The sequence below is a fragment of the Mycolicibacterium komossense genome (assembly GCF_025822605.1).
GTDB classification, from domain to species: Bacteria; Actinomycetota; Actinomycetes; order Mycobacteriales; family Mycobacteriaceae; genus Mycobacterium; species Mycobacterium komossense.
Genome location: NZ_JACKTY010000031.1, coordinates 230,398 through 345,740, shown reverse-complemented (window position 1 = coordinate 345,740; position 115,343 = coordinate 230,398). Strand labels below are relative to the sequence as shown.

Genomic DNA, 115,343 nt, shown 5'->3' with positions numbered 1-115,343 from the left:
TGACGGCGTAGAGCAAGCCCGCGATGATGAACAGGTTGAAGTAGTGAAAGGTGTTGTTGGCGATGGATTTCGCCTGAGATGTCAGCTCGGGTACAGCGATGACGAAAGCGAGCGAGGTGGCTTGGAACATCAGGATGCAGAAACCGAGCAACGGGGGCAGCGCGATCCGGATCCCCTGTGGAATCACCACGTCCCGCAAGACGTCGACGCTGCTCATGCCGAGCGCGCGGCCGGCTTCGATCTCCCCGCGAGGGACGGCCTGCAGACCGGCGCGCAGGATCTCACTGGTGTAGGCGGCGGTGGTCAGGGCCAGAGCGATGAAGGCACAGATGAAGGCGGTGAGCGTCACCGGTATGCCGTTGTAGATGATCTGCAGCAGCACCAGTGCTGGCGTGCCGCGGCCGATCTCGACGAGAACGATCACTGTTGAGCGCAGCGCGCGCCGCGGTGAGGAGGTACCGACCGCCAACAGCAGACCGGCCGGCAGGCCCAGTAACAATGACATGAACGTCAAACGCAAGCTGGTCCAAAGGCCATCGAGTAGCTGGTCGTGGTGGGTCAGCCAGTCGTTCCAGATGCCGCTCATCACGCCACCCTTTCCATCATCCGGGACTCGAGCCGCCGGGCCGCCCAGGCCGACGGGAAGGTCAGGGCGACGTAGTAGACGCCGGCGACGAAAAACGGCATCACGAAGCTGGTGTTACTGGAGGCAGTGGTGGCGTAATAGGTGATCTCGAAGACCCCGATGGTGGACGCGAGCGAGGAATCCTTGAGTAGACCGATGGCATACGACGCGGACGCCGGGATGGCCACTCGGATCATCTGCGGTCCCACGATCCTTGTGGCGGTGTCGATTTGGGACATGCCGAGCGCACGACTCGCCTCGAACTGGCCCGCGCTGACGGCTCGCAGCGCGCCGCGGTAGATCTCGGCCATGTAGGCCGCTGACACCAGGCCGATTGCCAGCACCGCGGAGCGCCACGAGGTGAACACCGAGCCGAGTGCGGGGTTGAACTGGGTGGGTCCGTTGTAGATCAGGAACAGCCAGATGATGAGGGGGACACCGCGGGTGATCTCGATGAAGGCGCGTGCGATGAAACGCAGGATCCAGATCTGGGCCCCTCGCATCACCATCAGGGGGAGCCCCAGAACGGCGCCGATCGCGAAACCCACCACCGTCAGTTGCAGCGTCGCGATGATGCCGTGCCCGACGATCAACCAGGTGTCGATGCTCATCTTCGGTCCAGGACCGCTCGGAGGAACTCGCGGGTGCGGGGACGGGTCGGAGCCGCGAAGATCTCGTGCGGGTCGCCCTCTTCGAGAACGGCGCCCTCGGCCATCACCACCAAGTGATCGCTGACATCGCGGGCGAACTGCATCTCGTGGGTCACCACGACCATCGTCATGCCGTCGTCGGCGAGTTCCCGCATGACGCAGAGCACTTCGAGGCCGACCTCGGGGTCCAGCGCGGAGGTCGGTTCGTCGAACAGCATCACCTTGGGGTCCAGGGCCAGCGCGCGGGCGATCGCGATCCGTTGCTGCTGGCCACCCGAGCACCGTCCCGGATACTGGCGCGCCTTGTCGCCTAGACCGACCCGCTTGAGTAGCACGTTGGCCCGTTCTTCGGCTTCGGCCCGGCTTCGGCCCAGTACCCGCTGCTGGGGGAGTGCGACGTTGCGGAGCACCGTCATGTGCGGGAACAAGTTGAAGGACTGGAACACCATTCCGACGCGGGACCGCAACGCGGCCAGCTCTTTTGCCTTGATCACATGCTCGACGTGAATTGTCACGCCGTCGACCATGATGGTGCCCGCGCTCGGCCGCTCCAGCAGGTTGATACAGCGCAACAGTGTGCTCTTGCCGGCGCCGCTGGGCCCGATGAGCGCGACCACCTGGCCCCCACCGACGGTGAGGGATACATTGTCGAGAACGGTGTGATCCCCGAAGCGCTTCTCAACCGCATCGAGCAGGATAGCCGGCCGAGACTCTGGGCTGGGACTGGACATCTGGCTCACATTCGATCGTTGGGGCCCAGTGACGAGTGGGGGAATGGGCATGGCTACGCCAGCTCCTGCACCGTGGCCGGAAGGGAGGCCAGATCGGCGATGGTGGCGGTGACGCTGTTCTGTTCGCCGCTGCTCAGGTGGATCCACTCGTTGCTCTCGGCGTTGTCCGATCGGTGCACGAAAACGGTGCGGAATCCTCGTCGGTGGGCGGGCTCGCAGTCATGCCACACGCTGTTGCCGATGTGAATCCAGTTGGCGGGCGCGGGATCGTGCCGGGTGAGGAACTCGTCGAACATGCCGTCACCCGGCTTGTAGCTCTGCACTTCCTCGGCGGTGATCACCTCGTCGAAGGTAAAGGGCAGTGGCCCAGCCACAGTGCCGGCGAACAGGTCCGCGTCGGTGTTGGTCAGGATGCCGAGCTTGTACCCAGCGTCGCGCAACTGCTGAAGCGCCGGCAGACTATCTGCGAAGGCCGGCCAACTCGGCAGGGTATCGGCCAGGATGCTGAACCTGTTGTCCCTCAGTCTGATTCCGGACTTCTCCGCGGTACGGCGCAATCCTTCGGTCAGGATGGCGCGGTAGTTGCGAAACGGTGGTTCGGCTTCGACTTCAGGTTCACAACGGTAGTAGGCGTCGATCAGCTCCACCGATCTGCCGGGCGCGACGCTGTCCAGCGCCTCGGTCATTCCGGTTCGCCAGTCGATGATGGTGCCGTAGCAGTCGAAGGTCAGCCAGCGGTCTGCCATGGTTATGCTCCTGTCGGGTGGTGGGGATTCTGAGGTCAGGTGCGGGTGCTGCGGTGCCGGAAGGATTCCATGAGGGCGACGGATTCGGGATGGAAGTGTGCGGCACGGATTTCCGTTAGCTCGGCGTCCAGTGACTCGGTGAACGTTTGATTGAGCCCGCGGAACAGTGCCTTCTTCACGGTGGCGATCGCGTGCGGCGGGCGGGAGGCAAGTTTGGAGGCGAGTTCTTGGGCGGCGGCCTCGAGGTGGTCGGGTTCGACGACGCGGCTGACGAGACCGATCGCGTCGGCTTCGGCGGCGGTGATCTGTTCGCCGAGGAGTACGAAGTCCGAGGCCTTGACCCGTCCCACGGTGCGCGCCAACAGGAACGAGGTGCCACCGCCCATTCCGGTGCCGATGAGGACCTCAGGCAGGCTGAATTCGGCGTCGCTGCCGGCCAGCAGGAAGTCGCAGGCCAGGGCGATCTCGCAGCCGGCTCCGACAGCAAGTCCGTTGATGGCGGCGATCACGGGTATCGGCAGGGAGGTCAGGGCCTCGGCGAGGCGTTGCTGGGCGTCGATCTGGCGCCGGCCGCCGTCGTCGCGGACTTCTTTGAGGTCGAATCCCGCGCAGAAGGCACGCCCGGTGCCGGTGAGGATCACCGCCCGCCGGCCCTCTCGAACTGCCTCGGCCAGGGCGGTTTCCAGCGCGGTGACGAGGCTTTCGTTGAGTGCGTTGAGCCGGTGCGGACGGTTGAGCCGCAGGACGACCACGGTGTCGTCAAGTGCGGTGGTGACGACGAGTTCCGGTTCGATGGGTAGTTGAGTCATGAATCTCCTACTGGCTTAGTATCGCGGCCCACTGCTTCAGGACGCGTTTGTCGACCTTGCCGATGGCAAGGCGGGGGAACTCTTCACGGACTTCGAGGCGCTTCGGGATCTTGTAGTTGGCCAGACGGGTCCGCAGGAAGCTACGCAGCTCATCGGTATCGAGCTCCGCGCCCGGCTGCGGTATGACGAAACCGACGCCGACTTCGGAATACAGCGCGTCGGCGATGCTGACCACCGCCGCCGATCGGACCTGCGGGTGTTCCTCCAGCGCGAGTTCAATCTCCCGGGGGTAGACGTTGTAGCCGCCCGACTTGAACATGTCGCTGAGCCGGCCCGCCAACCGGATACGCCCATCGCGGTCGATCCGGCCGACATCACCGGTGTGGAACCAGCCGTCGGCGTCGATGGCCGCCGCTGTCGCCTCGGGTCGGTTCAGGTAGCCCAGCATGAGGAACGGACCCCGGGCCTGGATCTCGCCTTCCTCGTCTGTGTCGCACGGTATGCCGTCGGTGCGCGCGATCCGTATTTCAAATCGCGGGTCCGGCCGTCCCACGGTGTTCGCCAACGCGTCGAGATCATCGTCGTCGTCGGTGTAGATGATCGAGCCGACCGTCTCGGTCATGCCGAAACTCGTGCAGACCAGCGGAATCCGGGACTGCAGTTCGAGAATGAGTTCACGAGAGGCAGCCGCCCCGCCCCAGATCGCGCGTTTCATGCTGGACAGATCAGCCGTCGCCCACTCGGGTGTGCCGGTCACCAGAAGGAACATCGTCGGAATGGCCAACCAGTATTCGAGGCGTTCTCGCGCGATGACGTCGAGGACGCCCGAGCGGTCGAACTTCTCCATGTAGTGCACGGTGCCACCGGCGACGACGACGGAGCTGCTGATGTCACCCAGGCAGCCGACGTGGTTGATGGGCAGGTCGCACAGCATCCGCGGCTGTGCCTCGTACCAACGGTCGGCCTGGACCACCGAGCACTGGACCAGACCGCGGTGGGGCAACAAGGCGCCCTTGGGTCGGCCGGAGGTGCCGGAGGTGTAGACCAGAACGGCGGGATCTGTGCTGTCGACTGCACTTTCGGCATCGCGAAGCACTTCTGCCGATACCGCCTCGCCTGCGCTAAGGAACGCCTCCCAGGACTCGCCGGCGGTGATGACCGGGCTGTCCGAACCCACCCGCTCGAGGACGCCTTCCAGGGTGTCCCGGTGATTCGCCGATAGCCCCATCAGCACTTTCGGTTGGGAATCGCCGACCACGTGGTCGAGCTCGCCGGCCGTGTACTTCGGGTTGAGGCCCTGCCAGATCGCACCGATCCGGGCAGCGGCCAGGAAGGTGACGTAGAACTCGGGCCGGGGGTTGCCGAGCACTGCCACACGGTCTCCGCGCTGCACTCCGGCGGCTAGGAAGGCGCGTGCCAGCGTGGCGGACTGTTCTTCGACTTCGCTTCGGGTGAGCCGAGTTTCGGCGTGGGTGAGCATCTCACGGTCGGCGTCGAGGCGCGCCCAATAGGCGGTGTAGTCCGTGATCCGGGGGAGGTCCGGCAGGGGCGGTGCTTCGAGAGCGGATCGTCCCGCAGCGCTGGATGTTGACACAATATCAATGTGACAGGGATTACTCGGGCAGTCAAGAGGTGGGATGGAGCAATCTGCGGAGATGCTGGTGTGCCACTGCTGGCGGCCACGTCGGTCGGAATCGAGATAATCCGCGAGAAGTGCTGACAATAAGGGAATTTGGTCGGCAGATTGCGATGGCGTGGTGAGGTCGTCGGGGTTTGGCGCAGTGAGTGAGCACGCGGCAGGCGACCTCATGCCGACCGGATGTTGATACAATCACCGCGGTCTACTTCTGTAGATCGGCGATCGACAGGAGCCGTAAGTGTCAACTCCGTTGGGGCGGGTATCGACTGTCGACGCCTTGGTGGCGTCGATCCGGCAGCGGGTGCTCTCTGGTGACTTCGGACCCGGCAGCAAACTGCAAGAAGTGCCGCTCGCGGAAAGCTACGGAGTGGGGCGCTACTCGTTGCGGGGTGCGCTGCGCGTGCTCACCGATGAGGGGCTGCTGCGCTACGAACAAAACAGGGGAGTGTTCGTTCCAACATTGGCGCGTGATGACGTGGCCGATCTGTACAAGTTCCGGGCGGCACTCGAGATCGAGGCGGCACGCCTGGCGGTCCGCTCCAAGGGCTCACTGGCAGACGTCGAGAAGATGGTGGAGAAGCTCGAAGCCATGACCGGTGAGGAGTCCTGGGCCGAAACCATCGCCGTGGACCTGGGCTTTCACCGGGAAGTTGTTCGCGCAGGAGGTAGTTCACGCTTGCTCAGGGCGTACGTGGCGATGTCCTCGGAGCTGCAGCTCATTCTGGCCCGTAGCCAACAGCACTACAGAGACCCGAAGCGCATCGGCCGAGAGCATCGGGAGATTCTCAACGCGTTGGCCAGCGGCGACCTCGTCTTGGCCGAGGAAGCGCTGCGCTATCACCTGGAGGTGGCCGTTGCCGAGCTGCTCACATTGTTCGACTGAGTTGATGGTGCCCATACAGGTGCCTGCAGAGCGTCGTCGGTACGGCACTGCCGCAGCGCTGATAGACAGTGGGCAGTACGGTTGGCCGAATCGCTATTTCAGACCGATCAGTGGGAAAGTGATTGAATGGCACAGCAATTGGACAAGCTAGACCTGGACGTGTTGCGGCTCATGGTGGAGGACGCCCGCGCCGGGGTGCGTGAGTACGCTCGCCGGCTGAGCGTCGCGCGCGGGACGGTGCAGTCGCGTATCGACCGATTCGTGCGCAGCGGCATCATCACCAGCTACCAGCCCCAGATGCAGCCGACCGCCCTGGGGTACTCGATCCTGGCCTTCGTTCACGTGCATATCGCTCAGGCCATGATGGACGCGACCTGCATCGAGCTCGCCGAGATACCGGAGGTTTTGGAGGTGAACTCGGTTGCGGGGGAGGGCGATCTGCTATGCCGGGTGGTGGCCCGTGACCATGACGACTTCGAACACGTCCTCCAAACGGTCATTTCATGCAAAGGCGTGCTGCGCACCCGTTCGGAACTCGTTCTGAGCAGGCGCATTCCGCCACGCATCACGCCGCTGCTCGAGAAGATCCGCACCCAGGTCGGCTGACTCGCGAGGCAAGCCCTCGCCATCGTGCCCGCCCCCTGCGGACACTGGGGACTGCGGGTCAGTCCAGCGGGGCCGGCGCCGGAAGGCCGAGTTCGCGCAGTCGCATGACGTACTTGTCCACGTTGCGCAGTTTCACGTCCTCGTAGCCACGCACCAGATCAGCTGCCTCGGCACCGGCCGTGGCCCGCCGATAGGTTTCGGCACTGAGCTCCCCGCACAACTGCCGGATCATCTGCTCGTAATGCGCCGCCAACCGCCGCTCCAGCCGACGCATCCGGCTGTAACCGAACGGGTCGAATCGAGTGCCGCGCAACCATTTTCCGTGGGCCAGGGTACGCAGCACGGCGTGGCTGTGCGGCCCGAACCCGATCTTCTTCTCTCGGCCCAGGGCCTTGAGCGTGGGCGGGTGCAGTTTGTACGTCAAGTTCTCCGAGCCGGGCACTTCTGATTGGACGGCGGCAAGGAATGCCGGATCGGTCAGCAGGCGGGCCACCTCGTACTCGTCCTTGTACGCCATCAGCCGGTGCAGTCCGTGCGCCACGGCGGCACTGAAGTCGGTGGCGTCGCCCACCCGACGTTCGGCATCCCAGACCTGTTGCATCATCAGCAGATAACGTTTCGCGGTCGACTCGTTCTGGTACGCCACGAGCTGCGCCGCCCGACGGTGCACGAGGGTGCTGGTGGGCTCGGCGATGGTCAGCCCATCGAGAAGGCCGGGTGGTAGCTGATCGTCGCTGCGGGCGGTCGTGGTTGCTCGCGTGGTGGCATCGGCGAAGGTCTCCGGTGCGGCCACCGCGGCGCGTCCCCAAGCGAAGGCCGCCTGGTTGGCCTTGACAGCCACGCCGTTGAGCGCGATGGCCTCGTTGATGGCAGAGGCCGGAATGGGCAGTCCGCCTGCTTGATACGCCGCTCCCACCAAGAGGAAGTTGGCCGCCGCGGTGCTGCCGAAGAGTGTCTGCGCCGCGGCCAGCGCATCCATGACCACCAGCTGTCCGCTGACCACACCGAGTCGGTGCAGTAGTGCCGCCTCGTCCGGATAGGACACCGAGGGGTCGTAGACCATCTCTCCGGTCGGTGTCGCGCTGCGGGAGGCGATGGTGACAGTGGTTTCGGGGTCTCCGTAGCGAGCGTTGCCAGGATCGGCGGCGGTCATCAGATCGAAGGCCAGAATGCAGTGCGCGCCGCTGTCGCCCACCCGGTTGGCGCCCTCGACGGGCGAAGCCGCCAACCGGAGGTGCGACGTGACGGGTCCGGCCTTTTGGCTCAGACCGGTCTGGTCGAGGCCCTCGACATGCAGTCCGGCCCGCAGGGCGGCCATCCCCAGCACCTGATTCACCGTAACGATGCCGGTCCCCCCGATACCGGCCAAGAAGATGTTGTGCTTACCGGTGATCCGCACGATCGTCGGATGTTCGAGTTCGGGTGGTGTGGGTGCGGAAATCTCTGCGCGCTGCGGGTTTTCAGGAAGCTCAACAGTGATGAACGACGGGCATTCGCCGTCGAGGCAGGAGTAGTCGGTGTTGCAGCTGGTCTGGTCGATGCGGGTCTTGCGGCCAAACTCGGTATCGACCGGTTGCACCGACAGGCAGTTGCTCTTTACTCCGCAGTCACCGCAGCCCTCGCACACGGCCTCGTTGATCACCACGCGGGTCCGCGGGGTGGGTTGCGTGCCGCGCTTGCGCAGCCGACGCGCTTCGGCAGCGCACTGCTGGTCATAGATCAGCACGGTCACCCCGGGAACCTCTCGCAGGTGCCGCTGCGCCTCGTCGAGCCGGTCGCGGTGCCACACGGCGACCCCGGGTGCGAATGCCCGAGCTGGGTGGCGATGGGGGTCCTCGCTGCACACGATGATCGCGGCCACCCCGTCGGCGGTGAGCTTGTGGGTAAGCTGCGGAACGGTCAGGCCCGCTTCGGCATCTTGCCCGCCGGTCATGGCGACCGCGGAGTTGTAGAGGATCTTGTAGGTGATGTTCACCCCGGCGGCCACGCAGGCCTGTACGGCGAGTTGACCGGAGTGGAAATACGTTCCATCGCCGATGTTTTGGAAGATGTGGTCGACGTCGGTGAACGCCGACTGACCGATCCATTGCGCGCCCTCGCCGCCCATCTGGGTCAGCCCGGTGACCTGCGAGTCGGTGCGCGAGGACATCGTCACCAGGGTGTGACAGCCGATTCCGCCGCCGGCCAGCGAGCCGTCTGGCACCGCTGTGGACCGGTTGTGCGGGCAACCGGAACAGAAATAGGGGGTTCGCTTGGCGGGCAGCGCCGTCAATTCCAGGCGGGGCGGCGGGGGTGCTGCCAGGTCGGCGAAGCCGCGTAAGGCCCGGCGCAGCGGTGCCTGCAGCCGAGCCGAGGTCAGCTGTCCGTCTGGCGGGATGAGCCGTCGGCCGCCCAGGTCCTGCTTGCCCAGCACAGGTGGCGCGCCGGCGCCGTAGAGGATGTCCTTGACCTGGCGCTCGACGAAGGAGGTCTTGTCCTCGACCACCACCACCTGCTTCACGCCTGCGGCGAGCCGGCGGACGGCGTTGGCGCTCAGGGGGAACGGCATGCCGACCCGCAGGATGCGGATACCTGAGCGCAATAGGCCGGATTCGTCGAGTCCGAGCTCCGTCAAGGTCTCGCGCACCGCGTCGTAGGCCGAGCCCACCGCGATGATTCCCATACACGCATGCGCAGGGTCGACCTCGATTCGGTCGAATTCGTTTGTGGCACCGAAGGCTTGCACCATCGCCCAGCGCGGACCGTACAGATCGGCCTCGGCCAGTACGCTATCCGGCGGTGAGGCGAGCACCCGCTGCCGATAGGTCCACGGCCGGCCCTCCCAGTCAATCGAGGGTGTGGTGATGTCGACGTCGCCGTAGTCACCGTCGATGGTCCACAGTCCGTCGGCCACGTCGGCGACGATCTTCATCGACACCCAGCAGCCGGACAACCGCGACATGGCCACGCCGTAGAGACCGAACCTGATCAATTCGTCGGCGTTGCGCGGGTACAGGACCGGCATACCCATTGCCGCCAAGGACATCTCGCTGGCGCAGGGAACGCTGGAGGATTTGGCGGCGGGGTCGTCCCCCACCAGTACGAGCGCGCCGCCGCGAGGATGCGCTCCGTACATGTTGGCGTGACGCAAGGAGTCGCTGGCGCGGTCCAGGCCTGGGCCCTTGCCATACCAGACCCCCAGCACACCGTCATGGGTGCGCGCACCTTTCGGCAGTTCCAGCTGGCTGCCCCACACCGCCGTGGCGGCCAGTTCCTCGTTCATTCCCGGGACCAGGCGCACATCATGATCGCCGGCCAGATTGGGCAACCTGGCGAGGAGGCGGTCCAGACCCGCCAGCGGGCTGCCCTGGTAGCCCGAGACGAAGGTGGCCACCCGGCGCCCGGCGCGCCGGTCGTGCTCATTCTGCTCGGCGAGCAGTCGCGCTATCGCCTGTACGCCGGTGAGCAACACCGGTCCGGATGCCGGCACATACCGGTCCGCCAGGTCGATCTTTCGCGCCGAAGGTTCGTGCACGTCGGTCATCACGCGTCCTTCCTCGCCCCGGGCTGGGAGCAGTTTGAGCTGCGTTTGGTATCCCCAGACTGGGCTTTGCCCGCGGAGTCGGTCAATCGACGCGCTGATTTCGGTACCAAGTGACCATCTCGGCGAAGCCGGGTGTGCGAAAAACCGGGCATGTGGTCCAGCTCACGGCCAGGTGCCCGCCATCAGGGTCTCGGACGGCTGGCGCGGCTTTTAATTGCGCCCTTGGATATTTCGGGTGGTGACGACAACCATCCGCGTCCAGTTAGTAGCGGTTAACCCAATGCGGGAGTGCCCGTGAACCCGAAGGTGATGTGGGCGAAAGACTTCCAACTAACGGCGCTAGCCGTGGTCCATCGACGGCGGCCGGGTATCGACTCGGCACGGCCATCAAGATCGCGTCGATGATCGACGAATACGCTCCGAGGTCAGACGGTGTTCGTGGCGGGTTGCAATATCCGGTTCGACAGATCCAGGAGCGCGCGGTGTAGGTCGTCATCGTCGATGTCGGCGAACTGCGGGTCGGCCGCTACGCTGCCCACGCCGGCGAAGAACAAGGTGATCGCGATTCGACTGGTGGGGTCGGGGTCTGGACCCTCCAGCAGTTCGCGTAGTCGATCAGTCGCGGCCCGCAGTTCGGGTGAGCCAACCTGGGCGATGGCAGGATCGGCGTGAAATACCGCAGTCAGTTGTCGGTGGCCCACGGCCATTTCCACCAAACCGCTGATGACGACGGCCCGCTGTGCTTCCCAAGTTGGAAGCGCCTCAGCGATTTTGATGACACGTGAGGTGTTCTCGACCACGGGGCGCAACACCTCTTGGACGATATCTTCCTTAGAAGAGAACTGGTAGTAAACCGCAGCTTTGCTGACCCCGAGGCGCTCGGCGATCATTCCGACTGACGTGCCGTGCACTCCGTGTTCGACGAACAGGGCGAGCGCGGCACTAAGGACTCGTTCCCGGGCGAGGCCCCGTGGGGACACTGGCTTCGCCACGTCGCTTCCTCCGCATGTTCACTCACCGACCCAGCGTCCAGGCTAGCGCTTCGGGCGGATCTGGTCAGTCAGGCGGTGTCCTGAAAACGTGCCCTAGTTGACTGATTGACTTGCCGTAGTTATACATATGACCTAACTTAAGTTTGGCAAAGCATCAACTATGGTGGCGCACGTGCCAACGGGCCGATGGTTCTGGTGGCCGCAGAACGTACGTGCCCGCCCCCGCGGCGACACGGGGAACGCCCGTCGGCCGGGTCGTCCCGATTGCCTATCACGGTTCCCGCCGGATCAGCCGACGTAGGGTGAGACAAGGTGCAGTATGAAGATTCTGATGTTTGGACGGGGTGTGGTCGCCTCGATATACGGCTGGGCTCTGGAGCAGGCCGGGAATGATGTCGAGTTCTATGTCCGGCCGGGACGCGCTGCGCAGTACGGGGAAGCGATAAACCTCGATCTGCTCGATGCGCGGCGGCGAGCGTGGGGGCAACGCGTCGTCGAGAAGTGGCCGGCGCGCTATCGGGAGACGTTGGGGCCAGACCACGACTTCGATCTGATTGTGCTGAGCGTGCCGCACTACCGCCTCGCGGAGGCAACTGCCTTCCTCGCACCGCGCGTCGGCAGGGCCACGGTGCTGATCTTGGGCAATGTCTGGTCCGAGCCTTCGGCCGCACTGGGCGCCCTCCCCGTCGACCAGGTGGCCTGGGGCTTTCCGCAGGCCGGCGGCGGCTTCGGTGCGGATGCCGTGCTCTATGGCGCGGTGTTTCGGTCGGTTCTCTTCGGCACCTTCGGCGAGCCTCCGACCGGTCGTGAACTGGCTGTGCGAAAGGTGTTCCGCCAGGCTGGATTCCGGATTCGGGAGCGGGCGGACTTTCGCGGCTGGCTGTGGATGCATTTTGTGGCGGACGCAGGCATCCACGCGCAGGGGCTGCGCCTGGGCTCGTTGTCCAAGCTGGTCGGGGAAACGCGGGCCTTGGGGGAAGCGTTGCTGACGACCCGCGAACTCTTGCCACTCCTCGAGGCGCGGGGCGTTGACCTACGACGGCACCGGGGCGCGGTTCTGCCCTACCGAGCGCCCACCTGGCTGACGGTACCCACCGTGGGCTGGCTGATCAGACATGTCGCGTTGGCGCGTAGGAGCCTGGAAGCGCACTCCGATCCCGCTGCTGAGGAGCCTCGTGCGATCTGCCGAGACACCCTGACGGAGGCGCGGCGGTTGGGCGTCTCGGTACCGCGACTGGCGGCCGCGGAACCGACCTTCGCCTACAAGGAAACAAGCTAAGTGCCGTCCGCGCCGTCACTGCTAGCGAGGCACACCTATACGCCTACGCCGGCAGTCAATCTGGGTGGAGTCTCCACGGACGGCCGGCACGGGGAGGCGCCGCAAGGCGACCCGCCCCTCCTTGTCTCAGCGTGTCGCGGACATTGGTCTGTTGTCGGGAAGAGAAGTTCTCCGTTGCTGCCATACCTTCGATGAATCGCCGAGGCGTCCTCCGATGATTCCCGCAGCACGAAGTACACCTGGGTCTCGTCCGGGTTGTGACTGCGGCGCATGATCATTCGCCCGCCGGGGGTGTTGTAGGTGTCGCGGATATTGCTATCGGATGCGGTGCGCGGGACGAACCAGCGTGACATATGGATCCCGACCGGGCGGTACGGCTCCGGAGTCCCGCCCGGCAAGATGGCGCGCCGGATGCGCGACCCCTGGCCGGCGTAGTCCTACATGGCTCGCGCCACTACGGACCCTAGCTCGATGGCGTTCGCCGAGGCGACGGTTCCTCGACGTTCAGAAGATCTCACGGTAAAGATCGACGATCTCGTCGTGACTGGGAACCCGCGGATTGTTGGCGGGGGATCCCGAGGCGAGCGCTTGAACTGCCATCGTGTCGAGTCGCGCTTCCCAGTCGGCAGTGTTGATGCCATAAGTCTGGGGCGTTGGGACTTCCACATCCGCGCAAAGCTGCTGCAGCTCCAGCACCAACGCTTGGGCAGCGGTGTGATCCTCGACCGACTCGGCGACGATTCCCATTGCCTTGGCGCAGTCGGCGTATCGGTCGGTCGCCGAGGCAATCGAGAACTTCGTCACCGCCGGCAAGAGCATCGCGTTGGACAGGCCGTGCGCAATGTGGAAGTGCCCACCGATTGGTCTGCTCATACCGTGCACCAACGCGACACTGGAGTTGGAGAATGCCATTCCCGCTTGCGCAGATGCCAACATCATCGCTTCTCGCGCTTGACGATCCGTTCCATCGCGGTACGCGCGACGAAGGTGAAGGGCGATCGACCGCATGGCCGCCAGCGCCAGTGCATCGGTGAACGGGCTGGCGCGCCGGCTCACATACGCTTCGATGGCGTGGGTCAGCGCATCGACCCCGGTATCCGCAGTCAGGCGGGCCGGCATGGACATCGTCAGTTCGAAGTCGGCGATCACGGCGACCGGTAGAAACGACAATCCTGGACAGAGCATCTTCTCGTCGGTGGCACCATCGGTGATCACCGTGAATTGAGTTGCCTCCGAGCCACTTCCCGATGTCGTCGGTACTGCCACGATCGGAAGTGCCGGACCCTCGTAGCTGCTGGGAGCCTTGTAGGACGCGATGTCTCCGCCATTCGCCGACAAGACCGCAAGTGCTTTGGCTGTGTCCATCGGGCTGCCCCCGCCGAACCCGATGACGCCGTCCGCGCCATGCGTTGTCACGAGTGCCAAACCGTCCTCCAGGGAGGCGATGGTTGGGTCGGGTACCGTCTCGGAAAAGACCGCCGGCTCCGATCCTGCGGCCTCGAGCAACTTCACCAGCCGTTCAGTCTGGCCTGTCTCGGTGAGATACCGATCGGTGACCAGCAGTGGTCTCCGGATACCTAACTGACTGACCACGGATCCAAGCTGATCGATCGAACCTGCGCCGAATTTGGCGAAGCGGGGTAGTGCGATGTCGGTGACCATTGATTTCATCCGTCCTCAAACGTTCTGCGGGAAGCCGAGTTCGATGCCGCGGTGGCTGGGGTCGAGCCAGCGGCTGGTGATGGCCTTGCCGCGGGTGAAGAAGTGCACGCCTTCGGTGCCGTGGGCGTGGCTGTCGCCGAACAGTGAGGCTTTCCAGCCGCCGAAGCTGTAGTAGGCCATGGGTACCGGAATGGGGACGTTGATGCCGATCATGCCCACTTCGACTTCGTTCTGGAAGCGCCGGGCGGCGCCGCCGTCGTTGGTGAAGATGGCGGTGCCGTTGCCGTAGGGGTTGGAATTGATGAGTTCCAGTGCATCGTCGTAGGTCTCGACGCGGATGACCGACAGCACGGGGCCGAAGATCTCGTCTTTATAGACGCTCATCTCGGGGGTGACGTGGTCGATGAGGGTGGGGCCCAGCCAGAATCCCTCGGCTTCACCGTCGGGCTGAACATTGCGGCCATCGACGACGATTGTGGCGCCGTCGGCCTCGCCGGCGTCGATGTAGGAGGCGACCTTGTCGCGGTGGGCCTTGGTGACCAGCGGACCCATATCGGAATCCTTGGTACCGTCACCGATTTTCAGCGGGGTGGTGCGCTCGGCGATCTTGGCGACCAGGTCGTCGGCGATGGGGCCGACGGCCACGCAGGCCGAGATGGCCATGCAGCGCTCACCAGCCGAGCCGAAGCCGGCGTTGACCATCGAATCGGCGGCCAGGTCGAGGTCGGCGTCGGGCAGGATGACGGCGTGGTTCTTGGCTCCGCCGAGGGCTTGGACGCGCTTGCCCGCGGCGGTGGCGGTGGCATAGACGTACTGCGCGATCGGGGTCGAGCCGACGAAGCTGACGGACTTGATCTTCGGGTTGGTCAGCAGTTCGTCGACGACGGTCTTGTCGCCTTGCAGGACGTTGAACACGCCGTCGGGCAGGCCGGCTTCCTTCCAGAGTTGGGCCAGCCACAGCGAGGCGGTGGGGTCCTTCTCGGAGGGCTTGAGCACGACGGTGTTGCCCGCGGCGATGGCGATGGGGAAGAACCACATCGGCACCATGGCGGGGAAGTTGAAGGGGGAGATGATCGCGACGGGGCCCAGCGGCTGGCGGATGGAGTAGACGTCGACCTTGGTCGAGGCGTTTTCGGTGAAGCCGCCTTTGATCAGATGTGGGATGCCGCAGGCGAATTCGACGACCTCTTGGCCGCGGCTGACCTCGCCCAGTGCGTCGGAGACGACCTTGCCGTGCTCGCTGGTGATGATCTCGGCGAGTTCACCCTTACGGGCGTTGAGCAGCTCGCGGAAGGCGAACAGGATCTGGGTGCGCTTGGCTAGTGAGGTGTCGCGCCAGGCCGGGAACGCGGCAGCGGCCGCATCGATCACGGCGCGGGCGTCCTCGACGCTGCCGAGGGCGACTCGACCGGTGACCGCACCGGTCGCAGGGTTGGTTACGGCCGCGGTGCTGCCGCTGACACCCGGGTAGGCCTGGTTGTCGAGCCAGTGTGAGAGGAGAACGTGTTCGGTCCGTTCCGTGGCTTTCGTCATACCTTCATGATTGGTTGCGTTTGTGCACAGGTCAATGACGAAAGCCGCACTCACACGTGCAATTCTGCACGTGTATGTTCGTCTCATGCTCAGTGCAGACAACCTGCGGTTCTTTCTCGAAGTTGCACGTACCGGGCGGCTCAATGAGGCGGCCCGCAATTTGGCGGTGGACCACACGACGGTGGGGCGAAGGATCACTACCCTCGAGAAGACGCTGGGGGAGCGGTTGTTCGACCGGTCACCGGGAGGGTGGCTGCTGACCGAGGCAGGCGCGACTCTTCTTCCGCGTGCCGAGTCGGTCGAGTCCGCCGTCCTTGCGGCATACGATTCCCGTACGTCGGGGGTGGGGCTGCTGACAGGGACCGTCCGGCTAGCGACTCCTGATGGATTCGGCGCCTTCGTCGTCGCGCCGCATCTCGTCGAACTCCGACGACGCCACCCACACCTCGACATCGAACTCGTCACCGCTACCGAGCATGGTTCACTGTCCGCGCGCCATTTCGATGTCGCCGTCACGCTTGAACAGCCGCCGCCACGCTCCGTGCACGTCCAGCCGCTGGCGACCTACGACCTCCGTCTGTATGCCTCTCCTGAGTATCTGTCGACCGCAACGCCGGTGGCGGAGCTGTCGGATCTCAAGGACCACACCCTGATCTGGTACATAGACGCCCTGCTCGACGTGGCGCCGCTGCGAATCCTCGACGTCCTGCCCCATAAGCAGAGGGTCGCCATTCAAACCAACAACATCGCGGGTCACTTGACTGCCGCCCGTAGCGGGCTGGGTATAGCTCCACTGCCGCAGTACATGGGTGAACCTGATGACTCGTTGAGAGCCGTTCTGCCGGAGTTGTTCTCGGTGCGTCGCAGTTACTGGATGGTGATTCCTCGCGAACTACGTCAGGTCGGCCGAGTACGCGCTGTGGTGCAGTTCCTTCGCTCGTTGGTGGCGTCCAGCGCATACCTTGCCCAAGCCGACGAATCGGATTCAGAGCGCCGGATGCCTTTTGTTCCAGGGCGTTGCGGCCTGGAAAGCGCCCACGATGTCGACGAGCCGGCGTTCGTCGAACGCGCTACCGACCATCTGCAAGCCGACGGGAAACGGTAGCCCGGCGTCCGTGGCCGTGAAGCCGCCGGGAAAGGTGACCGTCGGCAGTTGGGAGAGGGTGAATGGAACGGTGAAACGGTGCACCCCTGCAGTCGTTTCGTCGTCCATGCGAATCATCTTCTCGACTGGCGGAGCGATGAACGACATCGCCGGGATCAGCGTCGCATCGACCTGGGCAAGTGCCGCTTCCATCTGCGCCTTGAATTTAAGCCGCCGCTGCAGCAATACGTCGTACTCGATACCGGACATGCTCATTCCGAGCTCGATGAGCTCGGCGAGCGCCGGTCCATAGGTATTCTTGTGAACCGGGTACACGCCCTGATGCGCACGTGCGGTCTGCACGGCACACACTCCGAACCAGTCCGTGATCGCCTCGGTGGGATCGGGCAGTGTCATGGGCATGATCTCGGCGCCCAGGTCGCGCAACGTTTGTTCGGCGTCCAGATGCGCCTTCTCAACGTCAGCGCTGACGTCTCGATAGCTCCATTCCGGATCGACGCCAATCCGGGTGCCCTTGAGGGATTGTACTGGGCGCGTGTCGAATTCGGGCACTGGTCGTTGTGATGCCGTGGGGTCGCGGGGATCTGCCCCAGCAATCGCCTCGAGCACCAGTCCGGCGTCCAGCGCGGATCGACAGATCGGACCGACGTGGTCCAGCGTGGCGGCAAGTTCGACCACGCCCGCCCGGCTGACACGACCCCAGGTCGGCTTCAGGCCGGTCGCGCCGTTCGACGCCGACGGCATGCGGATCGATCCGCCCGTATCGGAGCCGAGGGCGCCGAAGCACAGTCCGGCGACCGGGGCTACGCCACTGCCACTCGACGACACCCCAACCCACCGCTGCGAATCCCAGGGATTCAGGGGTGCTCGGAACGGAGGCGTGTGTTCGGTATAGACCCCCTCGGTGGTGTGCACCTTGCCCACGATGACGGCACCGGCGTTCTCCAGTCTCTCCACCACCGTCGCGGACTTCACCGCCACCTGTCCGACCCGGGAGGCCATGCCTGCTTCGGTACGCCAACCGGCCTTGTCGAAGATGTCCTTGATGGCCAGAGGCACTCCGTCGAGGGGGCCCAGTGTCGCGCCGTCCCGTCGTCGCGCGTCGGATTGCTCCGCCTGGGCCATGGCTTCCTCGGGCGCTACGAAGGCGAAGGCCCCCAAGCGGCCATCGACTGCGGCGATCCTCTCCAACATCAGTTGGGTGAGCGCCTGTGCAGTGACCTCTCCGCTGGAGAGCAGGCCGACTACGTCGCAGATCTCTCGATACTGGAGGTCGTCTGCGGAGCTCTTGTCAGTCATATCGTCAATCTCCCTAGCTGGAAAGGTGTTTCACGCACGCCGGTCAGTAGCCTCTGCTACTCCGACTTGCTCGTCAGGCAGGTCGCCGGATGCAACCGCCACAGTTGAACCGTACTGTGAGCCTCTGGTCAGAATGGTGAGTGGGATGTACACGAGGGGTCCCGCGACCATGGCAGCAAATGAGGCGAAGTGCATGGGGTAGATACCAAGAACTCCGAGTGCTCCGATGGCCACGCCGACGCCGAGAGCTGCCATCCCGCACAGGTTCCAGTCTTTGACCAGGCCCTCGCGATACTCGATGTTGGTGATCGGGGCCAGCTTCAGCAACTTACGGCAGACGAAGTAGTCACTGAGCAGGATGAAGATCCACGTGTTGGTCATGACTCCTGTGACGGCAAGGAACTTGTCCGTGTATTGCAGGACATTGATCGGGTACAACAAGATGCCGATCCCAACCAAGAGGACCATCCACCATTGTCGTCCAACACGTCTCACGGACAACACGTCCCAGGCGTTCGACAATGCCAGCGAACCTGAGTACAGATTCATCACGTTGATGCGCACCTGGGTCAGGATCGCGAACACGACGCCGAGCACCCCCATCACGATCGCGAATATGAGGCCTGGATCGGTGGCGGCGAGTTCTTGTTCGGCCCGGGTTCCGTCGAAGTGGTTGATCATGGTGAATCCAAGGAAGACGCCGAGAATCATCACGCCCGCGATCATGAGCAGCTCGACGAGCATCACCCCGCCGGTACCGACGTACGAAACCGACCTCTTCACGAATCGTCCGTAGTCGGTGGCGATCAAGGCCTGGAACACGACTTGACCGTTGGCCAGGCTCAGTGCCTGCCACATGGCGGTCGCTGTCACCCCATCCTGGACGACCCAGTCTCCCGGACCGACCAGAACGTAGCCATTGGCCAGCATCACCATGCCGACGACGAACAAGACCAGGAATATCGGCATTCCGAAACGTTGGAGGATGTTCATCGAGTGCATTCCGCGCCAAGAACAATAGAGCGCGACGAGGGCTACCAGTCCGAACACCACACTGGCGCCCGCCGAATTTATCGAAATGCCGGCGATCTCACTGAGACCGTGCGAGACGATACTGCCCTCGAAGATGAAATAGAAGATGTAGTTGACCGCGTAGACGAACGAGGCAATCGCAGAACCCCGTCCGCCGAACCCGAGCCCGCGCGAGAGAAGCGGCAATGACAGGCCCTCCTGGCTCGCAATCCTCATCACGAGGGCTCCGACCACTGTGGCCCCGACGATCATGTAGGCGATCGGCAAGAGCACCATGGGCCAACCGACGAGGAAGCCCATCTGGCCGCCGAGGGCAAACCAGAACATCGCTGTCACGTTCCCAGTGAGAACGAGGAGAATCGCCGGCCGGCGCCACCGCTGGCTGTCGGGCACTCGCGTGGTCGCGTAACTCTCTATCTGGTCATCGAGGCTGGTGGCGGGCCCGCGAAAATAGTTGCTGAAGCTCATTGTTCGACTTCCTTTCTCACCACCGCCATGCGGTGGGTGACGAATGCATGCTGGACGAGATCGGTCAGCCAGGCCGGAGTCGTCGCGTTGCCCTACGCAAAGCCGACTGCGGCAGAACCTCTCGTCAAGTGAGGTTGGTTACATCTCAGCCGACTGACAGCGTTGCGTCAACGGACAGTACTGCAGATGGACGTGCAGAAATGCACGGCTCTAAAACCACCGGCTACCTGCGATAATGGCGCAGTGTCGCACGACGCGATGTCCCACAACTGTTCTCAGTATCATCGTCACGACGGATGGGATACTGACGAAAGTTGCTGTTAAGAAACAGATTCTTATCGCTGCTCGGTGCCCCTGCGGGCTTGGAAGTCACTCCCCGCGGGCGAAGCGTTCACCGGTGACGCGCCCGCGAAGCGGGAAGCAGTGGGTCAGAGATCAAGGGTGAGGCGCGGTGTCAAGGACCGCGAGACGCAGGCATACATTCGTCCTTGAGGCGCGCCGATGTCGTCTCGGTGATCGGGCTGCCCGTCGACCACGCCCACTTCGCAACTACCGCACACGCCTTCCCGACAACCAGCGCCCACCGGATATCCCGCATCCAACAGGGCCTCCAGCAGCGAAGTATCCGCATCGACGTCGACGGTCCGCTGCGATTGCGCGCAGAACACCTGAAAACTCATGTTGGGTCCAAAAGTCTTGGCAACCGGCTGGAACCGCTCGATACGTGTTCTTCTGGCAAGGAACGCCCGCTCAACGTCGACCAGCATGGATTCGGGTCCGCAGCAGTAGACCAAGGTTTGCGGGCTCAGGGTGGCGGCGATCGCAGCGAAATCAGGTCGCTGGTGATGGTTGGTCTCGAAGAGGATGACCTGCTCACCCGTGCTGTAGCGATCCCTGAGTTCGGTCGCAAAGGGCATGGCCTCGTGGGCTTTCCCCACATACAGCAGCGTAGCTGGGACGCCGGCGGAGGTAGCAGCCTGCATCATCGGCAGTATGGGTGTGATGCCTATTCCGCCGGCCACGAATAGATATGACGGGGCCTTCTCGAGCCTGAAATGGTTGCGCGGCAACGACACCGTCAAACGTTGCCCCTTGTGCAAGAAAAGATTGATGTACTCTGATCCGCCGCGGCTGAGTGGGTCCTGACGCACCGCGATGCGGTAATGCTCACGGTCATCGAGATCGCCGCACAGCGAATACTGTCTGGTCAGCCAGTTGGGCAATTGAACGTCGATGTGCGCCCCGGCTTCCCACGGTGCCAGAGGGCCGTCGTCAGCCCTGAGTGTAAGACTGGCCACGCCGTCAACGGTGTGATCGATGCGCTCGATAATGGTGTCTTGCATAAGCATTGACTCCTCGATTAATACAACGACCGGTAGGAGTTCTGCTCCAGATCGCGTTCGATCGCTTCTCCAGGGATGTCAAGACCCATCTGTGCAGCGACGATCTCGCCAAATGAGGGCATCTGCTCGGCGAGGGCTTGACTTGCCGAGTCCCACACACGGGACCGGATCAGGGCACGTCCGCAGTGGAAAAAAGCTTCGGCGACCTCGACGATAATCGCCAGCGAGGGTTGTTTGGCTTCGGTGCGCATCCGCGCCAACACGTCGGGTTCATCGGTGACGTAACCGTTTCCATTGACACGCAACGTCTCTCGCATCCCTGGAATGAGAAACAAGAGACCAACCCCGTCATTCTCGGCGAGATTGGTGAACGAATCGGCCAGCTTGTTACCCGGCCGGTCCGGAATCGCCAGCGTCTGCGCGTCGAGCACCTTGACGAACCCCGGATAGTCGCCGCGAGGAGAACAGTCTGCACGGCCGACCGCATTCGCGGTGGCCATGACCGCCAACGGCGAGTGCGCGATGAACCGATGATGGTGCTCATCGATGCGGTCGAAGATCTTCGCCCGCGCCATGCCGTCAGGCTCACCGAGTACACGCCGAATCTCGGACAGCTCAACCCGTCGAAATCGGTTGTTCGTCCGAACCGCGAAACATCCCACAGACGCCTCCCTCGACATCCAAATATGAGCTATGACACCCACGAAATGAGGCCTCGAAAGGCGTCATATTCTCAGTTAGACAAGCAATTATCCGCACATCAAGGTAGTCTTCGCTACTCGCATTCTGCCGAGTTTCCACCGACGACCGCACACCAGTTCTCTGCATGTTGGGCCACAGAACCGACGGCTGGTGAACGCCCAAGTTCCCGTTGGCGACTGGCCTTGCTCGCGTTTACGCGGTCGACCATCACATCTCGAGCTGCCGAACAGGCTCTGGCTCGGGTAGTTATGAGAACCCCGCCGGGATCCGCGCGAGGCTAGGCTGATCGCTCAAGCAGTGAGGACGGTGAGGTGTCCGCGAACAAGCACGCTCTACAGCCGCGCAAGCGGCCGCGTCAGGAGAGGTCCGAACGCACCCGCGACCAGATCCTCAAGGCGGCAGTCCAGGTGTTCGCCCAACACGGCTATGCGCATGGCACAACGAACCGAATCGCCCAGCGTGCCGATATTTCGATCGGGTCCCTTTACCAGTACTACCCGAACAAGGACGCGATCTTGTTAGAACTCGCCTGCCGCCACGTTGACGCCGGTGTCGCCGCAACCGTCGACCGCCTTGAGGCAGGAGTGATCGACTCGGTGGAAGACGCCGTACGCGACACCATCGTCGCCGCAATTGACAATCATCGCCAGGACCCGGAGTTTCTGCGAGTCCTCATCGAACAGGCTCCCCGGTCACGGGAACTCATGGCCAAAGTTGCCGAACGACAACAGGAGTCAGTTCAGGCGATGAAGAAACTTCTTGCGGGACGGCCTGAGGTCGTCGTCAAGGATAGAGACGCGGCGGCCCGACTGGTTGTTCTCACGATCGAGTCGGTCGTCCACCAGGCGATGTCCGCCCCGCAGAACTTCGACCCCGACACCTTGCAAGCAGAACTGGTCGCCATGCTCACGCGGTATCTCACCAACTGACTCTGATGCCGAGCCGCTGCTCACCCATGAAACGCTGGGGCAGCACGCCGCCAAGAGTGGCGCGGCCAAGCTGTTGTTGTTCGCGGATCTGTGCCTACTGATCCGCGAACTGTGACTTCTTGTGCGGGATGGCGGGCCTGGTTGGGAGTTCTCGGATCTGAGACGATATCCACGATCGAGTCGTTGGGTTGGTGTCTGAAAGACGATGTGATGAAGGCATGCCGCGGTCAACGTTCCCCAAAGTCACCCGCTTCGCGGACTGCCCAGTTCAGCCGTGGGTCAACGGGGGTGGCACTACCCGCGTCATCGCGGTGCACCCGGACGACGTGAAGGACGTTGCGTTCGATTGGCGTCTGAGCGTTGCCACGGTGACCAGTGGTGACTTCTCGAGGCTCCCCGGAGTGGATCGGGTGATCGTTCTGGTGGATGGTCCGCCAATGGTCTTGACGATCGACGGTGCGGCGCACGCGCTAGACCCCTTCCAGCCGAAGCGGTTCACTGGTGAATCGGTGGTGTCATGCGAGGTCTCACGGGAGTGCCTCGACTTGAATGTGATGACACGTCGCGAGGTGTGCAGTGCCGAAGTCAGCATCCGGGTTGGTTCGGGACATGTCGGTGCTCCGCTGGATTGTTGGACGTTCATCGTGTCGGCGACTGTGCGACCGGCTGGTCGAGGCGTTGAAAGGCTGCAGCTTTTCGACACCGTGCAGTTGTCGTCCGCGGCAGAAGTGTCCGTGGGGCCGGGAGGGCGTGTGGCAGTGGTGCGAGTGAAGTACACCACTGGTCGGCGGCCGCGATGAGCGCGCGTCGGGCGGCGAGACGGTCAGGCAGTCTCGTCTCGGCCGCCAACGACGGTCGTCTCGATGAGGTCGACGCCGGGCCGGTAGGCCAGGTGGATATAGGTTGGTGCCTTCAAGACCACGAAGTCCGCGCGCCGTCCCGCTGTGAGTGATCCGATGTCGTTGCGACGCAAGGCCGCTGCGCCACCGGACGTGGCCGCCCAGAGCGCTTCGGCGGGGGTGAGGTGCATATCGCGCACGGCCAGGGCGATGCACAGCGGCATGCTGGTCGTGTACGAGCTTCCGGGGTTGCAGTCGGTGGCGAGCGCGACCGTGACTCCGGCGTCGAGGAAGCGGCGTCCGTCGGGCCAATGGGCACGGGTGCTGAATTCTGCGCCGGGCAGCAGGGTGGCGACCGTGGAGGATCCGGCGAGAGCTTCGATGTCCTCGTCGGTGGCGTAGGTGCAGTGATCCACCGAGGCGGCGTCGACGTCGACGGCCAGCAGGATGCCGTCGCCGCGACCGAGTTGGCTGGCGTGCAGTCGGGGGTGGAGCCCGTGGGCGATGCCGGCGGTGAGGATGGCGCGGGCTTCGTCGACATCGAAGGCGCCGCGGTCGCAGAACACGTCGATCCAGCGGGCATGCGGGGCGCAGGCATCCAGCATGGTGGTGCGCACCAGGTCGACGTAGGCGTCTCGGCGTAAGGCGAACTCTGCGGGCACGACATGGGCCCCCAAGAAAGTTGTCTCGGAGGTGAAATCGCTCGCTACGCGCAGGCTGCGTTCCTCGTCGTCGACGGTGAGTCCGTAGCCGCTCTTGGTCTCGAAAGTGGTGACGCCGGAGTTGCGCAGCTCATGGCTGAGTCTGGCGACGGTGGCAGCCAGGGTGGCGTCGGTGGCTCGCCGGGTCGCCGCGACGGTGGTGGCGATGCCACCACCGTCGTAGGGCTGACCGGCCATGCGGGCGGCGAACTCTGCGGCGCGGTCGCCGTCGAAGACGAGGTGGGCATGGCTGTCGACGAAGCCGGGAACGAGCGAACGGTTCTCGCAGTCAACCCGGTGCTCGGCGTCCGGGGCGGCGCTGCGCGGCCCGACCCACGCGATATGCGTGCCATCGACGAGAAGTGCGGCATCGGCGATGATTCCGAGTGGGCTGTGATCACCCGCGGTGGGGTCGTTGGTGACCAGTTCCGCGATGTTGTCGTACAAGGTGGTCATCGGATGCTCCTGGTCGGCTCGCCGTCGAGCAGGGCGGTGATGCTGTGAGCCAGTTCGCGGGCGGGTTGTTCGATGCGGGTGTGGCGGCGGTCGGCGACGACCGTCCGACCGTCGATGACGACATCGGTGACGTCTGCCGCGGTGGCGGCGAAGACTGCGGTTTCGGCGCTGGCCGGGCTGCCGGCGGTGCGGATGGAATTCAGATCGACTGCGACCAGATCGGCGCGTTGACCGACACCCAGCTGGCCGGCGTCGGTGAAACCGAGGGTCCGGTGACCGTTGGCGGTGGCCGCGGTCAGCAGGTCGGCGGCGCTGAAGAGACCCCGTTCGCGGCGCGCAAGGCGTTCGTCGAGTTCGACGCCGCGCGCTTCCTCGAACAAGTCGACGACGGCGTGGCTGTCGGAGCCGAGGCTGAATAAGCCTGCGGCCTGCATGAGGGCGGTGGTGGGACCGATGCCGTCACCGAGGTCGCGTTCAGTGGTAGGGCAGAAACAGACTCCGGTGGCGGTGGTGTCGAGGTCGTTGATGTCGGCGTCGGTGAGGTGGGTGGCGTGCACGGCAGTGGTGCGCGGTCCGAGCACGCCGTGGTCGCGCAGCAATGCCGTTGGGGTGCAGCCGTGTACGGCCAGGCATTGGTCGATCTCTGCGGTTTGTTCCGAGGAGTGCACGTGCAGTGGCGCGTCGTTGGCCGCGGCCCATTCCACGACCGCTCCCATGTGCTCGACGGGGACACCGCGGACCGAGTGCAGCGCCGACCCGATTACGACGGCGTTGTCGCTGCTGTAGTGCTGGTGCAGGATTTCGGCCCGTTGCGCCCACCTCGGCCCGGTGCGATCGCCGAAGCGTTGCTGGGGTCCGTCGGCCAGGGGTGCACCGTCGACGCCGGAGCTGAGGTAGCAGGTGTCCAGCAGCGTGATGCGCAGTCCGGCGTCGCGGGCGGCGGCGATCAGCGCGTGGCCCATGGCGTTCGGGTCCGCGTAGGGGGCGCCGTCGACGTCGTGATGCAGATAGTGAAACTCGCCGACGCAGGTGATGCCGGCCAGCGCCATTTCGGCATACACGCCACGTGCGAGCTCGTAATAGCTTTCGGGCGTCAGCCGGCTGGCGGCCCGGTACATGAGGTTGCGCCAGGTCCAGAATGTGCCGCGGTCCCGTTGGGTGCGTGAGCGCAGCGCGCGGTGGAAGGCGTGCGAGTGGGCGTTCGCCAGGCCGGGTAGGACCAGTCCGCTCAGCGCGGTGTCGCCGTCACGGCGGTCTGTATCACTGGTGACGGCGCTGATGACCCCGTCGGTGATGTCGATGGTGACGCCGTTGGCGATGGTGTCTCCACCGAGCCAGGCGTGCTCGCACCAGAACCTGGTGGCCTTCATCCGCCGATCCAATCCGCCATGACGGCCGCCAGTGCATCGGCACCGAGGCGGCAGTCACTGATCTCGGCGTACTCGTCAGGGGAGTGTGAGACACCAGTTGGATTGCGCACGAACAGCATTGCGGTGGGTAGCACTGCAGCAAGGACTCCGGCGTCGTGGCCTGCCGCGGTGGGCAGGACGGGCAGTTCGCCGAACCGGGGCGTAAGGATGCGCTGAATGCGGTCACGCGGCTCACCCGGGAAATGGACCGCGGGCGAGATGGACTCGGCCTCGATCTGCACCGAGGTGCGATCGGATCCCGCGTTGCGGGTGGCATCGGCGGTGATGTCCTCGACCAGGGCGCGCAGGGTCTCTTCGTCGGCGGCGCGGGCATCCAGCCAGGCCAGCACCTGCGAGGGGATCGCGTTGGCGCCGTTGGGCGTTACGCGGACCTTGCCGAACGTGGCGACCGCCTGATGGGCGGTCGCGCGGGTGCGGGCGTCGTGCACGGAGGTGGCAAACGTCAGCATGGGGTCTCGACGGTCGACCAGTCGGGTGGCCCCGGCGTGGTTGGCCTCACCGCAGAACGAGAACTGCCAACGGCCGTGCGGCCAGATCGCCGAGGCGACCGCGAGCGGCTTGTCCACGAGGTCGAGGGCGCGGCCCTGCTCGACGTGCAACTCGACGTAGACCCCTACCCGCTGCGTCAGCGTGGGGTCGGCGCCGACGTGCCCGGGGTCGCGCCCGGCGGCGGTCATCGCCTCCGCCAGAGAGGTGCCGTCGGCATCGCGTAACCCCAGAGCACGCTCGGCAGTGAGGGCACCCGAAGACAGCTGCGAGCCCACACACGCAACGCCGAAACGCGCACCCTCCTCGTCGGAGAACGCGGCGACGGCGACGGGGCGCTGCGGGGTGACGCCGGTGCGCTGCAGGATGTCGATGGCGGCGAACGCGGTGATGATTCCCAACGGGCCGTCGAAGGGGCCGCCGTCGGGCACCGAATCCAGGTGCGACCCGGTGACGAACGCGTCGCGCGGATCGCCGGTGTGGCCGGGCGGTAGCCACCACGCCCACAGATTGCCGTTGCGATCCTCCTCGACGCTCATGCCGCGCTGCTGGGCGTCGCCGGTGAACCACTCGCGCAGTGTCAAATCAGCTGTACTCCAGGCGAATCGGCGATATCCGCCGCTGGTGGGTTCCCGACCGACGTCGAGGATGGACCCCCACAGCGAATCGAAGGTGCTCACTTGGATTCCTGCATGGGGATGCGCACGCCGCGCTCGGCGGCGATGTCGGCCGCGTGGCTGTAGCCGGCGTCGACGTGGCGGATGACCCCCATGGCGGGGTCGTTGGTGAGGACGCGCTCGAGCTTTGCGGCGGCCAGTTCGGTGCCGTCGGCGACGCACACCTGGCCGGCGTGGATGGAGCGGCCGATGCCGACGCCGCCGCCGTGGTGGATCGACACCCAGGAGGCGCCAGAGGCGGTATTGGCCAGGGCGTTGAGCAGCGGCCAGTCGGCGATTGCATCGGAGCCGTCGAGCATCGCCTCGGTTTCGCGGTAAGGAGAGGCCACCGATCCCGAATCCAAGTGATCACGGCCGATCACGATGGGTGCGGAGAGCTCTCCGCTGGCCACCATCTCGTTGAACTTCAGTCCGGCGAGGTGGCGTTCGCCATAGCCCAGCCAGCAGATGCGGGCGGGTAGACCCTCGAACTCGACCTTCTCGCCGGCCATGGTGATCCAGCGGCGCAGATGCTCGTTGTCGGGGAACAGTTCCAGGATGGCGCGGTCGGTGGCTTCGATGTCGTTCGGATCGCCGGACAAAGCCACCCACCGGAACGGGCCGAGTCCCTCCTCGAACTGCGGCCGGATGTAGGCGGGCACAAAGCCAGGAAAGTCGAAGGCCCGCTCGTAGCCGGCCTTTCGGGCCTCGTCACGAATCGAATTGCCGTAGTCGAACACCTCGGCGCCCTTGTCGAGGAAACCGACCATGGCGGCGACGTGCTTGGCCATCGACTCCTGTGCCTGCTCGGTGAAGTAGCCGGGATCTTTGTCGGCCATCTTGGCCATGTCTTCGAAGTCAACGCCGAGCGGCAGGTATGACAGCGGATCGTGCGCCGAGGTCTGGTCGGTCACGATGTCGATCGGGGCGTCGCGCTCCAGCAGTGCGGGGAAGATCTCGGCAGCATTGCCGACCACACCGATCGACAACGGCCGCTTGGCATCTCGCGCCGCGACCGCCTTGGCCAGGGCATCGTCGAGATCGGTGGCCTTGACGTCGAGGTAGCGCTTGGCGATGCGGCGGTCGATGCGGCTCTCGTCGACATCCACGCAGATGGCCACGCCTTCGTTCATGGTGACCGCCAGCGGTTGGGCGCCCCCCATGCCGCCGACTCCGGCAGTCAGCGTGATGGTGCCCGCCAGGGTGCCGTTGAAGCGCTTCTTGGCGACCGCGCCGAAGGTCTCGTAGGTGCCTTGCAGGATGCCTTGGGTGCCGATGTAGATCCACGATCCGGCGGTCATCTGGCCATACATGATGAGTCCGGCGGCCTCGAGCTCACGGAAGTATTCCCAGTTGGCCCAGTCGCCGACGAGGTTGGAGTTGGCGATCAGCACACGCGGCGCCCATTCGTTGGTGCGCAGGATGCCGACCGGCTTGCCCGACTGCACCAGCAGGGTCTCGTCGTTCTCGAGGTCGCGCAGGCTGGCCACAATGGCGTCGAAGGCCTCCCAGCTGCGTGCCGCGCGGCCAGTGCCGCCGTAGACGACCAGTTTGTCAGGGTGCTCGGCGACTTCCGGGTCGAGATTGTTGCTGAGCATGCGCAGGACGGCTTCTTGTTGCCAGCCTTTGCAGGACAGGGTGGTGCCGCGGGCGGCGCGCACGGGTCGGGGGCCGGCGGTCTGCTCGGTCATGGTGGTGATCCTTCGGATGCGTGGCGGGTGATCGGCGTTGTTGATGTCCAGCACACCGCATCCGGGGACGTTGCCGTAGACCGGTTTCCGCGATAGCGTCTCGAATCCGAGACTGATGGGAGAGCGGTGGTGTCGAGTGCCTCACCGGCGGTGGGCCGATCCCTGCAAGTGCTGCTTGCGCTGGCGGCGCGTACGGGTCCCGTCGGCGCAGCGACCTTGGCGCGCCAGCTGAGCATCCCCCGGTCGACGGTGTACCACCTGCTTGACGTGCTCATCGAGCATCACTTCGTGGTGCATCTGCCTGACCAGCGGGGTTACGGGCTGGGTGTGGCGGCCTTCGAGATCGGCTCGGCCTACATGCGTCATGAACCACTGGAACTGCTGGCGCGGCCGATCTTGCGCCGATTGGTCGATGCGATCGGCGAGACCGCGCATCTCGGGGTACTCCACGGGGCGGAGACGTTGTATCTGATCAAGGAACAGCCCGCGGTCGCCCGGGTCCCCGTGACGATGGTGACCGACGTCGGTGTGCGGTTGCCGGCGCAGCTGACGGCCAGCGGCCGGTCGATCTTGGCGCACCTGCCGGCCGCCCAGGTGCGTGCACTGTTTCCGGCCAGCACGGCCTTCGTGGTCCGCACCGGTCGAGGTCCGACGTCGTTGCCCCAGTTGCGGCGGCTTCTCGGCACCGAACATAACCAGGGCTGGGCCGAGGAGGACGGTCTGATCACCGAGGGGCTGCACTCGGTGGCGGCCTGCGCCTTCGACCATTCCAGTCGCCCGATTGCGGCGATCAGCGTGACCCGGCGCACCGATCGATCCGCGCTGGCGGTCGGCGAGTTGGTTCGGGCTGTGCGGCATTCCGCACAGCAGCTGACCTGGGCCATGTCAGGTGTCGCGCCTGCGGGTTGGTTCGATGCGCGCTGACGTGTGCTGCGGGCGCGGGGATGGTCGGAGGGCACTGCTGGCGTTGCGGTCTAGGTGGTAGGTCAAAGCGGCGGCGATGAAAGCGGCAGCAGCGCTGATGAGCGCTGGCACGGCATAACTGTGGGTGCTGTCGCGCAGATAGCCGGCCAGGGTAGGTCCGGCCAGTGCCGCGAGTCCGACGCCGGTATACAGGGCACCGAGTGTGGCGCCGATTCGGTTGTCTCCGAATAGATCCGCGGTTACGGCCGGATAGAGGCTGACACAGCCGCCGTAGGCGAGGCCGAACAGTATGGAGAATCCGATGAGCACCGGCAGGGCGCTGCTGGCGGCCCATCCCAGAAACGAGCAACCGAGAACAGCGGTGAGCCACGCCAGCACGCGCAGGCGTCCGATCCGGTCGGCGATGCCGCCGAGGGCGAATCGGCCCGCGATGTTGCCGACGCCTATCAGTGCGATCAGCATCGTTCCCACCTGCAGGGAGTAGCCCTGGTCGCGGGCAGCAGAGACGAGATGGACATAGGGGATGAAGGTGCAGATCGAGGCCAGCAGCACCGAGAGGTAGAACTGGGCGAATGTCGTCGTCCGCAGAATCGGCCACAACGGCCGTGACGACCCCGACGTCGCCGTGTGCAGTGCGCTCGGATGGCGTCGAATCACAAGCGCCGCAGGAACTCCCATGACGAGGATGGCCACCCCGAGGATGACGAAGCAGGTTCGCCACCCGAGGGCCGGCAAAGCCGCTCCGACGGCCATCGGCGCCACGACGGTGCCGATTCCGAGTCCGGCGGTCGCGATGCCGGCCGCAGCGGAACGCTTGACGGCGAACCAGGTCTGCACGGCGGCCATCGACGGCACGTAGAGCAAGCCGACGCCCAAGCCGACGCCGAGCCCGTAGCAGGCGTAGAGCATCCCAAGGGTGTGCGCGTGCGAGGCCGCGAGGTATCCGACGGCCATCACCAACACCCCGGCGAGGCACATGAGGCGGGTGGATACGCGGTCGGCGAGTCGGCCGGCGACGGCACCGAATAGGTGGAAGCCGCCCGCGGCCAGTGAGAACACCAGGGCCACCGCCGAGCGAGAGGCGTGGAACTCGCGGGTGAGGTCGGGAAAGGTCGCGGAGAAGGAGTACGCCGACCCGTAGGTGACGGCGGTCAGGGCGTGCACGGCCCACACCACCTGCCACCCGGCGCGGCTGTCGAGATCGGGCGCATCGGCACCCACCGAGGTCGTGGTCGGTGTGGCCCCAGTCGCCGTCTCGCCGTCGTGGCACGGCTTGGTTGCCGACAGTCTGGTCAGGGAGCGCAGGACACTCATGGTGGCCTTTCGTCGACGTTCGTCTTCAGGGCGCGAGCAACCTTGGTGGCCGAGGTTCTAGTCCGCTAGGGAACGGGTGTCGGAAGTGGCGGCCCACTGCAGGCTGTCGATCGCCGCCAGCACCGCGTCCTCGGCATCCCGATCGCCAACGGTGACCCGCACTCCTTCGCCGTCGAATGCGCGTACCGAAACGCGATGTGCCACACATGCTTTCTGAAGCTCGGTAGCCCGCGATCCAACGGGGAGCCACACGAAGTTGGCACCGCTGACCGGGGTGTCGAGTCCCCGTTTGGCGGCTTCACGGCGTAGGTATTCGCGACCGTCGCACACCACGTCGACGATGTGTTTGGTATGCGTGGTGTCGGCCCACGCGGCTCGGGCGCCGGCCTCGGCGAGCAGGCTCAGCCCGAACGGGGGTGCCGCAGCGCGCACGTTGTCGGCGACCTCCGGGTGGGCGATCATGTACCCGGCTCTGAGTCCGGCAAGGCCGTAGGCCTTGGAGAACGTCCGAAAGACCACGACGTTGGGGTACTGGCGAACCAGGCTGAGCCCGTCGATGTCGGTGGTGGCGAACTCCTGGTAGGCCTCGTCGAGCAACACCAGGACGTTGGCCGGCACGGAGGTGATGAGTCGTTCGATCTCGCTGCGTGGTAGCTCGGTGCCGGTGGGGTTGTTCGGGTTGCACACGATGATCGCCTGAGTGGACCAAGTGATCGCGGCGAGCATGGCATCCACGTCGTGGGTGTGGGTGGCGTCGAGGGCTACCGGGACGGGCGTGGCGCCGACGACCCCGATCAGGATCGGATAGGCCTCATAGCTACGCCAGGCGTGCACCACCTCGGTCTCGGCCCCGGTGTAGGCGGCCAGAGTGTGCTGCAGCAACGCCAGCGATCCGCCACCGACGACGATCTGCTCAGGGGCGACCTGCAAGCGGGCGCTCAGATCCGCGACGAGCAGATCCCCTTGCAGCGAGGGATAGAGGTGAGCCTGCGCAGCGGTCTCGACGATGGCCTGCTGCACCCGTGGCGACGGGGGCACCGTCGACTCGTTGGACGACGCACGCCAGCGCACCTCATTGAGGCCGGCCGCGCGGGAATAGCGCGGCAAGTCGCTGACCACGCGGCGTGGCCGCGCGGTGGGGCCGGCCGCTGGGACGTGGATCACGACAGTGCGCCGATCGCGCTCTCGGCGGCCGCCACCAGCGCGCCACTGTGCGCCAGGTCGACCACGGCGGCGATCTCCGGAGCGAGGTAACGGTCGGGGCCGGGGCCGGGTACGTGTTCGCGCACGGCGGCGACGACCGCCGCCGTTGCGGGTCCGGGAGTCAGGGGTGCGCGCAGGTCGAGGGCGCGTGCGGAAGTGAGCACCTCCACGGCCAGTACCCGGGTGAGACCGTCGATCGCGCGTCGCAGCTTGCGGGCCGACGACCAGCCCATCGACACGTGATCCTCCTGCATGGCCGAGGACGGAATGGAGTCGACGCTGGCGGGCGCGGCCAGGCGTTTGAGTTCGGAGACGATGCCGGCTTGGGTGTACTGGGCGATCATGTGCCCACTGTCGACGCCGGGGTCGTCGGCCAGAAAGGCGTTGAGGCCGTGGTTGCGGGCCGGATCGAGGAACCGATCGGTGCGCCGTTCGCTGATGGAGGCCAGGTCGGCCACCACGATGGCCAGGAAATCGAGCACGTAGGCCACAGGTGCGCCGTGGAAATTGCCATTGGATTCCACGCGGCCGTCGAGGGTGACGACGGGATTGTCCACCGCACTGGCCAATTCGCGTTGGGCGACGGTGCGAGCATGCTCGGCGGTGTCGCGTGCACCTCCGGCGACCTGGGGGGCGCAGCGCAGCGAATAGGCGTCCTGGACCACGGTGCAGTCATCGGTCTTGTGGCTGGCCACGATCGCCGAGTCGGCCAACAGTCGCGTCATGTTCGCCGCCGCCGCGGCTTGGCCGGGATGGGGTCGGAGGGCCTGCAGGTCGGCGGCGAACACCCGCTCGGTGCCCAGAAGGCCCTCGACGCTCATCGCCGCGGCGACATCGGCCAGTTTCAGCAGTGCGTCGAGGTCGGTCAGCGCCAGGATCAGCTGGCCCAGCATGCCGTCGGTGCCGTTGATCAGGGCGAGGCCCTCCTTTTCGGCCAGCACCACGGGGTGCAGGCCGTGTGCGGCGAGTGCCTCGGCGGCGGGCGTGAGTTCGCCGTCGCGGGTACGGACCTGTCCTTCCCCGATCAGGGTGAGCGCGACGTGGGCCAGTGGGGCCAGGTCGCCCGAGCACCCCAGGCTGCCGTATTCGTAGACCACCGGGGTGATGCCCTCGGTGAGCAGGCCGGCATAGGCCCGGACCACCTCGGGTCGAACGCCGGTGCGTCCGGTGGCGAGCGTGGAGAGCCGCAACAGCATCAAAGCGCGGACCACTTCTCGTTCGACCTCGGCGCCGGAACCGGCCGCGTGCGATCGGATCAGGCTGCGCTGCAGCTGTGTTCGCAGCTCCGGCGGAATGTGGCGGGTGGCCAGCGCACCGAACCCGGTGGACACCCCGTAGACGGGTGTCGGGTCAGCGGCTAGGGCCTCAATGCGTACTCGGCTCTCGGCTACGGCGGTCATCGCCTCGTCGGCGACGTGCACAGCGGCATCGTGGCGGGCTACTGCGACCACATCGGCGAAGCTGACCGGGCCGACGCCCACTGTGACCACGCTGGTGGTCGGCAGGGCGCTGTTCGGGGAGGAAGTCATTTTAACCTTCTGTCTTGCATTGCAGACGTAAGTCTCGGATTGGATGCTAACTGGAGGTGACCGATGTTCGCGGGACCGAATTCGGTCAGTGCTGCTTTAGTAGCGTCCGGCCGCGCTTGCGCAATTCGTCGATATTGGTGACCCCGAGTAGAGCCATGGTTCGAGTGAATTGATCCGACAGCAGCCCGATCACTTTGTCGACGCCGGCCTCGCCACCGGCCACGAGCCCCCACAGGTAGGGCCGGCCGATGAACGCCGCGTCGGCGCCCAAGGCCAATGCGGTGGCGATGTCGGCACCATGGCGAACACCCGAGTCGACGAAGACGGCGAAGTCTTGGCCCGCCGCATCGCGCGCGGGTGCCACCAGATCGATGGGCGCCACGGCGCGGTCCAATTGGCGTCCGCCGTGGTTGGACAGGTGCACGCCGTCGATTCCGAGATCGCGGGCGCGCACCGTGTCCTCAGGGCCAAGTGGACCCTTGAGAACCACTGCGCCGGGCCACGAGTCCCGGATGCGGGCCAGGTCATCCCACGACACCGAAGGGTCGAACTGCTTGGTGATGTTGTCGATGGTGTAGCCCTCACCGCCGGCTCCACCGCTGACGTTGGCGAACTCCAGCGCCGGGCTGGCCAGCATCTTGGTCCAGTACCCCGGGCGCATACCGATGTCGACGAGTCCTTTGAGGGTCATGTGCGGTGGGATCGTCAAGCCGTTGCGCGCGTCGCGCACCCGGTATCCGGACACCGCGGTGTCGACGGCGATCTCCAGAACTCGGTACCCGGCGGTGGCTGCGCGCCTTACCAGTTGGGCGGTGAGATCGCGGTCCTTCCAGATGTAGAGCTGGAACCACCGGTCGGCGTCCTTGAGGCCACGGTGACTGGCCAAGTCCTCCAGGGAGGTCGAGGCCATGGTGGACAGGACGTAGGGAACTTCGGCGCGCGCTGCTGCGCCGGCGACGGCCGGTTCGCCAGGTGAGGAGATCATCCGGGTGTACCCGGTGGGGGCCAGACCGAGCGGCAGTGCGCTGCGTCGGCCCAGCAGCGTGGTGGACGTGTCGATGGTGGCGACGTCGGTGAGCACGCTGGGGGTGAACTGCCAGCGGCGAAACGCGGCCACGTTGTCAGCCAAGGTCAGTTCCTCGTCGGCGCCGCCGTCGACGTAGTCGGCGACCGGGCGAGGCAGGCGTCGGCGTGCGAGACGGTGCAGGTCTTCGATGGTGATGCACGCGTCCAGGCGGGCAGCGCGGCGGTCGATGCGTGGTGGCTTGACTTTGATCAGGGCGCGGACTTCGCGGGCCTTCATGCCGGCGCTGCCTGCTGCTCGTCGGCGGCGGCCGCAGCGTGCGCGCCTGCGGGGGAAGGAATGGCGTAGGTGGGCTCGGGATAACCCGCCCGGTTGGGGTAGCGCTTCATCAAGAACACGTAGAGACCTCCGGCGACGAAGATGCCCAGGATCCAGGAAATGTCGGCGCCGTCGAGCCAGGTTGCGACCGGGCCGGTGTAGAAGGGGCTGGCGATGAAGGGCACTTCGACCAAGATCCCGACGAGGTAGGCGGTCATGGCCCGCCAGTCCACCCCGCCGTAGTGGCCGTGCGGCTTGAACATGTCGTCGATGCTGTAGCGCTCCTTGCGGACCAGATAGAAGTCAGCCAGGTTGATCGAGGTCCAGGGAATCAAGAAATACGCCAGCAGCAGGATGAAGTTACTGAAGTTGGTCAAGAAGTTGTCCTTGCCGACCAGTCCGATCGTGGTTGCGACTGCCGCGACGATGACGATCAGCACTCCCCGCAGCAGTGGGGACACCTTCATCTTGAAGACCGAATTGAGCACCGTGGTGGTCGACATGAACATGCCGTAGAGGTTCAGCGAGTTCACCCCGATGACCCCGGCGATGATGACCAGGAAGAACAGGGCGTGCCAGCCGGCGGCCTGAGCGACGATGAAGTCCACCGACCCTCCGTCGAACGCATCGGCGGCGACGGCAGCCGCGGTCGCGCCGAACGCGAACATGAACATCGTCGAGAGCACCGCACCGGCGTAGGTGAACCAGAACGAGGCGCGCACCGAGGTGTCGGCGGGCAGGTAACGCGAGTAGTCGGCCACGTACGGTGCGTAGGTCAGCTGCCAGGTCGCCGCGATCGCCGTCGCAGCCAGGAACAGCGCCCAGGAGAAGTCACCGGCGTGCCACACGGCGCCAATGTCATTCGTGGTCACCAACCGGTAGCTGAGGTAGAGGAAGGCCAAGCCGGCGATCACCGACAGCCACTTCTCTGAAGCGTGGATGAGGCGATACCCAAAGATGGCGAGCACGGCGGTCACCGCGGCGACGACGATGATCGAAGCGTCGATGTTGACCCCTGTGAGGCTGGAGAACGCGGCCCCTCCTTGTACCGCCGTGGTGGCGAAGTAGCCCACATACATGAGGATGACCAAGATCAGCGGCAAGACGGCGCCGTAGAACCCGAATTGCGCGCGCGACTGGATCATCTGCGGGATGCCCAGGATCGGACCTTGGGCGGAGTGCAAGGCCATGAAGATCGCACCGATGAGGTTGCCGACCAAGGATGCCAGCAGCGCCCACGGCAGCGAGAGCCCGATACTTACCGAGATCGCGCCTGCGGCGATGGCAGTGACCTGCAAATTGGCGCCGAACCACAAGGTGAACAGGCTGCGGGCGCGGCCGTGGCGTTCGTGGTGGGGGACGTACTCGATCGAGCGCTGCTCGGGATTGAGAACGGACATGGTGCGTTCCTTCGTTGAACCGTGCGGCGCGCCGCGGGTAGGTAGTGCTCAGGGGTTGGGTCTGCTGCGCGCGAGGCGCTGGTCGGGAAAGGGGTGACATCCGCGGGCCGCGTGCGGTCCCACGGATGTCGTCCAATCAGCGTTGTTCGAGTCGACGGGTGACGGCGAATTCGTGCGCGGGAAAGCCCTCGTGCCGGGTGAAGGCGATCACGGTATCGGACATCCGCCTGAGGGCTTCGTGGCTGGACTTGGCGACGGCGGTGCGCTTGCGGAAGGCATCGGCGGTGACGCCGCTGCTGACCTTGGCGTAGCCGCTGGTCGGCAGCGCGGCCGGGCAGCCGATGATGAAGTTGGCCATCGACACGGTGGTCTGCTGGCCGATGAGGACCTCGCCGGCGTCGACGATCAGGTCCAGCACGTGCTCTTCGTCGCGAACCGCGATCTGCATGTGCTCGGGGGCGAAGGCATTGGCGACCTCGGCGGATTGCTCTACTGAGGTGGTCAGCACTGCGCCGCCGTTCTTGCCCAACGCCACCCGTGCGTATTCGGCACGGTTGTCGGGCAGGTCGAGCAGCTGCTTGGCTACCTCGATCTGAACGGCGTCGATGAGCGCCTGGCTGTCGGTGACGAACAGGCTGGTCGAATCGGGGCCGTGCTCGGCCTCGTTGAGCAGGTCTGCAGCCAGTAGATACGGATCGGCGGAGTCGTCGGCCAAGATGAGCGACTCGCTGGGGCCCAGGAGCATGACGCTGACGGTGCCATAGCGCTGCACCTCAACCTGGGCGCAGGTCACTGGCGGGCTGCCGGGTCCGCAGACCTTGCGGACCTGGGGCACGGTTTCGGTGCCGAAGGCCAGCGCGGCGATGCCAGCCGGGCCGTTGGCGCGGAAGACGTCGTGGATGCCCAGTTCGTCGGCGACGACCAGCACGGCGGGGTCGACATCACCGTCCCCTCCGGGGATCGGCGGCACCACGACGGCGATCTTCTGCACGCCGGCCACCACGGCCGGTGATCCCAGCTGCGCCATCACCGACGGGTAGGACCCCTTGCCGCTGGGGACGAACAGTCCAGCGCTGGCAATCGGGGTGACCTTCTCGCCGACAGTCAGGCCGGGCTCGCTCTCGAAGCTCCAGTCCCCATGCTTGGTCAGCTGTTCGTTGAACGACTTGAGGTGCGCAAGCAGGTCGCGGATCGCGGTCAGCAGTTCGGGGCTGATCTTCTCCCGCGCGGCGGCGAACTCTTGCGCCGAGACGCGGATCCGGTCGGGCGTGATTGAGATCTTGTCCCACTTCTCCAGTGCGCGGATCAGGCCGGCGTCACCGTTCTGTCGGACATCTTCGATGATCTCCAGGACGCCCTCGCGCAATGCGGGGTCGAAGATCTTCGCGCTGCCGCGGTCGTTGAGATCGGCGCGGTCGGCGGCCGACATCTCCTGCCAGAGGCCGCGCTCGCGGATGGGTCGGTCGGTTGACATCTGCATGGCTCCAAGTGGGTCGGTGACTGAGGTGAGGCGGGCGTCACAGCTGCCCAACGTCTTGTATACGAGACATTGATCTCTAATGCAAGACAGAGCGGAAGATTGGCGCGGATTTTCTCGAAGGGGGACGACGAAGCTAGACGGGGCAGCGTAGATGGCGCGTCGGTATCGCTCACGGGGTGCAGGGGACCTGCTCAGCGGGTAAATAGCAGCACAAGTTCGCCGACACACCCAGAGGCTGTCGGCGTCGCGGACGCGGTGTCCGCACGACGGCGCGCGGACTAGAGGTTGCCGGCCCCCGCGATCGGGATGACGGCACCGCTGAGAAACGGTGCCTGATTGGACAAGAGGAACTCGACGGTGGCCCCGACGTCGGTGGCCTGCCCGAAACGCCCCGCGGGGATGCGTGCCAGCAGCTCGGCGCTGATCTGAGGGTCATCGAGGTACTGGGCCGTCATGTTGGTTCGGAAGTAGCCCGGACACACGCACGTGACGCACAGGCCCTGAGCGCTCCACTCCATGGCCAGTGTCGCGGCCAGTGCCGCCGCGGCTGCTTTTGAGGCGTTGTAGTCGGCGAAGTGCGCTTCCGGGCGCATCGCATTGACCGAGGCGTTCACCACGATCGCGCCAGGTCTGGCGAGCGTGCGGTGCGCGGCCTGCGCTCCGTGCAGAATGCCGACCACGTTGACGTCGAGCACCCGACGAAACGTCGCGGCGTCGAGATGCTCGGCGGGCTTGCCTTCGCCGTCGACGCCGGCGTTGAGGAATGCGCCGTCGAGCCCGCCGAATTCCCGCGCAGCGTCATCGAAGGCCGCGGTCACCGCGTCCGCGTCGGCAGCATCGGCAACACTGCCACCGACCGCGGAGCCGCGGGCCGTGGCGGCGGACACCGATTCCTCTCGTGTCCCGGTTACCCAGACCCGGTGTCCGGCGGCGGTGAGGTGCTGGGCGCACATCTCACCGATTCCGCTGGTGCCTCCGGTGATCAAGTAGCGGCGTGGCTCGGTCACGAGGCGCACCGGATCAATACCTTGATGGACTCGCCCATGCCGCCCTCGGCCATGAAGGCCGGAATCCGGTCGAGGTCGACGGTGTGGGTGACGATCGCGTTGTACCGACGGGGCTCCGCGGCCAGTGCAGCCAGGGCCTCGTCGATGTGCCGGTCGTCGAATCCGACACTGCCGATGACATGCAGGCTGTGTTCGACGATGGTGGCCGGCAACACCGTAACCGGCGCGTGGCCGAGGGCGATCAGCAGAACCGATCCGCCATACGCGGTGGCGGCGATCGCGGCCTCCAAGGAGCCGGGGTACCCGGCCGCATCGATCACGACCTGGTAGCGCGCGGCACCGTCGAGTTCGCCAAGGTCGGCGCCCTGAGAGCGGGCCAGGTCCGCGCGCCGGGGATTTGGTTCCACGACGGTGACACTGGCCTGCGGCCAGCGTCGCGACAGCTCGGCGTGCGCCAGCGCCCCAATCGGGCCATAGCCGAGAACGGCCACCGCCTCGGGCGCTCGGACCGGAAGCTGGTCGATCGCGCACATGACCACCGCCAGGGGTTCGGCGAGTACCGCATCGACGGTGTCCAGGCCGGCCGGCACCCGATAGAGACTGTCGCCGGGAGCGACCATGGCGCCCGCATACCCGCCGGGTCGGGCCTCTCCGAGCCACTGCAAATCCTCGGCGAGACGGTCGGATCGCAGACGGCCGTCCTCGACACGGCACGGGATCCGGGAATCGGCCACCACCCGGTCGCCGGCGGCGAACCCTGGGTGGCGAGACTCGCGCACCCGCCCGGCGACTTCGTGGCCCAAGGTGGCCGGCCAGTACGCCACCCAATCGCCGGTGCGTAGAACGTGCAGATCGGAACCGCAGATGCCGGCATAGTCGACGTCGATGAGCACCTCGCCGTCGGTGAGGTCGGACAACTCGCGGGTGCCGACGGTCAGCGACAGATCTTCGTTAAGAAGCAGTGCTGTGGTGCGGACCACTGCATTATCCGATTCTGTGATACAAGACATAAGTCTTGAATATCAGACTTATAGCAAAAGGGAAATAGGTGAGACGGCCTTAGGCGATCCCCAGCGCGTCTTCATCACCGTGGGCATCGTCAACGCGCGCGCCGAAGCTCGCTGAGAATTCTCCGGCTGTGGTCACGACGGTCCGCGCCATCTCCTTGGCCTGCTCGGCGGTCTTGGTCGCCGACATGTACGCCACGCCGAGTGCAGCCACCGCGCGGCGATCACGGGTCAGCACGGGACTGGCGATGCAGTCGATGCCCGAGGTGGTGGTCCCCTGCTCGTAGGCGTAACCCTCCTGGCGCACGCCTTTGAGGACGTCACGCAGATCCGACAGCGAGGTGGGCCCCTCGCCGGTTCGGGACTGCCAGGAGTAGCCGTCGTACATCGTCGACAGCTGTTCGACGTCGAGTCGGCTCAAGATCGCCCGACCCACCGCCGTCAGGTGCGCGGGGAGGCGAGATCCAACTTCTGTCACCAGGCGCACTCCGGGTGTCAAGGGTTCGCGCTTATCCAGGTAGATGACATCGGTACCCTGCAGCACGGCGAGATGCGATGTCTCGTGAGTAGCTGTCGTCAGCGCCAGCATGTAGCGCTGACCCGCCCGATGCAGTGGCCCGGAGCGCATGTAGGACGCACCGACTTCGAACGCCGACACGCCCAGAGTCCAGGCGCGCTGATCGGGCCAGTAGGAGACGAAGCGACGCTCGCGCATCACGTTGAGCAGGTGGTGGGTCGTGCTCTTCGGCAGGGACAGCGTTTCGGCAATCTCCATCGTCGCCATCGGCATCCCACGCCGGGCCAGCAGGTCGAGCACGTCCATCACGCGCTCTGCCGACTTCACACGACTTGTCGTCGCCACAGCCGTCCCCCTTCCTGCTCAGACGTCTCGTATGCAAGACCTTGATCTGCGATATCAGGGTAGACGACGTGAGCGACACAACCCCTTCGTCTTCTTCCGCGTCTCGAAGAGCTGGAGCCGGTGAGCGACAGCAAGGACCTGCGGGTAGCCGTGTCCGGAGTCGTCTACAGCAGCGTCGGCGCGGATGACGGCCTGCCGGAAAACGCACCCCGATAGCGAGCGCCCGGGTGGCTGCTCGGCAGCAGGGGACTGGTCCGCTCGAACAGCGACGCGCGTAGCGTCTGTCCTGGCACATGTTCGCGGAGTCGGCCGCGCTCACGCAGCACCGGGATCACGTAATCGGCCAAGTCCTGGTAGCTCTCATACTGCACGGCCGCGGAGAGGTTGAAGCCGTCGACGCCGGATTCGGCGGCGATTAGTTCCAGTTGGTCGGCAACGGTCGTGCCGCTGCCGACAATTGAATCCGAATAGGACACTCCACGCTCCGGTGCCAGCAGCCGTCGTAGCGTCCACTGTTCGGTTTCCGGGGCATCCTTGGTCAGGCTCGCGAGTATTGACCTGTTGCTATCGGTTTCGATGTATGACAGCGGTGCGTCAATGTCGTACTCAGACCAGTCGATCCCGGTGATGGCGGAGAAGTGGGTCAGCGCACCCTCCACACTGTAAGCCAGTTTGTATTTCCTGAGTTTGGCCTCGGCGAGCGCATCGGTCTCATCGGTGATGACCAATGCGCTGGCGACAAACTTGATGTCTTCTTCTGCCCTGCCGAAGGATTTGGCGAGTTCTTTGATCTTCCGGACGTTTTCGCGCAGCGCGGACGTGCTGTGGCCGGCGACGAAGACAACCTCGGCGTTCGCAGCGGCGAAGGCCCTTCCGCGCGGTGATGATCCGGCCTGGTAGATGACCGGCGTCCTCTGCACTGAGGGTTCGGATAGGGCCGCACTAGGCACTCTGTAGTACTTTCCGCTGTGGCCTATGGCGTGCACCTTGGTGGGATCGGCATATACGCCGCTGACCGGATCGCGGACCACAGCGTCGTCGTCCCATGAACCTTCCCACAGCTTGTACACCGCGTCGACGAAATCAGCAGCGATCTCGTAGCGCTCATCATGGGGCACCTGCCGCTCATGCCCCAGATTGCGTGCAGCACTGTCCAGTTGCGAGGTGACGATATTCCAGCCGATACGGCCGCCGGTCAGATGGTCGAGGGTGGTGAACTTGCGGGCCAGCAGATAGGGCTGCTCGTACGTGGTCGATACGGTCACACCGAACCCCAGAGCCGTGGTGACCGCGGCGATCGCGGAGATCACCAATAGAGGATCATCGAGCGGCGTTTGTGACCCGGTCCGGATCGCCGGATCAGCGCTCTTGGTGTAAGAGTCGAGCTGCCCCAGTGCGTCGGCAATGAAGAGTGCATCGAAACCGCCTCGTTCGAGCTGCTGGCCGAGCTCGGTCCAGTATCGCAATTCGGTGTAGTGCGGCTGACGGGGATCGGCGAGCCGCCAGAGCCCGAACGCGATATGCCCGGCAGTGGACATCTCGGTGGCGTTGAGGATGAGCTTCTTCGGCGTGGACATAGTGGGGCGCTCTCAATTCTGGGTGGATGGGCCGTGCGAGTCAGAAGGTTGTGCCGGAGAAGGGAAGTCGTTCTGTGCCGAACAGCTGGTCGGCGGCGTTGGCGGCGCCCACGGCATGCTCGGAGGCCAGGCCGGCCAGCGCCAGATGCGTCCAGGGAGTGCCGCCGAGGTAGCTGGCGGCGAGACCTCTGACATCAACTGTCAGTTCGGGTTCGTGCTCGACACGCCGGACGCTCTCGGCGCTTATTTCGAATGTTGCATTGTTAGCTCCGAGCAGCGGGTCGGTGACGGCGATGATCACCGGGCGGCCCGGCCCGTAAGCTCGGGCCGATAGTGCAGCCTGCACGTCGATGAGCCTCAGCCACGTCTCGTCGTGCTGTGCGCCGACAGTCGCGGCTCGCCGGTCGATCAGCAACGTCGGCAGCGGATCATCGATCGGCCGAGACTCGAAGGTGACGATATCGACCAAATCGAGGGTCAGCAGGTGCCGCACCAGGGCCAGGTACGCCGCATCCGAGTGTGCGACGAAATCGTCGACGATGACCTCGCGGTGTGCGCTGCTGAACCAGTGGCTCGGGTCGGCAGGCCGGTAGCTCGCATAGCCGATGTCCACCTCCTCCTGAGCAAATGTCACCAGATAGTGAGGTGCGCTGTCTCTTTCGCGCTGGGTGGCCCGCAGCGACCACCAGCCGTCGGTCCTGTGCACCGCGCCCGCCCAGCGGGCATCCTGGTAGATCGTGCGAACCAGGCCTGGGCCATCGTGATGATCGTCGATCAGTGTCACCGGTCCCGGGTCGGCGACGCCGGTGAGCAAGGCGCCCCGCGCGGTGCGCACGCTGATGCTGACTGCCGAGCTGGCTACTGCGTAGCCAAATCGCCCGTAAATCGTTGCCTCAGAGGCCCGTAACGTGGCCACGACCTCACCACGGCGGGCGAAGTCCTCGAACTGTGCTGTGATCAGCCCGCGTGCGATGCCGCGGCGCGCATGAGTCGGTAGCACACCGACGTGCGTTACCGCGGCGTGCGGGACGCGGTTGCCACCGGGAACGGCGAGCCAGCTGCTGTAGGAATCAGCTCCGCCGATGACGGTTTGATCGTCGGCGACAGCGCCGAGGAAGCGATCGGGTTCCAGGACCTGCACCGGGTCGAGCTGGTTTATCCCGGAAAGCCCGATCATGGCCCGGCCGAAGATGCGCAGCGCCTGCCCGGACTCCTCGGGGTGGCGCAGCGGCCGGATTGTGGTACTCAACGCGAAACTCCTTGTTGTTCACAGTGGTGGTGCGGTTACTCGACGTGCTGTAAATCCCGGCCCGGGTTGCGCAGCTGGGTGACGAGGTCGACCGTGAAGTTGCTGACGATGAATACCACTGCCGCAAACAAGGTGATGCCGATGACCACGGGATAGTCACTGCTGAGCGCTGATTCGATCGCCAACCGACCGACGCCGTCGATACCGAAGATCTGCTCGGTGACGATGGCGCCGCCGATGATGGTCGCCAACTCAAGCCCGCCCAGCGTGATGATCGGATTGAGTGCGGAGCGCAGCGCATGGTCGAGATGCAACCGGATCTCACCGACTCCCTTGGCGCGCGCCGACCGAATGTAGTCCTGTGAAAGCACTTCGAGCATGTTCGAACGGACTACTCGATGGAAGACGCCGATTTCGACGATAGCGATGGTGAGCCACGGCAGAATCAGATGTCTGACCCACTCCCATGGATTGTCGGTGAAAGGGACGTAACCGCTGCCTGGAAACCAGCGGATGCCGTATGTCGCGAGCTTGTAGTACAGGAAATACGACAGCAAGACGCCGACAACGAATGTGGGCAACGACAGCGCTAGGTAGGAGATCGCGGTCAGACCGCGGTCAAGGGCGCTGTCGGGTCGGCTTGCCGAAAGTACACCGGTGATCAGAGAGAATGCGATCCACAATGCCAGCGCGCCGAGGGCTAGCGATAGGGTCGCCGGGATCTTCTCCACAACCAGGTCGAAAACCGGCTGTTGGCGTCGGAACGAATATCCCAGTGATGGTGGCCAATTCAACAGGCCGATCGGTGTCCCGCGCACCTCGGGCCCCCTGACCAGGAAGTGCCAGAGCTGTTCGTACCACGGGTCACTGAGTCGCAGGGACCGCGAGATACCGTCGATCACTTGTTGATTCGCATTGCGGGGGGCCAGCGAGGCTGCTGGGTTGCGGTATGCGATGCGAGTCAGGCCAAAGGTGATCAGCAGGACGAGGAATAAGGTCAGTAGCGCATGCCCGCTGCGGCGGAGCACAAATGAAGTCATGACGCCCTTCTCAACGGCGGTGCGGGTCGAGCGCATTGCGCAGGCCGGAGCTGACGGTGTTGAAACCCACGACGATGACTATCAGTAGAACAATCGGTGTGATCAAGTACAGCGGCTGCACTTGATAGAGGCCCGAGGACTGCGCGTCGAAGACAATGTTTCCCAGACTGGGTTCAGGTGCCTGAATACCAACACCGATGAACGACAGAGTCGACTCGGCGATGATGTTCTGCGGCAACTGCACTGCCCAATACACGATTACCGTCGGCGCGATACAGGGCAGAATATCGGCGAAGATGATGTGAGCCCGGCTCGAGCCGAGGGTGATGGATGCCTCGATGAAGGCGTGTGACCTGATGTCCAGGACGAGACCTGGGTCAGCCGCGCGAAATAGGTCCACGCGAAAACGGTGATCACCACGATCACCAGGATGGTCGGGCTGACGATGGTCTCGCCGGTGGCGGTCCGGTTCAGTGTGACCAGGCTCAGTGCGGTCACGATGAACGGGAAGGACAGCACCACGTCGGTGGTCTGGGACAGAATTCGGTCGACTCGTCCGCCGTAAAAACCTGCCGCGACTCCTACCGCCGTACCGATCAGCATGGCGGCGGTCGTGGTGGGGATGCCGACGAGTAGTGAAGTACGTGCGCCGTACAGGCTGCGTACCAGGATATCTCGGCCGATCCCATCAGCTCCGAGCCAGAACTGTGCGGTGGGGCCGATGGGCACCCCGTCGGCGTTGAGAGCAATCGAGTGGAACTGTTCGTTGACGCCGTGGCCCACCAGCAGCGATACCAGTGGCGCAGCGAATGCTGCGACCATCACGACTCCCACAGTGATGAGACCCACGCGCACTGACGCCTCGCGCAAGGCGTTGCGTGCCAGCTCGTGTCCACGGCCTGTGGGTACCTCTGCCAGATGTGACGGGATCGCGATGGCGTTAGACATGGTGGGAATCCGCAGCTGTTCGATCAAGCCCACCACCAGGAATGGAATCGATCAGGCGGCGAGTGTATTCCTGTGCTGGCCGCTCGAATACTGCTCTGGTGGGGCCGGATTCGACAATCGTGCCTTCGGACAACACGACAACCGTGTCGCAGAGTGCAGCTACCACGCCGAGGTCATGTGAAACGAAGAGGATCGACACGTCGAGCTCGTCGCGCAGTTTGCGCAACAGGGTCAGGATCTGCCGGGCCGTGGTGATGTCCAGGGCTGACACCGGCTCGTCGGCGATCAGGACGGCGGGACTAAGGGCGATCGCTCTCGCGATGGCCACTCGCTGACGTTGCCCGCCCGACAACTGGGCGGGATATCGTGACAGCAATATCTCTGGCAGTTCGACCCGGGCGAGCAGTGCGCGCAACTGATGCTGCAGCTCGGCCGAAGTCGGCTTGGTGAAAGACCTCAGTGGTTCGGCGAGTGTGGAGGCGATGGTACGGCGGGGATTGAGGCTGGCGTAGGGGTCCTGGAAGACCATCTGGATATCGGTACGGATCGACGACGGCAACCGCAGCTGTCCATCACCGGGCGCGTTGAAGACCACATCGCTGAGTGAGGCGGTACCCGACGTGGGCCGGATCAGCCCGGCCATGATTCTCCCGATAGTCGATTTGCCTGACCCGGATTCTCCGACGAGCCCGAGGATCTCGCCGCGGTGCAGATTCAGCGAAATATCTTTCAGCGCCGACGTTTCCGTCTTGGTGCTGTGCTTTCCGTAGTGCTTGCTGACCGATGTCAATGACAGTGATACCGACCTGTCCTGTCGGGTCGGTGAGTCGGCGCTTGGCAGTTGATGGCGGGTAGCCGTGAGCAGTTGGCGGGTGTAATCATGCAGAGGATCCCGGTAGATCTGGGTCGCCGGGGCTGTCTCGACGATCTCACCGTTCCGCATGACCGCTACCGTGTCAGCGATATCGGAGACCACGGCCAGGTCGTGGCTGACATAGACAATGGCCGTGCCGTGCTCGTTCTGAAGCTTCTTCAGCAGCTTCAGGATCTCGGCCTGGACCGTGACATCGAGAGCGGTGGTGGGTTCGTCGGCTATCAACACCCGAGGACCAAGCGCGAGTGCCGCCGCGATGTTGACACGTTGGCGCATACCGCCTGAGAAGTGCACCGGGTAGTCATCGACGCGCTGGCGGGGATTGCGTATCCCCACCTCTCCGAGTAACTCGAGCACTCTTGCGCACACCTGCTTGCGGGGTACCCGGCCATGCGCGGTGATCGCCTCGCCGATGGCGACACCGATGGTCTTGAGGGGATGCAGATTGCTCTGTGGATCCTGGAACACGAAACCGATCTCTTTACCGCGAATCGACCGCAGCTCGCGCGGGCTACGGGTCAGCAGATTGGTCGAGCCCAACGTGGCACTCCCGCTCACCGATACGTGCCGCCCCGGTAGCAAACCCGTGGCCGCAAGCAGCGAAACGCTCTTACCCGACCCGGATTCACCGATGATCGCCAGGGTCGAGCCCGCCGCGACGGCGAAGTTGACTCCCTTGACCACTGGCGCCTCTTGATTTCGACCAAAGGTCACACGGAGATCCGACACCGCGAATGCCGTTGTGTTGTCCGTCGTCCCGCCGACCCCTGGTGTCTCTTGACGGGTCACCATGGTGCTCATATCAGCCTTGCACACCCACGTTGGTGATGTCGGCGTTGACCGGAACGTTGGCCCAGGTGAAATTCTTCAGCCGGTCGGAGGTGATGACCACCTTTCGCAGCTGGACAAGCGGGATCCACGGCAAATCCTTGGATACCAGCTGGTCTGCCTCGGTCCAGATCGGGCCGGGATCATCTGATCTGAATGCGTTGCGGCCCAGTTCATTCAGCTGTGGACTGGAATAGCAGATTGCCTGTGTGTTGCCCGGCCCGCACGCCGAGGCCTCGGAATTCAGCCAGCCGCCGAGCAGCATGCGGGTACTGTCCCCCTGCCAATCGGGGGCGAACCCCGCTGAGAGGTTGAGATCCCAAGGATTGGTCGGGTTCTGGGTGTAACCCCAGTACTCCCCGGATGGCACCTTGATCAGGTTCAGCGTCACTCCCGCCGCAGCCAGGCTCTCCTTGAGGGTGGTGGCGATGGTCTCCCCGATGGCGTCGCCCTGATAGACCGCGGTGAACGCCAGACCGTTCGGGTACCCGGCCTTGGTCAGCAGTTCCTTGGCCTTGGTGATATCTCCCTTCGACTCTGGCGTGGGGTACGGGTCGAACTCCTTGTATCCCAGGATCGTCGGGATCAGGATCTGGCCCGTCGGCTTGGCCACAGTGGGACCACCGAGGCTCTGCACCAAGTTGGCCCGGTTGACGGCGTAGACCAGGGCCTGCCGGACATCGGGGTTGCGGACGGCGATGGCGCCGGGAGTCGTCGCGGACGGTTGGGTGTTCAGTGTGATGAACTTGGCGCCGGCGCCGTCGGAGGTGTGGATATAAGGGCTGTTGCTGGCGGTGTAGCTCGCGATCGTCGCGATCGGTGGTGAAGCGAGGTAGAGCGAGAGGTCAGCCTCGCCGGTCTTGATCTTCTGGACCACCGCTTCCTCGGTGTTGGTGGTGAAGTCCACCGCGATCTCGTCTACGTAGGCTTTACGAACCGGGTCGGCATCCTTGTTGTAGTTCTTGACCTTGCTCAGCAGCAACGACTTTCCTGGCGTGTACTCCGAGATCTGGTACGGACCGCTGGACGGGTAGTGCTGCCGGAATTCGAGCGAGTCGCCGATGTATTTCGACGAGACCTCTTCAGGTAGTGGGCTGACGAAGTTCATCGCCAGGATTGACAGGAAATCGTAGTTCTTGGTGTCGGAACGCAGCACCAGTGTGTGGTCATCGGGAGCGCTCACACCTGGGATCTCGTGGGTATCGATGAACTCCTTGGAGCGGGCCGGGTCGCCCGGCTCGACCTTGGCGAATTCAATGCAGTACTCCGGGAATCCGGAGAAGATCAGGTTGAAGTAGTTGATCGCGGCGACTTGCTTGTTGGGGTCGCAGAACCGCTTGATGGCATAGACGAAGTCGGCAGCCACGATGGGCCGGGTCGCCGCCCCCGAGAAGTTGACGCCGTCGCGCAGGTGGAAGGTGTATGTGGTCCCGTCGGGGCTGACATCCCACGACTTGGCGAGGTCGGGGACCAGTTTGCTGTCGCTGCCGAGATCTTTGGTGCTGCCAGGGAAGGTGACGAGTTGCCTGGTGACTGCGCGCAGGATCTGCCACGAATCAGTGGTGTATCCGGTCAGCGGATCCAGGGCGTCGAGATCGGATTGCAAAGACGCGATACGCAGTGTGCCGCCGTAGCCGACCTCTTGCCCGCCGGGCCCGGCCGCTGAAGTCGATCCGTTGACGCTCTGTGACCCTGAGCAGGCGGCCAGTGTCACCATTGTGACGAAGGCCAGTGCAGCGACCAACGGTCGCTTCAGTCGATGAAGCGTGAACGCGCTTGTGCGGGTGTTCATTTCGTATCTTTCGCCAAGAAGTGGAGGCTCATCGGAGCCGGGTCGATATCGCATGCCGCTTAACGATCACACGGGATTTCCCGTCGAGCTGGCCTCGGCGGAATCGTTGAACGCCAGCGGTGAAGGCAAGATCTGGTTGAGGACGAAATTGCCGACTTCGCGCTGCCGATATGGCAGGGGGTCATGGGTGGTGTGGGTGCGCGCATTGCGCCAATAGATGTCCAGTCCGACAGAATTTGCCGTCGATCGGGCACCGGTCGCTTGGTAGATGTTTTGCGTGGCGTCTAGGGCGGCCTCAGTGGCAACCACTTTGGCCTGGTCCACCCGCAGTGCCAGCCGTCCCCACTGTTCGGCCGTCAGGCTGTCCGAGCGCAAGGCAGTGCTGAAGGTGACCGCGGCATCGTCGGCCAGAGCGACTCCCGCGGCGATCTGGGCGGACAGCTTGCCGAGGAGTTGCAGGACGTAAGGATCCTCGGTGGCCACCTTACTGGTGGCCTCCGGCCACGGCCTGCCCTTCTCCCGGATGTAGCGGGCGGCGGATTCCAATGCGCCCTCGGCGATTCCGAGGTACAGATGCGCGAAGATCAGGAAGCTGAACTGCGCGCGCAGGCCCTCGCGTAGCAGCTGGTCGCCGGGGTATTCCGAGACGCCGCGTAACACCTCGTCGTGCCTGATCACCACATCCTCGAAAGTGACGCTGCCGCTGGCGGTAAGGCGCTGACCCAGGTTATCCCAGTCGTCGCCGAACACCAGGCCTGCCCGATCCGGCGGGATCTGCGCATTGAGCAGGGTTCCGTTGTCGAGGAATCCCACAGTGATGTAGTCGGCGATGGCGACGCCAGTGGCGAAAGTTCTTGTCCCGTTGAGGATATAGCCGCCGTCATCGGTACCGGCCACGTCGAAACCACTGTCACGCGGATTGCTGACGCTGCCCTGGAACCAGCCGCTCTCGCCGACACCTCGGGCGATGAACTCCCACTGCTCGGGAGTGCCGAGGATGAAGGACCACACGCCGTTGGAGTAGTGGTAGAGGAGCAGCTGACCGATGGAACCGTCGGCCGCGGCGACGATCCGCCCCAAGATCAGCGCCTGTGGAAGGCTACCGCCGGCACCGCCGAATTCGGTTGGTATGGCGAACCCGAGGAGCCCGCTCTGGCGAAGCAGTCCGATCTCCGGAAAAGGGTTCTGATTGGCACGATCGCGTTGCACGGCGGTGCCGGCGAGTTCATCGGCAACGGCGGCCGCCCTGGCTCGCCAGCGTTCGAACTCGTCATCTTCGACGCCGCGGTACGGCTCGACCGCGGTCCACGACGTTGCGGTCATGGTGATCTCCTGTCTGAAACATGTTTGAGCTACCCCGGCGAGTGGGCCTTGAGGGCCGCACCGCTGATCGGTGCTCGGATGTCGATGGCTCGTTGCCTATCCGGAGGCGGTACACAGCGCTGCCTCGGTGACAAGCAGGCACCCAAGCGCAAGCGTCGAGAGGCGTGACATGCGTCGAAGTATTGAGCCAGCCTTGATTGAATGAAAGCTTTAGAATCAGCTCAATTTCATCCCCCGGCTAAAGCAGGGCTTTAGTTGGGGGTGTGCGCGTCAGTTGTGTTCGTGTATGAACACGATCGCTTCATCCGTGCCGAGGTTGCGGCAACTGATGATGCCGCCCGATCTGACGAGGAGACCGTCACCCTGTCGAAGAATAGGTCGATCCGATGACAGGATCACCTGGACCAGTCCCTGCCCGACCAGCAATACCTGGGTCGCTAAGGGATCAATGCTTGGAGAGGCCGCGCCACGTGGCGCGATCCGGGCGAGGATGGTGCTCAGCCGCAGCGTTGGGTCGTTGATCAGAAATCGGGTCGGCCCGCCTGCAGCGCGATGCCCGGGTTCGGTGGCTCTGGCCAGTTCGTAGCTAGGGGTTCGGCCGCGCAGCAGCTGGTCGATGGAGACGCCGAGCTTGTCGGTGAGTTCGACGATGGTCTCCAGGGACAATGCGTGTTGTCCGCGTTCAGTCTGCGAGATGGCGCTGCCGGATATGCCGATCAGTTCGCCCAGTTGACTCTGGCTCCAGCCGCGTTCACGACGGATAGCGCGCAGACCGTTGCCCAATAGTGAAGTGACACTGGGCGGCTCGACCACGATCTGGCCGGTATCGATCGTAAAGGGTAACTGCGCACCCCGCGTGTGGGTGCCCCTGCCGTCAGCTCGAGCGACCCGCAGGTTTCCCGTACGGACATCGACTACGCACTGTGCCAATGACTCGATGCCGGCCAACTCCTCGGCTGCGGTGCCGAACCAGTGTGCGATGAAGCCATTGGTCAGCGCGGCGTGGGCGATCTCCGCTACGAAGGACTCGAAATCGTTGCCGGCCCTGAGCTTTCGTACCTCTTCTAGGTCGACAACCACCAACGCGCGTTGCCCGGATTCAGTGGCCCGGCGCAGCGTGGCAACGACAGCGGACGACTCGGCCGCGGGACTGACGTGGCAAACCGACGCCAACGACATCGGTCCGGACACGGTCGCAATCGCGTACACCTGGTCGAATGACGCCGACCGCCCCAACGCCGACACCATGGCAGCGGTAAAGGCCGGGCCGGCTCCCGCACGTTCATCGAGGCGCCAGCAGATGTTCTCCCCCCAGTACATGCCGCAGAGCAATTCATCGAGCACAGGTATCGCGAACTGGGCGTTAGCCCCGCCGGCTCCGGGCCCCTCGTACTCCTCGGATCGTCTGGTCACGTTCGTCCTCTGCTGCTGTCCGCGCGGCTGTCGCCCGTAAAGTCTGGCGCATGGTGTCCGAACACGACAATCATCACCCCCCTCTGGGGAACAGAGCACCGACCGAAGATAGCGCCGTCAACGGGATATCAGCCGACGACCGAACCATCCTGATCGGTCAGTTGTCCGACGCCCGGACGGTCCGCGATTTCAGCGGACCCTGGGAGATCAAAGCGGCATGGACGGCCGGGTTCAAGAGCGAGGCCGAGGTCAGGGGTCACCGAATCCATTTCGACCAGCCCGGTGATATTCGGGCAGATGACACCGCCCCTACACCGCATGAATACTTCATCGCCTCGGTGGCCGGCTGCCTGATCGCCGGCGTCGTCATGCATGCGACAGTGCGCGGAGTGCAACTCCACAGTGTCAAGGTGACAGTGTCAGGAACATTCGAGAATGTGCTGCGCTGGGCAGGTATCGAATCGGAGGGAAACCCCGGATACCGTGGGGTCGAGGTGACCGCGGCGATATCCGGCGCCGTTGACGATGACACCATCCGAGACATCTGGGATCGGGCGGTTGCCGGATCCCCAGTCGCGCAGTCCGTGAATCGGCGCACCCCCGTAGTCTCGGTGCTGACCATCGTCTGACCGTCACAGCGTGACGGGACTCGATCAGAGGCGCGGATAGGCCCGTCGAAATCTCTTGCGAGGCTCTGTGTCCCGGCGGTCCGGTGCACATTCGGGCGGACCGACAGTGGCTCATGCTGCGGGCCAGGGCATCTGAGTGGCTTCCATGAGGTCGATGTGATCTCCGCATGGTCGGGGGAATGCTTGAAGTCTCGTTGATTGTTAGTAGCGACCAGGACTAGAGCCTGGCGATAGATTCCCCCGAGCCGAGATCAACAAGTTTGGTCTTCTCATAACCCGAAGGACGGCATGACCGACGGCTTCATCGGCGCTGCGTTGACGAAGCGCTACGGCACAGACTACGAACTTCCGCCGGAGATCGGGAACTCCACGATCGAGCTGTTGATTCGGCACCGCACGGTTCGGCATTTCGTCCCTTGCGAGCTTCCTGACGACGAGCTACAGCTCATCGTCGCAGCGGCACAGTCGGCTTCCACATCGGCCAACTTCCAGTTCGCCAGCATCGTGCAGGTCGAAGACCCGGCTCGGCGAGACCGGCTGGCCGACTTGGCCGGCAATCAGCAGCTGGTGCGCGATGCGGCGGTTTTCTTTGTCTGGGTAGCAGACTGGGCGCGATCGGTGTCGGTGGCCCGCGAGCATGGCTTACCGACCGACGGCGCCGAGTATCTCGACAGCACGATATCGAGCATTGTCGATGTCGCTCTGTCGGCACAGAACGCTGCGGTGGCGGCTGAATCGCTCGGGTACGGCGTCACCTTCGTGGGTGCGCTGAGGAACAATGTTGATGCCGTCTGTGATGAGCTGGGCCTGCCCGCGTGGACATTTCCGGTTTTCGGGCTCGCAATCGGCCTCCCAGATCCCAATGATCCGGCAGACATCAAGCCGCGGTTCTCTCAGGATGTCGTGCTGCACAAGGAAACCTATCGCAGTCTAGATGAGTCAGGGCTGCAGGACTACAGCGAACGAATCGGCAAGTACTACAGCGAGCAGGAACGGCCGGCTGACTGGGTGCTCGACCGCCTCGCCTGGCGGATCGGGTCCAGCGAAGGACTGCACGGCCGGCATCGGATGCGAGAGTCGTTCCAACGTCAGGGTTTCCCAATCCGCTGAGAACCAGTCGGCAATGGTCACGGTGTGTTTGCGTAACAGAGTCGCCAAGCATCTCCCGGCTGCCGCGCAGGGTTCTTCCCCGACGGGCCGTGACTCTTGGCGACGACGGTGCGAGCTCTGAACCTGACTGACCATATCCGCGTCGGCAGCATCACGAAGTCGTTCACTGCCAAAGTGATTTGTGTCAGACGAGTTCGAGCAGCGGGAGGATCAATGCGCTACGTACTCGGCCTCGTCTATCGGCGGCCACCCGCCGAGGGTGACCTTGCCGGCCCCCAAGGTCCGCAGTTCGTTGATCCGCTCCGCAACCTGCGTGGCACTGCCTACCAGATCGGTGCCGCTGGCCGTGGGATGGGTGTGGCCCTACGACGGAATGCGGGCGAACGCGCTCGCGGAAACCTCTGCTGCTGAGTCTTTTCCGGGAGCAGAAGTCCTTGAAGCCATTTGGTAATGTTCGGCACGCCTCAGCCGTAGAGCACATCCGCAAGACGGGTCGGGTCGGTGAAGATCGACATGTGCCAACGCTACGAACGATCCCCCAGGACGATGCCCGCGGGTACGTGGCATGGGGACCGCAGATCCTCTAGCCGGGCGTTACCGACGACGGACACGTCGTGGGCGAGCGTCCAGTCCCCGCGCACGGTGAACGATGTGGCGTTCGCCAGGGACGGTGGGTCGGGGCAGCGCGCCTCGAAGTCGGCGATCCTGGCGAAAAAACGAGGATCCAGGTCGACGAGGGGGATCCGGTCAAGGGTGGTCTGCAAACGGCGATCGGCAGCCACGCTGTAGACATCGGAGCGGATCAGCATGAGATCGTTGGTCGTCTTCACCGGCAGGAACCGGTCTCGATCGACTTCGATCGCAGTCGACCCCTCGAATAGCGAGATCGCCGCGCCGACAGCCGATTCGATCTGGATGACGCGCGGGCTGCCAGGATCGACGGGGTCGACGTTCTTCTCATTGCGGATGAGCGGCAGGTGGAGTACTCCCGCGGAACGGTCGAGAGCTTCCCGCAGCGCCCGCAGGTCGATCCACACATTGTTGGTGTTGAAGTACGGGTGGATCGTCGGATCGGCTGCGCGCTCGGCGTCCTCGGCCGGCACCTGCGCGCCCTCGCGAAGCAGTAGTCGCCCGTCGCTGCGGCGCACCACCAGGTGACCGCCCTTGACATCGGCGGGTGTCCGCCGGCACACCTCCGCGGCGTACGGGGCACCCGATGTGGCGAACCACGCCATCATGGCGGGATCGGGCACGGCGCCCAGGTTGTCGGCGTTCGAGATCGAGGCGTAGCGATAGCCGGAGGCGATGAGCCGATCGAGAACCCCCGAGGCGTCCAAGGCCGTGTACAGGTCGGCGTGCCCGGGAGGACACCATTCCAGCTCGGGATCGGCCGGCCAGGAGATCGGTTCGAGTTCGGCCACCGTGAGCTTGGGCTCACGGTTCTGCACGAACTCCAGCGGAAGCCCGTCCAGCGCCAGGTCGGGGTAGGGGGCCAGCGCCTCCAGGGTGTCGCGGCTGGTGCGGAAGCTGTTCATGAACAGCACGGGCAGGTCGACGTCGTACTGCCTGCGGACGTGGAGGATCTGCTCGACGATCAGATCCAGAAAACACTGCCCATCCTTCACCGGCAGCAGCGATTTCGCCTTCTCCATCCCCATCGTGGTGGCCAGACCGCCGTTGAGTTTGATCACCACCGTCGAGGAGGCGGCCGCCCGCAGCGTCGGGGTGTCGAAGTCCAGATGGTCGATGTGAGGGATATCGGTGAGCGGTTCGATATCCGATTCCGGAATCAGTCCCGACGCGCCGTGCTCGAGCTGATGGTAGAAGTCCGTGAACACCTTGATCGCCTGCTCCGGTACCCCGGCTTTGCGCATTTTATGTTGCGCGGCCAGCAATCCGGCGGCACTGCCGGCCGATGAATAGGTGCGGGTCGGGCGCTGTAGCAGCATTTCGTCGAACATGTCGCGTGGTCTCCTGGGGCGCGCTGTTACGTCGCGGCCGCGGCTTGCCAGTCCCGGGCTGCCACCAACTCAGGTATGAGCGTCTCGGTGAGCAGCCGGACATCGTCGATATCGTCTCCTGAGTAGCGCACTGTGCCGGTGGCGCCAGGAACCGTTCCGCCGACGCCGATCACGCGGGTGCCGCGGGGACCCGTCCATTCGGCCATCTGGGCCTCCCATTTCGATCCCGCGAACACCAGCACGCGCAGATCGGTGTTCTTGGTGCGGTAGACGTCGACGTGGCTCCAATCACCGCTCTCGCACCCGATCGCCGACCGACGGGGACCTTCCCTGAACATCAACGCACCTTGCTGCGCGGAGGACAAGCGGTGCGCTGGCGCGCACAAGTGGGTCTCGTCCTGACCCAGCAGGTGCTCGGATACCTCAGGGCGCCAGTCATTCTCGGTGGACAGCAGCTCATCGCTGGCCCGCGCGGCCGTGCCGATCGCGGTGACCAGGTCGTCAGTGGGTGTACCGGTCAACTGGCATTCGAGCGCCATCAAGATCGCCAGGGTGTGCTGGTAGCTGCGGCAGGCGACCCCGCCGACCTCAGGCTCGGCCAGCAACTCGACCGTCGCATCGCAGCGTTGGGTGATCACCGATCCGGCGGTGTTGGTCAGCGCCACGGTGGTCGCGGCGGGATCGATTCGGTCCAGTGCGTCCAGGGTTTCCACCGAGCCGCCCGTCGCCGATGTCGCCACCACCAGGGTGCCCGGACCCCAGACCGGCAGCAGTTCCGAGGACGCGATCTCGGAGACTGCGCCGATACCGCGGGCGCGCAGCCGAGCGGCGGCCACACCGCCGGCGTAAGCCGATGAGCCCATGCCGACGAACACGACCCGAGATACCTCGGCGGGCAGCACCCGGGACCATGGATTGTGTTGTGCCAGTGAGTCGGCGAGCTTCGAGAGCACATCTGGCTTACGGGCGAGGTCGGTGGCGAATCCGTCGGGGTTCATCGGCTCATTTCTTCGAGGAGGGCGGGTAACGCCGCGTCGGGGACGTACATCCAACGTGGCAGGTGGCGACCGGCGTAGACGATCTCGCGGAGCACCTGCTGCAGCCGGAAAGCTGTCAGCGCGTGCTCGATGTGCAGATCGGCGTGCCCGGTCTGGGACAGCCTGTGCAGGTACGCGTCGAGCAGGGAACCGCGAGCATCGGCGTCGACCGGGGCGAGGCGCTCCGGCGAGAGCTCGCTGCGTTCGGCCGCGACGATCGCGACGTGGGTTAAGGACTGCAGGATGCCGGCCAGATCGACCGCCGCCGGTACCGGCAGCACCCGCTCGGCCGGGGGGAGCACCGGATTGCCGTCGAAATCGGCGACCACCAGCTGGTCATCGGTGCGCAGCACCTGACCGACGTGGAGGTCGCCGTGCGCGTCCAAGATCGGGATATCCACGAGCGTGGACAGCCGCTCGAGGACGGCCGTGATCTGCTCGGCGAGATCGAGCAGTAGCTGGGTGTTAGCCGGGGTGGCCAGTTCGCGGGCGGCAGCCAGGGTGGCGAACGCGCCGTCGCGCCAGCGTTGCGCGTCGGCGCGGGTCGAGGTGGTGACGGTGGCGGCCAACGACGCGTGCAAGTCGGCGACCACCGTTCCCAGCGAGGAGCAGATACTGATGACAGTGGTGTGATCACCCGACCGGGCGGCATCCTTGAACAGTTCCACCGCCCAGGTCCAGCCGTCGACAGCGCCGGGCAGGTAGCCGGTGACAGTCGCGACCAGGGTCTCGGCGCCGTCGTGCGGTGTCCAGGTCACCAGCCCCCACGGCGTCGGCATGGCGGTGAACTCCGCCGCGGTCAAGGCGGCAAGCCTGCTGGGTGCCGGATGCGGACCGGGTTCGAGATGGGTGGCCCACTTCACCACTGCGCGGTCGCCGACGATGATCGATTCGTTGGTTTGATCAACGGTGATCGGGCGTTCGGTCGTAGGCGCGGGCCCGCTGGTCCAGGACACCACCTCGAACCGTCCCTGCGCTGAATGACCTGGCGTGCCGGCGAGTAGCTGCAGCAGTGCCTCGGCCGTCCCATCACCGGGGTCGGCTCGTCGCCACCGGTCGCCGTCGGCGACGGCGACGGCGGGTACCGCCGAGAGCCTGCCGCCGCGGTCGACGATGGCCAGTCCGTGCCGGTCGCCGAGACGCAGCAGGTCGACCGGGACCGGCAGGAGGCCGGTCGAGTCGGATTGCACGGGTCAGGCGGGCGTGGGGCGATGGGCGCGCCCGACACGTTCGATGACATCGGCCGCCAGGCGCAACCCGTCACGCTTGCGGACCTGTTCACCGATCTGGGAAACCCGTTCGCGCAGTGCGCCATCGGCCAGTACGCGCTCCAGTGCGCCGGTCAACTGGTCGTCGGTGAAGTGGTAGGTGTCCAGCCGCACACCCAGGTTCAGTTCGTCGATGCGCTGGGCATTCTCGTACTGATCCCAGAACAGCGGGAGCACGATCAGCGGCTTGCCGAAGTGCAGCGCTTCGGTGGTCGTGTTGTTGCCACCGTGTGAGATCACTGCGTCGACGAGCGGAATGATCTTGGTCTGGGGCAGCATCTGCGCTCCGACCATGTTGTCGGCGAGGGTGATCTTGTCGGCCTGCGGTCCCATGCTCACGATGAAGCGATGCCGGGAGGTCGTCAGCACGTCGATCAGCCGCTGCATCAACGAGACATCTGCTCCGCCAAGGGAACCCAGCGACAGATACACCAGGGCGCTGTCCTCGGGGCGGTCGGCCACGGCGGCGGGCACAGCGTAATCCTCATCGGTCTCCCGGATGCTGGAGTCCACCCGGGTCCACGACTCGTCGAGCGGACGTCTGTCGGTGTAGTCGGCCTCGGCAGGATAGATGTAGAGCGTGGCGGCGTTGTCGCGAGGCATGAATTCCAGTTCGGGCAGCGGCGCCCCGCCCTGCTCGCGGACCCAGGCGTCGAAATCCGTCCACATGGGCCGCAGTGCCCGATCGAACTCTGCGACGTAGGCGTCCCACTGGGACCTGTCATCGCTGGGCAACCCCGAGAACGGCGGCGGCACATCGGGTCCGGGTAGTTCCAGCGGACTGCAGGACATGAAGCGCACGAATGGTTTGCCCGCGGTGGCCAGCGCCGGGAACAGGACGACGTTGTCCTCGACGATCACATCGGGTTGGTGCTTGGCAATGATCTCGCGTAACCGCGGCTCGCAGTACTTGGCGCCGTCGATGAGGGCCTGAAAGGTCGGCTTGATGAAGGTTTCGAGCTGCTCGATGGTTGGTTTGGCGAACTCGGGCGCGGTCTCAGCGATGAAATCCGTCCAGAACTGGCCCGCGTCGCCTTCACCGGCGCCCTCGGCCGGTGCCGCCAGGTCGACGAGTTCCTCGATGAAACCGAACTTGCTGATCTTGCCGGCCCAGGAGGATTCGGCGGCGAACACGATTTGGTGGCCACGTTCGCGCAGCTTCGTCGCGACGCCGATGCACTGGTTGGTGGGTCCGTAGGCGGACTCCGGCCAGAACATGATGGTAAGGGGCTCGGTCATCGTTGGGTCCTTTCGCCTGACTCGCGGCGGGGGAGGGGGTGGCCGGTTGCCACCCGTGCGTAGTCGAGAATCTGCTCGATCGATGCATGGGCATCGAGGCTGGGATGACGCGCCACCATGCGGTATCCGTAGGCGTCCTCGAGTGCCACGATATTGCGGGCGATGGCCAACGAGGGTGAGGTGAGCGAGAAAACCCCCTGTGCGGCACCGGATTCCAGGATCACCTGGTACATCGCCACCTGCCGATCGAAGAGCGCGGTCAGCAGGACACCATATGTGGGGTAACGCCCGGCTGCACCGCCGAGCTCGCACAGCAGCTTCACCGCCGGATCGTCGGAGTCGACGGGGAGACCCGATTCGATGGTGACCACCAAACGGCGGTCTGGTTCGGCGATGCCCTCGATCGTGCGCATCCGCTCGTCGTAGAACCGCTCCATACCGGCGCGGTTGGCCTCAACGAGCAGTGACTGCACGTCGGGGAAGTGGTAGAGGACCGCGCCGGAGGTCAGGCCGGCTTCGGCCGCGACCTGATTGAGCTGAACGTCGGCGCCATGCTTCATCACGGCACGCTGCGCGGCGTGCAACAGCCTCGCGCGTCGTTCTGTGCGGCTCACTGCCACAGGGCACCTCCTCGAATTTCATCGTCGGTCTTGTTGTGGGTCACTGTGCCAAAAAACCCGCCGCTTTGGTAGACATTCTTGAACATTTCTTCAGGGTCTACCCGTGGGAACGGCTCAACGTGCGCTTTTCCCTCTTGCATTCCTTGAATCTCAGTGCAACTATCGTCGCGCTACCACCGCCGACCCGTGATGGACAGTCCCAACAGATCCCGGAGCCCCACATGAGATCCGCCGACCAGACGCCGCTGCTCACCGTCCCGGACGTCGCGCGATGATCGACGAGTTGCGCGACGCCGAACCGCGCCCAGTGTGGTGGGACGGAATTCGAACCGGTCCCCAGACCGAGGCCCTCCGTGGCACGGTGCGCGCCGATCTGGCCATCGTCGGCGCCGGCTACACCGGTCTGTGGGCCGCCATCGAAGCGTTGACCGAGGATCCGTCACGCCGGGTGGTCATACTCGAGCAGGACTGGGTGGGTTCAGGTGCGTCGGGCCGCAACGGCGGCTTTGTCGCCGAATCGCTGACCCACGGTCTGGCCCACGGCGAGGCGATGTGGCCGGACGAACTCGACCAACTGCAGCGCCTCGGCCGGCAGAATGTCGAGCAGATCGCCGCATTCCTGGACGAACACGGCATCGACGCCGATCTGCGCCTCATCGGTAAGACCACGCTGGCCAGGACTGCGCACGAGTACGAAGCGCTGCGCAAAGCGGTGGCAAACTATGCGCGCCACGGCGAAGAGGTGCGCTTCCTCGACCGCGACGAGGTCCGCGCCGATATCCACTCGCAGGCATTCCTCGGCGGACTACGGTCGCTGCGCGGCGGTCTGGTCGACCCGATGGCGCTGACGCTCGGCCTGCGTCGGGTGGCAGAAGGCTTGGGCGCCAAGATCTTCGAGCAGTCCGCAGCGACCGGAATCACCCGCGATGGCGGCACCTTGACCGTCCGCAGTGCCCACGGCACCGTCGACGCCGCACAGGTGCTGCTGGCATCCAACGCCTACCGGCCGCTCCTGCGACGGCTGCGCGCATGGATTCTGCCGGTCTATGACTACGTATTGGCGACGGCTCCGTTGACTGCCGAGCAGCTGGACTCGATCGGCTGGTCGCAGAACCAGGGACTCACCGATGCGGGCAATCAGTTCCACTACTTCCGTAGGACCCGAGACGATCGGATCCTCTGGGGCGGCTACGACGCCATCTACCACTATGGCAATGCCGTCAGCCCGGATCTGGAGCTGCGCGATCGGTCGCACCGTCTGTTGGCGCGCCACTTCCGGGAGACGTTCCCGCAGCTGGCGGAGGTACCGTTCACCCATCGCTGGGGCGGCGTGATCGACACGACCACCCGGTTCACCCCGATCTTCGGAACCGCCATGCGGGGCCAGTTGGCCTATGCGGTCGGATTCACCGGTCTGGGTGTGGCGTCGACGAGATTCGGTGCCGGCGTGGCACTCGACCTGCTGGCCGGCCGCGAGACCGAACGGACCCAGCTCAAGGCCATTACCGGCACCGCAGTGCCCTTCCCGCCTGAACCGCTACGGTGGCCCGCCGTCGAGTTGACCCGTGTCGCCCTCGCTCGTGAGGACGAAACAGGCCGCAGGGGTTCGCTTTTGCGCACACTCGACCGATTCGGTGTGGGCTTCAACAGTTGAGGAGTGAGAGCATGACCGCAGGGCGATTCCACCGGGGACAACGGATTCCGGGGTCGGGCGGTGAGCGGGTGCTAGTGGACCCGTCGAACGGCAAACCGACCACGACTGTTTCGGAGGCGACGATCGCCGAGGCCGCGCAGGCCGTCTCGGCTGCCGCCGAGGCGTTTCCGGAATGGTCGGGGCGCACCGCCGGTGAACGCGCGCGGGCGCTGCTGCGGTGGGCCGACCTCATCGACACCCACGCTGCCGAACTCACCGCGCTCGAAGTTGCCGAGACCGGCAAGCCGGTAGCGGTTTTCCGGGATGGGGAGCTTCCGTTCGGCACCGACAACCTGCGATTCTTCGCCGGCGCCGGACGCTCGCTGGAGGAGACCGGCGCCGGCCTGCTCAGCACGGGTTACACCTCGATGATCGTTCGGCGTCCGGTGGGCCCGGTCGTCGGTATCGCGCCGTGGAACTTCCCGCTCATCATGGGCCTGTGGAAGATCGGTCCCGCACTGGCCGCCGGCAACACCATCGTCATCAAACCGGCCCCGACGACACCGTCGAGCACACTGCGCATCGCCGAACTCGCCGTGGAAGCCGGCATCCCGCCCGGGGTTCTCGAGGTGGTGACCGGTGATCAATCGGTCGGGGCGGCGTTGGTGGCCGACGAACGGGTGCAGCTGATCTCGATCACCGGGTCCACCCGTGCCGGCCGGCAGGTGATGACGACCGCCGCGGTTCGCGGCGCGCGGGTGCACCTCGAACTCGGCGGCAAGGCACCGTGTCTGGTGTTCGACGACGCGCATCTGGACGACGCCGCGCACGGTATCGCGATGGGCGCGACCTACAACTCCGGGCAGGACTGCACCGCCGCCACCCGGGTTTACGCCCACGAGTCCGTGTTCGACGATCTCGTCGACCGGCTCGTTGCGGCTTTCGCCAGAATCACGGTAGGCGACCCGCTCGAAGCAGGAACCGATATCGGGCCGCTGATCAGCACCGAGCATCGAGACCGGGTGCATGGTTTCGTCGAGCGTGCCGTCGCGGCAGGGGCCACGGTGCGTGCCGGAGGTGTCGTTCCCGACGGCGACGGGGCTTACTACCCGCCGACGCTGATCACCGGCGCCGACCAGTCCGCCGAGATCGTCCAGAGCGAGGTGTTCGGTCCGGTACTGGTGGCCTTGCCGTTCCGCGATGAGGAGGAGGCCATCAGGCTCGCCAACGACTGCCGGTACGGCCTGGCGTCGTCGGTGTGGACGGTGGACGTGGCACGGGCACTGCGCACCGCGCACGCGATCGAGGCAGGGGTCACCTGGGTGAACGACCACCTGCCGATCGCGTCGGAGGCACCGCACGGTGGCGTGAAGGCCAGCGGTTTCGGCAAGGACATGAGCCAGGCCGCCGTGGCCGAGTACACCGTCGCCCGTCACATCATGGTCAAGCACGCTGCCCGCGCGGCACACGATTCCTTTCGTCCGGCGTGAAAGGCCCAGTGCAGCAGGTTGATTGAATCAAGCGGGTCGTGATTTCGGCGCGCTGATCGACGCCGCGGCCAACCTCCGAGTGGTGACCAATAGGTTCACTCGGAGGTTTCTGCATGCCAAAAATCAATGAAAAATACTGAAGCGCAATATTTTTCGTTTCATGCTGCGAATCTGCGCGCGAAGGTCTACCCTGTGAGCGGCACCACAAGGCGAATGAGAATTCCGCTGGCGCTGCACAATCCACGACAGTGAGCCGCGAGCACGCGCGGCGCCGCCAACACACAGGCGACCCGACATACGTGTCAAGTCTTTAGCATCGAGAACTGGAGGTTTTTCATGGCGACCAATGAGGATGCCATCGCGCTGCATTCGGTAGACGAGGTGTTGCCCCGCAAGATGCGATGGTTCGACGGTTTCGCGATGGCCATGACGATGCCGGCCGCGCTGATCGCCACGCTGGGCGCCTCGATCGCCGGGCTCGGCGGATGGGGCGCGGCGGTTCTCTGGGCCATCTCGATGGCCATCTCGATGGCGGTGAACTGGATCTACATCGAGCTGGCCGCGATGTTCCCCAACGCGTCCGGCGGCATTTCCGGGTACGCGGCCGAGGCATGGAAGAAGCGGGTGCCGTGGTTCGCGCCCCTGGCCGGGGTGGGGTATTGGTTGCCATGGGGATCCAACCTGGCCACCTACGGTTCCTTGACCGGCCTGCTGGTGCAGTCGCAGTGGTTTCCCGACGAACAGTGGTCGGTGGACTTCGGTCCGCTGCACCTGAGCTTCCCTATTCTCATCGGCTTGGGGGTCATCTTCCTGCTGTACGGCATCAACATCGTCGGCGTGCGGGTCACCATGGCCTTCGTCTACGTGACCGCAGGAATCCTGATGGTCCCGCTGGCGGTCTTCATCTTCTTCCCGCCGTTCAACGCCGACTGGGCGCCGATGGACCTGACGTGGAACCTGCACGGGCTGGAAGGGCTGCACACCGCGATCGTCTGGCTGTACGTGATGGCCTGGACCACACTGGGAATCGAGGTGTGTGCCACCTTCTCCTCGGAGTACCGCGACCCGGTCCGGGACACCTCACGAGCCATTCGCGCCTCGGCGTTGTTCTGCCTGGGTGTGTTCTTCCTGGTTCCGCTCACCCTCGGTGGATTCGCCGGCGAGCAGGCGATCAGCGCGGACCCCTCGACGTTCTTCGTGGCCAGTTTCTCGCAACTGACCGGTGCCGGCGCCGACGTCATGGTGCTGTGCCTCATCGCGTCCCTGCTGCTGGTGATGCTGACCTCGGTCGCCGATGCCTCCCGCGTGCTGTTCAACATGGGCAAGGAGGGCATCACCGTTCGTTCGATGGGCAAGCTCAACAGCCGCGGTGTTCCCGTACGCGCGCTGAACGTGATGCTGGTGCTCAATGTCGTTCTGCTGGTTGTGCTTCAGCAGCCGCTGGCCATCATCGTGACCGGCAATCTGGGTTACATCCTCGCCCACGTGTTGGCCGTTGCCGGCTTCGCCCTGCTGCGTAAGGATCGGCCACAGGCTGCGCGTCCGATTCGTCTCCCGCAGGTGTTCGTGCCGTTGTCGATCGGTCTGGCCGCGCTACTGGTCGTGTTGCTGGTCGTCGGGGCCACCGGATTCTCCATCACCGGCTATGGCGGCGTACTGGAACTATGCATAGCCCTTTCGATCCTGACAGCCGGCGTGGTGCTGTGGTGGTTCGTCCAACGTCGCGACCGGGCGGACGCCACCATCGAGCGATGACGCGGGGGCCGATGTCGGCGAGGACGGCGGAGATGTCTGCGTCGACATCGGTGCGAAGCGAACGATCCCGACGATGGCTGGAGTGACTGGCCCGGATGACAGACCGAGGCTCTGAGGTGGTGTTGGATCGCGATCCACGGCCTATCGCAGGACCGGATCACCGCCCGCGCAGAACCGGTCGACGTCGCCGAGCGTGGGGCTCGATTCCCAGTCGCCCGGTGTCATGCACAGCAGGGCTCCGCAGGCGTTGGCCCGGCGCAGCCGTTGCGGCACGGTCAGCCCCTGCAGCACTCCGCTGAGGTAACCCGCGACGAAAGCATCACCGGCGCCGACGGTGTCGACTACTTCGAGGGGAAACCCGGCACTGGGCATCTGTTCGCCCGGCAAGTAGGCGGCGGCGCCGTCGGCGCCCAGTTTCAGCACCACCTCGGCGCGGCCGGAGTGCACAAGTCGTTGCGCCGCTTCCTCCGCGGTGGAATCGGGATGCAGCAACTGCAACTCCTCGGGACCGCCGAAGACGATATCGGCCTGCTCGGCGAATGTGCGCAGCAGCGGCCCGGCGAGATCGGCGGGTGCCAGGCTGGCGCGGTAGTTCACGTCGAAGCTGACCCGTACACCCGAGGCACGTGCCCGGTCGACTGCCGCCTGCATGCATTCGCGCGCACTATCCGACAGCAGGGCCGTAATGCCGGACACGTGCAGCACCGCGGCCTGCTCCACCCAGCCGGATGGCAGATCTTCGGGGCGCAGCCGCGACCCGGCTGAGTCGCTGCGGTAGTAGAGCACCGCGGTCGAGCTGATCGTGGGTCGTTCCTTGAGCATGAGGCCGGTCGGGGCGTCGGAGTCGACGACACCGTGAACGTCGACGCCTTCGGCGCGGATCTCCCGGGTGACCCTCTCGCCCAGCGGATCGTCGCCTACTCGGCCGAGCCACTGTGCATCGATTCCCAAGCGCTGCAAGCCGATTGCCACGTTACTTTCGGCGCCACCGATGCCCAGGATCAACTCGGACACGTGCCGCAGGGAACCGATATCGCGGGTACGCATGAGCGCCATCGTCTCGCCGAGGGTGGCGACTCGGGGCGTCACGTGGTGTCCGGTGCGCAAGCGGCTACAAAGGCGTGTGCCCGCTCGCGCAGCGCCCCGAGATCACCACCGCGGACGGCGTCGCCCAGGAGCGGACCACCAACACTGACCGCGGCGGCGCCGGCCGCCAGCCACGTCACGGCGCCTTGTATGTCAACACCGCCCGATGGCACGACAGCGATGTCGGGGAATGGGCCGCGCAGATCCTTCACATAGCCGGCACCAACCTGGTTGGCCGGGAAGATCTTCACTGCCGCCGCCCCTGCCTGCCAGGCGGCGAACAACTCGGTCGGGGTCAGGCCGCCGGGCACCATCGGCACGCCGGCGCGGTGAGCGGCGTCGACCAGGTGAGTGTCGGTGATCGGCGTGACCAGGTAGTGCGCGCCGGCATCGATGGCGGCCGCCAACTGCTTAACGTCGGTCACGGTGCCAACGCCGATGTCCGCGGAGTCGCCGAAGCGGTTCAGCAGGTGCGGTAACCGCTCGAGCGTGCCCGGTGTGGTCAGGGTCAGCTCGACGCTGCCGATTCCCGCGTCGATGAGCACGTCGAGAATGCGGTCGTAGTCGGTGGCGGCCGGCGCGCGCACCACCACGATCAGCTTGGTTGCGGCCGTGCGAACCGGAATCGTCAAGCGAGTCAACGTGTCACCAGTCATGAACGGTCCCGTCCTGCAACCGGTTCACCGGGAGATAGGCCGCGGTGTAGTCGAACGCGGCCGCAGCGACTTCGTCTAACTCCACGCCGAGCCCGGGGGCATCGCCGGGATGCAGGAATCCTCGGTCGAAGGTGAACGACGTCTGGAACACCGTGAGTGTGGTGTCGTTGTGCGGCATGTATTCCTGGATGCCGAAGTTGTGGATCGCCAGGTCGAGGTGCAATGCCGCGGCCATCCCCACCGGCGAGATATCGGTGGGGCCGTGCATACCCGATCTGATCCCGTAGATGCCGGCGAAATCCAGCAGTTTCTTCATGGCGGTGACACCGCCGGTATGGGTGACCGCCGAGCGAACGTAGTCGATGAGCCGCTCTGTGATCAGGGTCTGGTAGTCGTACACCGAGTTGAACACCTCGCCGATGGCCAGCGGGGTGGTCGAATGTTGGCGCACCAGCCGCAGCGCGGCCTGATCCTCGCCAGGAGTGCAGTCTTCCAGCCAGAAGAGATCATAGGGCTCAACGTCTTTGGCGAATCTGGCCGCCTCGATGGGGGTCATCCGGTGATGCCCGTCATGGAGGATCCGCACCTGGCTACCGAAATCCTCGCGGATCTTAGCGAAGATGCCCGGCATGTGACTGAGGTAGGCCCGGGTGTCCCAGGTCTCTTCGATGGGTGCGGTCGCCGCACCCCCGTCTGGTCCACGGTGGGCCGGCTCGTAGTCGTAGCGCGTACCCGGCTTGTTGGTGGCCACCCCGTAGATCTGGCCGAGGCCAGGAATTCCGGTCTGCACGCGAACGGCGGTGTAGCCCGCCTCGAGGTAACCGGTGATGGCGTCCTTGAGGGCGGGGTAGTCGGGTCCGGACGCGTGCCCGTAGACGCGGATGCTGTCCCGGCTTGCGCCGCCGAGCAACTGGTACAGCGGCACTCCGGCCTTCTTGGCCTTGATATCCCACAGGGCCATGTCGACGGCGGCGATCGCAGCCATGGTGACCGGCCCGCGACGCCAGTACGCGCCGCGGTAGAGGTACTGCCAGGTGTCTTCGATGCGGTCTTCGTCGCGGCCGATCAGCGTGGGCGCGAGGTGTTCGGACAGGTAGGCCGCGACGGCCAGTTCACGTCCGTTCAGTGTCGCGTCGCCCCAACCGATGACTCCGTCACTGGTGACGATCTTGAGGGTCACGAAGTTGCGTCCAGGACTGCAGACATTGACGTCGATCTTGTCGATACTCATGGTTTTCTTTCGTTGCGCTGGTTCATGTTCAGAGCGGTCACATCGCCGGGCGCGGGTCGGTCAAGTCGCGTCCGGTCCAGTCCTTGGCCCATACCGCCACGATCAATGCCGACAGCGAGTAGAAGCCCAGCATCACCATGATCGGCACCGCACTGCCGGTAGCAGCCGCGACCCACGCCGCGACCACCACCGGGCCGATACCGGTGGCGATCACCGCGGCGATTTCACGGACAATCGCGGTCATCGTGTACCGGTTGCGGGCGCCGAAGATCTCTGGGATGGAGACGTTCTCCAGCGAGGCTGGGCTCAGTACCGCGACATTGTGCAGTACGACATATCCGACGAACACCCAGACCAGGTCCCGCGAATCGATGGCCAGCATCGCCGGAACGATCACCACCAGCGCCGCAGACATGACGATGATGTACATCCGGCGCCGCCCCAACCGATCACCGAGCCAGCCGATCATCGGGATGGTGATGAAGCCGATGAGTGACGACACGATCACGACGTTGGCGCTGACGCCCTTTTGCATCGAGAGGGTCAGCGTCATGAACGAGATCAGGTAGGTCTGGATGAGCCCGGAGTTGCCAGCCTGGCCGAACCGGAGGAAGAACGACACCACAACAGCCTTGACCGGCTTACGCTGCATCGCCTCCAGGGTGCGGGTGTCCGCGCGGTTGGTGGCCTGTTCGAGGATCTGCTCACGGGACAGCGCCCGTCCGTCGACGACATCCTCACGCTCTTCGAAGACCGGGCTTTCCTTGAGGTTCAACCGAATCCACACCGCGAAGACCATCACCACGGCGCTGGCGATGAACGGGATGCGCCAGCCCCAGGCGATCACGTCGCCTTCGACCAGTGTGCCCAGCAGGATGGCCCAGATCGCCGATGCGAACAGCGTGCCGCAGTTGGTGCCCAGCCCCACCAGCGAGGCCACGAACCCGCGTCGGTGCGGGGGTGCGTACTCGGCGAGCATGACTCCGGCACCGCTGATTTCGGCACCAGCGCCGAAGCCCTGCATCAACCGCAACGTCACCAGCAGGATGGGCGCCAGCATGCCCACCTGGTCATACGTGGGCAGCACACCGATCAGCGTCGTCGCCGCACCCATCAACGCGATGGTGTAGAACAGCACCTTGCGGCGACCGATCCGGTCACCGAGCCTGCCGAAGAACACCGCACCCAACGGTCGGGCGATGTAGCCGACCCCATAGGTGGCCATCGACAGCACCACCGCCATCCCCGCGCTTTCGCCCGAGAAGAACAGCTGGCTGAACACCAACGCGGCGGCCAGTGAATACAACTGGAAGTCCATGAATTCCAGTGCGGTGCCGAGCCATCCGGATACGGCGGCACGTACCAGGTCCGCCATGCTGCGCTGGGCGGCGGGTGGCCGGGCCGTAGCCTGCGGGTTGTGAGCAGTGGTCATCGCTATCCCTCGTCGTGAGTGTCGGATTGGAGCGCAAGCAGGACCTTGGCCGATGCCGAGGCATCCCGCGCCAAGGTGAAGGCATCGACGGCGTCGGTTGCCGGGACAACGTGGGAGATGACCGCATCGAAGCGGTCGGAGGCGGCGAGCAGGCTGATCGCGTCGTCGATTTCGCCTGCGAACCGTAAGGCGCCCAGTAGACGGAGTTCCTTGCTCAGCATCGGCGCCAAATTGACCGAGATCTCGCTGTTGGGAAGTGTGCCAACCTGCACAACCGTCCCGGCGCGGCGCGCGGCGCGCACCGCCTGGGTCAGGGAGACGCCCACGCCGGAGCATTCGAAGATGACGTCGTAGGACTCGTCGGCGATGTCGTCGCGCCCCACCAGGACGGGTTCGGTCGCTCCCAACGCCAGAGCTCGGGCCAACGGCTCCGGGCGCAGATCGCTCACCCCGATCTCGGTGGCGCCACGATGCGCGGCGGCGGCGACGACGAGCAGGCCGATCGGGCCGGCGCCGATCACCAGCACACGCCGGCCGGCCAGGTCACCGGCCAGTCCGACCGCGTGCAGTGCCACCGCCAGCGGCTCGGCCAGCGCTGCTCGGCGTAGCGGCAACCCGGCGGGTAGTGCACGAAGCATCTGGTCTTCGACGATCAGCAGTTCGGCTGCACCGCCCTGCCGATGCGGGAAGGTGGCCGCACTACCGAGGTAGTCCCCGCCGGGACGCAGGTGGGGGCGATCGGTCAGCCCTGGCACCGGCTGCCCGTACCGGGCGGGGTGCACCGTCACCGCGGTGCCCGCCGGGTAACGCCCGGACGGGTCGAGATCGACGACGCCCGACAGTTCGTGGCCGGGAGTGAAAGGCTCACGTACCACGTTCTCGCCGTTGGCCCCGTGAAAGTAGTAGTGCAGGTCCGAGCCGCAGATACCCACGTAGCTGACCCGTAGCCGGACCTCGCCGTCGGCCGGGACCGGCTCGCTGCGTTCCTCCCAGCGGATGTCCTCTTTGCCGTGGATCGCGAGTGCTTTCATGGCACCTTCCTGTCTTGGTTGGCTGCCTCGGTGGCTTCACGTGCGGCCGCACGCACTCCGCTTCGTGTGATCGCCAGCACGAGATCGGCCACCCGGTCGGTGAATGCGGTGTGCTCGGTGAGGGTGTCGGGGAGAAATCCGTTGCGCAACACCGCTATTGCGTGATCTCGCGGACTGGTTGCGGCTCTGGTCACTTCCGCGAGCCGCGGGCGGGCGGGTTCGCGAACTTCGGCGGCATAAGGACCGGGATCGAAACCTGGTGGTGGAGCGGCAGTGCAGATCCACCCGGCCACCGTCAGGGCCAGCAGGTGCGGCACCCGACCGGCGCGCAACGCGATGAGGGCCGGCTCGGGGATGCGCTGCAAGAGCTTCACCGAACCGTCGGTGCCCACCTGGGACGTGCGGTGGCCCAACGCCGCGTTGGCCCAGCGGTGTGCGAGCGACCTGAGGTAGGCATCCGGGTCGAACCCCTTGGGCAGCGCGATGGTGGGCAGGTAGTCCACGGCGATGCCGGCGCGCACCGCGTCCTGGACGAAGTCCTGCGCCCAGGCATCGGCGATCCCGGCCTGGCCGTCCAGGATGCCCAGATACGCGATCAGTGAATGCGATCCGTTGAGCAGCCTCAACTTGACCAGTTCGTAAGCCTGCACCTCGTCGCTCATGATCGCCCCCGCCTGCTCCCAGGCCGGCCGGCCGGCGGCGAAGTCGTCCTCCAAAACCCACATGGTGAAGCTCTCGGCGGGCACGGGACAGCGGTCGTCCACTCCGATCAGCTCGGCGACCTCGGCGCTGGTCTGGCTGGTCGTTGCCGGCACGATCCGGTCCACCATCGAATTCGGGAAGCTGACCTGATTGGCGACGAAGCTCAGGACGTCCTCGGAAGCCCCACTGGCATGAAGAAACTCGGTGACCACGGATCGTGTGGCGTGCCCGTTGGACTGCAGGTTGTCGCACGACAGGACGGCGATCGGAGCCCCCTGTGCGGCGCGGACTGCCAGACCGCGTGCGATGAGCCCGACCGTGCTGCGGGGATGACTGGGATTGGCGAGGTCGGCGCGGACATCAGCGAGGTCGAGGTCGAGTGTGCCAGTGCGGGGTGAGCGGCAGTAGCCGACCTCGCTGACAGTCAACGTGAGAATCCGGTGCGCCGGATCGGCCAGCGCGGCCACGAACGCGTCACGATCCTCGGCGACCACGCCCAGGTTGCGATGGACGTCGAGGACGCCAACCCGGCGCCCGTCATCGGAATACTCCACAATCGCATATCGCCCCTCCTGGGCGCGCATCGCCGAAACCACGGCGGGAGAGCGATTGGCGAAGCCATAGATGCCCCAGTCTCCGGGCCGAGCGGCAAGCGCATCGGCCGTGTAGACCGCGGCGTGGGCCCGGTGAAAGTTACCCAATCCCAGGTGCACGATCCCCGTCAGATCCCCTGCCGCAGCGCCGATCAGGGTGCCCGCCGGGGTGGTATGGCGGGACAGTCGTCGCATCGTTGCGCTCCCAAAAATGGTCGAAGTGGCGATTCGTTCCGTATTATGAACCGCATGTATCGTAATGTGAACTACACTCGCAGCTGGGTGGTGACGTGTCAAGGCTCACTGCCGCGGGTGTGTCAGGCTCTCGGATAGACAGAGGTGGCGACGGGAGAGATGGTGATCATGGACGGCAACCACGCATCCCCTGTCGGCAGTGTCGATAAGGCGCTCGCGCTCATCGAATTACTTGCTGCGGCTGGCCCAGACGGATTGGCTTTGCGGGATGTCGTCGAGGCGAGCGGACTGAACAAGGCGTCAGCCCACCGCACCTTGCAGGCCCTGCAGCACCGGGGGTTCGCCGAGCAAGATGCCAAGCAGCGCTATCGGTTGGGCTCGCGGCCGGCTCTGCTGGTTGACCAGTTCATGCGAGAGGAGAACTTGCCGACGCTGTTCCGCCCGGCACTGCTCGCGATCTGTGAGGAGGCGCAGGAATTGGTGCACCTCGGCATACTGGACGGCCGCAATGTGCTCTACCTGGACAAGGTCGAGCCCGACCGCACCATCCGAGTATGGTCCCGCGTCGGTCGCCAGGTCAGCGTGCTCACCACGGCGCTCGGGCGGGCAATGATCGCCGCCGACGGCGGCACCGACACCCTGCTATCCGCCCATACCGCCAATGCTGACCCAGTTGTCGCCGAACGATTTTCGCGGGCCGTGACCGAGGCGCGAGTGCACGGTTACGCCATCGAGCGTGAAGAGAACGAAGTGGGAATCTGCTGCGTGGGCGTGGCGTTGAGGCGTCCGACCGGCCGTCCCATAGCGGTAAGCGTCACGGGCCCGAGCAGTCGTATGGGCGGAGACCGCCTGAACGAACTGGGGGACAGGCTGCGTGAGATATTGAGCGTCGCAGCGCCACCGGGCTTTTCGATAGCACCCGTCTCCAAGGGGGCCGAGTCGTCCAAGAAGCCATGACGTTTCGGAGATATTTTGGCGGACAAAATGTTTCGAACATTATCTGATCGACCATGGTGATTGGCTGGCTGAGATCTCAATGCCGTGATATTGGGGATGTATCGACTGATGCTAAGGTCTGGTCATGCCATCCTCGACGCTGGATTCGAATTCGATTGTGCGAAAGGATGTTCCGAGCGAAGGCTCGTGGAGCCCGCTCGGATTGATCGGATTCAGGCTGCTTTTCGCGATCGGCGGATCCGTGCTGGTTGTGTTCGTATACGGCAATTTCGTGGCGTTGAATGCGCTGATTATGCCGATCGGGGCGGGTTTCGCGCAGGTTGGCAGCGCGCTGATGCGCGGGCGCGGTGTTGCCATGGATGCTACGAACAGCGGGGATAGGCTGGGGGATTGGTGTGCCCTGGTTGGATGCCTCGTCATCGCGATAGTGGCAGCCGGCGTGTGGAGTGTTCTCGACCGCAAACGAGATAACTACCGGAGTTTAGGTCGGGCGTTGTTCGAGGTTGCCAGAATAGGTCTCGCTGTTGAGCTGCTCGCATACGGTATTGCGAAGTTAATACCTATCCAAATGGGGTACATGACGCAGCCGGCGCATCAACTCACTCTCGTGGGTGACCTCGGACTCAAAGACACATTGTGGACCTTCATGGGCGCGTCGGACGTCTATTCGATCGCCAGCGGCCTGGCGGAATTCACCGCGGGAATTCTGCTGCTGTGGAGACGCACCTGGCTGGCCGGTGGGATTCTGGCCATGCTGGCTATGGCGCAAGTATTTCTGCTCAATCTCTGCTACGACGTTCCGGTCAAACTCCTGTCGGGGACCCTGCTCGCCACAGCTATCGCCATCACCTTCCCTTACTGGTCGAATATGTTGCGAGTTCTCACGAACAGCACGCCGCTCCCGCCGCGGAGGCTGTGGCCGGCGCCCGGAAGGAGATCCTTCCGCAGAGCGGCGTCCTACCTCGGGTTGTTTGTGGTGGTGGCACATTCGGCGCTGTTTGGAGTCGTAGCCGTGATCGGCATCAACAACATGCATACGCCGCGATCGGCTCTCGATGGTGAATGGCAGGCGACGTCGTTCACAGTAGACGGCGCACCCGCGACGATGACGGGGCGGGATCCGAATCCTTGGGCGAATGTGGCGATTACCGATCGCACGGATTACACAACCTTCGTCAGCCAAGCGCCCTCGGGCGCGACGACTGTGTGGGCACTTGACCTGCAAGAGGGAAAGCTCCTGATCCGCCAGCGACTCTCCGACTTCCCAACCGAAATCCGGTACCGCTGGGACGCCGACAAGACTCTGATCCTCTCGGGCGTACTCGACAAACACCAGATCGAGGGGCACTTCCAGCGGCGGGAGATGGAGCGTTCAAAATCCGGGTTCCGGTTGGTGCAGCCCGCTCGTGATCCCGAACTGCCGACGACTTCGTGACAGCCAGGGGATCGTCGGTCGGTTCCGACGATCAGCTCTGAGACGAGGAAGCGGCACGGTCCCGAGCAGACTGTACGCAGCTTAACAACAGCGAGGCGCCGCCAGGCGGGGCGAATAGCCCAGTGTCAGCGGGTATTTGGCAGCGCCGTCGAGGCGAGGGTGCGGTCGAGGAATAGCTCGAGGTCGGGCTCGTCGATACTCATGCCGAGCAGGTACCGCAGGTAGACGGGGGCCAGGATGCAATCCACGATGGCGGTGTAGTGCAGCGACGGTTCGCCGCGATCGCGGGCGCGGTCCAGCATCGACTGAAGCTGTGCCGCTCGCTGTAGCAGGGGAGCGGACCGTTGTTCGGTATTCAAGTCTCGGGCGCCGATCAACGCTTGCAGGAACGCCAACCGGCCAGGGCGGACGATGTCGGCGGCGGCGGTCCGCGCGTAGGCGAGCAGGTCGCCGCGCAACGTTCCGGTGTCGGGCAACGGTGAGATCTCGGTGAGCTTGGCCGCCTCCAGCTCCAGGATGACCGCCTCCAGGCTGCCCCATCGCCGATGGATGCTGCTCGGGTTCACCCCGGCACGTCGGGCGACGTCGGCGACCGTGAACCCGCCCGGGCCCTCCTCGACGAGCAGTTCGTCCACGGCCGTGTGAACCGCCGCGGTGACCCGCGCACTCCGTCCGCCCGGGCGGCGACGCACCTCTCTGTCATCGGTCACGCCTACATGCTAAAGCATCACTATTGCGTTTAATGAGCGGAGACCGTACCGTGGCTTAAAGCATTTAAGATGGTTTAAGGAGTAGCTCATGCAACCGGTCCTGTTCCCCGATGACACCTCGTTCTGGTTCGAGACGCTGCGCGTGCTCGGCGCCACCCCGTACGGTGGAGCTGACATCGGCGAGGTGTTGACCACGGCCCAAGCCATCACTGCCGGCGACTACGACGGCTGGTATGACCAGTGGCTGGACACCGCCGACCGGATCGCCGGCGAAGCCGAAAAGGCGTACGCCGCAAGGTATCTCGTCAGTGCCCGCGATGGCCTGCTGCGGGCCAGTAACTACTACCGGTCGGCCGACTTCTATCTGCACGGCAATCCCGATGACCCGCGTATCGCCCATTCCTACACCCGGGCCCGGGACTGCTTCCGTGCTGCAGCGGCCCTGTTCGATCCGCCTGTGGAGCCCGTTGAGATCCCCTACGAGGACACGGTGCTACACGGCTACTTCTACCCCGCGGTGCGGCGGGATGGAGATACCGGGCCGAGCCCGACGATCATCATGCACAGTGGATTCGACGGCACCTGCGAAGAAATGCACTTCATGGGCGCGGCGGCCGGGCAGGAGCGCGGCTATAACGTCGTCACCTTCGACGGACCGGGGCAACCGGCCGCGCTGCACTTCTCTCGCCTGGTCTTCCGGACCGACTGGGAGCACGTGGTCACCCCCGTCCTGGACTGGGTACTTGACCGTCCCGGCGTGGACCCGGACAAGATCGCGCTGTTCGGAGCCTCCATGGGCGGACTGCTGGCGCCGCGGGCGGCTGCCTACGAGCACCGACTCGCCGCGTGCATCGCCTTCGACGGTGTCTACGACATGGGGCTCACGGTGACGAGATCCATGCCCGGCTCCCGTGCCGAGGTAGAGGCCGTGCTGCGGGCCGAGTCCGCGCCGGAGGTTGATGCGATGATCGACCAGCTCATGGCGTCTGACCCGAACATCCGCTGGGCTGCCACTCACGGCCAGTACGTCATGGGCGTCGACAGCCCGCGGGCGTTTTTCGCGTCCTACCTCGATTACACGCTCGCTGGCGGAATCGCAGAGCAGATCACCTGTCCGACCTTGGTGTGCGAGGCAGCCAGCGACATCTTCTTCGACGGTCAACCGCAGCTGCTGTTCGACCACCTCACCTGCCCGAAGGCTATGCTGCGGTTCACCGAAGCAGAGGGCGCCGGGGCGCACTGCCAGGCCGGCGCAGGGCGCCTGGCCTTCGCGCGCATCTACGACTGGCTCGACGGCACCGTGTCCGCTGCCGACCGCCGCGAAGGAATCAGCGCATGACATCCAAGCTTTCTATCTTCTGCTGTTGGCCAGCGGCGTTTCGGCGCGTTGCCGCCAAATGATGGGCGCCTGCCACGCATTCGAGGTCCTACCGGTCAGCTGCCCCGACATCAGCCGGTCCACCGCCGCAGACATCGCCGACTTCGCGAAAGGTGGCTCATGACAACAACTCCGCTACCAAAAGCCGCTCCGGCATCGATCGGGTTCGATCCCCAGCGTCTGGACCGCCCGATGAGGATGGTCCCCGATATCCGAGGAATAACGCGATCCGTCACCTACGGGGCACTCCTCGAGTCCAACCCACATTCGTGACAATCCAGTCGGCATACGATCCGTGTGAGCGACAGGTGAGCAGAGACCGACCGGATCTTCAGGTCTGTCCGACGGGGTTGTCTCGTTATTTCTACGCATGAGACGTCCCAGACCCGTCGTGCACGCTCACGAGCGTGCCGCTTTTGAATGGCAGCAGTGTCGACCGGTAAGGCGGGTGCGATAGGCGCTGGGTCACTGAGCGCAGTTCGCTGCTGAAATGTGCGATGTTGTCGACCGCGATCAGGGCGCCCTTAGCCAACATCGGCTCGGCGGTTTGTAGTACCTCGATCGCAAGTGACGGCCAACCGTCCAGTAAGAGAAAATCGATGGGACGATCGAGTTCTCGTAGGGTCTGTCGGGCATCACCCTCACGGATCTCGACATGATCAGTCAGCCCTGCTGCGGTTAGATTCGACCGTGCCTGGGCCACTTTGTACGGCACCATTTCAGTGCCGATCACGTGTCCGCCCACGCCGGTATCACGCATGGCGGCGGCAAGGTAAATCGTCGATACCCCGAACGAAGTGCCGAACTCGACCACGCAGCGTGGGCGTTGGGCACGCACCAGCAAATACAACAAGTTGCCTTGGGCCGCGCTGATCGGCAGGAGTTTGTCATCGAAGAGACTCGGGTCGCTGGGTGGCCGCACGGGGCGTTTCAGCAGCATGCTCGGCAGCCGGGGAGCGTAGTGCCGGAGCATCGGTGCCGACATCATTTGGCGTCTGGACTGCGAATACAACGTATCGATCACCGTTTGGGAAGTCGGATCGAGTAGCGATGAGTGGGTCGGAGTCGTCGCTGCCGGAGTCATGCGAGGAAACATAACCAGCGGGGGCCTGTCATTAGTAAGCTGCAGACGCCACAAAATAGCTGGAAGCTGCCATGAATCTTTACGGGCCCACCGCGATTGCGCTACCCCCGGGCAAAACCCTTGTTGCCGGGTGCGGGCGTGAACACAAAGAACACACCTCGATGCCTCATTGCCATCCAGAGGGCCAGCTCCTCGGGTCGCGCAGAGGGTTACTGACGATCGGCACGGAAACGGGAATGTGGGTGGTGCCAGCAACTCATGCGGTATGGATCCCTCCGCATCAGATCCACTGGGCGCGCTCGCACGGACCGTTGGATGGGTGGACCGTGTACGTAGCGGAAAGGGCAAGGCAACAACTCCCGCTGACGGTTCGCACCATTCGCGCTTCCGGATTGCTGCGCGAGGCTGTATTGCGGGCAGCAACCTGGCCTGCCGGGCCGGCCGACACCGCTGTGGACCGGCACATATGCGAGGTGATCCTCGATGAGATCGAGGGCCTACCAACCGACTCATTCACCCTGCCGCTGCCCAGTGATCACCAGGCACTGCACGTCGCCCAAGCGCTCATCGCCGACCCCGGCGATCCCCGGGGAATTCGGGACTGGGCCTCACTGGTGTCCGTCAGCGACCGAACCCTCAGCCGCCGTTTCGTTGACCAGACAGGTTTCACTTTCTCTGGTTGGCGCCAACGTGCACGCCTGGTGCGCTCGCTGGAAATGCTGGCCGAACAGCAGCCGGTGACCAGCATCGCGCTCAACCTCGGCTATGCCACGGCAAGCGCCTTTATCGCCCTGTTCCGACGAACATTCGGCGAATCCCCCGCCTCCTACCGCGCGAAACTCATCGACCCGACCCCCTCCCCCACCTAACCGAACTGCGTTCGTCACTCGTCGTTGGTCGGGTTTAGCAAGACCGGTAAACCGGCTGTTCGGCGGGCCTATCGCGGGTTCGAGGTCAGTGTGAATGGCCGGGGTTGGCTCTCGTCACGAGTTGTGTCCCCGGTCGAGGAGAGTGCCGAGGAGTTGGGTGAGCCAGGCTCGAGCGGCCGTGATGTCTCCGTCGAGGAGCAGTTGCACGGTGACGCCGTCGTAGGCGGCGATGACGGCGCGGGCGGCGGCGGGGATGTCACCGTTGGACTCGGGCAGGCTGAGCCTTTCGCTGGCTGACTGAAGTCGTTGTTCGACCGCCAGACGCAGTGCGGAGCGGTGGAGGGCGAGACGTTCGGCGACGTCGGGATGGCGCGCGGCATGAAGCAGGAAGTCGGTCTTGACGAGCAGCCAGTCGCGGTCCAACAGCAGGGTGGCCGCGACGCGTTCGATCAGCACGTCTATCGGGGTGTCGGCCTCGTCGGTGGTGAGGGACTCGGCGACCTGGGCGGCGATGAGCCGGGCGCGCTCGTCATAGAGAGTGAAGAACAGCTCGTCGAGGCTCTCGAATTGGGAGTAGAACGCCCCGCGGGTGTAGCCGGCGGCAGTGCACACATCCTCGATGCGGACTTGACCAAACCCCTTGTCGGCGAACACCCGAAACGCCGCCTCCATCAGTCGGGCGCGGGTTTCCGCGCGGCGCTTGGTCACACGGGGTGACGCCGCCGGCGAGGGGGTATCTCGTGGCGACCGCGCCGACGCCGATGATGCCGTTGTTGTCATCTCCACCACCATTCGATACTCAGCCATATCCGATGCATTATCGTATCGGATACGTGATGAACCGACACTTCGAAGGAGTATGACCAATGGACGCAGACGTCATCGTCGTCGGCGCGGGCCTAGCCGGATTGGTCGCCACCCACGAGCTCACCCGCCGCGGCAAGAAAGTCGTCGTCATCGACCAGGAGAACCGCGCCAACCTCGGCGGTCAGGCATTCTGGTCCTTCGGTGGCATCTTCCTGGTTGACAGCCCGGAGCAGCGTCACTTCGGGGTCAAGGACTCCCTGGAGTTGGCCTGGAACGACTGGCAGGGCAGCGCCAAGTTCGACCGCCTCGATGACGAAGACGCCTGGGCGGTCAAGTGGGCGCGGGCCTATGTCGAATTTGCCGCTGGGGAGAAGCGCGACTACCTCACCAGCCGCGGCATCAAATTCCTGCCCACCGTTGGCTGGGCCGAACGCGGCGACCTGACCTGCAACGGCCACGGCAACTCCGTGCCGCGCTTCCACGTCGCCTGGGGCACCGGCACCGGGGTCGTCGAACCCTTCGTCAACTCCGCCCTTGACGCCGAGAAGCGTGGCCTGGTCACCTTTAATCATCGCCACCAGGTCGATGAACTGATCCTCACCAATGGGACCGCCACCGGGGTGCGCGGCACCGTCCTGGCCCCCGACGACGCGGTGCGCGGCGCTTCGTCCAACCGCGACAAAGTGGGCGAGTTCGAGCTGTCGGCCCAGGCTGTCATCATCACCACCGGTGGTATCGGCGCCAATCACGACATCGTCCGCAAGTACTGGCCCAAGCGGATGGGCACCCCACCGACTTCGATGATCACCGGCGTACCAGCCCACGTGGACGGTCGGATGCTCGACATCGCCGCCGATTCCGGGGTTCGGTTGGTGAATCGGGACCGCATGTGGCACTACACCGAAGGCATCCAGAACTGGAATCCGATCTGGCCCAAGCACGCCATCCGCGTGCTGCCCGGACCGTCCTCGATGTGGTTCGACGCCCTCGGCCGCCGTCTCCCGCAGCCCTACCTGCCGGGTTACGACACCCTCGGCACGCTGCGCTACCTGCGCACCACTCCCGACATCGCGGACTACGACCACTCCTGGTTCATCCTCACCCAGAAGATGATCGGCAAGGAATTCGCCCTCTCGGGCTCAGAACAGAATCCTGACATCACCAACAAGGACAAGAAGGCGTTCCTGCGCGAACGGGCGCTGAGCAAGGGCGCGCCAGGTCCGGTGGAGGCCTTCAAGGAACACGGTGCGGACTTCGTGGTCTCCACCGACCTGGAAGACCTCGTCGCCCGGATGAACAAGCTGACCGACCAGCCCCTGCTGGACCCCGCCACGATCCGGGCTCAGATCGAATCTCGCGACCTGCAGATGGCCAATCCCTACAGCAAGGACGCCCAAGTCCAGGGCATCCGCAATTCGCGCCGCTTCATCGGCGACCGGATCGGGCGCACCGCTGCACCGCACCGCATCCTGGACCCCGAGGCCGGGCCGCTGATCGGGGTGAAGATGCACATCCTGACTCGAAAGACGCTGGGCGGCATACAAACCGACCTATCATCGCGCGCCTTGGGCGTTGACGGCACCCCGATCGGCGGGCTGTATGCCGCCGGGGAGGTCGCCGGATTCGGCGGCGGTGGCGTGCACGGCTACAACGCACTGGAAGGCACCTTTCTGGGCGGCTGCATCTTCAGCGGTCGCGCCGCGGGCCGCGCCGCCGCCCACGCCCTCTGACCGCCGCCTTTGCCGACCCTTAGTAAAGGCGTGACCTTCCCCTCGGAAGTATGTGGCGTTCCCAATCGTCTGCGCGTCCCTGCTCGGTTCGGAAGGCTCTTCGAAGTTCAGTCAACTGGCCGCAGGGCGGTTATGCGTTCCGTGTCATTGCGGTGTGGCCCGTCGCAGACGCCGAGCGGTAGTCGCTGAGCTATCGTGCCGAACTAAGGGGGTGCAATGGCCATGGGAGGGCCGCGCAGTCAAGGGCTGCTCGACGTCGGTGACGGTAACCAGATGTATTGGGAGTGCCGGGGCAATTCTGCGGGCCGGACGGTCGTGCTGGTACACGGCGGTCCCGGCAGCGGCCGGTCCCGCACCGCATATAAGGCATTCGATCACAACGTCTTTCAGGTTGCCTCGTTCGATCAACGTGGATGCGGAGGCAGCGTTCCCAGCGCCGCGGATCCGGGCACGGACATGTCGGTCAACACCACCAAGCATCTGCTGGCCGATATGGAAGCGCTTCGCCGGCACCTGGGTGTGCAGCGGTGGCTGCTCTATGGAGGGTCCTGGGCGTCCACGTTGATTCTTGCCTACGCGCAACGCTATCCCGCACATGTTGAAGGCATCATCCTTGTCGGGGTCACGATGACCCGACCACGCGAGATCGACTGGCTCTATCGTGGCCTTCGACTGCTCCTGCCCCAGCAGTGGGAGCGCTTCCGTGCTGGTCTTCCCGAATCGCTGCGCGACGGCAACCTCGTCGATGGCTATCGGCAACTCATGGATGATCCAGACCCCGAAGTACGCGCGAACGCGGCGCGCGAGTGGTGTGCCTGGGAGGACGCCGCTATCGCCCACGAAACTCAAGGCAGCCCAGGACAGTACAGTGCCAAGCTCGGTGAGCAGCGACTGGCGTTCGTACGGATTTGCACCCACTACTTCGCCCACCACGCGTGGCTGCGAGACGACGAACTGCTGCGCGGCGCCCACCTGCTCGCCGAAATCCCCGGCATCCTCATCCATGGACGGCTCGACCTTTCCGCGCCGCTATTGACCGCCTGGGAACTCGCGCGGGCTTGGCCGCGGGCCGAACTCATTGTCGTCGAGGACGCAGGACACACCGGCAGCCCGGCAATGAAGACCGCCGTTATGGACGCCATCACCCGCTTCACCGCAGGAGACCTATTCAAACGCTGACGTATGCCCGACAGACCCTGTTAGTGCTGTCGCGTCCGGGTTGACAGTGCCAATGTGGATCATGCCATCATGGTGTTCAATCGATTCCGATCCGGAGTGAACCGATGATGGACGTGTTCCCGGATTCACGAGAACTACAGCAGCCAAACGATATTCAGGCCGGAACGGCCATCGGCCGCGCGTCACCTGAGTGGTAGCTCAACTCCGCGGCAGGTCCGCCGTGAGCGTATCCGTGTGAGACGGGAAATGAGACAGTGCGAGCTGGGACAACACAGTGGGGAAGTGGCGCACTGTTCCCCACTCCCATCCCGCTCGGAATTGGTGAACTCGGCGCCGGTTATCCACCCTTCTACGTCATTCGTGCAGTGGATTCATGAAGACGATCTCTTCCGCCGGCTCGCTGACTCCACCGTCGCTATGGCGTTCATCGCCCCGCAGAACGATATCCGTCCGTCGTGGCCGCTGCGCCAACTTGCCGCGTTGATCCCGCGCGCTGTGTTCGAGGAGGTACCCGCAGTCGACCACAACCTGCGGGCCAACGATCCGCAGATCTGGGTCGACGTCATCACGCGGGCATGCCGCGCGCATATCGACGACCCCGGATAGCGTCAGCGCTGAGCTGGCTTCTGCCAGTTACGGTGTGGCATGGGGCGCTCGTTCTGCACCATCATCCATCCCGAAGCAACGCATCACGTCGAAGGCCGGGCATGCCAACCCGCTGCTGAGATCGGCTCCCCAGGATCCGTCGGTCGGAATCTGTTAAGGCACAGGGTGAATGGTGCTGATGGTGAAAAGCGTGCTGTCCGGTCCACTCGAGAACGTTCCTCGGAGGCACCGCTCGGGAATCGCCATCAGGTCACTTGTACGACCGGCACCCGATGCTGGTCAGCCGTGGGTGTGCAGCGGCTTACCGGCGAGCGCGAGGAAGGCTTCACCCAGAGCCTCGTTCTGCGACGGATGGGCGTGCAGGAACGGGGTGACGTCCGCGGGTTCGGCCTGCCAGTTGTAGATCAGTTGGGCTTCGCCGATCAGTTCCCCGACCCTGGCACCAATCAGGTGGATGCCCACAACGGGACCTTCCTGTTCGGCGGGCGCAGCCTTGATCAGCTTGACCGCGCCGGCGGTGCCCAGGATCTGAGACTTCCCATTCCCTGCGAGATCATAGGTGACAGTGCTGATCTCGCCGTGGATCTCGCGGGCCGCGGCCTCGGTCAATCCCACTGAGGCGATCTCCGGGGTGCTGTAGATCACCCGCGGGATTCCGCTATCGGAGATCGGGTGCGGTGCCAAGCCGGCGATCTGTTCGGCGACGAAAATACCGTGTTGGAAGCCACGGTGGGCGAGCTGCGGCCCGGCCACGATGTCTCCTACCGCGTACACCTCGTCGATCGTGGTGCGTAGCTGCTCGTCGGTGCGTACCCATCCCCGGTCGAGGGCGATGCCGGCCTCCTCGAAACCGTGGCCGGTGGTGTTCGGCCCGCGGCCGACAGCGACCAACAGCACATCGGCCTCGATCCGCTCGTCCGAGTCGAGGCCGGCGACCACCGCGTCGGCGGTCTGCGCGGCGTCGCGTAGACCCACCCCGGTGCGCACGGTGATACCACGCTTACGAAAGGCGCGTTCGAGGGCTTTGGACATGGACGGGTCCTCACCGGGTAGCAGCCGGTCGGCAGCCTCTACGAGGGTGACCTCGGCGCCGAATGACCGCCACAGGCTGGCAAATTCGACCCCGATGACGCCGCCCCCGAGCACGATTGCGTGGCGAGGCACCGCGTCGAGTTCGAGAGCGCGGTTCGAGGTGACGATGCGGCCACCGATTTCGAGACCTGGCAGCGTCTTCGCGTACGAACCGGTGGCCAGGACCACCGCGCGGCCGGTGTAGCGGGTATCGGCTACCTCGACCGATCGCGGTCCGACAAAACGCCCCACACCTTCGACGAGATCGATCTGCCGCGAGGCGACCAACCCGCGCAACCCTTTGTACAGCTTGTCAACGATGTTCGTTTTGTAGGAGTGCACGGCGGTCATGTCGATACCGTCCATCCGAGTGAGCACGCCGATCTCCGCGCCGTCGCGGGCGGTGTCGGCGACCTCGGCGGCGTGCAGCAGTGCCTTGGTCGGAATACATCCGTTGTGCAGGCAGGTGCCCCCGAGCCGATCCTTCTCGACCAGGACGACCGACAGACCCAGTTGGGCTGCGCGCAGGGCGCAGGAGTAACCGGCGGAGCCGCCGCCGAGGATGACCAGATCCGTTGTCTTTTCCGTCATTCGGGCGTCTTCGTGTCGTATCCCGGTCGGCTTCGGTTCATCGGACGCTGCCCGCGACGGCGCGGCGGTCGGCGATCCGTTCTTTGGCCAGTTGCAGCGCTGTGGTGACAGTGTCCTGTCCGCGGACATCGGCCGCTCGTAACAGACTCAGGGTCGTTTCTCCGATGTTCTCCACCCGGGCGTGTAGGCCGGTGTCATCCTGGATCACCTCGGCGGCGCAGGCGATCAACCCGCCGGCGTTGGCGACGAAATCGGGCACGTGGACGATGTCGCGTTCGCGGAGTCGCGCGGCCAGCGCCGGATCGGCGAGCACATTGTTGGCCGCACCGATCACGTACCGGGCGGGCAGACTGTCCGTGCGGGCGGTCGTAACCACGCCACCGGCGGCACACGGGCACAACACATCGACCTCGGCGGTCAACACCTCGGCCGGGGAGACGACCTGCGCGCCGGTGCTCGCCGCGACCCGGTGAGCGCGTTCGGTGTCGATATCGGCGACGACCAGGCGCGCGCCTTCCGCGAACAGCAGCAGCGCGATGCGGGCGCCGACATTGCCGAGCCCCTGTATGCCGATCCGTACGCCGTCGAGCGAGACTCCCTCGGTTTCCTGGACGGCGGCACGGATCGCGGCCACCACGCCAGCGGCGGTGAACTCGGACGGGTCGCGCAGCCGGCTCGACACGGTGGTCACCACCCCGGCGATCAGATCGAGATCCGCGATGGTGGTTCCCATGTCGACCGCGGGAATGTATTGACCGCCAAGGGCTTCGATGGCACGCCCGTGCGCAAGCAACAATTCCGCTCGATTCTGCGCGGTCGGGTCGGCATTGATGACGCTCTTGCCACCCCCGAGATCGAGCCCGGCCATCGCAGCCTTGTATGACATCGCCTGAGCGAGTCGCTTCGCGTCGGCGGCGGCTGCGTCGTGACTGGGGTAGCGCTTCATCCGGATTCCACCGAGCGACGGACCGAGGGTGGTGCTGTGGATGGCGATCACCGAGTCGAGCCCGGTGTCCGGATCAGTGCAGTGCACGATTTTCTCGAACTCGGCGTCATCGGGAGTCGTAACGTCGGTGTGGTCCATGGTGGTCTCCGTTCTAGGGCCGTTAGGGGGTCTCACGGGTGCAGCTCCGGGTTGCTTCAGATCGCCAGGGCGAGAGAGGGATCAGTCAGTAGGCGGGCAATGTGGGCAAGCACTTGACTGCCTAGTTGGCCGTCGACGAGTCGGTGGTCGAACGACAGCGACAGGGTGCACACGCTGCGCAGCGCGATCTCTCCACGGTGTTCCCAGGGACGACGGACGATCTGCCCGACACAGAGGATCCCGGCTTCGCCGGGGTTGAGAATAGGGGTACCGCCGTCGACACCGAAGACGCCGATGTTGGTGATGGTGAAGGTGCCACGGGCCATTGCCTCCGGGCGGGTCTTCCCGTCACGGGCATCGGTGACCAGCTCGGCAAGCCGGTGACAGAGCTCCGGCGAGGTGAGCGTCTGCGCTGCTTTGATATTCGGCACCAGCAGACCGCGCGGGGTGGCAGCGGCGATGCCGAGATTCACGTCGCGATAGCGCACGATCTCGCCGGTCTCGCCGTCCCACTTGGCGTTCATCTCCGGATGGGCGCGCAGCGCCGACAGGGCGGCTCGAATCACCAGCAGCAGCGGCGTGATTCGCAGGCCTGCGAATTCCGGCCGCGTCCGCAGCTGTTCGAGAAGTTCGCACGATTCGGTGATGTCGATGGTCACCCATTCGGTGACGTGCGGTGCGGTGAACGCCGAGGCGACCATGGCCTCCGCGGTCAGCTTCCGCACGCCCTTGACTGGCACCCGGGTTTCCGCCGGCTCCGACTGCGCTACCGCACCATCTGGGCGGGTGTGCAGAGCTCCGGAAGCGGCGGCGAGGTCGCGGTGGGTGATCTGACCCCAGTCGCCGGTCGGAATCACCTCGGCCAGATCGATGCCAAGGCTCTTGGCGCGGGTCCGCACCGGCGGCGTAGCGTACGGCGCGCGCGGACCGTCCGTGAGAGGAGTTGTCGGTCCGGGCGCTCGATATCCCAGTTTACGTTGGCGCCGTTCCACTTTCACCCGGCTTGGCCCGTATCCGACCAGCACCGACGGCCGTGTCGTCGCCGCGTCATCGCCCTCGGCCCGGAGGTCTGGTGCAGGGCGCTCGGAGGCGGGCACAGCGGGCGATATCGGGTCCGGGTCCGTCGAGCCCGATGGATCGGCGAAGCTGACGATGACCGTGCCGACCTCGACCGCGTCCCCTGGCTTCGCGTGCAGCTCGGCTATCAACCCGGCGTACGGCGATGGCAGTTCCACCGAGGCCTTGGCCGTTTCCACCTCGACGAGGATGTCGTTTACCGCGACGGTGTCCCCGACCGCGACATGCCAGGTGATGATCTCGGCCTCGGTGAGTCCTTCACCGATGTCGGGCAGGGCAAACCGATGGGATGTGGTCATTGCGATCCTCCGGGGCTGTCACAGGTGTTCAGTACTGGGCGACGCTGTCGACGGCGTCGAGCACCCGGTCGATATCGGGCAGGTAGAGCTGCTCGGTCCGGGCCGGTGGATAGGGAACGTTCCAGCCCCCAACGCGCAAGACCGGGGCCTCGAGCACCGGAAAGCACTCTTGCGTTATGGCGGCGGCGATCTCGGCACCGAGCCCGACGAACGTTGGCGCCTCGTGCACCACGATGGCCCGCCGGGTCCGACGTACCGACGCGGTGATGGTGCGCATGTCCAGTGGGGACAGCGATCGCAGGTCGATCACTTCCAACGATCGCCCCTCGCTCTGGGCGACCGTCGCCGCGTCGAGAGCCACACGGACTGTTGGCCCATAGGCTATGACCGTGACATCGTTGCCGGCCTTGGCAACTCGTGCCGAATCCAGTGCGGGCGCGTCCGGCGGAACAGGGCCGATCGCGACCTCCGCCTTGTCCCAGTACCGCCGCTTGGGTTCGTAGAAGATGACTGGGTCGTCGCAAGCGATCGCCTGTTGGATCATCCAGTGCGCATCAGCTGGATTGGCACATGCGACCACCCGCAGGCCGGCGGTGTGGCAGAAGTATGACTCGTTGGATTCGCTGTGATGCTCGACCGCGCCGATGCCGCCACCGCACGGGACCCTGATGGTCACCGGCATGGTCAGTCTGCCGCCCGAACGGGCCCGCATCTTGGCCAGTTGGGAGACGATCTGGTCGAACGCTGGGTAGATGAACCCGTCGAACTGGATCTCACAGACCGGGCGATAGCCGCGTAGCGCCAACCCGATCGCGGTGCCGACAATTCCGGATTCGGCGAGCGGCGTATCGAAGACCCGGTTCGGGCCGAATTCGGCCTGCAGATCCTCGGTGACCCGGAAGACCCCGCCGAGGGCGCCGATGTCCTCCCCGAGCAGGACGACGGAGTCGTCATCGCGCATCGCCTGCCGCATACCGGTATTGAGCGCCTTGCCCAGGGTTGTGGTCACCGAAGCGGGTGTATCGGTGGTGGTGGTCATGCGAAGGACTCCCGCCACGTGGTGAAACGTTCCCGCTCGGCCCGCAACTGCAAGGTCTCCTCGACCAGCGTGTTGCGGAAGCTCGCTTCCAGCGGCGGGGCCTCAAGCTCTATGCACGCGGCGCGCGTCGACTCCGCCAGTTGGGTCGCTTCTTTCTCCAGCGCGCGGTGGAAATCACCGTCGGCCCAGTCCATCTCGTCCAGTAGCAGCCGCACCCGGGTGATCGGGTCGCGCGCCCGCCACGCCTCGACTTCGGCCGTATCCCGGTATCGGGTCGGATCGTCGGAGGTCGAGTGGCCATCCATCCGGTAGGTGATCGCCTCGATCAGCTCCGGTGGCCCGCCGGCACGCACCCGTGCCGCCGCGGCCGCGGTGGCGGTGTGCACAGCGAGGACGTCGTTTCCGTCCACCAGCGTGGTGGTCAATCCGAAGCCGGCCGCACGCACGTGCAGGGGCCGGCGGCTCTGCAGTGACGCCGGAGTCGAGATCGCCCACTGATTGTTCTGGCAGAAGAACACGATCGGGGCATTGGTCACCGCTGACCAGTTCAACGCCTCGTTCGCATCGCCCTGACTGGCCGCACCGTCACCGAAGTAGCAGAGCACGATTTCGTCCAGACCGGCGTGTGTACGTCGATCGGCGGCGACACCGAGGGCATATCCGGTGGCGTGCAACAGTTGCGTGGACAACACCAGCGAGGTGATGTGGAAGCGGTAGTCGGCAGGGTCCCACCCGCCGTGCGCTGTGCCGCGCCACTGGGTCAGTTGCTCGGCCGGGCCGATTCCGCGACAGTGTGCGGCCGCGTGCTCCCGATAGGACGGAAAGACATGGTCGTCCGGCCGCACCGCGCGAATGCTGCCGACCTGCGCCGCCTCCTGCCCGCGGCAGGACAGCCACAGTCCGAGCTCGCCTTGGCGCGCAAGGTTGTACGCCTCGCGGTCGAAAGCCCGGGCCAACACCATGTCGCGGTAGAACCCACGCAACTGGGCCGGCTCGACGCGGGCGTCGGTCGCATCGACGCGGAGCGTTCCGTCTGGTTCCACCATCCGCATCGGCCCGTCTATCGCTGCGGGTTCCTGGTCCAGCAGCAGCGGGCTCATCAAGTCTGTCATTTGACGTACTTCCTCACGAAATCACTTGCCGGACTGAACATATGCAGCTTCGTCGGAGAAGACCGGCGCGGCCTGCTCGACCTTGAGCACGTCGACCAGTCGCTGCAGGCGGTCGGTCAGCAATGCGATCGAGGTTGCCGATCCTGCCCGCACCGTCATCCGCACCCGCCATAGGTCCGACTGTGCCGGATGCGTGAAGCTCAGGGCGATGATCTCGATGTCCCACGGCAGCAGCAGACCGGCGATCCGGGCTGGAACCTGACGGCCCGGCCCAGCAAGAACAACCACGTCGCACTCCACCATTGCGGGCACCTACCCCGTTCTCCATGTCATTGGGAATTCGTGGAGAACGCTAGAGCTAGCCCGATCGTAAGAGCAAGGTTATTGCGAGACACCGCCGCAGACTCGCAATGAAATAGATGTTTTGGCGCTATCAATGTCTAGTTAGTTGCGCTTTGGGGCGCAGATGACTCACCATGGACTGATGATCGACGATATCGACAGGCGGATCATCCGACTGCTACGCGAGGATGGCCGACGTACGGTCAGTGACATCGCGATCGAGGTCGGCCTCACCGTCGCCCCGGTCAAGCGGCGCATCGACCGGCTCGAATCCAGCGGGGTGATCACCGGATACACCGCCCAGATCGACATGACGAAGATGGATTCCGCCCTGGAGGCGGTGGTTGAATTGCGGGTCGCCGGCAACCTGGACCTAGAGATGATTCTCGCAGTGGCAGAGGATGTTCCGGAGATCACCGAGGTGCTCGCACTCGCCGGGGATCCCGATGCGATCGCCCGGATCCAGGCCGAGAACATTCACGACCTCCAACGTGTTGTCAATCTGCTGCGAACCAATGGCCGGGTCACCGGGACGAAGACTCTCGTCGTGCTCGATTCTTGGTCCCGCTACGGGTGAGTACCGCCGGCCTGGCCGAACGAGCCGTTGTCCAGCCCCCCGAGTGGTATGACCATCGCTGTTCATCGGGCGTGGCCGGCACCATATACCAGGTTCGCCGGTACCTCAGTGATCACAGCGGGACTCAATACCTGGCGGGGACAACGGATTGGCGGTCGACAAGCACCGGCGCCTCAAGGGACCTGTTCGCACTTTCGACGCTCTCGATATTGAAGAGGACGCGCGCCGCCGCGGCGCCGATCGCAAAAGCGGATTGCCGAACAGTGGTAAGTGCGGGTGAGAGCATCGCCGAGAACTCAGAGTCGTCGTACCCGATCACCGAGATCTCCTCCGGGACCCCAACTCCCCTCTCGGACAAGCCCTTGAGTACACCGAGTGCCACCATGTCGTTGACACAGAACACTGCTGTCAGCCCGTCGATGGCGAGGAGATGGGATACGCAATCGAACCCGCTGGCCACCGTCATGCCGTCTACCGCAACCTCCAGCGGTGTGATTCCGGCCGATCGACACACCTGCTCGTAACCCGCCCTGCGATCTCGGCACCAATGATTCTGGATGGAGCCGTTGACCATCGCGATCCGTCGATGTCCCTGCGCTATCAGGTGATTGGTGGCCAGCCGAGCTCCGGCCACGTGGTCCAGCGCGACCGCAGGTAACCGCCCGGTTGCGTCATCATGATCGATCAACACGACGCCGGTACCTCGGGCTTGGATGCGCCACAGCTCATCGAGGTGTTCGCCGGTCGGCGCCACCAGCAGCCCGAGCAGCCCGGCCGCTTCCAATTGATGCAAGAGCTGACGCTCCTTCACGGTGGACTCGCCGGAACTCGCCAGCAGGACTGCACGTTCGAGCGGCCCCGTCACTGACTCGATTCCACTGGTCACCTGCGCCCAAAAAGGATTCGCAATGTCGAGCACTATGACGCCGCACGCTTCGCTACTACCCATGCGCAGCTCTCGCGCCGAGCGATTCACCACGAAGTTCAACGACTCCATCGCTCGGGTGACCCTCTCCCGAGTCTCCGGTGCCACGACGTCGGGCCTGTTCAGAACATTCGATACGGTCGCCTGGGAGACGCCGGCAGCATCCGCGACTTCCCGCGATGTTGCACGCCGGTTCGCTTCGGCCACGATTCTCGATCTCCCTCTTCCGGCGGCCCGGCTCACGCAGGACACCAACCCGACGTCCCACGGCCGGAACGATACGAACGTGGTCGTCCGCTGGGGCGATCGGGGGTTTCGCTACGTGTGGGCAAAAGTCGCAGAGGCGGCTCGCGCTTCGTTGTCACCATCGATGCGGGCGTCCCTTCCAGTTGCATCCGATCCAGACAGAAGACCTGTTCAACTCCAGTCGGAGGCGATTGTAGAGGTGGGACAAACCTATTCAGATGCCACACCGTGTCGCCGTGGGCCGGTTGTTCCGGCTCCCGCCCGCCACCCGGGCCTCGTGATCCCAACCTCCTTCGAGGAGTGTGAACGAATCCCAGGTGTTCAGTCCGACTACCCTGTGCAGCAACCTAACTCATAGAGTCAGTCGGCGGAAGGCCGCATGGGTTGCAATACGGCGGTGTCGTAGCTGCTGCGGTACCTGGCGTAGGCGCCCACACCGTCAAGGTCGGGCCAGTTGGAATTGATTGTATTCACGGTGAATTGAACCACCATCTGTGCGCCAGCGGCTGTGCGTGTGGTGGCTCGGCGACGTGGCGACGAGGCGTTGTAGAGCGGAAACCGTCGCATCAGCCCCGCGATCTGAGCAGGGGCTGCGGAGGCAGACCGGATCGTGTTACAGCGGGAGCAGATTGATTGATACGTATAGATCGCCCTAGGCTGCCGACGTGCTCCTTTCACATGCCTTGGCCTACAACAGAACAGACCATGCCTGAACCGCGACAGCGCACCTTGCTCGCTCTGGGCTTTCCCGAGTCCAAGGCTGTGCAGATCGACGACATCCTGACCGATCTCGCTGGCGCGGCCGTCGCAGTGGACGCCGAGCGCGTGCTGGACCCTGACTGCGTCAAGCAATTGTCAGCATTGGGGATCGGCGCAGTTCGTCTCGAACCCGCCGATGGTGGTCTTGGCTTCTCGCTACCCGCACTCTTCGAACTGCTGGCACTCATCGCACATGCCGATTCCAATCTCACGCAGATACTGAGGGCACACTTCATCGCGACCGAGGAGTTCTTGCGCGATAGCAACCGCGGCGCAGACGTGCCCTGGCTTCGTGAGATCGCCTGCGGCGCAGTGTTCGGCAATGCAACCACCGAGCTGGGTTCGCATCAGGCGGGCACGGTTAACACCCGGATCACGTCGCGCGCCGATGGCAAATACTCCATCAGCGGCACCAAGTTCTACGCCACAGGCAGCGCGTACGCCGACTGGATTCAGGTTCTGGCGGCAGATGAGAACGGCTCCCACTACAACGTCACCGTAGACCGATTCGACGGGGGCGTCGCGATCGATAATGATTGGGACGGCTTCGGTCAGCGCGCAACAGTAAGCGGCAGCGCCAGATTCGACGGCGCAGTGGTGGAGGAACACCAGCTGTGCCGGATCGATGCTGACTCAGACCCGTTCACCGACACTGTCGCGCAGCTGGTACATCTTTCGACGATGGTGGGTATCGGTGCTCGACTGCTCGATGATGTCACCGAACAGGTGCGGTCACGCGAACGCCACTACTCCCATGCCTCTGAAACAACGGCAGCCGGTGACGCGCAAGTTCAGGAGATCATCGGTCGCGGTATCGCTGCGGTGTCAGTGTCCAAATCCAGCGTGAGATCGGCGGCCGAGGCGACGCAGGACTACCTCGACGCCCATCGCGTGTCACGTTCTGACAGCACACAGTTGGCGGAGAGAGCGCACCATCTCACCAATCACGCACAGGTAGTGATAGCCCCACTTTTGCTGGCGCTTGCCGGCGACGTGTTCGAAGTGGGCGGCGCCTCACTGCTGTCATCCCGGATGGGACTGGATCGGCACTGGCGAAACCTGCGGACACTCGCATCACACAACCCGGCGACGTTCAAGGCGCGGGTCCTCGGAGAGTCCGCGTTGCTGGGGACATCGCTGCCGTCGGTTTGGTACAGCGGGCGGCGAGAGTGACCAGAGCAGCTTGCCCAGCGCCCCCGACGTTGAATGGAGATCACGCGTGACAACGGCCACCTCACCAAAACGCCTGATCCTCAACGGATTCACGATGCCCACCGTGGGGCACATCTCACCGGGCCTGTGGCGCCATCCCGATGACCGGGCCGACGAATACTCCACGCTGCGCTACTGGACCGATCTGGCGCGTCTGCTCGAGTCTGGTGGCTTCGATGCCCTATTCATCGCCGACGTCCTCGGCCCGATCGAGGTCTACGAAGGCCGCCCCGACGCGGCGCTGCGCAATGCCACGCAGACCCCGGTGAGTGACCCGCTTTTGGCGGTCTCGGCGATGGCCACGGCGACCGAGCATCTGGGCTTCGGCATCACGGTGTCGACCTCCTATGCGCAGCCCTACCTGCTGGCCAGAACATTCTCGACCTTGGACCAACTGACCGGCGGTCGGATTGCCTGGAACGTCGTCACGTCGATGATCGACAGTGCGGCTCGCAATCTCGGGCTGGACCAGCAATTCGACCACGACGAGCGCTATGACCGGGCGCAGGAGTTCCTCGAAGTCACCTACAAGCTGTGGGAGGGGTCGTGGGAGGACGGCGCAGTGGTGCGTGACCGCGTCAACGGCGTGTACACCGATCCGTCGAAGGTGCATCGCATCGACCACGACGGCCGCTACTACCGGGTCGCCGGCCCGCACCTCTGTGAACCGACGCCCCAGCGAACGCCGGTTATCTTTCAGGCCGGCGCATCCGATCGGGGACGCGAGTTCGCCGCCCGCAACGCCGAATTGGTGTTCCTCGGTGGGCGTGATGCCGAGCAGATCCGGCGCAGCGTCACCGAGACCAAGGCCATTGCGGCAGACATCGGGCGCGCTCCCGACGCCATCAAGTTCATCACCTCGGTGACCGTGGTGACCGGGCCCAGTCAGGCTGCCGCCGAAGCCACGTACGCCGACTACCTGTCCTACGCCAGTACAGAGGGTGCACTCGTCCTGTTCTCCGCCTTCACCGGTCACGACTGGTCGGACCACGACCTCGACGAAGTCGTGGAGCGGCGCGATACGAACGCGTCGCAATCCACGTTGGCGAGTGGCCGGGGCAGCACGCTGCGGGAGGTTGCGGAGACGATGGCGATCGGCGGACTGCACCCAGTTATCGTCGGCGGCCCGGCGGAGGTCGCCGACCAGTTGGAAGCCCTGGCGGCGGACGCCGACCTCGACGGCTTCAATATCGCTCATGCGGTCAGTCCCGGGTCGTTCGAGGACTTCATCACGTACGTCGTTCCCGAGCTGCGCCGACGCGGCAGACTGCGGGAAGGCTACCTGGCCGGCACCCTTCGCGAGAAGCTGGCCGAATCGGGCTCGCCCGCAATAGCATCCGATCATCCCGCCGCAGAGTTCCGCACACGTCTGGCGCGGTCGTGAGCGTCTCGCCGGAGGTGGATGGCTCTGCCGCACAGTCCATCGTCCGCCTCGAGGCGGTGACCAAGAGCTACGCCCATCCCGGACGCGGGCGACTGATCGCACTCGACGAGGTCCGTCTCGACATCGCTCGAGGTTCCGTACATGGCATTGCCGGGTTCAGCGGCGCGGGGAAGTCCACTTTGCTGCGAAGCATCAATCTGCTTGAACGGCCGGACTCGGGGGCGGTGCTCGTCAACGGCGAAGACCTCACCACTCTCCCCGAACGCTTGTTGCGCGAGCGGCGGCGCAGAGTCGGCATGATCTTCCAGGAGTTCAACCTGCTGTCCAACCGTACGGTCGTCGAAAATGTGGAACTGCCCTTGCGGTTGGCCAAGACGAGGAAGAGTCAGCGCCGAGAGCGGGCGCTCGCCGCATTGGCGTCGGTTGGTCTGTCTGAGAAGGCGCTCGGCTACCCAGAGCGGCTGAGTGGCGGTCAGAAGCAGCGGGTCGGCATCGCGCGCGCGCTGGTCAACGAGCCCGACATCCTGCTGTGCGACGAGGCGACGTCAGCCCTGGATCCGCGCACCACGGACGAAATCTTGGAACTACTGCGCGGTATCAATGAGGAACGCGGGATCACCATCGTCGTCGTCACCCACGAGGTGCACGTGATCAACGCGCTGTGTGACCGGGTCTCGGTCATGGAGAAGGGACGCGTGGTGGAGAACTTCGCTCTGGGCACACCCATTGCGCCGCAGTCGTCCATTTCGCGCTACCTCTTCGGTCAGGCCGACCGGCCGTCGCGCGGCTGGCAGGTGATCTCCGATGCTCAGTGAAGTTCGCGCCGTGCTGCCCGAAATCGGCTTGGCCACTGCGCAAACCGCCTATATGTTGGCGCTGACATTGCTGATCGCGCTGATATTTGGTGGCGCGCTGGGGGTTTGGCTGTATGCGGTGCGGACCGGTTCGCTCGCGCCTAATCGCATGCTCTACGCCGTGCTCGACGGCGCGGTCAACCTCGTCCGATCGTTCCCGTTCCTGATCCTGCTGATCTCGGTCATCCCCTTGACCCGCTTCGTGGTGGGAACGGCCATCGGCACCACGGCCGTCGTGGTGCCCCTATCCATCAGTGCGATACCAGAATTCGCTCGCCTCGTCGAACAGGCCCTTCTGAATGTCCGTCGCGGGGTCGTGGACGCCGGCCAGGCATTCGGAGCCGGACGTCTCCAGGTCGTACGACACATCCTCTTGGTGGAGGCGCGTCCTGGGCTCATCAACGCATTTACCATTTTGGCCGTCATCTATCTCTCGGCCACGACGGTGGCAGGTCTGGTTGGTGGCGGCGGACTCGGGAACTTCGCGATCACCTTCGGGTACTACCGGTACGAACCCACGATCATGGCTGCCACCGTGCTGGTGATCATCGTGTGGGTGCAACTGATTCAGACGTGCGGCACGTTCTTCGTACGCCGAACCGATAAGCGCCGCTAATCGGCATTGCGCATTCATTCCCGAACGCGCGCGATCACATCACCAGAAGGAAAACCCATGAGATACAAATCAATCGTTGCTGCCGTCCTGGCGGCCGTGTGCCTGCCCGCGATGGCAGGATGCTCCGAGGTCACCGGGGTTGGCGCGCAGAACGACGACAAGACCATCAGGTTCGTGTCGACGAACATCGCGCTCTACGAGGACACGACGAAGGTGCTTGCCGAAGAGGTCAAGAAGCGTGGTTACACCCTTGACTACAAGTTCATCACCGATGGACCCGCACTGAATTCAGCGGTGGAGAACGGGGAGGCCGACGCCACCTATCACCAACACGCCGCGTACCTCCAGTACTACGACCGCCAGTTCAAAGGCAATCTCGTGGCCGCCTTCGACGCCTTCACCGACCCGAGCGGACTGTTCTCCAAGAAGTGGAAGTCGATTCAGGACCTCCCAGACGGCGCGGTCGTCACTGCCCACATCGAGCCCGCGAACTTTTACCGACCGTTCCTCATGCTTCAAGACGCCGGACTGATCAAGCTGCGTCCAGGCGTCGACCCCCTCTCCATCACCGAAAGCGACATCATTGACAATCCGCGCCACATCAAGATCCAGGGCCTGGACTACGCCCTGCTACCGAAGGCGCTCGACGACGCTGACGCCGGATTCCTTTACGCGTCTCAGGCCGCCGACATTGGAATCGACTTCCACACCGCGCTGGTCACCGAGTCCAAGCAAAACCAGTCACCTGACGTGATTGCGGTCAAGAACGGCCAGCAGGACACCGAGAAGATCAAGGTGCTGAAGGAGTCCTATCAGACCGACGAAGTCAAGAAGCAGCTGGTCGAGTCGTTCGGCGGCAAAGAGGTGGTCATACCTGCCTGGTGATGACCGAGTAGGTCATCCGTTTGGGCGGTTGAGGGGTTCTTTTCGACGGGCATTGTTCACCTTTCGGTTCGAATCGTCGGAGCAGTTTGTTGCAGTGACTGGCACAGTGGCAGCAGCGCGAGTACAGGCAATTGCAAGTGCGATGAGGGGATCGCGGGGTTCGGCGCAATTGGCGAGAACCGCACGGTCGACTGCAGTCGTAATGCCGGCCACGGCATACCCTGCTGCCAGGTCGGCGGTTGCAACGTCATCATGGGCCCCGGCGTCGAGCAGTAATTGCCGGAGGTCGTCGATGAGGACGTTGTCGGAGGCGGCTTCTCGGCTTGTCGGCTTGTCGGCGACCATCCGTAGAAGAGTGCGTCGTGCAGTGGTCGCTCGTCGAGGTAGGCGTTAACCAGGGCAGTCGTCCACGACGACAAGGCATCGTCCAGTCCGACTGTGCTCGTCCTGGCCAGTCGGGCCTTGTCGCGAATAGATGTACTGAAGCGCTGTTCGAGTGCGCACAGTAGGTCGTCTTTGGATTTGAAGTGGTGGTAGACGGCACCTTTCGAGACTCCTGCATGTGCTGCGACGTCATCGATGCACGTGCCGGTGACACCGTGCTCGATGATGAGTTCAGAAGCGGCGTCGAGCAGCATCGCCCGTCGCTGGGCAGCGGGGAGGTTGCGCTTGACTGGGTTGGCCGTCGTCATCGCGACACCACTGGGAGGTGAAGGCGCGTCCACTGCTCGAAGCGTTCCAGGAAGCCGCCAAGAAGCGTCTCCACCGATTTCGATTGCAGTCGCCCATCGTCGTCGAATATCTCGTAGCTGCCACCGAGGTAGGCCTCGGGCTGTTACAGGGTCGGCATGTCGAGGAACACCAACGATTGGCGTAGGTGGTGGTTGGCGCCAAAGGCACCCAACCGCCCCGGAGACAGACTGATGATGCCCGCGGGCCGACCGGCGAAAGCGTTGGCGCCATGTGGGGCAGACCCGACGTCCACCGCGTTCTTCAAGGGCGCTGGCACGGATCTGTTGTATTCCGGGGTAACGAACAGCAACGCATCACGTGCACGCACCTGGTCACGACTTCGCCAAGAAGGTCCATCGCGGTGAACTCAGGATCAGGGAGCTGAGACTTGCAGGACAACATCGTTGGAGGATGTATCGGATGATCAGTCCGCCCGCGGAATCGTAAACCGTCGGGCTTGCTGAAGCCCCAAATTTGCTTGTAGCAACGGTCCGGGAGAACCCAGCTATGGGGTGGCGGGGGTCGCTACAGTCGGATCAGCATTGTGCAGTGGGGAGTTGCGGGAACGGTCCAGCCCAGTGGCGCCTAACAGCACCACCAGCCCGATCGCAGTGACCACGGCGCCCATCCAGATCGGCGAGGTGAAGCCGAATCCGGCGGCGATGGTGAGCCCGCCCAACCAGGCGCCCAGGGCGTTGCCGACGTTGAACGCCGCGATGTTGGCACCTGAAGCGAGCGTAGGTGCACTGGAGGCGTAGTTCATGATGCGCATCTGCAGCCCTGGCACCGTGGCGAAGCCAAAGGAACCCATTAGGAACAGCGCGATGATCGTCGTCACCTTGTATTGCGCGGTCGCGGCGAATGCCACCAGCACCACGGCGAGCAATACCAGGATCCAGATCAGCGCTGGAGTGAGCGCTCGGTCGGCAGCCTTGGCGCCCAACGTATTTCCCACTAGCAGGCCCACTCCGAACAGGACCAGCAGCCACGGAACGCTCGTTGATGCGAAACCGCTGACCTCGGTGAGAGTGAATGCGATGTAGGTGAAGGCGCCGAACATGCCGCCGTAGCCGAGGATGGTGATGGCGATCGACAGCCAGACCTGCGGGTGGCGGAACGCGCCCAGTTCAGTTCGCAGGCCTCCGCTGGTGTTGTGTTCGATGTGCGGCACCAGTATCGCGATGCCGATCATGGCGATGATGCCGACGATCGTGATCGCCCAGAAGGTCGAACGCCAACCCAGCTGTTGGCCCAGTAGGGTGCCCAGTGGCACCCCCAGCACGTTGGCGATGGTCAGCCCCGCGAACATCATCGCGATGGCGCCGGCGCGCTTGTTCTCCGCAACCAGGTCGGCCGCAACTACCGAGCCGATCCCGAAGAACGCGCCGTGGCACAACGCCGCGACGATGCGACCGGTCAGCATCATCTCGTAGCTGGACGCCAGCGCCGACATCAGGTTGCCGACGATGAACAGCACCATCAGCCCCAGCAGGACCTTCTTCCGATCGAGGCGGGTGACCGCTGCCGTGAGTGCGACGGCGCCGACCGCGACCGATAGGGCATATCCGGAGATCAGGTATCCGGCGGTCGCCTCGCTCACCGCGAAATCGGCGGCAACCTCCGGGAGCAGGCCCATGATGACAAACTCGGTCAGGCCGATCCCGAAACCACCCATAGCCAGGGCAATGAGACCCAGAGGCATCGTTGACATTTCCTTCACAATAAGGCGCGCTAGCGGATTGCTGGCGTCTGCAGATATTGCATACGCGCGGCAATAATATTGCATACGCCGTATAAAGGCGCAAGCTGGTAATGTGTGACCTGGTTCATCGATCGAGGAGATGCACGTGGGGATTGCCGACGACGCCGTCGAGATCCGGTCGCAGGGCTGGCGCACCCTCGCCGCCCTGTATGGCGCGCTCGATACCGATCTGGAGCGTGCACTGCAGCGCGGTCATGAGCTGTCCGTCGTCGAGTACACCGTGTTGGACGCCTTGAGCCGCCAGGACGGATGGCATATGCGGATGACCCAGCTCGCCCGGGCGGCCGCGCTGAGCAGCAGTGCCACTACCCGACTGGTCAATCGACTAGAGGACAGGGGATTGCTGATCAGGATCCTGTGCGCGGACGACCGTCGCGGGATCTACACCGAACTGACAGCGTCAGGGCGTGAATTACTCGACGCCGCACGACCTACGCATGATGCCACCCTGGAGGCGTCCCTCGCACGGGCACGCGAGGTTCCAGAATTGGCCCCACTTGTCCACGCACTCAACGAAATCCATGCGACATGAGCTCGATCGGCAATGACTGCGGTGTGGCATGCCCCGCGCCGTAGGCGACGGCGACCCCTGACCAATTGGAGTGCCTATGGTGGAGAGCACTGTCGGCGCGAGGTCCGGGAGACGGCGGGCGTAACCGAAGGTCAGACCGCCATGATCGGGCAGAAGAGTTGGGAACCTGCATGCGCCCCAATGGAAATGCGTGCTAATCGGAGCGTGAAATCAGTCCCGCGCACTGAGTGGCGACGGGCAGTGTGACCGGTCCGGTGACGCCGGTGATGGCCTTCCACGGCGCCGGCCCGGTGCGGTGTAGCGCAGTGAAGCGGCTGGTGAAGACCTGCAGGGCGGCGGTGAGTTCGAGGCGGGCCAGGTGAGAACCGAGGCAGTAGTGGGTGCCGCCGCCAAAGGTGAGGACCGGGGCAACGCCTCGGCGGGTGATGTCGAGTTGATCAGGTTTGTCGAAGACTCCGGAGTCGCGGTTGGCGGCGGCGGTGTTGGCGACGACGAGGGTTCCGGCGGGGATGGTGACGTCGGCCAGTTCGACGTCTTCGGTGGCGCTGCGTATGGTGCCGAAGCTCACCGGGTAGTAGCGGATGAGTTCCTCGACGGCCTGGGGAGCGAGTTCGGGTTGCCGGGCGAGCAGGGCCCACTGCTCGGGGTGGTCGCACAGGCATTGAATGGCAGCGGCGAGCTGGTTGCGGGTGGTATCGGTTCCGGCGGCAAGCAGGGCTCCGGCGAGCATCAACAGTTCGTCGCGGGTGAGTCTGTCGCCGTCGTCCTCGGCGCGGATGAGTTCGGAGATGAGGTCGTCGGTGAGGGTGTTTCGCCGGTGGGCCACCATGTGATCGAGGTAGGCGTCGAGTTGGTCCCAGGCGGCGGTGATCACGGGTTCGTCGTCGGCGACATTCCAGTCGAAGATCTTCATGATGTCGTCGGACCAGGCGGTGAACAGGTGCCAGTCCTGTGGTGGTGCGCCGAGTAGGGCGCAGATGATCGGGGTCGGGTAGCGGCGGGAGACGTCGCTCACCACGTCCCCGCCGCCTGCCTCGGCAAGGGCGGAGACAAGTTCGGTGATCGTGGTGCTGATCAGCGACTGCAGCCGGGCGGTCGCCCTGGGGGAGAAGGCTTTGGCGACCAGTCGGCGCAGCCGGTGGTGGGCGTCACCGTCGAGGCTCAGAATGTTGGTGCTCGCCCGGTGCCACAGCGATCCGGAGGTGATTCCCTGGGCGTCCAGTCCGAGGCCGCGGGGCATAGCGAAGCGTGGGTCGCACAACACCGTATGGACCAGCTCGTAGTGCAGCACCTCAGGCCCATAGGGGCCCAGGGCGATCGGTGTTTGCCGGCGGGCTCGCGCGATGCGGGCGTGAGCCTCGTCGGGGTCGGTCAGGTGTTGGTATTCGACGGTGGGGAGGCCGGCGTCGAACACGTTGGGGTACCGGCTGCTCGCGGTGGTCATGATGAGATCTCCTTCAGATGCGGACGCCTTCGACCGTCCGACAAGTGGGACGACAAAACATCCGCCGCAATGCGTAGGCGGGGTAGTTCGGGGGTCGTATCTCTGGTGCGTGCGCACCGTGCCGGCGCAGATGTACGCGGTTATGCCGATGTTGTGCTGTTCGGCTGCCGTCGAAGCTGGTGAGCGTGCATGATTACGCGGAGATTGCGCCGCTGGACTGGAGCGAGCTGGCCGTGAGCGAGTTGCCCACTGGAACCGTGACGTTGCTGCTGGCTGACATCGAAGGGTCCACCCGGTTGTGGGAGACCCGACGGCTGGACATGGCCGCCGCCATCGAACGACTCAATGCGATCGTCTCGGAACTGGTAGCGGCCCACGGTGGGGTGCGCCCCCTCGAACAGGGCGAGGGTGACAGTTTCGTTGTTGCGTTCGCCAAAGCCAGCGACGCGGTGGCCTGTGCGCTGGCGCTGCAGCGAGCGCCGGTGGAGCCGACCAGGTTGCGCATCGGGTTGCATACCGGCGAGATCCAGTTGCGCGACGAAGCCAACTACGCTGGGCCGACCATCAACCGCGCCGCACGGCTCCGCGACCTCGCCCACGGCGGCCAGACCGTGTTGTCCGGGGCCACCGAGGCGATGGTCCTCGATCGGCTGCCCGAAGATGCCTGGCTGGCGGACCTGGGCTCGCACGTGTTGCGCGACCTGCCGCGCCAGGAACGGGTGCTCCAACTCAATCACCCCGATGTGCGCGTGGAGTTTCCGCCCCTGCGCGTCACCCCCGTATTGCGCAGGTCGCGGCTTCCGGTGCAGTTGACCAGTTTCGTGGGCCGCGCCGAGCAGGTGGTCCAAGTTGGAGAACTGTTGGGGGACAACAGGTTGGTAACCTTGACCGGCGCCGGCGGCGCGGGCAAGACGCGGCTGGCGATTCGCGTCGCTGCTGAGGCGGAGGCTGATTTCGACGGCGAGGTGTTCTTCGTCGATCTGGCCCCGATCACTGATCCCGCTGTCGTCCCGGTCAGTGTCGCACGCAGCCTCGAGCTGACCGACCAGCCCGGCCGCACCACCACGGAGACCATCCAGAAGTTCGTCAGAGACCGCAAACTACTTGTAGTACTGGATAATTGCGAGCATCTGCTGGATGCCATCGGCGCCCTGGCCGTCGATATCCTGCACGCCGGCGCGCAGGTCAGCGTGTTGGCGACCAGCCGCGAACCGATCGGAATCCCCGGTGAGCTGACCTGGCGGGTGCCTTCCCTGTCAACCGACGACGAGGCCGTGGAATTGTTCGTCGACCGCGCCCGCCGCGCCAGATCCGACTTCTGCACCACGGCAGCGCAGTCGACAACAGTCACCGAGATCTGCCGCCGCCTCGACGGCATGCCGCTGGCGATCGAACTGGCCGCCGCCCGCACCCGAACCCTCGCGCTCCCGCAGATCCTCGAAAGCCTGCGCACCAGTTTTCGTGTTCTCACCGGCGGGGCCCGCACCGCGGTGCGCCGGCAGCAGACGCTCTCGGCCTCCATCGACTGGTCACACTCGCTGCTCACCGACCCGGAGCAAGTTCTGCTGCGCCGCCTGGCCGCGTTCGCCGGTGGGTTCGATCTCGATGCCGCCCATACAGTCGGTGCAGGCACCGATACCGAACGCGCCCAGCTCATCGACGTTCTCGGGCTGCTGGTCGACAAATCCCTCGTCGTCGCCGACGACTCCGGGGGCGACATGCGCTACCGCCTGCTCGAAACCGTCCGGCAATACAGCATGGAAAGACTCGCGGCGTCCGGCGAAGCAGACGTCATTCGCACCCGCCACCGTGACCACTACGCCGTCACCGCGGCCGCGCAGGAATCACAGACGAACGGCGAACCGACGCAGTTGGTTTCGTGGGCAGAGATCGAGATGGACAACCTGCGAGCGGCTTACGGGTGGAGTTGCGAGATCGCCGACTTCGCCACCGCGTTGACCATGTTGTCGTCACTGCAGCGAGTCTGGTTGACCCGCAGTCGCTTTCGGGAGGGACTGGCCGGATTCGAATCGGTCTTCGCCGATGAACGCTACCGCGATGAGGATATGGATCCGGCAACCTGGGTGCGCGCCGTCGCCGATGCCGCACATTTGGCGGTGTGGCTCAACACCGAATCGCCGGAGAGCGGCTCCCGTGCTGATGTCGCCGTCGCCGCCGCCCGAGAGACCGGTGATCAGCATCTGATCGCCCGCGCCCTGATGGGCAGCGGCATGCTCAGCTTCGACCGACCCGAACTGGGCGGGTCGTACCTCGCCGAAGCGGTCGAACGTGCGAGGACGTCGGGCGACCAGTCGACGCTGTGCCAAGCCCTCGGCTATCAGACCTTTTACGGTGTCACCGCCGGTGCACCTGGCGAAGCGCGAATCGCCGGCGAGAACGGCCGTGAGGCCGCCGACCTCATCGGCGACCGCTTCATGTCCCGGTACAGCCGGGTGTTTCTCGCCAATGCCCTCAGTCACCTGGGGACCCACGTGCTCGATGCCATCCGAGTTGCGCAGGACGTGATCGACGAGGCCCGTGCCGACGCGGACCGCGCAATGGAAGCATTCGGATTGATGACGCTCGGCCATTCGTTGGTCAGTACCGGTAGCGCCGAAGCAGGCGAGTCTGCGGCCGCGATGGCATTGGATATCGGAGCGCGGATGGGTGGTTTTCACGAGGACAGCGCCTATGTCGTCTTGGCTCTGGCTGCTCTGGGACGCGGCGATGCTGTACAGGCCAAGTCGGCGTGCGAGGCGGCACTGCAGCACACCTATGCGCGCAAGGAACTGTTCATTCGCAGCCTCCTGCCGATGGCGGAGGCTGTGATGTGCTGCGGTGACCTCGCTGCCGCCCGCCGCTGGGCGGACGACTCGGTGGCAGTCGTGCCTGGCGCGTACCAGGTGTGGGCGCTGGCGGCGCGCGCCCGGGTCGCGATCGCCCAGGGCGAGCCCGACCAGGCTGAACGTGACGCGTACAAGGCGCTGGCGGTTGCTTCGACTACCGGTGGCTACCTCCGCGTCCCCGATGTGTTCGAATGCCTGGCGGCCGTGGATGTCTCACGGCGCCCGCTACACGCAGCACGTCTCTACGGCGCGGCGCACGGGATCCGGCAACGGCACCACGAAGCGCGCCTCACCGTCTTTCAGGAGGCGTACGACGCGGTGGTGACGGCAGTCCGTGCCGCGCTGGGGCCGGACGTCTTCGAAGCCGCCTGGTCGGACGGGCAAGCGTTGAGCACGACCGGGGCGATCGCGTTCGCACAGCGCGGTCGCGGCGAACGCGGGCGGCCGGCCAGCGGCTGGGAATCTCTGACCCCGACCGAACACGACGTCGTGCGGTTGGTGAGCGAAGGTCTTGCCAACAAAGACATCGCCGCACGGCTGTTCATCTCCCCGCGCACCGTGCAGACCCACCTCACCCACGTCTACCGCAAGCTCGACGTGTCCTCCCGCGTGCAGCTTGTCCAAGAAGCAGCCAGGCACAAACGTTGAGAGGTCGTTGCGTTCATGCAACAGCGTGTGACTGAGCTGGGTGACGGCGAAGACCTACACCAGGTCGAAAAACAACTCGGCCGTGCTGACCTCCGGTAGTTCGCTGCGGTCACGTAGCGAACTACCGGTGTGATCGGCCATGGCTAGCGGGTGGTGTACCCGCCGTTGGCAAGGATCGTCTGCCCGGTGATCCACCATCCTTCGCTGACCAAGAATCGCACCAGCGGCACGATGTCCTTCGGGTCGGTCAGTCCGGTTTCGGTGAACTTCGACAGGTCTGCGGCATTCTGGTTGTACTCCGCGGACTCCTTGGTCTCCTGGCCGTAGAAGAACGGCGTCTCCATGGGGCCGGGTGCCACCGCGTTGACCGAGATCCCTCGCGCCCCAAACTCTTTGGACGCCGCCCTGGTGAAGTGTTCGACGGGTGCTTTCGATCCGGCGTAGATCGAATACAAACCGGTGTAGGCCGACAACAGCGAGGTCACCACGGTCAGCAGCTTCCCGCGTTCCGAGAGCTGCTCTCCGGCCTGCTGAATGAAGAACAGCGCCGTCTTGGCGTTGATCGCGAAGATCTTGTCATAGTCCTCTTCGGTGATCTCCGGTAGTGGCTTCTTGACGACCATGCCGGTGGTGTTGATCGCGATGTCGATCGACCCCATCGCGGCCTTGGCGTCGGCGAACAACTTCACCACCGCCGCTGCACCGGTGAGATCAGCCTGAAGCAAATGCGCGCTCGCTCCCGCCCCTTCGATGGCCGAAGCGGTTTCTTCAGCGGCCGCGCGGGTCGACTCGCTGTTGTAATGCACCGCTACAGCCCGCGCTCCATGCTCTGCGAGGTCACGGGAGATCAGTCCGCCCAGGTTCTTCGCCCCGCCGGCGATCAGCACATTTTTGCTGGTGATGGTGTTCGCAGTCATAGTCGCTCCTTCTTCGATTTGCGGCGGGAACGATATCGTGGCGCAATCATTGGGTACCTTCGAAAAATCGGTGACTTTCGAACAGTCCGCAGTAGAGGCAACAAAATGCAGGTGTGGGACGGGCAACGCGAACGCAGCGACCGCGCTGTGGTGTCGGCGCGTGGTGTGCAGCTGCAGGGTCTGGACTTCCGCTTTGTTGCGGAAACGGTCACCAAGCCCACCGACTGGTGCTTCCAGGAACCTCACCACGTCTTCGTCATCCATCGGCGTGGCAATCTCACATCCATGGAGATCGATTTCCAAAGTGGCCCATCAGGTCGGTGCCTTCCCCGCGTGGGCGACGTGTGGGTTATTCCCGCCGAGCATCGCTACGCAGCTCTGGCCCAAGGCGCTATGGTCAGTTTTTGCGAAATCGCAGTTCCCACAGAAGTGTTCGGCGACCGCGAGCTGATACCCCGGGTGGGCTATGCGGACATACTGCTGCACCGCTTGGTGGAACGTCTCGCCGGCCTGATCCACCAGGACGGCGCGGCGGCCACGTTGTTTCGCCAGTCACTGGCCGAGACCGTGCAGTTGCACATCGCTGAGCATTACCCGGCTCAACCCAGACCTACGCGCCCCGCCAATGTCGAACATGACCTCGATCAGCGCGCCCAACAGATCGTCATCGACTACCTCCATTCCGAGCTGGACAGCCGTATCGATCTCGACGAACTGGCAGCGACGGTGGATATGACGGCCAGCCGATTCCTGTCCGCGTTCGCGGCGGCTTTCGGGACAACTCCCCACCAGTACCTGATCGAACAGCGCATCGCGCGGGCAAAGGCCCTCTTGTCGGCGACAGCGGCCAGTATCACCGACATCAGCATGAGCGTGGGCTTTTCCACCCCAAGTCATTTCGCTACCACCTTCAAGCAGCGCGTCGGCGTCACCCCCACCGTCTACCGAAACAACAGCTAACCCTGAACGTACGAGCGCCGGGCTGGCGAATCAGTCCGCCCCTGCCTGATATCGACGATCTCGTGGGCTCACAGTCTTACGATCGCCTTTCCTCCAAGGCGCGCATCGCCCGCCGAAGGTGCGGCGGAAGGGGCTGTCCGATAAGCGGTGGATCTGATCCTGGCATTGGTTAGTTGCCAGTCGGAGTGATCCGGCCGTTTCGCCGCGCTGCTCGCAACTCTGTTGATTCGCTCGTCGGGACACCGGGACGCACCCCGCGGTCGATGTCGTCCTGCTTGATCCAATTCGACAGCGTGACCGGGTGGATACTCAGATCGTCGGCGGTCTGTTTCTGCGGCGTGCCGGCGCGCACGAGCGCGATCGCGCGGGCACGGAACTCGGCCGGATACGGGTGTGGCACAACAGTCGGCCTTTCGTAAAGGCCGTCCGATAGTCACCGCATCTGGAACCCGAAAGGTAGGTCAGGTCAGGTTGAGAACCCCGGAGGCCGGATACTCGAAGCAACCATTGACCGGCTCAACAACCACGCCCGCATCGCCTTGATACCCCTGTAGGTCCGATGCCACCTCGGAAACCCTGTGCAGGAGTTGCCGCGGGTGGGTTGCCGTGGCGGCTTCGGCGCGACCGCCGAGAAATTGGCCGAATTCTGACGATGTTAGGCAGAACAGCCACTGGTCTGCTCGGTGCCGATCGGCCAGCATCACTTCGATGGATAACCACCGCATCGCAGTCGTGGCCCTCGACGGTGTCACTGCACTGGATCTCGCGATCCCGCTGGACGTCTTCACGGTGCAGCCCGGTCTTCCGTATGACGTGAGGGTCTGTGGGATAGGCGACCGCGTCACGGCTTCATCCGGCCTGATCATGGCGATCGACCACGGGCTGGACATCATGGACGAAGCCGACACCGTGATCGTGGCTGGTTATCAACCCGTTCAGCGCCCCGTGCCTGCCCCCGTGCTTGATGGCCTAGTTACCACTATGGCGCGAGGAGCCAGAGTGGCGTCGATCTGCACCGGCGCATTCGCGCTGGCGGCCGCGGGCCTTCTCGACGGTCGACGGGCCACCACCCATTGGCAGCATCTCGGGGAATTGGAGGCACAGTTTCCCTTCGTGCAGATAGATCGGGATGTCCTGTACGTCGACAACGGCAGCGTGCTCACCGCGGCCGGCATGTGTTGTGGCATCGATCTGTGCTTGCATCTGGTGATGCGCGATCTCGGCGCAACCACGGCGAATCGGGTGGCGCGCGCGTTGGTGGCTCCGCCCCATCGCGAGGGAGGCCAGGCGCAGTTTGTTCCCGCGGCGGTCGCTGTAGTCGGAGAGTCGTCGTTAGCAGCCACGCGGGCATGGGGATTGAACCATCTCGCCGATCCGATCACCGTGTCAGAAATGGCCAAGCACGCTCGGATGTCTGTGCGGACCTTCATGCGACGCTTCAGTGACGAGACGGGTACCACTCCGTTGCAGTGGCTGGTCAACGCACGCATCACCGCAGCCCGAGAATTGCTTGAAACTACCGACTATTCGATTGACCGGGTCGCTCAGGACTCAGGGCTCGGCTCGGCTGCGAATCTTCGACTGCATTTTCGTCGTAGCTTGGCCACGACCCCGACGGCATACCGACAAACCTTCTCCTGCGACTACGGCACCGCAGCGGCGGTCTGAGCCAAGTCGGATGCCCGGTCCTCGGGCCGTGCAGCAGCGCGCCATCCTGGCTTACGGCGGTCCAATAGCGGCGGCCGATGCCTTCTCGGCGTGGAACGTACCGGTCCTCATTCCCGACCGCTACCGAGTGGCCGCTACGGTGAAACTTCTTGAGAAGCGACTCTGCTCGACGGTCAGCAACCTGTGAGATCTTGTCTGCCGATCAGGGCGCGCTCGTGGGATCCGGTGACCATGCGCCCAAGGCTCTTGGATGCCAGATCGTCCAGGTGCTGGTTGTGTAGCGCCGTTTCGTGGCTTCCGGGCCGCAGGGGCTCGCAATTCTGCCCATGCTGCAACGAGCCGAATCTGTTCGCGCTAGGGGGCGGATGCCATTTGTTCGAGTCCTTCGGTGCGAAAGGTTCCGCCAACGTAGCCAAGATCGGCACCATTGCTGGTCGTGAATTCCCTTCCGATCATACGAACTATCGCTCGTGTCAGTGGCGGATCGCCCTCCTCCGAGCGTAGGGAAGCGGCGATCTCCATGAACCGTCCCAGGGCGAATGCGACCTGGTAGGGAACTGATCGGAGGCTATCGATCGAGAGACCCTGGATGTCTGCAAGCGCGGCGATGAACTGACGAAACGTGATCAATTCTCGATCATTGATGAGGTAGGCGCGCCCACCCGCGCCGCCGCCGAGTGCTAGTTGCACGGCTTCGACGAAATTATCGACATGACATGTGCTAAACGGGTAGTCACCGCGGTCGATAAGCGCGAACCGCTCGGTTTGAATGCGCTCGGGAATCTCACGGCTGAACGAGTCGGTTGCCCCAGATTGCCGAAGGACGCAGTGCAACTGCCTGGGGTGTCGAAGAATTCAGGTTTGGACATTCGGGTGCGTCCTTTCGTTGTCACGTTCGAGGATCTGGAGCGCAGTTCAGGACTCCGGGTCGCCGAGGCTGCGTCCGGGCGTCGGCGCGGTGATTCACGAATAGGATTGCGGCCGAGACGCTCTCGGATCATGCTGAAGTTTCCACGTCGAGCGGCAACCGATGGGCCGGCGTCTGCTAGTCGCTACCGGACCCGATGATGGCTTCCACTTCGACCTCGATGTTCATCTCAGCCAGCCCCAGCGCTTTCACGCCGATCGCGGTCCACAGCGGCAGGTGCTTGCCGGCCCGCTTCCGAAACTGACCGACGACCGCGCCCAGGTGCTCGTCGCCGATCGAATCATCCTGGGTAGGCACGTGGTAAGTGCGCACGCTGACGACGTCCTGCCAGGTCGCCCCAGCGGCGGCCAGAGTCCGTTCCACGTTGTCAAAGGCCTTGTCAATCTCAGCTTCCAGGGAGTCGGCTGAGACGGCCTGGTCATCATCCCATCCGCCCTGGCCGGAGATGTTGACGCGATCCCCGATCCGCACGGCCTGGCTATAGCTGTAGTTGGTACGCACGAGTTCGCCGTAGCCGGGAGTATCAAAGAATTCGGGCTTGGACATGGAGGTGGTTCCCTTCGTCGTTACTTTGAATGGTGTGAGGTGCGGCATTGCATCGACAGCTTGCCAAGACCCGTCTCGACGAGACCGGTACGCGGTAATCAGTTGCCCCACCGTGAACCGCCGTCGGCGATGAGCTTTTCAGCGAAGGTGGCGCCGAACTCGCGCCGCTCGCGCAGGACCTCGCCCGGTGGGGTGTAGCGCGGGGCGTTGTCAGGATTGGCGGCAGCGTGATCCGCGACTGCGTCTATGACCGAGGTGGCCATGTCGAACCGCGGATAGGCATCATTGATTACAGCCCCGATCTGCAGGGGCACCGCAGCCAGGTGCGAATCCGGCAGGCCCAGTACTCCGCCGAAGTCGATGGCTACGCCCTGATATGTCAGCGATGTCAGCGCGCCCATGCGCTCGGGGATGACCGCGGTGTTATGCAGCGCGATCGCTTGCCAGACAGCATCGACCTTCTTGGCCTCTAGTCCTTGGCCGCTGAGGAACTCGGCGGCGCGGTCGGCGCCATCGACCTCGAAACGCGTGTCCCTCTTCGCGAGAGGCGACAGACCGACATCGTGCAGGACGCAGGAAAGATACAGCAGTTCTTCATCGAAATCTTCACCTGACACGAGGCCGACGTGCGGGGCGAGTAACCGAGCGAAAAGGAAACTTCGCACACTGTGATTGGCGATGGCCTGTGTTTCTGCACCTTGCACGAGCGCCAGGGCCGCTACTGCCAGCGGCGTGCCCGGCAGGGTCACCAGACCGCCGTCGTCGGTGAGCGTTTCCTTTTGTGATGGAACAGGATTCGTCAATGTCATACGAAGAGTGTGCAGTGATCTCAGCAGGCGAAGCCAGAGTCAGAATTGCCGGTTGTAGAGAGGTTTCTGCCAAATCGGGACGTGGATCGCTCCCTGCGTTGGCGGGTACTTTGTTCCTCGACGAGCATCGCTGTGCGTGTCAGACCAAGACCAGATCCACCGCTCTTCAGACAATCCCCGGCGAAATGGACAACGGGTACGGAGTTCATTTCCCATGCGGTGTGGGTTGATTCAGGTCGGCGGTGTGCATGCCGTAGGGCACTGCGCTGAGCAGAGTGACTGCCAGCGGGCCACCGGTGGGGAGTCTGTAGGTGCGATGATCGCCGGGGCGCGCGCCGGCGATGGCGGCACCCAGCGGGGATTGGACGGAGTAGACGTCGATGTCGGCGAATTCGGCGCCGTGCACGCCCAGCAGGAAGGTGTTGGTGTCGCCGGTGGCGTCGTAGCGAATGGTCACGACCATGCCGGGTTCGGCCACCCCGTCGTTGGGTGGGTCATCGCCGACGACGGCGTGGATCAACAGGTCGTGGATCTGTTGCATCCGTTTCTCCCACGCGTGTCGGACGGCGGCGACGTTTTCGTCGGTATCGCCATCAGCGGGGCCGGCGGAGTACAGAAACCGCAGGGTGTCCAGCTCCCGGTGTAGCCGCTCGTGGGCCTGTAGTGAGATCCAGACGCGTGGAGTTGTGGGCATGTCGGTGCCTTTCACGCATCAGCGCTTGGTTCCGGCCGCAGGTCGTTGTTCAAGCGGCCAGTGGTCTAGGTTGCGTCGCGGTGGCACCGACTGTCTCCCTGAGGAATTCGGGGTGTCCATCCCGTAGGGCGCCGCCTTGAGCAGGGTCACGGGCAGTTCTTTGCCGCTGGGGATGGAGTAGGTGCGCTGTTCACCGATGCGTGCTCCGTCGATCGCGCTGCCAAGCGGGGATTGCATGGAATACACCTCGATATCGGCGTCTTCTGCCCCACGCACTCCGAGCAGAAATGTTTCGACCTCGCCGGTGTCGTCGTAGCGGATGGTCAGCACCATTCCCGGTTCGGCCACGCCGTCGTCGGGTGGATCCTCCCCGACGACGGCGTGGGTCAGTAGGTCTTCAAGCTGGCGGATCCGTGCTTGGCGCGCGGCATAATTCGCGACGACGGTGTCGTCGTATCCAATGGAGTCGTCGTGAATCTCGATATTGGGACGCGAACGCAGGGCGGCAAGTTCGGTCTTTAGCCGAGTGTGCGCCTGCAATGTCATCCATATTCGTTCTGTGGTCGTCATTGTGGTGTCCTTCGGGTTTGGCAACGAGGTTTGTCGTCAGGGGCGGGTCGAAGTTGAGCGCCGCCCCTGACGACTCGGGGGCCCGTGCTGGGCGGTATTCGCGTCGGGACGGATTCCCGGGGTTGAGAGGTGTCAGCGGCCGCTGCGGCGTAATGGGTCGAACTCGCGCAGGGCTTCGGGTTGTTTGCCGGTGGTGATGTATTCGGCAAGAAGTCGACCGGTGACCGGGCCGTGCGCCAATCCCCACATGCCGTGTCCGCCTGCGACATAGACGCTGCGTGACATCTCACCGATGAGGGGGCGGCCGTCAGGGGTGACCGGGCGCGGACCAACCCAGATGTCACTGCGTTGCGCCCAGTGCACCCCGTCCAGTAGGGGTCTCGCGGATTCGACGATGGCGTCCACCCGTTCTGGGACCGCCGGTTCGTATGGGTTGCGAAACTCCATGGTGCCCGCGACGCGCAGGGCGCCTTGGTAGGGAGTGCACGCCACCCGCACGTCCGGCAAGTAGATGGGCCCGGGAAGGGGACGGTCCACGGGCACGGTGAACGAGTAGCCACGACCAGCCTGTACCGGGACGCGAACCCGGCTCCCCGCCAGCCTCGACAACCATGCGCCGGTGGCGATCACCGCGGTGTCGGCGGTGAGCGACTCTCCGTTGTGCAGTTGCACGGTGACGCCGCTGCCCGAAGTCGTCACGTCACTCACTTCGAGGGTGCGCATCGTTGCCCCTCGGTCGGCGACCGCTACTCCCAGGGCGTTGACGAATCGGCCGGGGTCGATGAAACGCTGACCGTTGATGTTCAGCGCGGCGGTGATCGCCGACGACGCCAGCGGCACCTGTTCACGCAGCGCATCGCCGGACAATCCGGTAACAGAAATTGTCTGTCCGGCGCTTTCGAGGCGGCGCAGCTCGCCCATCATGTGCTTTGCGGCGTCGGTGTCACGGAACAGCGCGGTGATCGGGGCGTCGGTCACTGGCGCGTCGACTCCGTTGCCGATCAGCACGTCGAAGGCTTCGATGCATTCCTCGTTGAGCGGCAGGTTGGCCCGCATCGCCCGATTCCAGGACGAGCGGCGGCAGTTCAGTGCGAACTGGATCAGGAAGCTGGCCAGTCCGGAGTCTGCGGTCAGGGGGATGTGCAGCGGGGCGGCCGGGTTACCCAAGGAGCGCAGACCATGGCCCAGCGCGGCGGGGGAGTTCAAGGGAAGCGTCAGCGCGGGGGCGATCCATCCGGCATTGCCCCAGGAAGCGCCTGCGGCGACACCGGTGCGGTCGACCACCGTCACTTCGACTCCGCGTTCCTGCAGGAACCACGCCGTGGACAAGCCGACGATGCCGGCACCCACCACGATCGCCGATCGCGGCCCACCGTCAAGACGCTCGACGCCGACCATCACATGCCTCCACAGCTCACTGAGTACTGGTTGTTGCCTCCATGGTCAGGGGCATGGTCTCGCATCGGTTTGCCGGAATCGGACAACTGGCCGATGACTTGTTGGAGTAATCCGACAACGGGCTCTCGGAAGAGTCAGTGGTCGTCGGTGGCCGTGAGTTCGATCATCATCGCGAGCCGGGTGCGGGCGTCGTCCAACCCCAGATCGGTTACCTCGGACATCTTGCGTAGCCGATAGCGGACGGTGTTCTCGTGCACGCCGAGTCGACCACCGGTCGCGGCGGGGTCACCCTGTTCCTCCAACCAGGCCCGCAGCGTCGCCACGTACTGGCTGGCGTGTTGCCGATCGTGGCGACGCAGCTCGGTCACCGGCCCGCGCGTCGGAGTGCGCCCGGAGCGGGCAGCGGTGCGGAGCCGTTCCAGCAAGATGGCGTCCCACGATTCGTCGTAGACCGGAGCCGGCTCATGGCCGGGCGGGCGACTCTCATGCAGGGCAAGGCACTCGTCGGCCTCCTGGCACGCGGCCGCGAGCTCAGCGGCGGCCGCGACGCCGCTGATCCCGGCCAGCACCGTCACCCCGACGGGAAGCGCGGCCCGGAGATCGGACACCCAGCGGTGCGCTGCCGCCGACTCGTCGCCGGGCAGCACCGTGTAGAGGGTGGTCCCCGATAACGCGCTGCGACCCGGGCGCGACCAACCGAAACCCGTTGTGGCCCGCTCGAATGCCAACAACAGGGGAGCATGCCGCTCGGCGCCAAGGTGGGCGCGGACGGCGATCACCCGCAACGGCTGTGGGGGGAGCCCGAGCTTGCTGGCCAGGGTTGCGGCGTCCGCGGTTCCTTCCAACAACCGGATGACAAGTTCGGATTCGACTTGGCGTTCCAAGTCCGCGCTGGCGCGGGAGCGCAGCAGGTGCAGGGCCACTGTGCGCGCACCATCGGTCAATGCCGCGAGGCGGGTGCCGCCCAACGGCGCGACACAGGTGACCCACACCGTGCCCAGCAGCTCTCGACCGGCGCGCGCTGCGACGACCATCCGCCCCGTCATCTGCAGTTCGGCGTCCGCCGCGACGAAGAGCGGTTCGTCCGATGCCGCCAGGTGTGCTGACACTCCACGGGCATCGAACAGGGCGCGCAGCCGCTCGGGTGCCTGCCGGTCCAGGATGGTCTCGACTCGCGCCGGGTCGGTGTGCTGCTGCAGCCGGGAGTAGGCCAACATCCGCGAGAGTGGATCCTCGATAGTCACCGCGCCGCCGATCGAGTCCGCCAGGCTGTCGGCCAAGGCGAATAAATCCGTGGGACCACGCCCGGATTCGGTTTCGCGGCCCTCCAGCACCAGCCCGTGAACGATGGCGGCCAACTCGCTCCACGACACAGCTGAGTCGACCACCATCAGCGCGATCGGCTGGCCCTCACCGACGAACGTGGTGTCCTCGCCGTCGCGGACCATCACGGCGACGGCCTGCGCAGCCGCCGCCCACTGCACCGCCTCGTCCACCGAATGGGCGCCGATGGCCAAGAGAACATCGCCGGCCACCACCCGGCCGTGGGCGCCCTCGGGCATCACCACGCTGCGCAGTTCGGTGGACCGCGGCACCGCACAGAAGCGCAGGCGGACCCCATAGCCCCCGAGCACATTCACCAGCCGGTCCAACGTGACCACCCGTCGCTCCTCACGTCGAACGATCACCCAGCCTAACCAGCGCCTTCCTGCGCACGGTTCAAAACCCACCCGCCGCCGATGAGGCGGTCGGAACCTGGGACGTCGCGCGTGTGGCCCTACGGGTGTGTTCGTGGTGCCACGGCTCGAACGGTTCGCCCGATCGTCTCGGCGATGTGGTGGGTGGCGATGTGGCCGACGTAGCCATCGGGGCGGATGAGCAGGACCGCGGACCGCGAGAGCCCGTAGATACGAGCGAAGTCCCCGGTCGGGTCGCTCAGCACGTGATCGGCGTCCTGGGTGTGAGCGGCGGCCACCTCGACATGGAGGCGTTTGAGCTGCGCACCTTCGGCAGGCCAGTTCAGCTTCGCGAGTTCGTCGGCGGCATAGTCGCCGTAGGCGATGGCGGTGAAGTGTGGTCCGCGGTAGGCGTCGAACAGTCGCAGGCGTACACCGTCAGCGGTGACCAGATCCGCGCCGGGGGCTCGATCTCCGACCTGCAGCGTCGCGGTTCGGTCTGTAGCGGTGGCGAGCGGTCCGCCGTGGTAGGTGAGGGTGAGCTGTTTCTCGTCCTGGCCGCGCCGGAGACTCGACGGGTCGAGTTTGCCGAGCCCCTCGTACTTTTGAGTCGATAGCCCCAGTACGCCGGCGGCTATGGGTTGGCGCTCACTTTGGTAGGTGTCCAGCAGCGAATCGTCGGCCCCGGCGAGCACCTGCGCCAGTTTCCAGCCGAGGTTGTACGCGTCGCCAATTCCGGTGTTGAGTCCTTGCGCCCCAGCCGGGGTGTGGACGTGGGCAGCGTCGCCGG

At 64.7% G+C, this 115,343-nt stretch carries 101 protein-coding genes and 1 pseudogene (2 of these 102 only partly in view); 30 read left to right on the top strand and 72 right to left on the bottom strand.

Annotated features, from left to right (window positions below; translation table 11 throughout):
- The 6 genes in view from H7J73_RS19425 to H7J73_RS19400 are tightly spaced (at most 53 nt apart) and all read right to left on the bottom strand, a layout consistent with a single transcriptional unit that may run on beyond the window.
- A protein-coding gene (locus H7J73_RS19425; protein ID WP_264069206.1) for an amino acid ABC transporter permease crosses the window boundary here: on the bottom strand, positions 1–586 show its 5' portion. 65 nt of this gene lie to the left of the window's left edge; the window shows 586 of its 651 coding nt (coding positions 1–586); its start codon is at positions 584–586; its stop codon lies off the left edge, out of view.
- Positions 586–1,236 carry an amino acid ABC transporter permease gene (locus H7J73_RS19420; protein ID WP_264069205.1) on the bottom strand — a complete coding sequence of 217 codons (651 nt, stop codon included), beginning with the start codon at positions 1,234–1,236 and terminating at the stop codon, positions 586–588. Before H7J73_RS19420 ends, H7J73_RS19425 begins: the two co-directional genes overlap by 1 nt.
- Positions 1,233–2,006, bottom strand: a complete 774-nt coding sequence (locus H7J73_RS19415; RefSeq protein WP_264069204.1) for an amino acid ABC transporter ATP-binding protein — start codon at positions 2,004–2,006, stop codon at positions 1,233–1,235. The genes H7J73_RS19420 and H7J73_RS19415 overlap by 4 nt, the downstream gene beginning before the upstream one ends.
- Before the next feature lie 53 nt (positions 2,007–2,059).
- Complete coding sequence (locus H7J73_RS19410) at positions 2,060–2,752, bottom strand: HAD family hydrolase (protein WP_264069202.1); 693 nt, start codon at positions 2,750–2,752, stop codon at positions 2,060–2,062.
- A 35-nt stretch (positions 2,753–2,787) separates the two neighbouring features.
- Positions 2,788–3,561, bottom strand: a complete 774-nt coding sequence (locus H7J73_RS19405) for an enoyl-CoA hydratase/isomerase family protein (RefSeq protein ID WP_264069200.1) — start codon at positions 3,559–3,561, stop codon at positions 2,788–2,790.
- Positions 3,562–3,568: 7 nt separating this feature from the next.
- Positions 3,569–5,155 (bottom strand): class I adenylate-forming enzyme family protein, encoded by a 1,587-nt coding sequence (locus H7J73_RS19400; protein ID WP_264069199.1) that lies wholly within the window; start codon positions 5,153–5,155, stop codon positions 3,569–3,571.
- A 283-nt stretch (positions 5,156–5,438) separates the two neighbouring features.
- Here H7J73_RS19400 and H7J73_RS19395 point away from each other — a divergent pair, with 283 nt between their 5' ends.
- Both H7J73_RS19395 and H7J73_RS19390 read left to right on the top strand, forming a co-directional pair.
- Positions 5,439–6,083, top strand: a complete 645-nt coding sequence (locus tag H7J73_RS19395) for a GntR family transcriptional regulator (protein ID WP_264069198.1) — start codon at positions 5,439–5,441, stop codon at positions 6,081–6,083.
- Positions 6,084–6,209: 126 nt separating this feature from the next.
- Positions 6,210–6,689 (top strand): Lrp/AsnC family transcriptional regulator, encoded by a 480-nt coding sequence (locus tag H7J73_RS19390; RefSeq protein WP_264069197.1) that lies wholly within the window; start codon positions 6,210–6,212, stop codon positions 6,687–6,689.
- 58 nt (positions 6,690–6,747) lie between these two features.
- Here the strand turns inward: H7J73_RS19390 and H7J73_RS19385 are convergent, their stop codons facing one another.
- Entirely contained in the window at positions 6,748–10,212 is a 3,465-nt protein-coding gene (locus H7J73_RS19385) for an indolepyruvate ferredoxin oxidoreductase family protein (RefSeq protein ID WP_264069196.1), read from the bottom strand.
- A 425-nt stretch (positions 10,213–10,637) separates the two neighbouring features.
- Positions 10,638–11,204, bottom strand: coding sequence for a TetR/AcrR family transcriptional regulator (locus tag H7J73_RS19380; RefSeq protein WP_264069195.1), 567 nt, complete (start codon positions 11,202–11,204; stop codon positions 10,638–10,640).
- Between the two features lie 319 nt (positions 11,205–11,523).
- Between H7J73_RS19380 and H7J73_RS19375 the strand changes: the two genes are divergently transcribed.
- On the top strand, positions 11,524–12,483 hold the full coding sequence (locus H7J73_RS19375; RefSeq protein WP_264069194.1) for a ketopantoate reductase family protein: 960 nt from the start codon (positions 11,524–11,526) through the stop codon (positions 12,481–12,483).
- A 504-nt stretch (positions 12,484–12,987) separates the two neighbouring features.
- Here the strand turns inward: H7J73_RS19375 and H7J73_RS19370 are convergent.
- A complete protein-coding gene (locus H7J73_RS19370) occupies positions 12,988–14,145 on the bottom strand; it encodes an iron-containing alcohol dehydrogenase (protein WP_264069193.1) in 1,158 nt (385 codons plus the stop codon).
- 15 nt (positions 14,146–14,160) lie between these two features.
- On the bottom strand, positions 14,161–15,678 hold the full coding sequence (locus tag H7J73_RS19365; RefSeq protein ID WP_264069192.1) for a CoA-acylating methylmalonate-semialdehyde dehydrogenase: 1,518 nt from the start codon (positions 15,676–15,678) through the stop codon (positions 14,161–14,163).
- Positions 15,679–15,763: 85 nt separating this feature from the next.
- Between H7J73_RS19365 and H7J73_RS19360 the strand changes: the two genes are divergently transcribed.
- Positions 15,764–16,783 (top strand): LysR family transcriptional regulator, encoded by a 1,020-nt coding sequence (locus tag H7J73_RS19360; RefSeq protein ID WP_264069191.1) that lies wholly within the window; start codon positions 15,764–15,766, stop codon positions 16,781–16,783.
- On the opposite strand, the gene H7J73_RS19355 is transcribed toward H7J73_RS19360, so the two are convergent.
- The 4 genes from H7J73_RS19355 to H7J73_RS19340 form a co-directional block, all read right to left on the bottom strand.
- Positions 16,664–18,082 carry an amidase gene (locus H7J73_RS19355; protein WP_264069190.1) on the bottom strand — a complete coding sequence of 473 codons (1,419 nt, stop codon included), beginning with the start codon at positions 18,080–18,082 and terminating at the stop codon, positions 16,664–16,666. The two genes, H7J73_RS19360 and H7J73_RS19355, sit on opposite strands and share 120 nt — an antisense overlap.
- Before the next feature lie 30 nt (positions 18,083–18,112).
- Complete coding sequence (locus tag H7J73_RS19350) at positions 18,113–19,582, bottom strand: purine-cytosine permease family protein (protein WP_264069189.1); 1,470 nt, start codon at positions 19,580–19,582, stop codon at positions 18,113–18,115.
- Between the two features lie 428 nt (positions 19,583–20,010).
- Positions 20,011–20,925, bottom strand: coding sequence for a PDR/VanB family oxidoreductase (locus H7J73_RS19345; RefSeq protein WP_264069188.1), 915 nt, complete (start codon positions 20,923–20,925; stop codon positions 20,011–20,013).
- A gap of 17 nt (positions 20,926–20,942) precedes the next feature.
- A complete protein-coding gene (locus H7J73_RS19340; RefSeq protein ID WP_264069187.1) occupies positions 20,943–21,605 on the bottom strand; it encodes an MSMEG_1061 family FMN-dependent PPOX-type flavoprotein in 663 nt (220 codons plus the stop codon).
- A gap of 333 nt (positions 21,606–21,938) precedes the next feature.
- Between H7J73_RS19340 and H7J73_RS19335 the strand changes: the two genes are divergently transcribed.
- Together H7J73_RS19335 and H7J73_RS33865 are read left to right on the top strand one after the other, a co-directional pair.
- Positions 21,939–22,556 carry a TetR/AcrR family transcriptional regulator gene (locus H7J73_RS19335; RefSeq protein WP_264069186.1) on the top strand — a complete coding sequence of 206 codons (618 nt, stop codon included), beginning with the start codon at positions 21,939–21,941 and terminating at the stop codon, positions 22,554–22,556.
- Between the two features lie 218 nt (positions 22,557–22,774).
- Positions 22,775–23,356, top strand: coding sequence for a HutD/Ves family protein (locus H7J73_RS33865; protein ID WP_353962002.1), 582 nt, complete (start codon positions 22,775–22,777; stop codon positions 23,354–23,356).
- A gap of 23 nt (positions 23,357–23,379) precedes the next feature.
- On the opposite strand, the gene hutI is transcribed toward H7J73_RS33865, so the two are convergent.
- Genes hutI through hutU form a run of 4 tightly spaced genes read right to left on the bottom strand, consistent with a single transcriptional unit; the run spans position 23,380 to position 28,815 of the window.
- Positions 23,380–24,552 (bottom strand): imidazolonepropionase, encoded by a 1,173-nt coding sequence (gene hutI, locus H7J73_RS19330; RefSeq protein WP_264069185.1) that lies wholly within the window; start codon positions 24,550–24,552, stop codon positions 23,380–23,382.
- Positions 24,549–25,922 carry a formimidoylglutamate deiminase gene (locus H7J73_RS19325; protein ID WP_264069184.1) on the bottom strand — a complete coding sequence of 458 codons (1,374 nt, stop codon included), beginning with the start codon at positions 25,920–25,922 and terminating at the stop codon, positions 24,549–24,551. The genes hutI and H7J73_RS19325 overlap by 4 nt, the downstream gene beginning before the upstream one ends.
- Entirely contained in the window at positions 25,919–27,148 is a 1,230-nt protein-coding gene (locus H7J73_RS19320) for an allantoate amidohydrolase (protein ID WP_264069183.1), read from the bottom strand. The genes H7J73_RS19325 and H7J73_RS19320 overlap by 4 nt, the downstream gene beginning before the upstream one ends.
- Entirely contained in the window at positions 27,145–28,815 is a 1,671-nt protein-coding gene (gene hutU, locus H7J73_RS19315; protein WP_264069182.1) for a urocanate hydratase, read from the bottom strand. The genes H7J73_RS19320 and hutU overlap by 4 nt, the downstream gene beginning before the upstream one ends.
- Before the next feature lie 129 nt (positions 28,816–28,944).
- Between hutU and H7J73_RS33720 the strand changes: the two genes are divergently transcribed.
- Positions 28,945–29,739: an IclR family transcriptional regulator gene (locus tag H7J73_RS33720; RefSeq protein WP_264069181.1), complete on the top strand. Its 795-nt coding sequence runs from the start codon at positions 28,945–28,947 to the stop codon at positions 29,737–29,739.
- Here the strand turns inward: H7J73_RS33720 and H7J73_RS19305 are convergent.
- The 18 genes from H7J73_RS19305 to H7J73_RS19220 all read right to left on the bottom strand — a co-directional run bounded on the left by H7J73_RS19305 (position 29,701) and on the right by H7J73_RS19220 (position 51,927).
- A complete protein-coding gene (locus tag H7J73_RS19305; protein ID WP_264069179.1) occupies positions 29,701–31,053 on the bottom strand; it encodes an MFS transporter in 1,353 nt (450 codons plus the stop codon). The two genes, H7J73_RS33720 and H7J73_RS19305, sit on opposite strands and share 39 nt — an antisense overlap.
- Positions 31,054–31,110: 57 nt before the next feature.
- The gene (locus H7J73_RS19300) at positions 31,111–32,217 is read right to left on the bottom strand and encodes an aminotransferase class I/II-fold pyridoxal phosphate-dependent enzyme (RefSeq protein WP_264069178.1); all 1,107 of its coding nucleotides are present in this window, start codon (positions 32,215–32,217) and stop codon (positions 31,111–31,113) included.
- Positions 32,214–33,785, bottom strand: a complete 1,572-nt coding sequence (gene hutH / locus H7J73_RS19295) for a histidine ammonia-lyase (RefSeq protein WP_264069176.1) — start codon at positions 33,783–33,785, stop codon at positions 32,214–32,216. Before hutH ends, H7J73_RS19300 begins: the two co-directional genes overlap by 4 nt.
- 85 nt (positions 33,786–33,870) lie before the next feature.
- Positions 33,871–35,088, bottom strand: coding sequence for an alpha-hydroxy acid oxidase (locus H7J73_RS19290; RefSeq protein ID WP_264069175.1), 1,218 nt, complete (start codon positions 35,086–35,088; stop codon positions 33,871–33,873).
- The gene (locus H7J73_RS19285) at positions 35,085–36,527 is read right to left on the bottom strand and encodes a purine-cytosine permease family protein (RefSeq protein WP_264069174.1); all 1,443 of its coding nucleotides are present in this window, start codon (positions 36,525–36,527) and stop codon (positions 35,085–35,087) included. The genes H7J73_RS19290 and H7J73_RS19285 overlap by 4 nt, the downstream gene beginning before the upstream one ends.
- A 136-nt stretch (positions 36,528–36,663) precedes the next feature.
- Positions 36,664–38,001: a histidinol dehydrogenase gene (gene hisD, locus H7J73_RS19280; RefSeq protein WP_264069173.1), complete on the bottom strand. Its 1,338-nt coding sequence runs from the start codon at positions 37,999–38,001 to the stop codon at positions 36,664–36,666.
- A 284-nt stretch (positions 38,002–38,285) separates the two neighbouring features.
- Complete coding sequence (locus tag H7J73_RS19275) at positions 38,286–39,014, bottom strand: SDR family NAD(P)-dependent oxidoreductase (RefSeq protein ID WP_264069171.1); 729 nt, start codon at positions 39,012–39,014, stop codon at positions 38,286–38,288.
- Complete coding sequence (locus tag H7J73_RS19270) at positions 39,011–39,994, bottom strand: zinc-dependent alcohol dehydrogenase (protein WP_264069170.1); 984 nt, start codon at positions 39,992–39,994, stop codon at positions 39,011–39,013. Before H7J73_RS19270 ends, H7J73_RS19275 begins: the two co-directional genes overlap by 4 nt.
- Positions 39,995–40,073: 79 nt before the next feature.
- Positions 40,074–40,883: an IclR family transcriptional regulator gene (locus tag H7J73_RS19265; RefSeq protein WP_264069169.1), complete on the bottom strand. Its 810-nt coding sequence runs from the start codon at positions 40,881–40,883 to the stop codon at positions 40,074–40,076.
- A 164-nt stretch (positions 40,884–41,047) separates the two neighbouring features.
- Positions 41,048–42,460: an LLM class flavin-dependent oxidoreductase gene (locus tag H7J73_RS19260; RefSeq protein ID WP_264069168.1), complete on the bottom strand. Its 1,413-nt coding sequence runs from the start codon at positions 42,458–42,460 to the stop codon at positions 41,048–41,050.
- Positions 42,461–42,500: 40 nt separating this feature from the next.
- Positions 42,501–43,709 carry a GNAT family N-acetyltransferase gene (locus H7J73_RS19255; RefSeq protein ID WP_435405529.1) on the bottom strand — a complete coding sequence of 403 codons (1,209 nt, stop codon included), beginning with the start codon at positions 43,707–43,709 and terminating at the stop codon, positions 42,501–42,503.
- Positions 43,710–43,744: 35 nt separating this feature from the next.
- A complete protein-coding gene (locus H7J73_RS19250; protein WP_264069167.1) occupies positions 43,745–44,749 on the bottom strand; it encodes an ABC transporter permease in 1,005 nt (334 codons plus the stop codon).
- Positions 44,750–44,759: 10 nt separating this feature from the next.
- Positions 44,760–45,077 carry an ABC transporter permease subunit gene (locus H7J73_RS19245; RefSeq protein WP_264069299.1) on the bottom strand — a complete coding sequence of 106 codons (318 nt, stop codon included), beginning with the start codon at positions 45,075–45,077 and terminating at the stop codon, positions 44,760–44,762.
- Entirely contained in the window at positions 45,008–45,697 is a 690-nt protein-coding gene (locus tag H7J73_RS19240; RefSeq protein WP_264069307.1) for an ABC transporter permease, read from the bottom strand. Before H7J73_RS19240 ends, H7J73_RS19245 begins: the two co-directional genes overlap by 70 nt.
- Complete coding sequence (locus H7J73_RS19235; protein WP_276031499.1) at positions 45,690–47,363, bottom strand: dipeptide ABC transporter ATP-binding protein; 1,674 nt, start codon at positions 47,361–47,363, stop codon at positions 45,690–45,692. The genes H7J73_RS19240 and H7J73_RS19235 overlap by 8 nt, the downstream gene beginning before the upstream one ends.
- Before the next feature lie 10 nt (positions 47,364–47,373).
- Positions 47,374–49,191, bottom strand: a complete 1,818-nt coding sequence (locus H7J73_RS19230) for an ABC transporter substrate-binding protein (RefSeq protein WP_264069165.1) — start codon at positions 49,189–49,191, stop codon at positions 47,374–47,376.
- Between the two features lie 66 nt (positions 49,192–49,257).
- Positions 49,258–50,514, bottom strand: coding sequence for an acyl-CoA dehydrogenase family protein (locus tag H7J73_RS19225; protein ID WP_308207431.1), 1,257 nt, complete (start codon positions 50,512–50,514; stop codon positions 49,258–49,260).
- A gap of 270 nt (positions 50,515–50,784) precedes the next feature.
- Complete coding sequence (locus tag H7J73_RS19220) at positions 50,785–51,927, bottom strand: type II toxin-antitoxin system RelB family anti-toxin (protein WP_264069164.1); 1,143 nt, start codon at positions 51,925–51,927, stop codon at positions 50,785–50,787.
- A gap of 50 nt (positions 51,928–51,977) precedes the next feature.
- Between H7J73_RS19220 and H7J73_RS19215 the strand changes: the two genes are divergently transcribed.
- Both H7J73_RS19215 and H7J73_RS19210 read left to right on the top strand, forming a co-directional pair.
- Complete coding sequence (locus H7J73_RS19215) at positions 51,978–52,556, top strand: OsmC family protein (protein ID WP_264069162.1); 579 nt, start codon at positions 51,978–51,980, stop codon at positions 52,554–52,556.
- Positions 52,557–52,844: 288 nt separating this feature from the next.
- Positions 52,845–53,666, top strand: coding sequence for a nitroreductase family protein (locus H7J73_RS19210; RefSeq protein WP_264069160.1), 822 nt, complete (start codon positions 52,845–52,847; stop codon positions 53,664–53,666).
- A gap of 524 nt (positions 53,667–54,190) precedes the next feature.
- Here H7J73_RS19210 and H7J73_RS19205 read toward each other — a convergent pair.
- Genes H7J73_RS19205 through H7J73_RS19185 form a run of 5 tightly spaced genes read right to left on the bottom strand, consistent with a single transcriptional unit; the run spans position 54,191 to position 59,785 of the window.
- On the bottom strand, positions 54,191–55,627 hold the full coding sequence (locus H7J73_RS19205; RefSeq protein ID WP_264069158.1) for a UTP--glucose-1-phosphate uridylyltransferase: 1,437 nt from the start codon (positions 55,625–55,627) through the stop codon (positions 54,191–54,193).
- A 26-nt stretch (positions 55,628–55,653) separates the two neighbouring features.
- Positions 55,654–56,625, bottom strand: coding sequence for an SIS domain-containing protein (locus H7J73_RS19200; protein ID WP_264069157.1), 972 nt, complete (start codon positions 56,623–56,625; stop codon positions 55,654–55,656).
- The gene (locus tag H7J73_RS19195; protein WP_264069156.1) at positions 56,622–57,854 is read right to left on the bottom strand and encodes a glucosamine kinase; all 1,233 of its coding nucleotides are present in this window, start codon (positions 57,852–57,854) and stop codon (positions 56,622–56,624) included. The genes H7J73_RS19200 and H7J73_RS19195 overlap by 4 nt, the downstream gene beginning before the upstream one ends.
- A 3-nt stretch (positions 57,855–57,857) precedes the next feature.
- A complete protein-coding gene (locus H7J73_RS19190) occupies positions 57,858–59,171 on the bottom strand; it encodes a glycosyltransferase (RefSeq protein ID WP_264069155.1) in 1,314 nt (437 codons plus the stop codon).
- Positions 59,168–59,785 (bottom strand): TetR/AcrR family transcriptional regulator, encoded by a 618-nt coding sequence (locus tag H7J73_RS19185; RefSeq protein WP_264069153.1) that lies wholly within the window; start codon positions 59,783–59,785, stop codon positions 59,168–59,170. The genes H7J73_RS19190 and H7J73_RS19185 overlap by 4 nt, the downstream gene beginning before the upstream one ends.
- A gap of 277 nt (positions 59,786–60,062) precedes the next feature.
- On the opposite strand from H7J73_RS19185, the gene H7J73_RS19180 reads away from it, so the two are divergent.
- The 3 genes from H7J73_RS19180 to H7J73_RS19170 all read left to right on the top strand — a co-directional run bounded on the left by H7J73_RS19180 (position 60,063) and on the right by H7J73_RS19170 (position 64,669).
- Positions 60,063–61,445, top strand: coding sequence for an NAD(P)/FAD-dependent oxidoreductase (locus H7J73_RS19180; protein ID WP_264069152.1), 1,383 nt, complete (start codon positions 60,063–60,065; stop codon positions 61,443–61,445).
- A gap of 11 nt (positions 61,446–61,456) precedes the next feature.
- Positions 61,457–62,914 carry an aminobutyraldehyde dehydrogenase gene (locus H7J73_RS19175; protein WP_264069151.1) on the top strand — a complete coding sequence of 486 codons (1,458 nt, stop codon included), beginning with the start codon at positions 61,457–61,459 and terminating at the stop codon, positions 62,912–62,914.
- 336 nt (positions 62,915–63,250) lie between these two features.
- Positions 63,251–64,669: an APC family permease gene (locus H7J73_RS19170; protein ID WP_264069150.1), complete on the top strand. Its 1,419-nt coding sequence runs from the start codon at positions 63,251–63,253 to the stop codon at positions 64,667–64,669.
- Between the two features lie 141 nt (positions 64,670–64,810).
- On the opposite strand, the gene H7J73_RS19165 is transcribed toward H7J73_RS19170, so the two are convergent.
- From H7J73_RS19165 to H7J73_RS19140, 6 genes are read right to left on the bottom strand one after another with little or no spacing between them, the layout of a single operon-like run.
- Positions 64,811–65,758 (bottom strand): sugar kinase, encoded by a 948-nt coding sequence (locus H7J73_RS19165; protein WP_264069148.1) that lies wholly within the window; start codon positions 65,756–65,758, stop codon positions 64,811–64,813.
- Entirely contained in the window at positions 65,755–66,387 is a 633-nt protein-coding gene (locus tag H7J73_RS19160) for a bifunctional 4-hydroxy-2-oxoglutarate aldolase/2-dehydro-3-deoxy-phosphogluconate aldolase (protein WP_264069147.1), read from the bottom strand. The genes H7J73_RS19165 and H7J73_RS19160 overlap by 4 nt, the downstream gene beginning before the upstream one ends.
- 13 nt (positions 66,388–66,400) lie before the next feature.
- Positions 66,401–67,642, bottom strand: a complete 1,242-nt coding sequence (manD, locus tag H7J73_RS19155; protein ID WP_264069146.1) for a D-mannonate dehydratase ManD — start codon at positions 67,640–67,642, stop codon at positions 66,401–66,403.
- Between the two features lie 37 nt (positions 67,643–67,679).
- The gene (locus tag H7J73_RS19150; protein WP_264069145.1) at positions 67,680–69,074 is read right to left on the bottom strand and encodes an MFS transporter; all 1,395 of its coding nucleotides are present in this window, start codon (positions 69,072–69,074) and stop codon (positions 67,680–67,682) included.
- A 2-nt stretch (positions 69,075–69,076) separates the two neighbouring features.
- On the bottom strand, positions 69,077–70,105 hold the full coding sequence (locus H7J73_RS19145; protein WP_264069144.1) for an L-idonate 5-dehydrogenase: 1,029 nt from the start codon (positions 70,103–70,105) through the stop codon (positions 69,077–69,079).
- A complete protein-coding gene (locus H7J73_RS19140; RefSeq protein ID WP_264069143.1) occupies positions 70,102–71,595 on the bottom strand; it encodes a mannitol dehydrogenase family protein in 1,494 nt (497 codons plus the stop codon). Before H7J73_RS19140 ends, H7J73_RS19145 begins: the two co-directional genes overlap by 4 nt.
- Before the next feature lie 168 nt (positions 71,596–71,763).
- Here H7J73_RS19140 and H7J73_RS19135 point away from each other — a divergent pair, with 168 nt between their 5' ends.
- Together H7J73_RS19135 and H7J73_RS19130 are read left to right on the top strand one after the other, a co-directional pair.
- A complete protein-coding gene (locus tag H7J73_RS19135) occupies positions 71,764–72,552 on the top strand; it encodes an IclR family transcriptional regulator (RefSeq protein ID WP_264069298.1) in 789 nt (262 codons plus the stop codon).
- A 124-nt stretch (positions 72,553–72,676) separates the two neighbouring features.
- The gene (locus H7J73_RS19130) at positions 72,677–73,987 is read left to right on the top strand and encodes a hypothetical protein (protein WP_264069142.1); all 1,311 of its coding nucleotides are present in this window, start codon (positions 72,677–72,679) and stop codon (positions 73,985–73,987) included.
- A gap of 125 nt (positions 73,988–74,112) precedes the next feature.
- Here H7J73_RS19130 and H7J73_RS19125 read toward each other — a convergent pair whose 3' ends face one another.
- The gene (locus H7J73_RS19125) at positions 74,113–74,697 is read right to left on the bottom strand and encodes a TetR/AcrR family transcriptional regulator (RefSeq protein WP_264069141.1); all 585 of its coding nucleotides are present in this window, start codon (positions 74,695–74,697) and stop codon (positions 74,113–74,115) included.
- Positions 74,698–74,785: 88 nt separating this feature from the next.
- Here H7J73_RS19125 and H7J73_RS19120 point away from each other — a divergent pair, with 88 nt between their 5' ends.
- Complete coding sequence (locus H7J73_RS19120) at positions 74,786–76,036, top strand: alpha/beta hydrolase family protein (protein WP_264069139.1); 1,251 nt, start codon at positions 74,786–74,788, stop codon at positions 76,034–76,036.
- 403 nt (positions 76,037–76,439) lie between these two features.
- On the opposite strand, the gene H7J73_RS19115 is transcribed toward H7J73_RS19120, so the two are convergent.
- Positions 76,440–77,159: an O-methyltransferase gene (locus tag H7J73_RS19115; RefSeq protein WP_264069138.1), complete on the bottom strand. Its 720-nt coding sequence runs from the start codon at positions 77,157–77,159 to the stop codon at positions 76,440–76,442.
- A gap of 71 nt (positions 77,160–77,230) precedes the next feature.
- On the opposite strand from H7J73_RS19115, the gene H7J73_RS19110 reads away from it, so the two are divergent.
- Entirely contained in the window at positions 77,231–78,028 is a 798-nt protein-coding gene (locus tag H7J73_RS19110; RefSeq protein WP_353962001.1) for an AraC family transcriptional regulator, read from the top strand.
- Positions 78,029–78,142: 114 nt separating this feature from the next.
- Here the strand turns inward: H7J73_RS19110 and H7J73_RS19105 are convergent, their stop codons facing one another.
- Positions 78,143–78,808: a TetR/AcrR family transcriptional regulator gene (locus tag H7J73_RS19105; protein ID WP_264069135.1), complete on the bottom strand. Its 666-nt coding sequence runs from the start codon at positions 78,806–78,808 to the stop codon at positions 78,143–78,145.
- Between the two features lie 86 nt (positions 78,809–78,894).
- On the opposite strand from H7J73_RS19105, the gene H7J73_RS19100 reads away from it, so the two are divergent.
- The 3 genes from H7J73_RS19100 (at position 78,895) to H7J73_RS19090 (ending at position 82,350) form a co-directional block, all read left to right on the top strand.
- A complete protein-coding gene (locus tag H7J73_RS19100) occupies positions 78,895–80,565 on the top strand; it encodes an FAD-binding dehydrogenase (RefSeq protein WP_264069134.1) in 1,671 nt (556 codons plus the stop codon).
- A gap of 216 nt (positions 80,566–80,781) precedes the next feature.
- Positions 80,782–81,744 (top strand): prolyl aminopeptidase, encoded by a 963-nt coding sequence (gene pip, locus H7J73_RS19095; protein WP_264069133.1) that lies wholly within the window; start codon positions 80,782–80,784, stop codon positions 81,742–81,744.
- 360 nt (positions 81,745–82,104) lie between these two features.
- A complete protein-coding gene (locus H7J73_RS19090) occupies positions 82,105–82,350 on the top strand; it encodes an alpha/beta fold hydrolase (RefSeq protein ID WP_264069132.1) in 246 nt (81 codons plus the stop codon).
- Positions 82,351–82,629: 279 nt separating this feature from the next.
- Here the strand turns inward: H7J73_RS19090 and lpdA are convergent, their stop codons facing one another.
- Genes lpdA through H7J73_RS19060 form a run of 6 tightly spaced genes read right to left on the bottom strand, consistent with a single transcriptional unit; the run spans position 82,630 to position 88,911 of the window.
- Positions 82,630–84,012, bottom strand: coding sequence for a dihydrolipoyl dehydrogenase (gene lpdA, locus H7J73_RS19085; RefSeq protein ID WP_264069131.1), 1,383 nt, complete (start codon positions 84,010–84,012; stop codon positions 82,630–82,632).
- Between the two features lie 37 nt (positions 84,013–84,049).
- On the bottom strand, positions 84,050–85,096 hold the full coding sequence (locus tag H7J73_RS19080; protein ID WP_264069129.1) for a Glu/Leu/Phe/Val family dehydrogenase: 1,047 nt from the start codon (positions 85,094–85,096) through the stop codon (positions 84,050–84,052).
- 56 nt (positions 85,097–85,152) lie between these two features.
- Positions 85,153–86,472: a dihydrolipoamide acetyltransferase family protein gene (locus tag H7J73_RS19075; protein ID WP_264069128.1), complete on the bottom strand. Its 1,320-nt coding sequence runs from the start codon at positions 86,470–86,472 to the stop codon at positions 85,153–85,155.
- 28 nt (positions 86,473–86,500) lie between these two features.
- Entirely contained in the window at positions 86,501–87,511 is a 1,011-nt protein-coding gene (locus H7J73_RS19070) for an alpha-ketoacid dehydrogenase subunit beta (protein WP_264069127.1), read from the bottom strand.
- Entirely contained in the window at positions 87,508–88,623 is a 1,116-nt protein-coding gene (locus tag H7J73_RS19065) for a thiamine pyrophosphate-dependent enzyme (protein ID WP_264069126.1), read from the bottom strand. Before H7J73_RS19065 ends, H7J73_RS19070 begins: the two co-directional genes overlap by 4 nt.
- Before the next feature lie 21 nt (positions 88,624–88,644).
- Positions 88,645–88,911, bottom strand: a complete 267-nt coding sequence (locus H7J73_RS19060; RefSeq protein ID WP_264069125.1) for a hypothetical protein — start codon at positions 88,909–88,911, stop codon at positions 88,645–88,647.
- A 196-nt stretch (positions 88,912–89,107) separates the two neighbouring features.
- On the opposite strand from H7J73_RS19060, the gene H7J73_RS19055 reads away from it, so the two are divergent.
- Positions 89,108–89,542 carry an Lrp/AsnC family transcriptional regulator gene (locus H7J73_RS19055; RefSeq protein ID WP_264069124.1) on the top strand — a complete coding sequence of 145 codons (435 nt, stop codon included), beginning with the start codon at positions 89,108–89,110 and terminating at the stop codon, positions 89,540–89,542.
- Between the two features lie 124 nt (positions 89,543–89,666).
- Here H7J73_RS19055 and H7J73_RS19050 read toward each other — a convergent pair whose 3' ends face one another.
- On the bottom strand, positions 89,667–90,674 hold the full coding sequence (locus H7J73_RS19050; protein WP_353962000.1) for a LacI family DNA-binding transcriptional regulator: 1,008 nt from the start codon (positions 90,672–90,674) through the stop codon (positions 89,667–89,669).
- Positions 90,675–91,418: 744 nt separating this feature from the next.
- On the opposite strand from H7J73_RS19050, the gene H7J73_RS19045 reads away from it, so the two are divergent.
- From H7J73_RS19045 to H7J73_RS19025, 5 genes are all read left to right on the top strand, one after another.
- Positions 91,419–92,645, top strand: a complete 1,227-nt coding sequence (locus H7J73_RS19045) for an acyl-CoA dehydrogenase family protein (protein WP_264069123.1) — start codon at positions 91,419–91,421, stop codon at positions 92,643–92,645.
- 94 nt (positions 92,646–92,739) lie between these two features.
- Entirely contained in the window at positions 92,740–94,068 is a 1,329-nt protein-coding gene (locus H7J73_RS19040) for an LLM class flavin-dependent oxidoreductase (RefSeq protein ID WP_264069295.1), read from the top strand.
- On the top strand, positions 94,065–94,883 hold the full coding sequence (locus H7J73_RS19035) for a methionine ABC transporter ATP-binding protein (protein WP_264069122.1): 819 nt from the start codon (positions 94,065–94,067) through the stop codon (positions 94,881–94,883). The genes H7J73_RS19040 and H7J73_RS19035 overlap by 4 nt, the downstream gene beginning before the upstream one ends.
- Complete coding sequence (locus H7J73_RS19030; RefSeq protein WP_264069121.1) at positions 94,873–95,538, top strand: methionine ABC transporter permease; 666 nt, start codon at positions 94,873–94,875, stop codon at positions 95,536–95,538. The genes H7J73_RS19035 and H7J73_RS19030 overlap by 11 nt, the downstream gene beginning before the upstream one ends.
- 57 nt (positions 95,539–95,595) lie before the next feature.
- Positions 95,596–96,423, top strand: a complete 828-nt coding sequence (locus H7J73_RS19025; protein ID WP_264069120.1) for a MetQ/NlpA family ABC transporter substrate-binding protein — start codon at positions 95,596–95,598, stop codon at positions 96,421–96,423.
- A gap of 56 nt (positions 96,424–96,479) precedes the next feature.
- Here the strand turns inward: H7J73_RS19025 and H7J73_RS19020 are convergent, their stop codons facing one another.
- The 3 genes from H7J73_RS19020 to H7J73_RS19010 form a co-directional block, all read right to left on the bottom strand.
- Positions 96,480–97,115, bottom strand: coding sequence for a TetR/AcrR family transcriptional regulator (locus H7J73_RS19020; RefSeq protein WP_264069119.1), 636 nt, complete (start codon positions 97,113–97,115; stop codon positions 96,480–96,482).
- A 143-nt stretch (positions 97,116–97,258) separates the two neighbouring features.
- On the bottom strand, positions 97,259–97,483 hold the full coding sequence (locus H7J73_RS19015) for an NAD(P)H-dependent oxidoreductase (protein WP_264069118.1): 225 nt from the start codon (positions 97,481–97,483) through the stop codon (positions 97,259–97,261).
- A gap of 177 nt (positions 97,484–97,660) precedes the next feature.
- A complete protein-coding gene (locus H7J73_RS19010; RefSeq protein ID WP_264069294.1) occupies positions 97,661–98,857 on the bottom strand; it encodes an MFS transporter in 1,197 nt (398 codons plus the stop codon).
- Between the two features lie 145 nt (positions 98,858–99,002).
- Here H7J73_RS19010 and H7J73_RS19005 point away from each other — a divergent pair, with 145 nt between their 5' ends.
- A complete protein-coding gene (locus H7J73_RS19005; RefSeq protein WP_264069117.1) occupies positions 99,003–99,449 on the top strand; it encodes a MarR family winged helix-turn-helix transcriptional regulator in 447 nt (148 codons plus the stop codon).
- Positions 99,450–99,642: 193 nt separating this feature from the next.
- Here H7J73_RS19005 and H7J73_RS19000 read toward each other — a convergent pair whose 3' ends face one another.
- On the bottom strand, positions 99,643–100,893 hold the full coding sequence (locus tag H7J73_RS19000) for a cytochrome P450 (protein WP_264069116.1): 1,251 nt from the start codon (positions 100,891–100,893) through the stop codon (positions 99,643–99,645).
- 185 nt (positions 100,894–101,078) lie between these two features.
- Between H7J73_RS19000 and H7J73_RS18995 the strand changes: the two genes are divergently transcribed.
- Positions 101,079–104,387 (top strand): LuxR C-terminal-related transcriptional regulator, encoded by a 3,309-nt coding sequence (locus H7J73_RS18995; RefSeq protein WP_264069115.1) that lies wholly within the window; start codon positions 101,079–101,081, stop codon positions 104,385–104,387.
- A 143-nt stretch (positions 104,388–104,530) separates the two neighbouring features.
- Here H7J73_RS18995 and H7J73_RS18990 read toward each other — a convergent pair whose 3' ends face one another.
- Positions 104,531–105,304 (bottom strand): SDR family oxidoreductase, encoded by a 774-nt coding sequence (locus tag H7J73_RS18990; protein ID WP_264069114.1) that lies wholly within the window; start codon positions 105,302–105,304, stop codon positions 104,531–104,533.
- Between the two features lie 105 nt (positions 105,305–105,409).
- On the opposite strand from H7J73_RS18990, the gene H7J73_RS18985 reads away from it, so the two are divergent.
- Positions 105,410–106,264, top strand: a complete 855-nt coding sequence (locus H7J73_RS18985; RefSeq protein ID WP_264069113.1) for a helix-turn-helix transcriptional regulator — start codon at positions 105,410–105,412, stop codon at positions 106,262–106,264.
- A gap of 187 nt (positions 106,265–106,451) precedes the next feature.
- On the opposite strand, the pseudogene H7J73_RS18980 reads toward H7J73_RS18985, so the two are convergent.
- Positions 106,452–106,664 (bottom strand): annotated as a pseudogene (locus H7J73_RS18980) (transposase); the annotation flags it as partial.
- A 61-nt stretch (positions 106,665–106,725) separates the two neighbouring features.
- Positions 106,726–106,965, bottom strand: a complete 240-nt coding sequence (locus H7J73_RS18975; RefSeq protein WP_264069112.1) for a hypothetical protein — start codon at positions 106,963–106,965, stop codon at positions 106,726–106,728.
- 7 nt (positions 106,966–106,972) lie between these two features.
- On the opposite strand from H7J73_RS18975, the gene H7J73_RS18970 reads away from it, so the two are divergent.
- A complete protein-coding gene (locus H7J73_RS18970; RefSeq protein WP_264069111.1) occupies positions 106,973–107,932 on the top strand; it encodes a helix-turn-helix domain-containing protein in 960 nt (319 codons plus the stop codon).
- Between the two features lie 10 nt (positions 107,933–107,942).
- Positions 107,943–108,119, top strand: coding sequence for a hypothetical protein (locus H7J73_RS18965; protein WP_264069110.1), 177 nt, complete (start codon positions 107,943–107,945; stop codon positions 108,117–108,119).
- A gap of 167 nt (positions 108,120–108,286) precedes the next feature.
- On the opposite strand, the gene H7J73_RS18960 is transcribed toward H7J73_RS18965, so the two are convergent.
- The 8 genes from H7J73_RS18960 to H7J73_RS18925 all read right to left on the bottom strand — a co-directional run.
- Positions 108,287–108,622 (bottom strand): hypothetical protein, encoded by a 336-nt coding sequence (locus tag H7J73_RS18960; RefSeq protein WP_264069109.1) that lies wholly within the window; start codon positions 108,620–108,622, stop codon positions 108,287–108,289.
- Positions 108,623–108,977: 355 nt separating this feature from the next.
- A complete protein-coding gene (locus tag H7J73_RS18955) occupies positions 108,978–109,406 on the bottom strand; it encodes a Rid family hydrolase (RefSeq protein ID WP_264069293.1) in 429 nt (142 codons plus the stop codon).
- Between the two features lie 98 nt (positions 109,407–109,504).
- On the bottom strand, positions 109,505–110,215 hold the full coding sequence (locus tag H7J73_RS18950) for an HD domain-containing protein (RefSeq protein ID WP_264069108.1): 711 nt from the start codon (positions 110,213–110,215) through the stop codon (positions 109,505–109,507).
- Between the two features lie 205 nt (positions 110,216–110,420).
- A complete protein-coding gene (locus tag H7J73_RS18945; RefSeq protein ID WP_264069107.1) occupies positions 110,421–110,909 on the bottom strand; it encodes a GreA/GreB family elongation factor in 489 nt (162 codons plus the stop codon).
- Positions 110,910–110,927: 18 nt separating this feature from the next.
- A complete protein-coding gene (locus H7J73_RS18940) occupies positions 110,928–111,479 on the bottom strand; it encodes a GreA/GreB family elongation factor (protein WP_264069106.1) in 552 nt (183 codons plus the stop codon).
- Between the two features lie 132 nt (positions 111,480–111,611).
- Positions 111,612–112,877, bottom strand: a complete 1,266-nt coding sequence (locus H7J73_RS18935) for an NAD(P)/FAD-dependent oxidoreductase (RefSeq protein WP_264069105.1) — start codon at positions 112,875–112,877, stop codon at positions 111,612–111,614.
- Positions 112,878–113,011: 134 nt separating this feature from the next.
- A complete protein-coding gene (locus H7J73_RS18930; protein ID WP_264069104.1) occupies positions 113,012–114,538 on the bottom strand; it encodes a PucR family transcriptional regulator in 1,527 nt (508 codons plus the stop codon).
- A gap of 116 nt (positions 114,539–114,654) precedes the next feature.
- A protein-coding gene (locus H7J73_RS18925) for an FAD-dependent monooxygenase (protein WP_264069102.1) crosses the window boundary here: on the bottom strand, positions 114,655–115,343 show its end. It continues 868 nt past the right edge of the window; the window shows 689 of its 1,557 coding nt (coding positions 869–1,557); the start codon falls outside the window, past its right edge — the gene reads right to left on this strand; its stop codon occupies positions 114,655–114,657.

What these genes read in the sequence shown, in the direction of transcription:
- H7J73_RS19340 (WP_264069187.1), bottom strand. Translation starts at nt 21,605, where the DNA reads ATGTCGAGGGAGGCGTCTGTGGGATGTTTCGCGGTTCGGACGAACAAC.
- H7J73_RS19355 (WP_264069190.1), bottom strand. Translation starts at nt 18,082, where the DNA reads ATGACTGACAAGAGCTCCGCAGACGACCTCCAGTATCGAGAGATCTGC.
- H7J73_RS19010 (WP_264069294.1), bottom strand. Translation starts at nt 98,857, where the DNA reads ATGCCTCTGGGTCTCATTGCCCTGGCTATGGGTGGTTTCGGGATCGGC.
- H7J73_RS19405 (WP_264069200.1), bottom strand. Translation starts at nt 3,561, where the DNA reads ATGACTCAACTACCCATCGAACCGGAACTCGTCGTCACCACCGCACTT.
- H7J73_RS19210 (WP_264069160.1), top strand. Translation starts at nt 52,845, where the DNA reads ATGACCGACGGCTTCATCGGCGCTGCGTTGACGAAGCGCTACGGCACA.
- H7J73_RS19240 (WP_264069307.1), bottom strand. Translation starts at nt 45,697, where the DNA reads ATGTCTAACGCCATCGCGATCCCGTCACATCTGGCAGAGGTACCCACA.
- H7J73_RS19140 (WP_264069143.1), bottom strand. Translation starts at nt 71,595, where the DNA reads ATGCGACGACTGTCCCGCCATACCACCCCGGCGGGCACCCTGATCGGC.
- H7J73_RS19225 (WP_308207431.1), bottom strand. Translation starts at nt 50,514, where the DNA reads ATGACCGCAACGTCGTGGACCGCGGTCGAGCCGTACCGCGGCGTCGAA.
- H7J73_RS19180 (WP_264069152.1), top strand. Translation starts at nt 60,063, where the DNA reads ATGATCGACGAGTTGCGCGACGCCGAACCGCGCCCAGTGTGGTGGGAC.
- H7J73_RS19260 (WP_264069168.1), bottom strand. Translation starts at nt 42,460, where the DNA reads ATGTCCACGCCGAAGAAGCTCATCCTCAACGCCACCGAGATGTCCACT.
- H7J73_RS19135 (WP_264069298.1), top strand. Translation starts at nt 71,764, where the DNA reads ATGGACGGCAACCACGCATCCCCTGTCGGCAGTGTCGATAAGGCGCTC.
- manD (WP_264069146.1), bottom strand. Translation starts at nt 67,642, where the DNA reads ATGAGTATCGACAAGATCGACGTCAATGTCTGCAGTCCTGGACGCAAC.
- H7J73_RS19025 (WP_264069120.1), top strand. Translation starts at nt 95,596, where the DNA reads ATGAGATACAAATCAATCGTTGCTGCCGTCCTGGCGGCCGTGTGCCTG.
- H7J73_RS19360 (WP_264069191.1), top strand. Translation starts at nt 15,764, where the DNA reads ATGCTCAGTGCAGACAACCTGCGGTTCTTTCTCGAAGTTGCACGTACC.
- H7J73_RS19290 (WP_264069175.1), bottom strand. Translation starts at nt 35,088, where the DNA reads ATGAAGGCCCGCGAAGTCCGCGCCCTGATCAAAGTCAAGCCACCACGC.
- H7J73_RS18950 (WP_264069108.1), bottom strand. Translation starts at nt 110,215, where the DNA reads ATGACATTGACGAATCCTGTTCCATCACAAAAGGAAACGCTCACCGAC.
- H7J73_RS18985 (WP_264069113.1), top strand. Translation starts at nt 105,410, where the DNA reads ATGCAGGTGTGGGACGGGCAACGCGAACGCAGCGACCGCGCTGTGGTG.
- H7J73_RS18990 (WP_264069114.1), bottom strand. Translation starts at nt 105,304, where the DNA reads ATGACTGCGAACACCATCACCAGCAAAAATGTGCTGATCGCCGGCGGG.
- H7J73_RS18965 (WP_264069110.1), top strand. Translation starts at nt 107,943, where the DNA reads ATGCCCGGTCCTCGGGCCGTGCAGCAGCGCGCCATCCTGGCTTACGGC.
- H7J73_RS19045 (WP_264069123.1), top strand. Translation starts at nt 91,419, where the DNA reads ATGCCTGAACCGCGACAGCGCACCTTGCTCGCTCTGGGCTTTCCCGAG.
- H7J73_RS19285 (WP_264069174.1), bottom strand. Translation starts at nt 36,527, where the DNA reads ATGTCCGTTCTCAATCCCGAGCAGCGCTCGATCGAGTACGTCCCCCAC.
- H7J73_RS19100 (WP_264069134.1), top strand. Translation starts at nt 78,895, where the DNA reads ATGGACGCAGACGTCATCGTCGTCGGCGCGGGCCTAGCCGGATTGGTC.
- H7J73_RS19040 (WP_264069295.1), top strand. Translation starts at nt 92,740, where the DNA reads ATGCCCACCGTGGGGCACATCTCACCGGGCCTGTGGCGCCATCCCGAT.
- H7J73_RS19390 (WP_264069197.1), top strand. Translation starts at nt 6,210, where the DNA reads ATGGCACAGCAATTGGACAAGCTAGACCTGGACGTGTTGCGGCTCATG.
- H7J73_RS19075 (WP_264069128.1), bottom strand. Translation starts at nt 86,472, where the DNA reads ATGACCACATCCCATCGGTTTGCCCTGCCCGACATCGGTGAAGGACTC.
- H7J73_RS19000 (WP_264069116.1), bottom strand. Translation starts at nt 100,893, where the DNA reads ATGACCACCGCGAGCAGCCGGTACCCCAACGTGTTCGACGCCGGCCTC.
- H7J73_RS18975 (WP_264069112.1), bottom strand. Translation starts at nt 106,965, where the DNA reads ATGCTGGCCGATCGGCACCGAGCAGACCAGTGGCTGTTCTGCCTAACA.
- H7J73_RS19205 (WP_264069158.1), bottom strand. Translation starts at nt 55,627, where the DNA reads ATGTTCGACGAAATGCTGCTACAGCGCCCGACCCGCACCTATTCATCG.
- H7J73_RS19250 (WP_264069167.1), bottom strand. Translation starts at nt 44,749, where the DNA reads ATGACTTCATTTGTGCTCCGCCGCAGCGGGCATGCGCTACTGACCTTA.
- H7J73_RS19120 (WP_264069139.1), top strand. Translation starts at nt 74,786, where the DNA reads ATGCAACCGGTCCTGTTCCCCGATGACACCTCGTTCTGGTTCGAGACG.
- H7J73_RS19325 (WP_264069184.1), bottom strand. Translation starts at nt 25,922, where the DNA reads ATGAAGGCCACCAGGTTCTGGTGCGAGCACGCCTGGCTCGGTGGAGAC.
- H7J73_RS19375 (WP_264069194.1), top strand. Translation starts at nt 11,524, where the DNA reads ATGAAGATTCTGATGTTTGGACGGGGTGTGGTCGCCTCGATATACGGC.
- H7J73_RS19345 (WP_264069188.1), bottom strand. Translation starts at nt 20,925, where the DNA reads ATGCAAGACACCATTATCGAGCGCATCGATCACACCGTTGACGGCGTG.
- H7J73_RS19080 (WP_264069129.1), bottom strand. Translation starts at nt 85,096, where the DNA reads ATGGACCACACCGACGTTACGACTCCCGATGACGCCGAGTTCGAGAAA.
- H7J73_RS19070 (WP_264069127.1), bottom strand. Translation starts at nt 87,511, where the DNA reads ATGACCACCACCACCGATACACCCGCTTCGGTGACCACAACCCTGGGC.
- H7J73_RS19055 (WP_264069124.1), top strand. Translation starts at nt 89,108, where the DNA reads ATGATCGACGATATCGACAGGCGGATCATCCGACTGCTACGCGAGGAT.
- H7J73_RS19030 (WP_264069121.1), top strand. Translation starts at nt 94,873, where the DNA reads ATGCTCAGTGAAGTTCGCGCCGTGCTGCCCGAAATCGGCTTGGCCACT.
- H7J73_RS19365 (WP_264069192.1), bottom strand. Translation starts at nt 15,678, where the DNA reads ATGACGAAAGCCACGGAACGGACCGAACACGTTCTCCTCTCACACTGG.
- H7J73_RS19170 (WP_264069150.1), top strand. Translation starts at nt 63,251, where the DNA reads ATGGCGACCAATGAGGATGCCATCGCGCTGCATTCGGTAGACGAGGTG.
- H7J73_RS19200 (WP_264069157.1), bottom strand. Translation starts at nt 56,625, where the DNA reads ATGAACCCCGACGGATTCGCCACCGACCTCGCCCGTAAGCCAGATGTG.
- hisD (WP_264069173.1), bottom strand. Translation starts at nt 38,001, where the DNA reads ATGTCAACCGACCGACCCATCCGCGAGCGCGGCCTCTGGCAGGAGATG.
- H7J73_RS19105 (WP_264069135.1), bottom strand. Translation starts at nt 78,808, where the DNA reads ATGACAACAACGGCATCATCGGCGTCGGCGCGGTCGCCACGAGATACC.
- H7J73_RS19150 (WP_264069145.1), bottom strand. Translation starts at nt 69,074, where the DNA reads ATGACCACTGCTCACAACCCGCAGGCTACGGCCCGGCCACCCGCCGCC.
- H7J73_RS19130 (WP_264069142.1), top strand. Translation starts at nt 72,677, where the DNA reads ATGCCATCCTCGACGCTGGATTCGAATTCGATTGTGCGAAAGGATGTT.
- H7J73_RS19115 (WP_264069138.1), bottom strand. Translation starts at nt 77,159, where the DNA reads ATGACTCCGGCAGCGACGACTCCGACCCACTCATCGCTACTCGATCCG.
- H7J73_RS19305 (WP_264069179.1), bottom strand. Translation starts at nt 31,053, where the DNA reads ATGAGTGTCCTGCGCTCCCTGACCAGACTGTCGGCAACCAAGCCGTGC.
- H7J73_RS19020 (WP_264069119.1), bottom strand. Translation starts at nt 97,115, where the DNA reads ATGACGACGGCCAACCCAGTCAAGCGCAACCTCCCCGCTGCCCAGCGA.
- H7J73_RS19415 (WP_264069204.1), bottom strand. Translation starts at nt 2,006, where the DNA reads ATGTCCAGTCCCAGCCCAGAGTCTCGGCCGGCTATCCTGCTCGATGCG.
- H7J73_RS18945 (WP_264069107.1), bottom strand. Translation starts at nt 110,909, where the DNA reads ATGCCCACAACTCCACGCGTCTGGATCTCACTACAGGCCCACGAGCGG.
- H7J73_RS18970 (WP_264069111.1), top strand. Translation starts at nt 106,973, where the DNA reads ATGGATAACCACCGCATCGCAGTCGTGGCCCTCGACGGTGTCACTGCA.
- H7J73_RS18940 (WP_264069106.1), bottom strand. Translation starts at nt 111,479, where the DNA reads ATGACGACCACAGAACGAATATGGATGACATTGCAGGCGCACACTCGG.
- H7J73_RS19385 (WP_264069196.1), bottom strand. Translation starts at nt 10,212, where the DNA reads ATGACCGACGTGCACGAACCTTCGGCGCGAAAGATCGACCTGGCGGAC.
- H7J73_RS19110 (WP_353962001.1), top strand. Translation starts at nt 77,231, where the DNA reads ATGAATCTTTACGGGCCCACCGCGATTGCGCTACCCCCGGGCAAAACC.
- pip (WP_264069133.1), top strand. Translation starts at nt 80,782, where the DNA reads ATGGCCATGGGAGGGCCGCGCAGTCAAGGGCTGCTCGACGTCGGTGAC.
- H7J73_RS19235 (WP_276031499.1), bottom strand. Translation starts at nt 47,363, where the DNA reads ATGGTGACCCGTCAAGAGACACCAGGGGTCGGCGGGACGACGGACAAC.
- H7J73_RS18955 (WP_264069293.1), bottom strand. Translation starts at nt 109,406, where the DNA reads ATGTCCAAGCCCGAATTCTTTGATACTCCCGGCTACGGCGAACTCGTG.
- H7J73_RS19350 (WP_264069189.1), bottom strand. Translation starts at nt 19,582, where the DNA reads ATGAGCTTCAGCAACTATTTTCGCGGGCCCGCCACCAGCCTCGATGAC.
- H7J73_RS19065 (WP_264069126.1), bottom strand. Translation starts at nt 88,623, where the DNA reads ATGACAGACTTGATGAGCCCGCTGCTGCTGGACCAGGAACCCGCAGCG.
- hutU (WP_264069182.1), bottom strand. Translation starts at nt 28,815, where the DNA reads ATGACCGAGCAGACCGCCGGCCCCCGACCCGTGCGCGCCGCCCGCGGC.
- H7J73_RS19420 (WP_264069205.1), bottom strand. Translation starts at nt 1,236, where the DNA reads ATGAGCATCGACACCTGGTTGATCGTCGGGCACGGCATCATCGCGACG.
- H7J73_RS18935 (WP_264069105.1), bottom strand. Translation starts at nt 112,877, where the DNA reads ATGGTCGGCGTCGAGCGTCTTGACGGTGGGCCGCGATCGGCGATCGTG.
- H7J73_RS19175 (WP_264069151.1), top strand. Translation starts at nt 61,457, where the DNA reads ATGACCGCAGGGCGATTCCACCGGGGACAACGGATTCCGGGGTCGGGC.
- H7J73_RS19370 (WP_264069193.1), bottom strand. Translation starts at nt 14,145, where the DNA reads ATGGTCACCGACATCGCACTACCCCGCTTCGCCAAATTCGGCGCAGGT.
- hutI (WP_264069185.1), bottom strand. Translation starts at nt 24,552, where the DNA reads ATGACCACCTTGTACGACAACATCGCGGAACTGGTCACCAACGACCCC.
- H7J73_RS19410 (WP_264069202.1), bottom strand. Translation starts at nt 2,752, where the DNA reads ATGGCAGACCGCTGGCTGACCTTCGACTGCTACGGCACCATCATCGAC.
- H7J73_RS33865 (WP_353962002.1), top strand. Translation starts at nt 22,775, where the DNA reads ATGCCGCGGTCAACGTTCCCCAAAGTCACCCGCTTCGCGGACTGCCCA.
- H7J73_RS19230 (WP_264069165.1), bottom strand. Translation starts at nt 49,191, where the DNA reads ATGAACACCCGCACAAGCGCGTTCACGCTTCATCGACTGAAGCGACCG.
- H7J73_RS19190 (WP_264069155.1), bottom strand. Translation starts at nt 59,171, where the DNA reads ATGACCGAGCCCCTTACCATCATGTTCTGGCCGGAGTCCGCCTACGGA.
- hutH (WP_264069176.1), bottom strand. Translation starts at nt 33,785, where the DNA reads ATGACTTCCTCCCCGAACAGCGCCCTGCCGACCACCAGCGTGGTCACA.
- lpdA (WP_264069131.1), bottom strand. Translation starts at nt 84,012, where the DNA reads ATGACGGAAAAGACAACGGATCTGGTCATCCTCGGCGGCGGCTCCGCC.
- H7J73_RS19215 (WP_264069162.1), top strand. Translation starts at nt 51,978, where the DNA reads ATGGTGTCCGAACACGACAATCATCACCCCCCTCTGGGGAACAGAGCA.
- H7J73_RS19145 (WP_264069144.1), bottom strand. Translation starts at nt 70,105, where the DNA reads ATGAAAGCACTCGCGATCCACGGCAAAGAGGACATCCGCTGGGAGGAA.